The sequence below is a fragment of the Polymorphobacter megasporae genome (assembly GCF_018982885.2).
Classification (GTDB): Bacteria; Pseudomonadota; Alphaproteobacteria; order Sphingomonadales; family Sphingomonadaceae; genus Polymorphobacter_B; species Polymorphobacter_B megasporae.
The window spans coordinates 398,660-514,002 of sequence record NZ_CP081848.1 but is presented as its reverse complement, the minus strand read 5'-3'; the positions used below and the strand labels follow the sequence as shown (position 1 = coordinate 514,002).

Genomic DNA, 115,343 nt, shown 5'->3' with positions numbered 1-115,343 from the left:
CCCCTTTGATCTCAGCAGCCGACTGGGTTGCCGGCGGTACGTATCTGGGCAGTTCCGCGGGAAGGACGTTCTATCGCGACGATGGTGAAGGCACTCCGTTGGTCCTGCTTCATGGGTTTCCCACCTGGTCGTACGACTGGGCCGAGGTCGCGCGGATACTCGCCGCCGACCATCGTGTTGTGACCCTCGACTTCCCGGGCTATGGGTACTCCGACAAACGCGGCGTCGATTTCAGCGTCGGCGGCTCGGCCGACGCCGTCGAGCGGTTGCTCGCCCATCTCGGCATCGCGCACGTGGCGTTGGTGATCCATGATTACGGTGGAATCGTCGGTCAGGAACTGCTTGATCGGCGTGGGCGCGGTGTGCTGTCGTTCAAGGTCGACGCCGTTCACGTCCTCAACAGCGGCATCGTATACGCGGCGTATCGTCCAACGCGGGTACAAAAGCTGCTCGCCATGCCGGTGATCGGTGCATTCGTGGCAAGCCGGTTAACGAAGGAGAAGCTGCACGCGGGGCTCAACACCGTGCGTGGATCGAACAAGCTTGATGCGGCCGCCTTCGACCAGCTGTGGGTCGGCATGTCGCGTGGCGACGGTCAAAAGCTCGCCTACCGTCACATCCGCTACAATGCCGAGCGGGCACGGCACCATCGTCGCTGGGAAGAGGCGTTATTCCGCTTCGACGGTCCGATCCAATTGATCTGGGGTTTGGCCGATCCGGTCTCAGGGCGGCACGTGTTGGAAATGGCGCGACCGCTAATGCCCGACGCTGGGATCGTCGAGTTGCCCCGGGTCGGCCATTTCCCGCAGTCCGAGCCGCCGACGGAGGTCGCCGCCGCGATCCGCGACGCGGGCGCACGAGCTTGAGCAGCGATCCAGTCGATCCCTGTTGGTTGCGTCGGATCTGCACGGTTGGAACCACCGCGGTCAGGAAAGACGGTGGCGGCAAGCTGCGGACCAGCTCGACACGGTAGAAAGCATCACGCGGCGGCTGCCGGACCCCAGGCACGCACGGAGCGACTGCTTCGCCTCACATTCCGCCGGTGAATGCCGAGGCCGGATCCTTGAGGAGCACCCTTGAGAAAACGACGCATCGTACCGCATGTCTCGACACCTGCTGCGCGTTGTCCACGCACATCGCACTCGCTTGCAATGTCGCCATCTCGATCGGTCTCGCCGTCGCCGTCCGTACGGTTGCAGTCAGGGCAGCCGCGACTGCTCCGCATCGGAGGGTTGATCGCACCGGCGGTCGAGTGGACGCGAGGCGGATACGCGCTACGGTGCCCGGATGGGGACCAATCCTTTCTATAGCGCCGTCGGGGCGCGCATCCGGGCCATACGCGAAGCCGCCGGCATGACGCAGGAGGAGTTCGCGGCGGCGGCGTCGATGAATGCCGCATTCGCCGGGCGGGTCGAGAGAGGACTTCAGAACCTCTCACTCCTGACGATCGGTCGAGCTGCGATCGCGCTCTCCGTGCCGCCGGCTGAACTCTTCCGAGATGTGCAGGCCGACCAGTCTCTTCTCCGCGTACCATCGCGCCGCAAGCTGGTGAGGAAGGCACGGGCTGGCACTGCCCAACTCCCCGGAGACGGGCCCGACTGACCTGGTACTACGACGACACGGAGCAAGGGCTTGGACGGTCCGATGTTTGTTCGGGCGTCGAAATCGGTCGGACGTCTCGCCGCCGGTTAAGACGCGACCAGTACTGTTGATGCGTAGATGCGATCGTATTCGACCGGTGATGAAGACACGTCGTGCGTACCGGTGCCATGCAGGATACGAGCCCAGCGCTCGCGACCGTTCGACGCTGGACGAAAGGGAGACGGCGGACGACGGCAAGACGGCGATTTGGACTCTTGAAGCACGATCGCTTTATGCCGCGGCATCCGGCGATGATCCGTCGAAGATGACCAAGTCGCGTCGGTGTACCGCCGTGCGGCCAATGCCCGCCCATAGCCGGCTACGATGGCGACCTTGCTTTCGTCGCTAAGCCCGAAAAGCGGTCCGGCCGTTCCACGGCCTCCGGCTGATGCCACTACCGGCGTTGTGAACGGGTTTCACGAAGATCAACTTTCGGCAAAGGCAGCGAGGGGAATCCCGCATGCCGGTCTCCGATGACCCCCGTACGCCGGTTCGAAGAACGCCGGTGTGCCCGAATTGCTAGCCGTCGCTTGGATGGCTTGAGAAGGTGCCGAGCGCGCGCGGCGCTCCGACCGTCCCGAGCAATGGCGCCACTGCGCGCTGCACCTCGTCGAAGCCATTGAGGAAGATGATCACGTCCTTGTTGATCTTCATTCCACCGCGGCTGTTCCGGGCGAGGTCCTTGATCGCGTCTCTGACGATGTCCTGTCCAACTTTCAGATGCGGGTGAGAGTACATGAGCGCGCCTGATATCGCGGAGATGGTGCGCACCACGCCCTTGTCTTGCTCCTGGTTAAACATGTCGTCGAGCACGCTCATGACCGCCGCATAGATCGCAGGCATGTCGGTGCGCTCGTCGAGAAGCTTCGCAATCGCGGCGGTAACATCACGCGGAGCGAACTTCGTCGTCACGATCTCGGCGATTTCTTGGGTCGTGATCTCCAGGCGGTCGGAATTCTCGACGACCGTGGCGAGCTGCTGGATAGTCCAGCAGGAGATGTCGCCGCCGCTTGCGCGGTTCGCCACAGCTCCCGGATTGCCGGTTCTCGTGACCTTCTCCTCGGTGGGGGCGGGATAGGATGGCGCTATGAGAAGGCAGCCAGCTGCGCCCTCCTGCTGGCGATGTTCCATCAGTCCTGCAAAGTCGAGTTGGGGTAGTTGGGGTGTCCCTGAACTGGCCTTGGCCTCGAGTGTGATCTTCGTCTCGTTCATGGCCGTGTCGAGAAAGCGGGCCACGCCGTCCGGCTGACCGGAGCCGGCGACGTGGCGCACCTGGAAGCCGAGCGCGCGGGCCGCCGCGACCAGCGCGAGCTCAAGGTCGATGTCGGAGTCCGACGACTCGCGCAGCATCTGCGCGATGTACTTCTTGGAGAATACGCGGTCGTTCGCAAGGCTGCGCATGAGCAAATCGCGCCGCGTCAGCAGATCGCCGATAGTGAACGGATCCAGATCGCTTTCGACCATGTAGACCTCGAGCATGACCTCGGCGGTCGCCAACAAATTGACGAGCTGGTTCGCCATGGGATCGTCGCCGAAAGCCTGTACGATCTGATGGTCGGCATTGATCAGGAACGTCGCGCGCGTCGGGTCGAACTTGCCCAGCCTCTGCGTCTTCCCCATAGACACCCGGTCGTATTGGTAGGTCGTCCGCTTTTCGTAGAGCCGCTGCACGATCTGAGGAATATCGGTCTTATCGACGTTCTCCATGTACATCCAGCTACGGTCGATCTCGCCGCCGACGGCGTTCGAACCATGGAGCGCGAGCGCGTCGGCCATCGGCCGTTCGACCAAGTGCTCGGCGACGTACACGCGCACGTGCTCCGGCGTCTGCTTCTGGTCGGACTTCTTCTCGAGCCAGATTTGGTATCGGTCGCGGGCCTGGAGCCCGATCTCATGTGTGACGGCGACGGCGAATTCGCGTCTGCTGCTCACGCCCACTCCCTCACGCGGTGCGGTAAGATCATTGTGCAGGTCATCGATTTCAAGGTCGGCGCGGAACCGATTGAATGTGCTAAAGGATAGCGGCGAATTGTGAAACAGCGGATCCTCCAAGTTGATCAGGCGACCACGCACCCTGACGAAGAAACCGAAGCTGCGTTCGTACCTGTCGGACTTTCCCTTGAGGGATTGCTCGGTGACGATAACGTCTCCGGATATTCCGCTTGGGAACCAGTTCGGTTCAACGAGTGCGTCGCCGTCGTCGGAGCGCGCGAGCTTCAATCCGTGTTTCTCATTGAGCGCCTTGATGCGGCTGCCATCGAGTCCCCCGACGGCGAACTTGATGATCGGGTCACCGGCTTCCTTGGAACTGATCTGTTCGGCGCCATCCAGATATACCTTGAAGTCGAGCTTTAGCGGCATCGCCGTGCGGAGCACCCAGCTGAGCCGACCGATCTGCAACGTCGCGGCCGATGGCTTCAGATCGTCGAGGAGGCAGAGTGTCCAGTCGGGATTGGTGTCGCTGTGAAGAGCGTCGGCATCCAAGCCGAGCTTGGAAAGCACCGCCTTCAGATCATCTCGTTCGAGAAGAGATGCCAAGTTCGTGACTTCGCGCACCTTCAGTTTGACCGGGTTTTCGACCCCGCCGCTCGGTGCCGTGTTGAACTCGGTGAAGTCGCAGAGCACGTGGAGGACCTGGCCGGATGCCTTCGTCACGTAGGTTATGCGGTTGGCGATTGCGTAAGTCGCGAGCTTTCCGATCCCGAATTTCCCGATCATCCGGCGGCCGAGCGACGTGGTCGTCGACTGCTGCCATTTCTTCGGGCTGTCGCCGATTTGCCAGAGCCCGGCCAGGGCATCCTTATCCATGCCGCTACCGTCGTCGTACACCGCGATGAGTCCGTCCGGAGTGCCGTCCTCGCGGTCCTGCATAAGTAGGCCGATACGGCATTCCGTACCGTCGGCATCATAGGAATTCGCAACTAGTTCCTCGATCGCCTTCAGCGGGGATGTGTATAGCTGCTCGGAGAGCAGAACCACGATCTCGTTGGACAGACGAACGCCAAGCTCCTTGATCGGATCGCCCTGCCCGAACGCGTCGCTGAGGCTGGCATCGGCAAGCGGCAGGACCGTCTCGTCGCCATCTGAGACTGCCTTGAGGCTGGAGAACGGGCTCGAGCCTACTCCGCTCTCGATCATATCCGACTTGTCCACGCTCACCACCTGCCGCTAGCCCCGCTTCTCGAAAACCATCACCCTATCAGAATCGATGTCCGCGTCGTTCCTCCGCGAGTAGGACATGTAACGGTTAGCTAGCGGATACCAGAGTTCCTCCGCGAAACGTAACCGATGCGGGGCGAGATCGCGGATCAGATCGCCCATGTCTACAGGCTGTCCCGCGTATCGCACATTTCCAACCACCACGACAGCCTTGCCATGATCGGGCAGAAGCGACGCGACCCGTCCGAGCGACTGGGCTATTCCGACGCAGTAGTGCACGAAGACACGCGACCGGTATGGCTCGAGCTCGCCAAAGAGCGGGCGCCATCGCCTTGCTACCGTAGCGCCGAGGCTGCAAGCGTCGACGTTGACGGCTCCGATCGACACCCGGTCGCGCCCGATATACCGCGGCAGCAGTTTGAGCCGCTCTCGACTGCTGGCGGTGAGACCAAGCCAGTACATTTCGAGAGTGTGGCGGCGATAGTAGTCGACCGCGGTCAGATAGGGCGGCGAGGTGATCACGGCGTCAATCCGGCCCGCCGTGCCACCATCGATCGTACGGGCGTCGGCGATGGCGACACGGGCGCGATGAACGCCGTCACGATGGTCGGCAAACTCGTTCACGGCCTGCGACGTCTTGCGCAACGTCGCGATCATGAGGCCGTAGGGATCCACCGAGCGACCTGCTTCCTCCTTCGCCCGCATATGACTGGTAACCTCGAGCCCGGACACGGGTACGGGGTCGGCGTTGGAAGCGTTTCTGATAATCGCCGCGAAGCACAGGCGCGCAAATTCGCGGCTCGGCGAATGCACCTCAACAAGTCGTCGGATCGCCGCCAGCTGGAGAACGACGCGCCGGCGGAACCAATGATTCATGCGTGGCAGTTCGGGTATCCACGCGGAGAGCTCTCCGGACGCGACAGCGAACGCGTTTTCGGGAATATCGCCGATGAAGGGACCCCATAGGGCAAGGTCAGCTTCACTCATACGACGAAGCATGGCTGTCAACCCGTCCACCGTTGTTGCGACATTTGCCAAGTCATACCGTCGCACCTTGGCACTAGCTATGAACACGGCGAGCGGATCGACATCGGTGCCGACCGCGTTCCGCCCGGCAACCAGCGCCTCGACTAGAGTGGTGCCGCTGCCGCAGAACGGATCGAATACAGTCTCTCCGGGACGACTGAAGCCGTCGACGAGCGATCGAGCGACCGGGGGATGGAACTTGGCAGGGTAGCGGAACACGTTGTGCGTGAGCTTCCTGGAAGCGTTCGCGAACAATAGGCGGCGTGGTCCCGCGTCGACCGTAGAGTCGGAAAGACACGAAGCCGCCGCCGCCAAAGGGCTCATCGCGATTTTCTCCACACATGAACCCGCAGAGAATTCGACCTGCTCGATGCAATTAGACGGCACTCGGGATAGGCCACGATGATCAGGGAGCCCCTCGCGCAAACATTCGCATATATGTTAATGCGAATATGCGATAATCGCAAGTAAGAGTGAAAGACTCGCACGCTCTGGAGTTGCTGGCGACTACGCTGCGGAAGGCTGGGATGCCGACGCAGGCTACGATCGCGCGTGAGGCTGGCGTCGATCAGCCGCTGGTTTCACGTGCTGGTCGTGGTGAACTCAGAAGGCTGACTGATCGCGTTCGCCGATTATGCGAATATGCGGAAAATAAGGCACAAATTATCGATAGTGGGGCTGTAGCCCGGACCCGACGTGCAGGCCGGCGACCATCGCTGGCGCTGGAGGCTTTGATGGATTGTCGAAACTATCTGAAAGAAGGATTTGACCCGACAGTGCTGCGTGAACAACTGAAGGTGCTCCGGCGCGCGCAACGCCTGGGCCTGCTCTAGGCAGATTACCGTAGGCTTTCAGTCCATCACACGGAACTCGCGCGGTCACCAACCAGCATAACTCGTCTGTTCGCAAGGACATTTGCAACGATCGAGCTCACAGGTGTCCCGGGAGCGCTCCATGTCAGTCATCGCGCGTTCAGGGCCAAGTGCTGTTCTCGCGGGCCGCCAGACGCCGTCTTCATAACGTGTCGCGAAAGGTTGAACGCTGCCTGCTCGCTGACTGGTCATCATCTTGGACGCGTCGCCTAGTGTAGGGGTCGAGCTCGCTCGAATCGCGGTGTGCGGGATTACGATCTCGTGCTCTTCGCGAACCGCCCATATGAGCCTCGGATGGTCCGTCCCCTCGTTCAACGGAAATGTTCGGCCTAGTCGGAGAAGGCCCACTAAGCAGATTGCAGAAGTCGCTGGGCGATGAGTAGCAGGGAGTTCGCCTCGTACGATCGCTGCAGCTGCTTATTCGACGCGCTCTTCATTCGCGCTCGCGTGTCGAGACACTCGTCCCCTCATTCCCCAAATCAATTTCGGAGCAGGGCTTCGCATTTGCGAGCAGCTGCCTACCGCGTTCGATCTGGTACGGCGATGGCCTCAGGTCCCATGGCGGAAGACCCCTTAGCGTTCGACCGATCGCGGGTGCCGCGTCGAGTTCCGCCTCGCTGCAGTAATACACGGTGCCCTGCTCATCTTCGAAGAGTGCCACCCAAAACTGCTCCGCCCATGCCCATCCGCGAAACGTCATATGCCACCCGTAAATTGCGACTGAGCCCGCATAATGGACGAACCGTAACGGGTCGATGCGAGATGGTCGAAGGCCATCGTTTTCGTTACGCTGTCCCTTAACAATCAGTCCGGGACGAGGAACTCGACCGCCGCGACGATCGCCGCCGCGTCGAGCCGTTATTCGCGTAAAGGTCCGGAGCGTGCTGATCTGGCCGAAACGATCGACACCGAGGCTGGCGATGCGGATGCCGCACCCCGCCGAGCTATGGCAGCGCTGACGGCGACCTGTCGATGATCGTGACAAGTCGGCTTTGTGCTCACCAGCTCAATGCGATCGCGATCGACGACGGAATTCATTGCGTCGTAGATGACGACGCCGCGCCAGTCCTCCATCTAATCGAGATGGTCGATCTCCTGCCGCAGCGTGCCGTCGCTGTCGCCGAGAGTACTATGATCGAAATGCGAATGCGGTAAGCCCAGCGCTGACGAAGGCATCGGGTACTTACAATATGGTCAATTCGTCAGACTCCCGATGCCGCGGCCGAGGATTGCCGTAGGATGGGGTCCGGCTCCAGACGAGTTGGCAGCCAGCCGCGGACCGTGATGCCGTCGGCTTTGAATGCGGCCTCGCGATGGGCCATCTTGCACGCCGTTCTAAATATTCGGTGCAGCCGGCAGCAGCGGTCGCGGACGCAATCGTCACCGTCGCTCGTCGAACCTCATCGAACTGCACCGAGATCGAAAACTCCGCCTGCGTGGTTTACCAATTCGGGTCCGAACAGCGCGCCCGGGGTGTAGGATCCTGGTCGAACCTTGCCCTCATACAATCGTGCGGCGACTTCGGCAGCGAGCCTGGCGGTGAAATCCATGCCTTCGCCGGCCTTCAGCCAACCCTCCTTGCTGCGGCCATCGGACCACTGCACGCGAGCATGAGCCCAAGAAGCCTCGTTGGCGCGCTTCGGTGACGGCATCTTGGCGAATTGCTTGGCAGCCGCACGCCGCATGAAGTCGATCTTCATGACGGCGGCGAGTATCGGGAACACGAAGAAACGTAAAATCGGTGCGGTCGGGGCAGCGCCAGCCGCCGACACGACATTTGGCGCTCCGCTTGCGCGTCGCGCCGCCTCCATTTCGCCGACCGGCATGCTGCCTGTGGTGAACCGATATCCGTCCGGCGCGATCAAAGCCAGTGGTTCGCCGCCCGCCTGCGCGCCGACCAGTCTTCCGTTCCGGTAGCGCATGCCGCCGAAGCGTAGTGCGTCGACGATGGTGCCACCGATCGCCTCTCCTAGCGGTCCGACGTCGTCGGTCTGCGCCATGTTGTCCACGCGGACGGTCAGGGCGGGCGGCTCTCCTTCGCATAGCTTGAGGACGACGCTCTCGGTGCCGAGGACCCCCCAACCGGCGCCGGTGACATAAGTCCGTCCTTGCGAGACGGCCGAATCATGCTGGGCCAAAGTGTCGATCGTTCCGGTTAACTCGTTGGACAAGTCAAGATAATGCGCCTTCCCGGAAGCCTGAATCACCGGCAGCGCCGTTCTCGCAAAGGGGCCGATCGTATTGACCACCACGGCTGGATGGCCCGCCTTCAGGCGCGCCAGAACATCGCTCATCGACCCTACGATTACGCTGCGTACCCGACCACCGGCGAGATTGGCGGCGACCCGCTCCAAGCGGTTGCGATCGCGTCCCATCAGCACCAGTGGGATCTCACGGGAGGCCAGTTCCTTAGCCACCGCGGATCCGATACGGCCGGATGCTCCCATGATCCAGACTTCGTTCATAGCGCTTTCCGTCCACAAGGTTAAGTGCTTGGCTTCCGGGGCGGAACCCTTCAAGCGTCGGCCATATACCAAAACAGGACATTTCAAATGGGTCGCCGGATCGCCGGTCGTCCGTACGTGATCCGTTCTTTCACGATTTGATCATGCCCGCGAGACATAGCGGCAAGTCCGGCTCGCCGGACGTCCGACTGAAGCAGCCAAAACGTGGGGGACTTGGGCTATCAAGACGATCTCGAGGACCATGGCGGAGGCATTGGAAGGGATGTCGCCGGGACCGGAAGGTCATTTGATGTAGAGGCGGCGATGTTTTTCAACGGAGCGATGGTCGAATAGTGTTGCAAAGCGTCGTACGAATCTCCGATCTGCCTTCTAGCGAACCGATGGATCGTGGCGAAGTCGGTAGTTACTAGCGTCCGAAGCTTTTAGCGCGAGCTGCAGCGCGTCTGAACGCTTGGGGCGGTTGACCGAAAATCCGCAGGAAAGCGCGCCTCATACGTTCGGGATCGGTGAAGCCGACGGCGGCGGCTATCATTTCCACCGCTTCACGGCCGTTCTCGAGACGCACGCGCGCCGCCTCCGCGCGAAGGCGCTCGATCGCCTTGGCAGGAGTCTCGCCTGTTTCCGCCCGGAACGCGCGGCCGAATTGGCGCTCTGAGAGGCAGGCGACCTCGGCGAGCACGCCGACGTTCAGCGGCGCTGCAAGATGTTCGCGAGCGTAGACAAGGGCATTGGCAATTCGATCGGAAGAGGCCTCGAGCTCGAGAAGCGCGGAGAACTGCGACTGGCCGCCGGGCCTCCGATGATACACCACGAGCTCGCGTGCCACGGCGCGTGCCAAGTCTGCCCCGAGATCCTCCTCGATCAGCGCCAACGCGAGATCGATTCCGGCAGTTACTCCCGCCGACGACCAAATCGAGCCGTCCTTGACGAAGATGGAGTCGCGTTCGACCCGGACGGTAGAGTACTCGCACTGCAAGGTGCCGGCGTGACGCCAATGAGTCGTCACCCGCCTCCCATCGAGTAGACCCGAGCCGGCAAGCAGGAAGGCGCCGGTACAGACACTCGCGACCCGGCGCGCACGATCGGCCAAAGTCCGGACCAGGTCCGAGTGGTCGCGATCGCTGGCGATCGTACGCACGCCTTCTCCGCCGGCGATCACGATGGTGTCTATCTCGAGGTCGGCCGCCGCCACGGTCACCACCGTCAGCCCGCAGGAGCTCGTCAGCGAACCGCCGCCCGCGGAGACGGTCCGTAGCCGGTAAGGCGTTCTGCCCGATATCCGGTTGGCGATCTCGAACGCCGAAAGCGGACCCGTTGCATCGAGGATCTGGAAATCCGGAAATACCAGGATCGCGATCGTCTGCAGGAGCGGATCGGAAGTTGCCATGGCGGGATTCGAGGGACCTATGTCGTTTACGACATTTTCGATGATGTGCATCATGATCTCAGTCAACGAGAACCAAGCGTGGAGGTAGAGAGAATGACCGGAGCCATGGACACGATCACCGATGTCCCATTGACGATGGGCATGGTGCTGTACCCCGGTTTCACCCTTCTGGATCTGGTAGGCCCCCAAGGGGTGCTCGGCCTCCACGCGAAGACGCTTCTGCTCTCGAAGACCAGGGATGCCGTCCAGACGGAGACGGGGTTGGCAATTCACCCAACGACCACGTTCGACGAATGCCCCGAGTATCTCGACATCCTCTTCGTGCCCGGGGGCTACGGGACTAACGAAGCCATGAAGGATGAGAAGATCGTGTCCTTCCTGGCTCGCGCCGGCCGCAGCGCGGGCTACGTGACATCGGTCTGCTCGGGTTCGATCCTGCTCGGCATGGCGGGATTGCTCGATGGCTACAAGGCCGCAACACATTGGGCCTGCTATGGCTCGCTTGCGGCGTCCGGCGCGATTCCCGTCCACGAACGCGTCGTGATCGACCGCAATCGCGTTAGCGGCGGGGGAGTGACCGCCGGGATAGACTTCGGGCTTACGCTGCTGGCTGAACTGCGCGGTGAGCGCGTAGCAAAGACCACGCAGCTGGTTATCGAATACGACCCGCAGCCGCCGTTCCGGGCGGGCAATCCGCGGAGCGCCGGGCCGGAGATCGTGGAGGCTGCGATGGGCCTTCTCGGAGACATGGATGAGCAGATGAAAACGACGCTTCGATCGCGTATCTTGAAGAGCGTCCAGGCCGCATGATGCAAGGAGATTCGACGATGATCCCCTTTAACGCCGCCCTGATCGTGGTCGACGTCCAGCAAGGCTTTCTGGAGTCGAGCTGGGGCCCGCGCAACAACCCGGACGCCGAGACGAACGTAGCGACGCTCATCGGGGCGTGGCGGAGGACCGGCCGTCCCATCCACCATGTCCGACATTCCTCTCGGTCACCATCCGGCAGCTTCTATCCTGGAACAGCGGGGCACGACTTCATGCCCGAGGCCGTACCGCTGGCCGGTGAACGTACGTACGTGAAGTCGGTCAACAGCGGCTTCATCGGAACCACCCTGGAACTCGATCTCCGAGCCGCAGGCATCGACAGCCTGACCGTCGTCGGGCTTACGACCAATCACTGCGTCTCCACCACAGTGCGGATGGCCGCCAACCTGGGCTTCGACACCTCCGTAGTCGAAGACGCGACGGCGACCTTCGACCGAATGGCGCTCGACGGCCGAATGCGGCCCGCGGCGGAAGTCCATGCGGCAGCGCTCAGCGACCTTTTAGATGAGTTCGCGGCCATAACCAGAACGGCCGACATCGTTCGAAAGCTTGGGATCGCGCAGCTGGGAACGCCATAATGAGATTTGATCCACGTTTTCATGTTCAACAAGTTCGGCTAACCGCAACGCAGATACCGTCAACAGGATCGGACCTGCCGGCGGCCCGACGACATGATCAGAGCAAGCGCAGCGAATCCTTCGCCAAGATGCCCGCTAGGACGGCGCTCGAACTTGCCGCCCACTCGGAAGTCTGGGACGCCTGATCGTTAAGGAGCTGGCTGGAAGCGGCTCTCCATGAAACCCACGAAAGCACGCAGCGCCGCGGATTGATGGCGTCGGCTAGGAAAATAGAGGTATACCGCTTCCAATGGTGAAGACCATGAGGGCAGGACCCGCGACAGCACACCGGTGTCGATGGCGTCCGCTACCATGGGCGCAGGAGCGCTCACGATCCCGAAACCTCTCACGGCCAGATCGATCTGCGAGGAGAGATCATGGACTATGGTCGCGGCTCTCGGGGAAATCTGTACAATCTCGCCACTGGCCTCAAGCGTCCAAGGCAGGATGAGGCCGGTGCCCTGACTCCGGCACATGATGGTGCGATGATCGAGCAGATCGTCGGGGACGGATGGAACCGCCCGACCATGAAGATACGATGGTGAAGCGACGAGAACCGCCTCCGACCTCAGTGCAACCTGCACAGCCTCCATTTCCTTGGCCAGGTAGTTGCCATAGCGAAGACCTGCGTCGTAACCCTGCTTGACAATGTCGACCATCCGTGCCTCCACCGCGATCTCGAGGTCTACGTCGGGAAAGGTGCTCTTGAACGCCACCAGCGCCTCGGCAACGACCAGGTGAAAGGGCGCGCGAGACATCGTGAGGCGCAAGGGGCCGCTTGGCCTTCCGCCGCGACCGGATGCGTCCTCCGCGGCTCGCCTCAATCGCGATAGGGCGGGTGCTGCTTCACTCAGATAATCCCGGCCGACGTCGGTCAAGCTCAGGCTGCGTGTCGATCGGCGAAGGAGCGTCGTACCAAGCCTATCCTCGAGACCCCGGATAGCCTGGCTGATTGCGGATGGCGTTACCCCCAAACGCCTCGCCGCTTCGGAGAAGCTGCCTGCCTCGGCCGCCGCGACGAACACCGCGACGCCTTCGAGAGTGTCCTTCTGTCGCAATCCGCACCTATAAGTCTGACTACAAGCCTCATGAACGATTATCGCACTAAACCGATCAGATGGTTCGGCATACTGTGAGAAATGGCTTTGAGCCAAGCCCAGTAATCTGGAACGCCCGGAGTATTTGACGATGAACGACGTGATTGAACTGCTCGGCTCTCCTTTGAAAGCCGCGATCGACAGGCGGACCATCCTCTTGGGAATGTGTGCAGTCGGCCTTCTTTCGGGAGCGGCATCGGGCATGCCCGCGCCCAAGCTCTCGTCGCGCATTTTCAGTACAGTTCGTCATACGACGCACTATCTTGAAATTGGTCCGGCCGGTGGGCCGTTGATGATCTTTCTCCACGGCTGGCCGGAGCTTGGCCTCATATGGCGCGCTCAGATGGACGCATTCGCCGCGGACGGTTGGCGATGCGTCGCTCCGGACATGCGCGGCTATGGAGGTTCCTCCATCCCCGAAGCCATCGATGCGTACACTTATGAGCATATTATACAGGATATGGCGGAGCTTCATGACCACCTTGGGGGCAAGCCCGCGATCTGGGTCGGCCACGACTGGGGCAGCGTCATAGCCTCGTCGCTGGTCGCACATCAACCCGCGCGCAGCCGTGGCGCGGTCTTGATCTCGGTTCCATACTTTCCCGACGCGAACGCCTTACCGACGATCGTCCCGTTGGTCGACCGCACGATCTATCCGGCTGATCAATACCCGGATGGCCAGTGGGACTACTACCGCTACTACACCAAGCACTTCAAATCCGCGGTCGCCGACCTGGATGCGGACAAGGCGGCGTCGCTGGCATCGATTTTCCGCAAGGGCGACCCTGCCAGCGTCGGGAAGCCTTCGCCGAATGCGATGGTCACCCGGAAGGGCGGGCGATTCGGTTCGGCGCATCGCGCTCCGCCCACGCGACCCGACGCGGACCTGTGGCCGTCTGCCGACTTCGATGCACTTGTGCAGGCTTTCAACGCTCATGGCTTTCGCGGGCCGTGCGCATGGTACATGAACGACGATGCCAACATCGCTTATGCACGAATGGCGCCCAGCGGTGGCCGCATCCTGCAGCCGGTGCTGTACGTCAACGGGGATCTTGATGCGATCAACACCATCAAGGGCAACCACTCTGGCGATCCGATGCGCGCGGCCTGCGCGGACCTGGTGGTGACGAGCCTGGTCGGTGCCCATTGGCTTCCGCTGGAACGCAAGGCGGAACTCATCCAGGTTATACGCGCCTGGCTGGGACAAAAGGCTCTGAGGCCCGTCGCCGCATGAGTGACGTTCATTCGGCAGTGAATTGATCCACCGCCTACAGTACGCCATGGAGATCACGATGTTGGATTATTGAGCAAGCTAAAAAGAAAGCCGGTAACGCACGGCTATCTCGCCGACGGCGCCGAAGCTGCGGACCTGCCCCAGGTCGGGTCGCTCTTCATCAGCCGAATCGGGGACGTGTTTCGGACGATATTCCGGTACCTTCCACTGTCGCGCGTTGAGGAAAATCGGACGGAGCATCATTAAGACGACGGCGATGCGCAGTCCAGCGACGGAAGGGCAAACCGTGCGTTTGCTTGAGGTCCATACCGGAGAGATGCGATGAAGCTCTATTATTCCCCCGGAGCCTGCAGCCTGGCAGATCACATCGCCTTGCACGAAGCGGGCCTGTCGTTCGAGCATGTGAAGGTCGACCTCGAAACCAAGCTGATTTCCGGTGGCATGGATTTCACCGAGATTAATCCCAAAGGCTATGTCCCTGCGCTTACGCTAGACACCGGCGAGACCCTGAGCGAGAACGTCGCGATCCTCGACTGGATCGCACACCGGGCCGAGGCGCTAGCTCCCTCGGGAACGCTGGGGCGGGCTCGCCTGCTCGAAGCGCTGTCGTACATCTCGACCGAGATTCACAAGAGCTTCAAGCCGTTCTTTGCCGGTGCCGGCGACGAGGAAAAGGCCAAGGCCGAGGAGCTCATCCTAAAGCGCTTGGGTTATCTCGCCGAAACCATGCAGGGTAACTTCCTCTTCGGTGCCGATCTCACCGTTGCCGACTGCTACCTGTTCGTCATGCTCCTCTGGGCGGAAAAGAACGGTCTCGACGTGCCGGCGAAACTCGTCACGTTCCGCGATCGGATGATGGTAAGACCAGCCGTGCGGATGGCGATGACCCACGAGGGGCTCATTTAGACTGACTGCGCTGACGGTGCCCGATTTGCATCGGCACAGCAAGCAGTAATAACGGCTCATTCGCGCGCGAACACCGTGATCGTCGGCCTCGTGAGGCACTCTACCGTGACAAAGGGTGTTCATGAGAGCAGATGGTCCGCTTGCCCCACGTTCTCTCACGGTTCGTTCGATGAGGATTGCGATGAACATTCCCTCAAGCACTGGTCGACGTAACGTCCTGGATCAAACCGCCAGCGATCGCGCTCAACAGTGCGAGAACGTCAGAAACTGGACCAATGGATAGCTACGCTGTCGATCAGCCGGTGCGGGGGACCCTCTTGCCGTTCCCGTCGCAGCGACATCGTCGCTGCGACTGCGATCGGTTCAGCGCCCGAGAATGAATGGTCGCTGCGGTCACTAGCCGCCGAGACAACCCATTCCGCCGCTATGACTGCCGGGCGAACCTCTTGATCACGTGGAGCGATACGCTTGCACGTTACACGTCAGCGATGGAAACTACTCCCCGCGTTCGAACGCAATGACCCGATGTACAACATCGAAAAGCTCGTGAGGTTACCGGCGCTCGGTGCTGCCAGCGCCTCGTAGGGCGGCAGACGGCAAACCATCGGATGAATGGCAGAGGTTGAATCAATGTTCGACATGCTCCTCCTCCATCGCCAGCCCCCGCAGGGTTTCGAACAAAGCATCTCCGTCCATCCTTGCGGGATCAAATCCGCTGCTGTCGACGAGAACGCCGTAGCGAGCGGCGTCGCCTATCGAGGCACCGACGAAGCCCATCGACCAATCCTCGAATGCTCTGGTGGGCACCGGATCGAATGCAAGTAGCGAAACGTCGCCGTGACGGTCATCCTGCTGGATGCGCTCGAACACCTCCTCGACAGCAGAGCGCGGACCTTCGAGCACCTGGGCGAAGCAACCCGAGTTAAACATCAGCGCGCCGGTAACGCCGACACGCTGATTATTGACCTGACTCTTCGCCAAGATCGAGGTTATCGCCGTCGCCACCGTGTCCGCATCGCCGGTCACGGCATTGTGGCTATAATAGACCAGGCGATAAAGATCGTCGGACATGACATGTCTCCTTACGCAGCTTCCGCTGAGCATGCGCGCTCGAGGAGCGCCACCGTAGCTTCTGCCGATAGCGGGCGACCGGTCAGATAACCTTGCACTTCGTCGCACCCCGCAGCGTGGACGCAGGCAAGCTCGGCCTCGGTCTCGACGCCTTCCGCAATCGTCTTCATGCGAAGCGCCGAGGCAAGGCCGGTGACGGCACGGAAGATCGCCTCGCGTTCGACGTTAGAATCGATATCGCGGACGAAGCACTGGTCGATCTTGATTTTATCGAACGGAAATTTCTGAAGGTAACCGAGTGATGAGTATCCGGTCCCGAAATCGTCCATCGTCACTGCGACGCCAACCTCTCGTATCTTGTTGAGCGTTTTCAGGACATCACTGGTGTCGTTGAGCAGCGCGCCCTCCGTGATCTCAAGTTCCAAGCGCCGCGCGTGAAGCTGTGATTGGGCCAGAGCCGAGGTCACCGTTTCGGCAAGCCTACCACCGCGAAATTGCACCGGCGAAAGGTTGACGGCAATCGTTACCGGCACCGACCACGCGGCGGCTTGCTTGCACGCCGTACGAAGCACCCATTCTCCGATTGCTCCAATGATGCCGATCTCTTCGGCGAGCGGAACGAACTCCTCGGGCGGAACGACGCCGCGTGTCGGATGGTGCCATCTGATGAGCGCTTCGAAGCCGACGATCACCTTCGAGGCAAGATTATACTGTGGCTGATACAAAAGCTGCAGCTGCTTGAGAGCCAAGGCCCGGCGAAGATCGGTTTCCAGCGCTCGCCGCGCCGGCAGATGTTCGGCCATCTCCGGCGCGAACATGCGGTAGCAGCCGCGGCCCTCTGCCTTGGCTCGGTAAAGCGCAAGATCCGCGTTCTTGAGCAATACATCGGGCTCGCGACCATCGTTTGGCGCGATCGCGACGCCGACACTCGCTCCAATGTGCAGGAGATGACCGTCGATCGCATAGGCTCGGCCAATTAGGTCGACCAAGCGTGTCGCGAGCGCTTGCGCACCAGCTGGCTGCGGCGTGTCCGATTGAATAACTGCAAATTCATCACCGCCGAGGCGCGCCACGATATCGCCATCGCGCGTCGCGCTTTTAAAGCGCTCGGCTACCTTCCGGAGCAGCGTGTCGCCGATCGGATGTCCAAGTGTATCATTGACCGCCTTGAAGCGATCGAGATCGATATACAGCAACGCCGTTGCCTGACCCGTCTGCGCTACGTTGGCCAGCCGCTCCACCAAGCGATCCCGTAGCGCTTTACGATTGGCCAACCCGGTCAATGCATCGCGCTCAGCCATCTCGGCATTGCGAACATAGGTCGTGACATCATCCATGCTGAGGACGAATCCGCCGCTCGATAACGACCGCAGCGTGCAGTCGAGCAGGCGGTCGTCGGTGAGCTGCAGCCTGACCGGTGCCAATTCGACACCGTCATCGATTGATGCGAAGACGCTATCCCCACCAGTCGCGCCACAACTGGTGAACAGGGCCGTCAACGTGCAGCCAATAGGCTCGACCGGCAGAAACAGCTCCCTTGCGCTTGCGTTGACATATTCGACCTGCCGATCTTCGTCGACGATAAGAACCGCCGTCGCCATTTCCGGGAGTGCGGCGCTTCGTGGCTGCGGCGCTATGACAGTTTCTTCTAGATCAATGGTAGATGTCATCAAGAAGTCTCATATGCAAAATAGCGATTACGATCGGTCAACCAGATATCAATGAGCTGTAGTATTAACACGGAATAATAGACACCAAATAATTTGGTAAATTTACATTAACCGTGGTTAGTTATCTTCCTATCAGGTCTTTTTATGCAACTTGGTATATTAATCTTTTACTGGTTGGATGGCCGACGCTCGGCGGACGGCGTGAGTACGATATGGAAAGAGCCTAATCGCCATCGGATCAGTCCGTTATCCCGAGCTAGACGGACAAACTTGAAATGCGGATGTGACGGATACGGTCGTTTGATGGACGATCCGCCATTGCCATGGAACGTGCCGGCCTCGGCGCGACGGTCACGACAGTGGTACGATGATGCCGAACCCCTACCTCGGCTTTCAATTGGTGTAGGCTCGTCTGCGTGCATCGCCTTGTGGTCAGGCGTAGTTCTCCGTCATTCGAAACATCGGCGTATTGCGGTGGAGCGCTTGCGACTTCCACCGCCGGCAGCTTCATTCATTCGCAGCGGAAGATACGACGCGGCTGTACATCAATGGGCCAAGCCAAGCGATCACTCCGAGCTGTTGGCACGCCGATCCCGTGGCGCGAGCTACCGTAAACCCGGGCTCACTTCGATGCGCTGTCTGCCGCGAGCGTCGCCGAGCCGGCCGGTGTATTTGCCATTGTCAGCGCGACGCCTTCGGCTGCCGTCATCACCCGCAGTATGTTCCCGCCGGCAACCTTGGCGAGGTCGGCGTCGCTCCAGCCGCGGCGCGCCAGCTCCACGAGCAGAGCGGGATAGGTGTCGACGCCGCCGAGTCCGTCTGGAAGTGCATTGCCGACGCCGTCGAAGTCGCTGCCCAAACCGACATGATCGACGCCGGCAACCTTGGCGATGTGTTCGATGTGGTCGGCGACCATGGAAAGGGTGACGACCGGAGCCGGGTGCGTCGCTTCCCAGCCAACCAGCGCCGTCGCGGCCTTCTCCGGTTGGCCGACGAACAGGCCGGAGTACGGTGGGGCATTGAGCCGAGCGCGCTCTGCGGCTTCTTCGGCCGACCAAAGGCGGTAGGCGTCCGATATGTAGACGCGTGCAAAGTTGACCATCACGACCCCGCCGTTTGTTGTAACCAGCCTGAGAACGTCGTCGGACACGTTGCGCGGATGGTCGTCGAGTAGACGCGCGCTCGAATGGGAGAAGATCACCGGTGCCTTGGATACAGCCAGCGCTGCGCGCATCGTCGCTTCGCTGACGTGGCTGAGGTCGACCAGCATGCCTAAGCGATTGAGTTCGGATATGACCGCTTGGCCGAATGGCGTTAGGCTAACGTGCCTCGGATCATCGGTCGCCGAGTCGGCCCACGCGATGTTCTTGACATGAGTGAGCGTGAGATAGCCTGCACCGAGGTCGTGATAGCTGCGAAGCACCGCGAGGCTGGCATCAATTTGACCACCACCCTCGACGCCGATCAACGACGCGATCCGCCCCTCGCGATGAATGCGGCGGATGTCGGCGGCGGTTCGGGCGAGCGCGAAATCCTGCGGATATCGTGCAACGAATACGTGGACGAGGTCGATCTGCTCGAGCGTTTCCTTGACCTGCTCGGGTCCAGGCAGGTCGGCCGAGACGAACACCGACCAGAATTGGCCGCCGACGTGGCCGCGGCGCAGGCGAACGATGTCGGTATTGTACGGCACTGGTTTGGTATCGAGTCCGGCCCGCAGGTCCAGCATCCAACGTCCGTCGCCCTCACGCTCCCGAAGCGCCTCGGCCCAGTCGTTGTGGCCATCGATCAACGGAGTGGACTTGAGCACCGCCGCTACCCGTGCCTCCGCAGTCGACGCCGCGGCTTGGAGGGTGGTAGCGCTCATTGCCGCGGCGATCCCGAGGGCGGCAAACCTGACTGCGAACTTCATGGTCTGCTGACGTCGCTGCGACAACGGACACTCCGCTGCGACCGTGCGAAGCGTATAGGGAACGACATGAGACAGATGCTCCTGGGGCAAGGCAACGAGCCGTCTCACCAACAGTCTACCATTGCAGCGACGAGGACCTCTGGTCGAACGATCGTGCCGTCATTGGCCAAGGGCATCATATGCCGAATGTGGCGCGATCGCCTCATCGCTTCAACCGCTGTATCGGACCAACGTCGCTTCTGTCGCCGTGCAACGCCATCAGAGCCGACGTCAACTCCTCGTCGGCGCTCGACATCACGCCGATCGTCTCCGCCTCTTCGCAACCGTCGGCGACTAGATAACCATGGCCCATGGTCGAATCGATGTAGATGGATTCACCCTCCCCGAGCACGACTGGATCGTAGAATTCGGTAATGACCACGATTCTACCTCTTAGAACGTAGATATACTCCTCGCCAGCGTGCTTAACCAGCTCGCCGAACTCCTCGGCGCTCTTGGCCCGGATCTTGGCGAGCACCGGTATCATACGCTTCTTCCGCAGTTCGGTGCACAAGTAGTAATAGTCGTAATTCGGCGTTTCGACTCGGATCGAAGTGCCGACCGTGCCGACGCTGCGACGCGCGGTCACGGATTGCCGAGCGTCGTCGTCGGTCTCGGCGAACAATTCCGACATGCGCATACCCAAGCGGCGGCTCAGAACCTGTAGCTTGTCATAAGTTAGCGTCAGTCGATCGTGCTCGATCTTGGAAAGCGTCGAAAGCGGTATTCCGCAAGCCGTGCTCATTTCCTTCAGCGTCCAGTCCTTGCGGAAGCGAAAAGCCCGCAAAAGGGCCCCGAGGGTCGGACTTGTGGTAGTCACGTCGGACACTCCCATAACGGTTGACGTCATCTCCAATCGGGATAACATCATCCCAATCGGATCATCTTTGCTGAAGGTATCGATTCGAACGGTCGGAGGCAATCCGGGGTGGGGAGTGGGTGATGCAACGAGCTGCGTGGATCTTCGGACTTGTCGCCTTGGTGGCAGCGACCACACAGGCTCAGGACAGGGCGAGTGTGGGGCCGAGCCTGACGCCGCCGGCCGCCAGCACGACCGTGCTGCCCGCACGCGACGTGCCGCCCGGAAGTCCCGCGCACGCGCTGACCAAATCCGACGTCGACGCATGGCTCGACGGATACATGCCGTATGCGCTCCACACCGGCGACATACCGGGAGCCGTGGTCACCATCGTCGCCGACGGAAGGATCCTTACCGCGCGCGGCTTCGGCTACGCCGACCGAGACAAGCGGACCCCGGTCGATCCCGAACGGACGCTGTTCCGCCCCGGCTCGGTGTCGAAACTGTTCACCTGGACCGCCGTTATGCAGCAGGTCGAGGCGGGTCGGCTCAACCTCGACGCCGACGTCAACACCTATCTCGATTTCAAGCTGCCGCCGCGGTCCGACGGCCCGGTGACGATGCGCCAGCTCATGACCCACACCGGCGGTTTCGAGGAAACCGCAAAGGGGATCGTCTACTTCGACCCCAAATTCAATCAGCCGCTAGGAGACTACTTGCGACGGTGGATACCGAAGAGGATATTCGCAAGCGGAACAACTCCGGCGTACTCCAATTGGGGGACCGCCCTGGCTGCATACATCGTGGAGCGCGTGTCGGGAGAGAAGATCGAGGACTATCTCGACAAGCACATCTTCGCGCCGCTCGATATGCGCCACTCGACTTTCCACGAGCCGCTCCCTGCATCGATCGCAGGCGACATGGCCATTGGATATCCCAAGCCCGGCAAGCCGTCGCCTGGCTTCGAGTACGTAGGCCCGGGCCCTGCAGGCGAGGGCTCCTCGTCGGGCGTCGACATGGCGCGGTTCATGCTGGCCCAGTTGAACGGCGGCGAGCTCGACGGACATCGCATCCTGCAGCCGGCGACTGCCGCAATGATGCATGCCAGTCCGTTGGGCAAGGTGAACCCGCGGTCGCTCATTCCGCCGCTCAGCCGGATGGAACTCGGCTTCTTCGAAACCAACCTCAACGGTCGGGAGATCGTGGGGCATCTTGGCGATCTCGAAGCCTTCCACACCTCGCTTCACCTTTTCCTTCGGGAAGGCGTCGGGTTCTACGTTTCGTTTAATAGCCCCGGCAAGGCGGGCGCCGCCGGAACGCTGCGAGGGGCGCTGTTCCAGGATTTCGCGGACCGCTACTTTCCCAATGTCGCCACGCCCGACGGTAAGGTCGACGCTGCGACGTCGACCTCTCACGCACGAGCGATGGCGGGAACATGGTGGGCCAGCCGCCGAGCCGAGACGTCCTTCCTGTCGTCCCTGTACCTCCTGACTCAGGCGACTGTGAACGTCGGCCCAAAGGGCGAGCTGGTGGTACCATCTATTGTCGGCGCCGGCGGTCGACCGCGTGACTGGGTCGAAATCGCACCATACGTATGGCGTGACGCGAATGGCCACGATAGGCTCGCGGCTCAAGTCGTCGGCGGCAAGCCGGTTCGGTGGAGCTACGACTTCGCCTCGCCATTCGAGGTGTTCGACCGTGTTCCCACCGGCAAATCGGCGTCGTGGATCCTTCCAGCGCTGGGCGTTTCGCTTGGCATCCTGCTGCTGACCTTCCTTCATTGGCCGATCGCAGCGCTGGTTAGACGGCGGTATAAGGCGATGCAGCAGCTTGCCGGCCCCGCACTGCATGCGCATCGCGCGACACGGCTGCTTGCCGGTCTCGATGTCGCGGTCGTTGCCGCGTGGGGGGTGGCCGTGACGATTATGACTGGCAGCCCGGACGCGCTGGCTGGCGGCCTCGATTGGTTAGTTCTGACGCTAGAGATCTCCGGTGCCGTCGTCTTCGTCGGCGCGGTCCTCGCCAGCGGCTTGCATCTGTGGCTGACCATCGCAGGCGGCCGGCCTTGGACGCGTAAGGTGTGGAACCTCCTCGTGTTCGCGTCGGCGGTCTTGGTTGTCTATGTGGCCGCCACGTTCAACTTGATGACGCCATCGGTTCACTACTGATGGCGATCACCCTCGAAATCCATCGGTCCGATCTCAGGCTCAAGGCTCCGTTCCGCATCGCCGGGCACATCTTCGAAACCTCGCCGATCGTCACCGTCACGTTACGCGAAAACGGCCGTACCGGTCGCGGCGAGGCGTCAGGAGTATTCTTCCTCGACGATACGGTCGACACGATCATCGCCACGCTCGAGGAGAACCGCCGCGAACTAGAGGCGGTCACTTCGCGTGAGGAATTGCGGACCATCCTTCCGCCGGGCGGCGCGCGGAACGCCGTGGACTGCGCGTTGTGGGAGCTCGAGGCGGCGCGTGCGCGGACACCGGTATGGGCACTCGCCGGGCTCGCCGCGCCGCGGGCGCTCCGCACAACTTTCACCATCGGGGCCGACACCCCCGAGGCGATGGCGGCGATGTCAGTCGCCTACGTTCAGGCCAAGTCCATCAAGGTAAAGCTGACAGGCGATGTCGATCTCGACCTTGCCCGGGTGATCGCGATCCGCGCGGCCCGGCCCGACGCTTGGCTCGGCGTCGACGGCAACCAGGGGTTTACCCGCGCCAGCCTCGACGCGCTCCTGCCGGGCCTCGTCGACAACGGCGTCAGCCTCGTCGAGCAGCCGCTTGCACGCGGCCACGACGCCGAGCTGGAGTGGTTCAATTCTCCGATCCCGCTGGCGGGCGACGAGAGCATCTGCAGTCTTGCCGATGTCGCCGGAGCGGTCGGCAGGTTTAATGTTGTCAATATCAAACTCGACAAGTGCGGCGGCCTGACCGAAGGGCTGCTCATGGCGGCCGAGGCGCGTCGGCTCGGCCTTGCCGTGATGGTGGGGACAATGGTCGGTACAAGCCTTGCCACCGCGCCTGGCTTCGTCCTCGGGCAAGTCACCGACCTCGTCGACCTCGACGGCCCGACCTTCCTCGCCGAAGACGTCAGCCCCAGCGTTGTCTACGCCAACGGCGAGATATGGTCGGGGCCAGAGGTCTGGGGAACCCCGCTCGGAGCATGACAATCTTCGCGCCGGCGGCCGGGCCTACGGGGCAGGGAAATTGGTTCGGTCAGCCGCGTGGCCTTACTGTTTTATTCCTGACAAACATGTGGGAGCAATTCTCGTACTTCGGCATGCGGGCGCTGCTGGTCTACTACATGACCAAGTCGTTGCTGCTTGGGCAGGGCACCGCTTCGCTGGTCTACGGCACCTATACAGCGTGCGCATACTTCACGCCGATCGTCGGCGGGGTGATCGCCGACCGCTACCTTGGTAAGCGCCGCGCTGTTCTGTTCGGCGCAAGCATCATGGCAGCTGGTCACTTTATGATGATCTTTCCGCCATTGTTTTATCCGGCGTTGGCGACGATCGCGCTTGGCAACGGGCTGTTCCTGCCAAGTCTGCCGAGTCAGATCAACGACCTGTATACGGCCGACGACCCGCGACGTGCGTGGGCGTACAACGTATACTACGTCGGCATCAACATCGGTGGTTTCCTCGCCCCACTGATCTGCGGGACGCTCGGCGAGGTCTACGGCTGGTACTATGGTTTCGGCGCAGCGGGTTTTGGCATGGTTGCCGGGTTGATGATCTATCTGTGGGGCGGGCGCTATCTGCCGCCGGAACGTGATCGGACGGCGCGGCCAGAACGCCGCGGTGCCGCCACCGGCTTCGACCGCGCGACGATCGCCGTCCTCGTTGCCGTCGCACTCGCGGTGACCGTGTTCCGTGGCGCATATGAGCAGATCGGCAATACCGTTGCATTATGGGCAGACGTCGGCATCGATCGTCGGGTCCATTTGTTTAGCACTGATATCATCGTCCCTATGACGTGGTTTCAGTCTCTGAACCCTCTATTCGTCATGGCGATGACCCCCGTCCTGCTCGCCATCTGGCGGCGCCGTGAGGCAGGCGGGCTGGCGCGCGACGCGATTGGACGCATGGCGACGGGCGCGATGATCGTCGGCGGCGCGTATCTTCTGTTGGCGGTCGTCGCGGAGACTGCGGGCAACAGCCGCGCCGACTCGGTTTGGCTGATCGCATTCTTTGCGATCTATACGCTCGGCGAACTGTTCGTTTTGCCGACGGGGCTAGGACTGTTCGCGAAACTAGCCGCGCCCGGCTTCGGCGCCACCACCGTCGCGGCATGGTTTCTGACGATCTTCAGCGGCAGTCTCGCCGCTGGAGCCGTCGGCACCCTTTGGAGCCGAATGGGCCATGGCACCTACTTCACGCTGTTGGCTGCCGTAGCAGTCTTTGCGGCACTTTTGCTGCGGCTTAGCCGACCTCTGCTTGCCCGCGCCGAAATGCTGCATCGACTAGACGAAAGCTTTGACTTCTCCGATCGGGATCGTATCGTCCAACATGGGATTGGCCAGGGTGATGTTGGCGATCCTGGGATAGAGGGGAATAGATCATGATGAAGCAGCGCGCCTTGATTCTGTCGACCGCCGCTTTCTTGGCCGCGGCTCCGCAATCGGCTTCCGCGGTGCCCCTTTCCGGCGCCGTGAACGCGGATCCTCAAGCCGGCGCCGGTTCTGGAAGCGCCGAGGACATCGTCGTCACCGCGCAGAAGCGCAGTCAGGCTCTGATCGATGTGCCACAGTCGATCTCCGTCGTGTCGGGCACCACTCTCGAACTGCAGCAGGCGACGAGCTTTCAGGATTACCTGAAGCTTGTTCCCGGCCTCCAACTCACCGAATCGACGCCGGGCGCGGGACGTCTGATACTGCGCGGCATCAACGCTGGCGGGGTAGCCTCGACCGTTGCTGTATACGTCGACGAGACGCCGTTCGGCTCGTCGAGCGGTCTGGTCAACGGGGCGGTTCTTGCTGGAGACTTCGACACGTTCGACCTTTCGCGCATTGAGGTCTTGCGCGGCCCGCAAGGCACCTTCTACGGGTCGAATTCGCTTGGCGGCATCCTCAAATTCGTCACTAACGCTCCCGATCCGACCACGCTCAGTGCACGTGGCCGTGGGGGCGTCGAGGCGGTCGAGGGCGGCCAGGTTTCCTATTACGGAAATGCCGTCGTCAACGTGCCGCTGACGCCGACGCTCGCGGTCCGCGCCTCGGGCTTCTATCGCCGCGACGGCGGATTCATCGATTCGATCGGCACCGGGGGATCGGATCGGCAGAACGACATCAACAGTGATCGTGTCTATGGGGGAAGGGCTTCCATCCTGTTTGAGCCGAGCTCGAAGTTCTCGTTCCGCGCGAGCGCGATCCTGCAGAACATCGAAGCCAAAGCGCGGTCGACCGTCGAGAGCGATCCCGACACGCTCTCGACACTCTATGGCCAGCCGACATTGTCGCAGTTCGTGCCTTCGTTCAGCAATGTCGCCTACCGCGTCTACAATGGTACCGGCCATCTCGATCTCGGCTTCGTCGACGTGTCGTCGTCGACGAGCTACGGCACCCAACGTCAGACGAGCCGCACCGATGCTACGAACAACCTCAGCGGGCTGATCAACGCGATCTTCAAAGTGCCAAATGAGCTCTACCTCGGTCAGAACACCAACGACGACAAGTTCACCGAGGAGATGCGACTGACGAAGTCGCTGTCTTTCATCGATCTTCTCGCCGGCGTCTACTACACTAACGAGCGCGGTTATATCCGTCAGGAATACGTCGCGGTCGTCCCAGGCACTCTGACCCCCGCGACCGGGCTGCCGCAGCTCGCGCTGGTGAACCTCCGGTCACGCTACGAAGAGACCGCGGGGTTCGGCAATGCCACGCTTCACTTCGGCGAGCACTTCGATTTGGACCTAGGCGGCCGCTACAGCCATAACAGTCAGCGCGCGAATCAGGACACTGCCGGAGCGCTCGCCGGGGGGACCAGCATCTTCCCGACCGCGACGTCGGCGGAAAACGTTTTCACCTATTCGGCTGCACCCAAGGTCAAATTCGGAGAAAACCTATCGGTCTACGGCCGGGTTGCAAAGGGTTATCGGCCGGGCGGACCGAACGTCCTCCCGCCCGGTGCTCCCCCGGGAACGCCGACGAGCTACACCTCCGACACGCTGACCAACTACGAGGTCGGCATCAAGGCGCAGACGGCGGACCGGACGTTCAGCATCGATGCCGACATCTTCTACATCGACTGGAAAAACATCCAGCTCCTCGCGATCGTCAACAACTTCGGTATCAATGTAAACGCCGGCAAGGCTCGCAGCGATGGTTTCGAATTGACCGCGACTGTTCGGCCGACGCCTGGCCTCAATTTTTCGGTCAATGGGGCCTACACGCACGCCCGCTTGGTCGACGACGCAGGTCCACTGGTGGGCGGTCGGCCCGGGGACGCGTTACCGTTCACGCCGAAGTACAGCGTCAATCTGAATGGCGACTACGCCTGGTCGATCGGCGACATGCTTAAGCCGTTTGTCGGCGTGTCGTCGCGCTTCCTGTCGAAGCAGCCGGGCGACTTCGATCAGACGTTCCGTACAACCAACGGCCGGCAGCGTCAGCTGCCGCAGTACACGGTCGTCGACCTCCGCGCCGGTGCGGACTTCGGCCGCTTCGGTCTAGAAGCCTACGTCAAGAACGTGACCAACGCGGAGGGTAAGACCTCCACTGGCGCCGCGATGGCGAACGGCGGTCCGATCAACCCGAATGGTGCGGTCGCAACCGGCGTGATCCGACCGCGCACGGTCGGGCTGGCGCTCACGGCCGCGTTGTAGCGTCGTGCCGATCATCGGCGCGCAGACTTGGCGCGGCGACGACGTGGCGCAGTTGCGGTCTCTACCGTCGCCGTATCTGCTGTTTCTCGGCGAGGTCTCCGCAGATGCCTACGCCAAAACCGCATTCGGACTGCGCGACTGGGCCAGCGACCGCTGCGTCGGCGAGTGCGCTCTGCCGGGATGCACGGTCACCACGGGACTGCCACGGATGACACCGGCCGAAGCGCGGTTCCGCGGCGCGCGGGCGCTGGTCATTGGCGTCGCAGTCGAAGGCGGTATGATCGCCCCGGCGTGGCTCCCGTTGCTCGTCGAGGCGCTGGACGCTGGACTCGACTTGATCAGCGGAATGCACCAGCGGCTGGGCGACTTGCCCGTTCTCGCAATAGCCGCGGCGAAAACGCGGAAGGCTCTCATCGATGTACGCATACCGCCGGCAGCGATTCCGGTCGGCTCCGGGCGTCGGCGGCAGGGCAAGCGTCTGCTGACAGTAGGTACCGATTGCGCGCTCGGCAAGAAGTACACGGCGCTCTCGATCGCCCGGGCATTCGCCCGACGCGGCGTCGATGTCGATTTTCGGGCGACGGGACAAACCGGCATCATCATCGCGGGCGGCGGCATTCCGATCGATGCGGTCATAAGCGACTTCGCCGCCGGTGCCGCCGAGATGCTCAGCATCGATGCTGCCCCGGATCATTGGGACGTGATCGAGGGTCAGGGCTCGCTATTCCATCCTGCCTATGCATCCGTGTCGCTGGCTTTGCTCCACGGCAGTCAGCCCGACGTTTTCGTCGTTTGCCACGATCCGGCGCGGACCCACATTATGGGTCTGCCGGATTTCGCCCTACCCTCGATCGCCGAGGTTATCGGCTTGACGGTCATGCTCGGGCGGACGACCAACCCGAACATCGTATGCGGCGGCATCGCGCTCAACACGTCGGCGATGGATGCGAAAGCCGCAAAGACATTGATGGCGTTCGAGTCTGCCCGGCACGGCCTGCCCGTAGCAGATCCGATCCGCGGTGGCGCGGCGTTCGATGCGCTGGTCGAAGCCTGCCTGAAATGACGACGCCCGATTCCGCTACGCGCTTCCAGCGCTTCATATTACCGGGGTTGGCGTTCAAGGCGGTCGTCATCGGCGGCGGCTACGCCACGGGCCGCGAACTCCCTGCCGGACCATGGGGCGGCGTAGCGGGCATGATCTTGGCGACGCTCATTTGGAGCAGCGTCGCGGCGACCACCTTCGCCTTCGCGCACGGTGTCGGCGCAGGCGACTATAGGGCATTGTTCGCGGCGCTTCTTGGCCGCGGTGGGGTCGTCTTCGAGATCTCGTACCTTCTGTTCGTCGTCGTGGTGCTGGCGGTGTTCGGCGCGGCGGCCGGGGCGATCGGCGCGGCGACCCTCGGCGCGCCGCAGCTGACGGGAACGTTGGCCTTGGCCACGTCTATCGTCGTCTTCGCCACGTTCGGCAACGCCGGCGTCGAGCGGCTCTTCAAATATGTCTCCCTCATTCTATACGGGGTGTACGCTGTCTTCCTCATCCTCGCGGTGATGCACTTCGGTGGCGGGATCCGTCGAGCGTTCGTCGACGCTCCGCCGCCGCGAGACTGGGTCGTCGGTGGTGTGACCTATGCCAGCTACAACATCGTCGGGGCGGTCGTCGTACTGCCGGTACTGCGCCATTTGACGAGCCGCCGCGATGCGATCGCCGCCGGCTTGATCGCCGGACCGCTTGCGATGGCGCCGGCGATCGTGTTCTTTGTCGCGATGACGGCCTTTCTGCCGGGCATCGCGAGCGCGACGCTGCCGTCCGACACGATGCTCTCGGCTCTCGGCATGCCCGCCTTTCGCCTATTGTTCCAGACGATGATCTTCGCAGCGCTTCTCGAGAGCGGCACCGGCGCGGTTCACGCCATCGTCGAGCGGATCGCGCACGCGTCGCGTCGCGCGCTCGGCGCACGCGATCGTGCGATTCTAGCTGCGGGGATTGTAACTGCGTGCATATTTGTCGCCGACCGCTTCGGTCTAGTCGCACTTATCGCGCGCGGGTACCGCGCGCTCGCGGTGGTGTTCCTGATCGTCTACGTTCTGCCGCTGCTGACCCTTGGATTGGCACGGCTGCTTAGGACATCGGAGGCTGTATGATTCGCCTGTTCGTCGTCATCCTGTTGGTGGCGGCCCCGGTCGCCGCCGCCCCGCCAGCGGGGTTTGCCGCGCGTGTGGACGCGCTTCGGGCCGAGGCCGGAATACCCGGGATGAGCGTCGCCATCGTCGAAAACGGCACGGCGACGTTCGTCCAGGGCTTCGGCGTCCGTGCCCTGGGCTCACCGGCCAAGGTCGACGCGGACACGCTCTTTCCCAACGGCTCGACGGGTAAGGCATTCACAACCGCGGCGCTGGCGACACTGGTCGATGCCGGCCGGATCGGTTGGGACGACAAGGTCATCGATCGCCTGCCGTGGTTCCGGATGTACGATCCGTGGGTCACGCGGGAGATAACCATCCGCGACCTCCTGGTCCACCGCTCGGGCCTCGGGCTAGGCGAGGGCGACCTTCTGTTCGTACCGCGGACCATTCTCGACCGGCGCGAGAGCGTCCGACGTCTAGCCTTTCTGAAGCCCGCGACGAGTTTTCGGAGCGCCTTCGCCTATGACAACGTCCTCTACATGGTCGCGGGGCAGCTGATTGAGGAAGTTACCGGCCAAACGTGGGAGGACTATGTCCGCAAAGACGTTCTGCGTCCGGCGGGTATGCTCGAGTCGACGACCGGGTCCGGCGAGCGCTTCGCCGTCGCCGACCGTGCCTACCCGCACGCGCGGCTCGACGGCGGCCTGCGCGGGGCGGGCACGCAGATCCGCATAGACGAGCGCGACGAACTCGGCCGCAACGGCGCCCCGGCCGGCGGCATGGCAGTGAGCGCCAAAGACATGCTGAAGTGGATGAGCCTGCAACTCGCGCACGGGGCGCTTGCCGACGGGACCCGGCTATTCAGCGAAGCGGCGTCGAAGACAATGTGGTCACCGCTCGTCTTCCAGCCGATCGCTGACGCTCCTCCCGGCTTCACTGCGACCAAGGCGAACTTCGACGGCTATGCGCTCGGCTGGGATGTCCGCGACTATCGCGGCACGAAAATCGTATGGCATTCGGGCGCGGTGTTCGGCTTCCAGGCGATAGTGGTTTTGATGCCTGAGCAGAATGTCGGCTTCACGATGCTGATCAACTCGGAAGATGGGTACGTCATGCGCGGCTTGATGTACGAACTGCTCGATCATTATCTCGGATTGCCCAAAGCCGACTGGCCAGAAAAGCTGATCGCGCTGGCGCACGCTCGGGTTGCCGAGGCCGTCGCCGCGGCGAACTACACGGCAGTTGCGCCTTCCCCTGCAAAGCCATCGCTGCCGCTTCGTAGCTACGCCGGCGACTATGTCGATCCGTGGTACGGACATGTTGCCGTAACGGCGACCGCATCAGGGCTGACGATCGACTTCAAAACGACGCCGAGGATGATTGGCCCGCTGGTGCCGCATCAGTACGATACGTTTATCGCGCGCTTCACCGACCCGAATATCGAGCCTGCATTCGTCACCTTCGGCTCGATGCTAACGGCCATGTCGACCGCGTAAGCCTCAAACCGGTTTCGCCTCTCGCCGACTTCAGCTTCGATTATCAGGACCTCGATCTGAAACCCGCGCCCGCGACTGGCACACTGAGATGAGGTCAGCCCCTGAAGTTCGATCTGAGGATCAAACACTCGGGCAATTCCTCGGGGAGGCAACGATACGGTTTGCAGCTGAGTACGCGAAGTCGGGTCGGACCAACCGCCTTCTGGCATCGGCGCTTGATGGAGGCTCCGGTGATAGCGACGATCGATCCCGCGACTGTCGACGGCATGCCGTCACGCCGGATCGATAAAAACAGCTGTCGTGTATTTAGCTTTATAGACGTAGACGCGGAAGGGTTGCGATGTAGGGTCGGCTTGGAACACGTATGATGTGGTCGAGCGGACGGGCCACCGAATACTGTTGCATACTCGGTAAATGCTAATACAGCCAAGCGGTCTGGCGTGAGCAAAGATGAATCAGGTTGTTCTTGTCTGCAAAACCATATTTTCCGTGTCATCACGATCTCGCCGCTCATAGGGTCGCGGCTTTCAGCGCCCGCAAGCCGATCCGAAGCTCCTGTGTGAACAGCTCAGGCTGTTCCCAGGCGGCGAAATGACCACCCTTCGCGACCTCCCGCCACGAAACGATGTTCTTAAACCTCCGTTCGGCCCATCGGCGCGAGGGGGCGCTAAGATCCGCTGGGAAGCGGGTGAAAGCGACCGGCACCGCCACTGTTGAGGCCTCGTCCGGCGCATGCTCCACCTCCCAGTACAGACGGGCCGAGGATGCTCCCGCGTTCGGCAGCCAGTAAAGCATGATGTTGTCGAGCATCTCGTCTGCGCTGAAGAGGCGGGCAGGATCGCCTTCGCAGTCGGTCCAATCGCGATACTTCTCGAAAATCCATGCGGCCTGTCCGGCAGGCGAGTCTGCCAGCACAGTACCAATCGTTTGCGGCCGCGTACCCTGCAGCTTCTTGTAGCCCATCAGCTCGGCATCGGTGTAATCCATACGCTCGATGAGCTTCGTCTCGGTCTCGTCAGCATGCTTTCGCTCGGCTGGCGTAGGTCGCCAAGAATGGCCATTGAAATGAACGCCGACGAGCCCTGGTGGCGATCGCGAAGCGAGGGTCGAGGTGACCTGTGCTCCCCAGTCGCCGCCCTGCGCCGCCCAGCGATCACCATAACCGAGCCGATGCATAAGCTCCGTCCAAGCCGAGGCCGTCCGCTCAAGGTTCCACCCCGTCTTCGCGGGCTTATCTGAGAAACCGTACCCAGGCAGCATCGGCATGACCAGGTGGACAGCGTCCATCGGGTCGCCACCGTGACGTGCCGGGTCCGTCAAAGGTCCGATGATCTTGTGAAACTCTATGACGGAACCTGGCCAACCATGGGTCATTAGTAACGGCAGCGCCGAAGGCTGAGGCGACCGGACGTGGAAGAACTGGATGCCGAGTCCATCCAGCATGATACGCTGCGGATTCCAGCCGTTAAGCATTGCCTCACAGCGCCGCCAATCGTACTCTTCGCGCCAATAGGCGCAGAGCACCTGAACGCTGTCGAGCGGTGCCCCTTGCGCCCAGTCGCCTACCGTCTCCGCCTCCGGCCACCGAGTGCGGGCAAGCCTCTCGCGCAGGTCCACGAGTTCAGATTCGGACACCGCTATCGGCGCGGGCGTCGCTGGTGCAGTCATGTCCGCTCCGTTACATGTGCACGCTTTCCGTCGGAGCCTCCGATCATCAGCGCGACGCCGGCGAGCGTGATCGTCGCCGCCGCGATCTTGGCGGTCGTCAACGGCTCGTGAAGAAGCAACGCAGCAAGCAGGATCGAGATCACCGGAGCGGCATAATTGAAGGTGTTGGCCAGCGTCGACGAGACGTGGGAGTTTAGCGCCAAGAACACCGCATAGCCGATAAGCGTGCTGGCCACGATGAGGAAGCCGATCGCTCCCCACGCCGACAGCGGCACGTGGTCGAACCGAGCCTTGCCCGCGAGGCCGGCTGCGGTGACGATCAATGCAAGAAGGAAACCCGCCGCCAACAACTGCGTAGTCAGGGCAACCAGAGAATCGTCCGGTTGCTTGAGCCGCGGTGCAAGTAGCGAACCTAGCGCCCAGCAGGCCGACGCCGTGAGGGTCAAGCCGGCACCGACCAGACTGAAACCGGCGTTCGTGGCAGACGACCAGCCGATCAGCGCCAATCCGACGAAACCAATTACGACGCCCGCCAACTGCCGACGCGTCAGCGGCCGTCCGTAGATTGCCCACGCGAACAGCGCCAAGAACAGCGGCGCCGCCGATCCAAATACGGAGGCGACACCGGCAGGGAGGAAGTGCGTGCCCCAGATCGCCAGAGCCTGGCTTGCGACGAGCAGTATAATCCCGACGATCGCGGCATTCACGATCTGTCTCGGCGTGACCGAAGCCCGCTTGCGACGCGCGATCGCAAAGGGAAGAAGGAGCAACCCTGCGACGGCGAACCGGATGGTGGCCACGATCAGTGGGTGAAGAGCATCTCCCGCAATCTTGAACGCCAGGTAGTTGGCCCCGTTGTAGAACCATTGGTATGCGACGGCGAGAACGATAAGCCTTCGGCTGTTGCTCCAGACACCGGCAGCGCCGCCGGCGCGCCAGGGAACGCTCATGACGCAGTCAGCCGACCGAAGAAGCCAGCGATCTCCGCCGCGGCGTGATCGGGCTGCTCGTGATGTGGGAAGTGACCGGCGTCCGGGAACGAAGCAAAGTCGAGATTTGTGAAGAACTCCGGGAGGCGGTCCGCCCATGCCACCGGAAGCGCCCGGTCGCCCTCGGTCCACCGCACACAGGTCGGAATGGCGATCGGAGACGGCTTTCCATGCTCATCAGCGAGCGCGCGTTCCTCCGCCGCACCGCGATAGTAGTCGAAGCCGCCTTCAAGATTGCCAGGCTGGGCGAGATTCTGGGCAAAGGCATCGATGAGATCCTGCCCGATGGCATCTTGACGGTACGCCCACAGCTTAACCAGATGCTCGACGAACATCGGAATCGCTTCTGGCGATGTGCGGAGAAGCTTCGGCGCGAGTTCGCTCTGGTTGAAATAGGTGTGCCATACGAAGCGTAGATGATCGGGCGTCGTGAATCGGTCGCCGATGCCCGGATAAACGAGATTGAAGAAGAAGAGCGCGCGGACCAGTCCCGGCCGTCGACGAGCGAGTTCCTGCGCCACGCTGGCCCCGACGTCATGCGACACTATCCCGACCGGTGCGATATCGAGGATTTCTATGAGCGCAGCCATGTCGTCCGCATGTCGCGAAGGTCCGAAAGCCGCTCCCGGCTTCTCGCTTCCGCCGAAGCCCCGCAGGTCTGGAGCTATGAGCTGGAAGCGATCGGCGAGACGCTCGATGATTGGATGCCAGGTCAGCCAAAACTCCGGCCAGCCGTGCAGAAGCAGCAATGGCGGACCTTCGCCTGCCGATGCTATGTGGAACCGCGCTCCGTTCGCCTCGACCACCCGATGCTCGATAGGGACCAGCGCCGCCCTTACCATACCCGATGCCGCGTCACTGCGGCGCCGCCTGGAGGGAAGACGTCCTCGAGCGGTGCGGATGCTGCATCAGTGCTCGTGAAGCGGAAGGCTCTGGGCTGTCGATGAACGCGAGGATTCTGGTGGATACAGCCTCCGGTTGCTCCTCGGCCATCCAATGACCGCAGTTCTCGACTGAACCGACCTCGTAACGGATCGCAATCTCCTGGGCGGTTTCGCGCATGAGCGATGCTCCGGACTGCGCGCCCCCTAGCATCAGCACCGGCATCTCAAGTCGCGTCTTCAGCTGGATCCGGTTTTGTCGGATGTCTTCGGGGAAAGCTCGATACCATTCGAACGCTGCGTGCATCGCTCCCGGCGCGGAGTAGGCACGAACGTATTCGTCGACGTCTTCGCGGCTGAACGCGGTCTTGTTCTGAGAGAGCGCCTTGTAGAACCCTTCATCCAGGTAGGCTCGTTCACGCCCGGCAACGAGCGTTTCGGGCATGTCTGGTATGGCCTGGAACCCCCAATTCCACGCCTCCGAGCGCAGCTTCTCGAACGCAGCCGTACCCTGTGGCGGCACATCCAAGAGCACAAGATGGCGGACCTCCCCCCGATGGGCCGCGGCGTATGGGTAGCTTACCGCAACGCCCACGTCGTGGCCGACGACATCGATGCTGTCGTAGCCCAACTGACGAACGAGTTGGTGAAGATCTTCCGCCATGGTGCCGGTGTCGTACGGGCCTGTCGGCCGCCCCGACGCTCCCGCGCCGCGCAGATCGGGGACTATGACCGTATGGTGTTCCGCGAGCTTCGGCATCACCTTGCGCCAAGCGTACCAGGTTTCCGGGAAGCCGTGGACAAGCAGAATGGGACTGCCGGCTCCGCCGATCACATAGTGGAGCCGAACGCCGTTCACCAACGCAACATGATCGGTGAACGTCCGCTTGAACTCGGAGGGGTTCGGTACCTGCGCCCGGACTGGGGCGGTGGCGGCGAGCGCAAACAGGGCAACAACAGACCAATGCCAAATCACAGACTACCCTTTTCGCATGCTCTAAGGATCCAGTAGCACTGCGGGATTCTCTGGATTAGCCCCAGATCGCGACGTTAGGCATGAAGCGTTGCTTCAAGATGATCGGACTCTCCTTCTCCGAGCAGGCAGGCGATGAGCTTTTGCAACGCTGCATTCGTCTTGCCCCGCTTGGGATAGTAGAGGTGTATAGTGTCTAGCGGCGCCTCCCAAGCGGGCAGCACGCGAACGAGCCGCTCCGCCGCGATCGCGGCGGCCGCGCATTGCAGCGGTGTACAGCTGATCCCATGGCCGGCTAACGTGAGATCGATTTGCAACGAGAGGTCGCTGGCGATGGTGGGCCTTTCCGGGTCATGTCGATACGACCGCCCGTCGCTCTGGAGAGACCATGACGCAATTACGCCGGTCGTTCGGCTCCGGCAGACCACGGCGTCGTGCCGTGAAAGCTCCTCAGGTCTAATAGGTGCAGGGTGATCGGCCAGGTAGCTGGGCGCTGCAACTAGCACCGACGCTGATGCTCGGAGGATCTCGACAGATTCCATGTCCTTCGCAAGCAGGTGGCCGTAGCGCATACCTGCGTCGAATCCCCGATCCGTAATGTCGACGAGTCCTCCTTCGATTTCGATCTCCAGTTCTACCAGCGGATACCGCCTCCTGAAGTTGGGCAAGGCGTGCGCGACCACGCCGTCGTAAGCAGCCTTTAGCATGGTAAGGCGAAGCAGTCCCGACGGCTGCGCCGCACGGCCCATCGCGTCGCGTGTCGCTTCCTCGATCGTCGCGAAGGCCGGCCCAATCCTGCGAAGGTAGGCCTCACCCGCGGACGTGAGGCTGAGACTGCGGGTGGAGCGAGAAAGAAGTGCTGTACCGATCCTAGCCTCAAGCGTGCGAACCGCTTGGCTGGCGGCCGAAGGCGACACGCCGAGTTTCTTCGCCGCGCGGGTGAAGCTCCGAGCTTCGACGACAGCTAGGAAGACAGGCAGACCCTCCAACATTTCACGCGTCCGCATATTGTTCCTTAAGTGCGACTTCAGATAAGCCGCACCATTTTGCAGCTAATAGCCGACAATGCCATTCGCTATTGAAGATGGGAAGCGTTCGCATGGAGCGATCGCCTGAGGATGGATGAGCGCATGAGCGATATGTCGAGGCGGGACGTGGGAGTTCTACTGGGGAGCGTGGCGCTTGCTAGCAGCAGCGTCCAGGGTGCCGCATCGGCCTCGGCTCGTGGCGGTGGTATCAGCAGGAGCAGCATCATGGGTGACCCGCGGATCAAGCACGCGACCGTCGCGGTGAACGGGGCGAAGCTGCACGTCGCGAGGGTCGGCAAAGGTCCGCCTTTACTGTTGCTGCACGGCTGGCCGGAGTTTTGGCTTACCTGGGAACCTGTGATGCTGAGACTGGCCGACCGTTTCGATGTGATCGCGCCCGACCTCCGGGGCTTCGGGGATAGCGACAAGCCGGCCGGACCGTTCGGGGGCAAGGAGCAAGCGGCCGACATGGTCGCGCTTCTAGATGGGCTGCAACTCCAAAAGGTCGGTGTCGTGGCGCATGACGTCGGAGGCGCCGTAGCTCAGGAGATGGCGCACGCGGCACCTGACAGGATCTCGGGACTGCTGTTCTTCAGCTTCATTCATCCCGGGGTCGGAGCCCGCTTCTTCAGCCCCGATCGCCTTCACAACATCTGGTATATGTTCTTTCAGGAAAATGACTTCGCCGAAGCGCTCGTCGGCGCCACGCCTGAGACGATATCCCGATATTTCTCATTCTTCCTGGAGGACTGGCCATATCGCAAGGGTGCCTTCAGCGACGTGATGCCCGCGTTCATCGAGAATTTCCGCAAGCCGGGAAACATTGTGGGCGGGTTCGACTATTACAGGGCGGCGATTCCACCACGCACTAATCCCCCCGGCGGCAAGGCGGCCCCCGCGCCATCCCCTATCGACATCCCGACAGCCGTCCGCTGGCCGGAGCACGACAAGCTCTTCGACCCGGCCTGGACCGACACGCTACCTCAGCACTTCACGAAGCTCGATCTCAAGACATTCCCGGGCGTGGGCCACTTCCCTCACCGCGAGGACCCTGACGCGGCGGCAAAGGAGATCGCGGAATTCTTCTCGGGCAAGGGTCTACGGCCTTGGAATCAAGCCGGCTGATGACGAGCGGGCCTGCCATTTGAATCATGCGGGGCCCGGTGTGAAGTTTAACTTCGATGGAGCCTGTGATTGAGTGGTTCGTAATTGTGGAACGCTTCTCAAATCCAGCCATTCGGCCACGGCTCGCTCGGGTCCACATCCCGAGGTTGAATCACGCCAGCGCAGTAGCTTCAACCCATCTCTAAGATGTTCGGTCTCATTGCGGTCGCTCATAAATTGCTGATCATGCTCAATGCGATGGTTCGCGATCAGCGACTGTAAGAGGCCGCGAGCCGATGAGAAAACAAACGAGTAGCTATCGCCCGCAAATGGTCATTCAGCATAGAATCCGCTGATCCTAATGCGGTAATCCCTGTCGTAGAAAATAGCTTTTTTTGCAGCCACCCGCGCCACCCGCAACGGCTCTATCTTGTGGACCTGCTTGTCTGTGTGAAGCGAGAAAGCATGCTTGTGGGCATATCAACGCATAATCTGCGTTGGTGTAATCTTGATGAAGAGGGCGAAATATGCAGCTAACGTTATCCTGTCGTGCCGCCGCTTCCGACTCGATTGCAGGCCAAACCAAGAACAAAGGCGAGCTTGAGTATGATAATGAAACCGCATTTGAGACCGTCGAGCCCGAGAAAAATTGGACTTATTGGTGGGCTAGCTTTGCGTGCTGGTGTTTTTTACTATGAGCAAATCCTGAAAAGATATGTGGGCGAGAAGCTTACTTTAAAGTTGTTGTTGAACCACGCAGACGTAGATGCGGTACTGGCCTGCGTCTCTGCCGGTGATAAAATGGCACTCGGGCAATACTTGGGGACTTTGGCTAACGAACTCTTCGATGCGGGCGCGGATATAGTAGCAGTGACTGCCGTCGCCCCGCACATGGCGATCGAGGAGATCGCGCGAGTGGCGCGCGGGCCCCTTATAGACGTGCTTGAAGTTATTCCTGCTGGTTTGGCGGCATTGCAGATCGAGCAGGTCGCGATCTTTGGAAACCGGGTCGTGATGAACACCAGCGTTTTTGGCAGCATCCCGGCGCACATGGTAGTCAGGCTTGAACCGTCAGTCGTCGAGACCGTTCACGCGATTTACAACAACATCGCTTTGACAGGGAAACGGGGCACGCCGAACGAAGTAGCGTTGCTTGAGGATATCGCTCGCGATCTGATCAGTCGGGGCGGAGCGCAGGCTGTGGTCCTCGCCGGCACAGACCTATCATCCTTTTACGCCGAGCAGCCGCCATCCTTTCCTGTCCTCGATGTAGCCGAGCTGCATATTAATGAGATCGTGCATCGTGCTAGATCTTAGCTTGGTCGTAAGCTTCTTGGTCCGGCGACGGACTAGGCTCGTGGCGATAAAGGTCCGACCAGAAATATATCGCCTTTGAAAAACGCGCCTCACCGACCTGGGCTCATACCGTAGAAGTGGTGCAGCCCCGCCGATCGCAGTAGGAAGGTTAGGATTGCTTGTTTTCGTTCCCGGTATCCGCAATCCAGTGGTACGAAGTAGGCCCGACATAAGTTGGTGGCTCGGATTGCCACATTTGCTATTATGGGTTGTACAGCGACATCGGACTGCAGTACTCGCGCCGGCTTCCGGTCTCGGAGGCTTAGGACGCCATCGGCGGCCCCGCCCCGCATGGTTGCACATGTCGCATGGCGGCATCAGAGTAAGCGCCGAAAGATCCCCACATTGTTGACATTGCTGCTATCGACGATTTTCGCCGGCCTGTGGAGGGCTTGCGCGGATGCACGACAACGACCGCACGTACGAGGCTCGTAAGAGTGCTCACGGCGATCAGCCGGCTGTGGTGATCCAGTCTGAGCGGCGCCGGCGCTGGTCCGACGAGGCCAAGCTTCGGATCGTCCAGGAGACGCTGGTACCCGACGCGATCACCTCGCTGGTGGCGCGGCGACACGAGATCGGAACGGGGCAGCTGTACACCTGGCGCAAGCAGATGCTGGCGGGCGCAATGAAGGGTTTCATGCCGGTCGAGCTATGCGCGCCAGCATTATCCGTACCCGAGGAGCGCCCGCCTGCGCCGCGGACTGGACTGGTCGAGATCGTCATGCCATCGGGCGCGCGGGTAACGATCGAGCCCGAGATCGAGCGCGCGGCCTTGAAGAAGGTGCTCGGCGTCATTTCCGAGCTCGGCCGGTGAGCCTAAGTTTCCCGCCGTCAACCAAGATCTATCTGTCGCTGACGCCGTGCGACATGCGCAAGGGTTTTGACGGCCTGGCGGCACAGGTCAGCCAGATCTTCCGGCTTGATCCGTTCTCAGGCACGGTTTTCCTGTTTCGCAGCAAGCGCGCCGATCGTTTGAAGGCACTGGTCTGGGACGGAAGCGGCTTATGCCTCTATGCCAAGCGCCTCGAGCATGGGCGTTTCGTGTGGCCCCGCGCCAGCGAGGAGCGTTGCGGCTGTCGCCGGCGCAACTGGCGATGTTGATCGAGGGGCTCGACTGGAAGCGGGCGATTGTCCATTCCGAGCCGGTTGTCCCGACGCTCGTCTAAGCCGATAACACCATGCCATAAAACGGCGGTTTGGCGTTGTTTTTAATCGGCTTTTCAATGTTTTCGATGGCCGTACGTCGCTCGATCGGCTAGTGCTTGTACATGCGGTTTGACCTTGGTCACTTACCCCGTGACCCCATTCTTCTCCAGCGCATGGTTCGCGACGCGGTCGAGACGATCGACCGGACGACGGCGGATCTAACCAAGAGTGCTGCGCTGGCCAAGCTGCAGACATTGCGCATCGCCAAGCTCGAACATGAAGTTGCCCGGCTACGGCGCAGTCAGTTCGGTCGCAGGCTCGGAGCAACACGCAGCAGACCAGCTGCGCCTGCTCTTCGATGAGGCCATGACGAGTGACACTGTGACGGGCGCGCCAGCCAATGACGACACGCCGGGCGAGGACGCGGTGCCCGCGATCCGCCGCGGCGGACGCGCGCCACTGCCGGCCCATCTGCCGCGCCGCGAGATCGAACATCTGCCCGCTGCCGGCGGCGACCGCTGCGACCGCCCGGGCTGCCACGGAGCCCAGGTCCGGATCGGCGAGGACATCACCGAAGTTCTCGATTATATCCCCGCACGGTTCGAGGTCATCCGCCACATCCGGCCCCGGCTTGCCTGCCGGGCCTGCGAGCGCATCATGCAAGCGCCGGTGCCGCCATTGCCGATCCCCAAGGCACGGGCGACCAGCGCTTTGCTCGCTCATCTGTTGGTCAGCCGCTTCGCCGATCACCTGCCTTGGTATCGCCAGTCGGCGATCCTGCGCCGCGCCGGCGTCGCGATCGACCGCGACCTGATGGGCAACTGGGCCGGCAAGATCGCCTGGCTGATGGTGCCACTCGTCGACCGGATGATGGCCCATGTGCTGGCGGCGGGTAAGATCCATGGTGACGATACACCTGTGACCTTACTGACCCCGGGCGCAGCCGGCGAAGCCGGCACCCGCACCGCCCACTTCTGGGTTTACCTGCGCGACGATCGCAGTTCGGGAGACGGTGCCCCACCGGCGGTGGTCTACAGGTTCAGCGCCGATCGCCACTACGTATGCCTTCTTGCCGTTGAAGCTAGCCAAGTCTGCCGTCGTTTGAATGGCGTGAAGGTCGAAAGCTCTAGGACGACACGGTATCAGGATTAAGTCGGCGGCTTTAACAGCTTCACGCGCTGCAGCATCGTAAGCGATGTTCTGAGGCCCTTTAGCTGCGGAAGTTCCAGGGCATGAGCTGGTCGAGGTTTTTGCTGGAGTGGCCGCGGGCGAGGCGCTCGAGGGTGTCAGTCAGCCAGGCGAGCGGGTCGACGGCATTGATCTTGGCGGTCTCGATGAGGCTGGCGATGACGGCCCAGTTCGCGCCGCCGTCGTCGGAGCCGGCGAACAGGGCATTCTTGCGATTGAGGGCAATGGGCCGGATGGCGCGCTCGACGATGTTGCTGTCGAGCTCGACGCGGCCGTCGTCGACGAACAGCGTCAGGCCCGTCCAGCGCGTGGTCGCGTAGCGGATCGCCTCGGCGAGCTTGCTCTTGGCACTGACCAGGCCAAGCCGCGCGGTCAGCAGCCGGTGCAGGGTGGTGACGATCGGCAGGCTCTGTTCCTGACGGACCGACCGGCGCATGTCCGGCGACTGACCGCGGATCGCGTCATCGACGGCGTAGAGTGCCTTGATCAGCTGCAACGCCTCGGTGGCTGTCGGCGACGTGTCGTCCTTGGTCAGTTCGAAGAACTTGCGGCGCACATGCGACCAGCAAAAGGCGAGCGCCACGTCATTGCGCCGGCCGAGCTTGTTGTAGCCGGCATAGCCATCGACCTGCAGGATGCCGCTAAACCCGGCGAGATGCGCCAGTGGCCGCTCGGACTTCCGGTCGGGCGCGTAAATGAATGCCACCGCCGGCGGATCGGTGCCGCCCCATGGTCGATCATCGCGGGCATAAGCCCAGATCTGCCCGGTCTTGGTGCGCCGTCGTCCCGGGTCGAGCACCGGCGCCGTCGTCTCGTCGGCGAACAGCCTCGGTCCCCGCTTCAGGAGGGCGAGAAGGTGGTCGCGCAACGGGGTCAGCCACCAGGCGGCCCGGCCAGTCCAGTCGGCCAGCGTCGAGCGGTCGAGGTTGACGCCCTGACGGGCGTAGATCTGGGCCTGGCGGTAGAGTGGCAGGTGGTCGGCGTACTTGGAGACCAGCACCTGGGCGACCAGCGCGTCGGTCGGCAGCCCGCCTTCGACGATCCGCAGCGGTGCTGGCGCCTGCACCACCTCGCCTTCGCACGACCGGCAAGCATAGCGCGGGCGACGCGTTACCAACACGCGGAAGCTTGCTGGAACCTTGTCGAGACGCTCAGCCACGTCCTCGCCGATGGCATGGAGGTCGCCGCCGCAGCAGGCGCACTGCTTGCTGTCGACGTCGACCAGCTGCTCGACGCGCTCGAGATGCACTGGCAGCTGGCCGCGGTTGGTACGGCGCTGCTTCTCGGCCCGCGCCTTGGCCGAACTGGCGGCATCGAGCTTGGCTTCCACCATGGCGATGGCGATACCGAGATCCTCGAGCACCAGCTCGAACTGGTCGTCGTCGAGCTTCTCCGAACGGGGCCCGAAGCGGTGGCGCATGAAGGCCGCGATGATGCTGTTCAGCCGCGCGATCTCGCCATCGGCCTCGGCCTGGGCGATCGCCCTCAACTCGGCGTCGGCGTTGATGCGCTCGACCTCCGCCGTAAGAAGCGCCGTCTTGGCGTTGGCGGCGACGATCATGGCGCGGAGCACCTCGGGATCGTCGGAGAGATCAGCTGCGGCGAGCATGATAGGGGCAGTGAATCACGCGCGCGCAGGCGCGTCGAGGACTTCCGGAAAGCCGAGTCAATCTACCGCAGATACAACGCGTTATCCCGCGATCTGCGGCACTTTCGTGCGCCTTGCCTGATGCACGCGGCGCCAGTCGAGTCCTTCGAGCAGGGCCCCGAGCTGGGCGGCGGTCACTCGCATCACGCCATCATGCACCGACGGCCAGCTAAAGGCGCCGGCTTCCAGCTTCTTGGCCATCAGGCACAGGCCGGTGCCGTCCCACCAGACCAGCTTGACCCGGTCAGCCTTCTTCGCGCGGAACACATAAACGACACCCGAGAACGGATCGCCGCCGAGCTGGGCCGTCACCAGCGCCGCCAGGCCATCCATCCCCTTGCGAAAGTCCACCGGTCGGGTCGCGACCAGAACCCGGGTTGCGCCAGCGGGGCCCGGTCCTGTCACCGGCTGGCCTTCAGCGCATCCAGAACCGCCGCGATCAGGGTCGCATCGGCCCCGCGGCCGATCCGCACCGAAATGCCATCCATGCTCACTTCGATCGGCGCCGGACCGCTACCGCGGCGAACTGATCGGCGACGCTGTTGCCGCTGTGCCGGTAGTGGCGCCGGAGCGGCTTCAGGCTCGACGATCGCCGGCACAAACAATAGCGGTTCGGCGGTCTCCACCGGACGGCGCAACTGCCGCCGCCAAGTGAACAGCTGGCTGGGACAGATGCCGTTGCGGCGCGCCACGTCACAGACGGTGATGCCGTCGCCGGCATAGCTCTCTGCAACGATCCGCGCCTTCTCATCATCGGACCAGGGTCGCCGCCGCCTCGTGCCGGTGAAAACCTCAATCCGCGCCGTACGACCACCGATCGCGCTAGCATCGTCACATGACATCATCATAGCATCAGCACCGCCAGCCCAGGGGACCAGCAGGACTCGCGGGTTACGTCGTCATCAGCAAGGCGGGGTCAGCACAGCGCTTACGCAGCATCCGCATGGGGAGGAGTATCGATCACCGCGATCTCCGCACCAAGCTTAGCAACTTCCTCGAGGGTCTTGCCGAGACAGGTAAGGGGGGGGTTGTGATCACTTCCGGATCGGCCTTGCCACGCCAATCGCCCCAAGCAGCGGCGGTAGCCTGCGGATCTGTGTCTATCAAGCAAGTGACGTGGCCTGCCGCTGCCGCTGCGGCAGCCAGATGCGTGGCAAGTGTGTTTTTTCCGAACCGCCCTTCTGGCTGACAAGGTCTACGGTAATCATGATGCTATGTAATCACGATGGCGTGTCATCGTGCTATCTAAATGCATTTTTTCATACTTGGTCAACAGCGGGTCCGCGCCGCGGGGCACTCAACTTGTTGAAGAGGTCGGCCGAGGATTTAGTGCGAAGATCTGTCGATAGGCGTCGAGGCGGGACCGCACCAATTATAGGCCTTTAGATATCCCACTCTTGTCGTTTGCGGCCGATGGCGAACGTCGGACTTAAGATGGATCGACCCCTCTGACGACCGCGACGCTGCCGGTTTCCGTTAGCAGAACGATTTCGCCGGCGGCACTGCCAAGCACAAAAAAGGGAGCGCCTCGACTAAGGCGCTCCCTATCTCCGCGTGACGCTTTAGTAGCCCGTCTTGCCCTGCTGGGCTTCGCCGCGACGAGCAAGATCGTCGTTGCCGGTGACCTTGCCGGCCCCTTCCTTCGCAAGCCCGGCGATCTTGTCGCTAAGGCCAACGCCGCCGGCAGTCGTCCCCGCTCCGGTCATTCCAGCCCCGGTCTTGTCGGTGCCAGCAACGTTGTCGACCTCGACCTCAGTGCGGCGCACGGTGTCGCTGATCGTCTCGGTGCGGTCATCGGCGGTCTTGCGAACGACGACTTCCTCAACGACGCGGGCGTCTTTGGCGACAACCGCTTCCTCGGTGGTCTCGGTCATCTCGATCGTGCGCTCACGGAACGCATCTGCCGGAACGGTGCCGCCGGTGACCGGGCGGCGCTCGACCGAGACATGCTCCTCGTGCAGCGTGACCTGGTCGCTAACCGGCGTCTCGACGATGTACGAGCGCACACGGACACCGCCACGCTCGACCTCGCGCTTGCCCACCCGCAGCGTCTCTTCGACGACCGGAATCATCTCCTCGCCTGCGGCCACCTTACGCTCACCCGTCAGCGGCTTGGCGGACATGCCGGTTGCAGCAATCGGAGCGACCCAACCTGACTTCTTCCAGTCCTCGGCGCGGCCATCGATGTCGACCGAGTTGGCGTTGTCGAGGATGTCGACCGCCTGATCGACATGATCGTCATCCACCGTCGCGCTAAGAAGAGCACCGCCGCGGCGGACCCCTTCCTCATAGACGTGACGGTCTTCACCCGGGCTGAACGCCCCCTTGAGTGACGCCCAAAAGCCCTGAGACTCCGGCGAAGTCGTGCCGGTGCCGACGTTATCGCTGTAACCGTCGCTGGTCTTGTCGGTGATGCTGACGTGGCTGACCCGGAGCGAGGCGGCCTCGAGACGGTTCTTCGCGGCTTCGGCGTCGACGCGGGTGTCGAACAATGCGGTGATGATGCGTGACATGATGATCGTTCCTTCTGGGGGGTTGGGGTTGAACAGCAGTTAGCGATTGACGACAACGAGCTCGGTGCGGCGATTCTCCGCCTGGCCATTCGCCGTCGCATTAGTGTCGACCGGATCGGCGTCGCCCCCGCTCCCGATAGCGATCCGGCCGCCATCAACGCCCTTGGCCGTAAGAGCTGCCTTGACCGAGTTGGCACGGTCTATGCCAATCTTCTCGTTGGCCGCCTCATTGCCGCGGGCATCGGCATAACCAACAATTTTAACGTTTGTCGCCGGGTACTTTCCGAGCACGCCGGCAACGTCCTCAACGGTTGTCTTGTCGGCGGCGGTTAGCTCGCTTGAAGCCGTCGCAAAGTGCATCGTGTCGAACGTGAAGGTCCGCGGTGCTGCTTCACTGCCGGCGAGATAGGCCCCCAATGCTCCAACCGAGGCGGTCGTGGTCGCGGCGACCGTGGATCCGGTAGCTGCGACCGGCGCAGCGGCTGTGGTCGATACGGTTTCGGTGGTCGTCGCGACCTCTTTGTGGCGCGTCAGGGCCCAGATCAGCGCAAGCAAGCCGAGCGCGAGCGCCAGCCAAGCCAGCCAGTTGACCGGCTTTCCCTTTTCGATGTGGATGTGGCTCGGCGGGGCGCCGTCGGTGGTCTTGCGATCGTCGGCCATTATTCAGTCTCCCTGTTGGTGGGTTCGCGCTCGATCACCGCGCGCATGACGCGGCGGGTTACGGTCTGCTCGAAAGGATCGGCAGTGCGGACATCGCGCATGTGCACCTCCTCGACGAGGACCAGCTCGCGGACAACGCGAAGCCGTTCCTCGACGACCGAGATGATCATCACGCCGTCGACCTCGCGCGGCGGCGGCACGACATCGACAACTCGATTCATGGCGATCCGATCGACAGTGACGTAGTTGCCCGAAAGAGTTGCACTGACGACCACCGACTCCTCATCGATGATGGTACGAACCCGCACGCGGCCGGTTTCGACTTGGCGCGTGTCAACCCGCAACGTCTCTTTTACCAGTTTGATCGGAGTCGCACTCGTTTTGCTGGTCAGATCCTCAGGCATCAGGACAGACCTGCTAGAACGCTAGCTTGCGAAACATACAGCATCATCTGCTCCGGACTACGGACCGACTAGCGCCTCTCTTCGAGGCCAACGCCTGCAGCGTCGCCAGAGCTCGTCAGAAATCTGACAGCACGTTAACCTTGGTTGCAGCGGGAGGTTCCCCGATTGATCTGCCGACCAATCTGACCCGCGCTTTTAGCTGTTGAATATAGAAAGCTCAGTTTGCCGATGGTCATTGTCGCACGGGTCGCCATACGCCCGGTCAAGGCGACGTCGCTCTTGTACTTGAAAGACTGACTGCTGCTCCACCCCGACCTGTAAACGGCGATGCGGGCCCCTACTTCCCTCCATGTGTTTAAATATGGCGGCCTCTACGGGCTCTATTTTCCTAATCTCGTCTTAACCGGCCGGCCGAGCGCCGCGCTGGCCTCATGCATAATTTTGACCAACGACGCGGTTATTCGCTTTGTGATACCGTCAACGCCGCCTGAGAGTGACAGCTTCGAAACGTCGAGTTCGTCTTTTGCCGAGGCAATCGCAATGTCGCCGGCCGCACTAAGCCGGGCTCGCACTTCGTCGAGTACCGACATCTCTACTCCACCCACCGGGATTACGGTCCCGAGCAGTGCCCCGGTTGCTGCGCTGACGACAAGGATTGCAAGCGAAGCGTCACCGTGCGCGGTGTGCGCATTACTGTGGATCGCGTCGATATGCTTGGAGGCGGCTCCGGCCTGCGAATGTCCATCGGCGCGATGCGCGGTAAGGCTTTTGTTGTTGTCTGCACCAACGGTGAAGCTGTCGACGTGTTCGCTCACGGTACGCGTCGAACGGCTTCGCGCGAGCAATGCAATCCCGATCGCCAACCCGGCTGCCCCGAGAGCGACTGGGTGCCCCCCCGCGGCGGTTTGCGCGGAAGTGACAGCTTTCTTTCTCGCTAAACTTATTGACCCGATTGCATTATCGACCAACGCTTGAGGCGACAGCCGCGCTTGAAGCTCGTCGATGGTACCCGCAATCCGGTCGCGCGTAACGGCGGCTTCGGTCTCGATCGCTTTGGTCTCACTAGTCATCGTACGCTTTCCGTAATCGCCGCCGCATCGCGCTTTACCGATTTGATTGACTGGTCGGGAACAATCCTCGACATTTTCAATTTGTTGACCCCGCTCATCATTAAAACGCCGCCAACTACCAACGCGGCGAAGCCAACAACTACTGCAGCCCAGCCAGCACCCAGCAGCGGGGTCAGAAATCCCACTGCAGCGCCTAGCAAGGTGAATACCGCGCCGAGCAAAAGCACTGCGCCAATGCCGATGCCTGCAGCGCCCTTGCCAGCCGAGGCGATATTATCGCGGACTTCGGACTTGGCGAGACGAATTTCGGTGCGGACCAGATGGTTGCCATCCTCGACGAGCTGACGAAGCAGATCGACGATTGAGATTTCCTCCTGCATCCCGATCACCTCGGTCGAACGATGCGCGATACCGCGAAGCCGGCGACAACGGCGATGCCGATGGCAAGGGCAGGGCGGGTGCGAACCAGCGATTTTGTGTCGCCAAGCAATTCATCCACAGATTTGTGTTCGACCGTATTCGCCCAGCCGGCGACGGTATCGGCGGCAGCGTGAACATATTTAGCGAGCGGTGCAGCACCATTACCGTCGAGATTGGTAGCGACGTCGCGCGCGGCCGCAGAAACACTGTTCAACGTCAACTTCACCTGCGCTTTACCCTCGCCGAGCAAAGATTGTACCGGCGGAGCAACGTTTGGGATCGCAGACCCGGCCAGTCGATTTTCGTTATCATCGTGAGATGCATGTGCCGGTGGCATTCCAATCGTGGTGGTGTCGCTGGTCATTTCGAACCTTCCGGTTGCGCAAATCTGCCCTTCGGCAAGTTGGTTGCCAAACGTGACATGCTTTGCCGAGTTCCGCCTGTGTGGTCCGTTGAAGGACAAACTGACGCTGTTGTTTCCGTCGAACGGACGATGGAAAACAAGTGGCGACCGAGAGGCAAACGCGACCGGCAGAGTAGGTGGGGCAAACGTCTCAGTGGCTGCCGAGCGCGGAACCTTACTCCCCGTAATGCGCGTTCTTAAGCTGGAGTAATTTGAGCCCGTCAGCGACACAACCGCAACGGTGGCTACAATGGGCGGCGTTTCTGGCCTTTGCGCCTAGCGATACAGTGGCGGTTGTCTGCGTACGTCGAGACATTGCCGTCGGCTTACTGATGATCGGCGTCCAATTCGGTGCTGTGGGGCATCCTGTTGGCGCTGCTCAGGGCCATGCCGGACGTTGGGGCGTTTATCGCCGCGGTGCTGCCGACGCCGCTAGCGGCCGGGCCGATCAGCGCGCCTGCCAGGTTTCGCTCTCGGTATGTCTGCGACGATAACGTCGTTGGCGCAATCTATCGCACTGCTTGCCGTTGCACTGCGTCTGGCAGACTTTAAGGTTGCGCGACTCAACGACTAAATACGGTCAATCAGTGGAGCAGCGAATGGCGAGCATCGTTGAAAACCAGGCTTCGCCCGTCACGCGGATCGCACCGCCCAACGATGACATTAGAGCTACCGTCGACCAGACCGAGAAAATGGTCGCGCGGGCTCCGCTGATCATTTTGGCGGTGTTGGTTGGCCTCCCTGTCGTCGCCAGCCTTATCAGCCTTCATATCGGATCGGCCATTTTCGGCGGCGTTATCATGTTCATCATTGCGGGATTTGCGATCAAACTGGTCAACGCATTGATCATCACGCCGTTGAAAACTGCTCGCTACAAGCGGGCGGCCTCAACCCTCGCCGGTCAGGTCCAGTCGGTCTCAGAGCCGGTATCGTTTTGGCGGTCGTGGTGGAGCGGCGCGCCAGGAGCATTGGCAGTAACCAAATTAGGTCATGTTGTCATCGTTGATCGATCGACCAATTACGCGCAGCTTTGGCTGGGCAAGAGTCAGATCGTCAATGTAAGTGTCGAGCGCGAGGCGACTCAGGTCACCAACACCAAACACGGCGGCCGCATGACCTTTGGCGGCGTGTCCAATGGTCTGTTCGGCGGTTACGCGATGGGAGGGCGGTCGAAGTCCGTCACGCAGACTCTTGAGACAGCCTTTCTCGAAATCCGGTATCAACTTGAGCCGAACGGCTATGTCTCCACGGTCGTCATCCCATACGGTTCAGACCGCCGCGCGGCCGATGAACTCTGTGCGGTCGTTACTCGTATCGAACACACCGCGTAACGCACGATCAATCACGATTACCTCTACATACCGTACTCACCGACAATGGCACGCACTTCACCGGCCCGACCGGTGACGGCTGGACGCCCGAGGACATCAAGGTGATGCGGGCACAGAAGATGCTCTTTCGCTGCCATGCCTTCGAGGCCGCCTGTGCCGATCTCGACGTCGAACATCGCCTGACTAAGCCGCGACACCCCTGGACGAATTGACAAGTCGAACGAATGAACCGCACGATCAAAGAAGCGACCGTCAAACGCTACCACTACGATGATCACGATCAGCTCAGGCAGCATCTTGCTGACTTCATCGCAGCCTACAACTTCGGCCGCAGACTCAAGACACTCAAAGGCCTCACCCCCTACGAAGCGATATGCAAAATGTGGCTCAGCGAGCCCCATCGATTTACGTCAGATCCGACCCACCAAATCCCGGGACCAAACATCTAGCGCGCTTCTGTGCGTCTGAGGAAAGCGAACCTTCCAATTCAGGCGGCTAAAGCGCAAATTGCCTCCCCGACGAAGAAGTGAAGAAGTCCCTCTGATGCCGTCTTGAAGAGCTTTGGCCTCAAGTAGGTGCGTTCACCGCGGCGTCGCCGGTGTCCACGCCGGGGCGATAGGGTGCTGCCCACCCTCGCCCCACGCCGGGGCGATAGGGTGCTGCCCACCCTCGCTGGAGGCACCTAGAATGTCGGCAACGATTTCGATAAAGACACGCACCTTCGGGGCAAGATGACGGTTCGACGGAAACAGCACCGAAATAGGTGGTCCGTCGACCGCGAATTCGCGCAAGACCTGCACAAGTTGGCCGGATCGCAGGTATGGCTCGGCCATGTAGGTGTGAAGCTGAACCAGACCGGCGCCGGCGAGGCCCGCATCGATGATGACGTCATTGCTGTCGAAGTTCAGCGTTCCCGCCACGTCGAGCTCGAAGGGCATGCCGTTATCTGGAGAGGCGAACCTCCATCTCGCCGGGGATGGGCCACCGTGCGGTACGCGTCCGATGCAATCGAAATTTGCCAAGTCGACCGGGTTGCGCGGCTCACCATTCGCTTCGATATATGCGGGAGCGGCGCACACCATGTATCGGACGGTGCCGACACGTCTGACCATGAGCCGCGAGTCCCGCGGTTCGCCGATCCGCACCACCGCGTCCAGTCCCGCCTCGATCAGATCGGACAATTGATCGTTGAAGGATGCTTCTACCCTCAACTTTGGATACCGCTCGGTCAGTGTGCCGAGTGCAGGCGCGATCTGAAGCCTTCCAAGCGTCGCCGGAAGCTCGACCTTCAGAACCCCGGTCGGGCCCGCGGCGCGCTCGCGCATCGACCGCTCGGCATCGTCGAGTTCCACCAAAATTCGGTCGCACCTCTCGAAGAATAAGCGCCCTTCGTCGGTCAGGCTCAGCGCTCGCGTCGTACGCTGGAACAGGCGGAGTTGCAGTCGTTCCTCTAGTCTGGCGACGCTCTTGCTTACCGCGGACGCCGAGATGCCGAGGGCCTTGCCGGCGTTGGCAAAGCTGCCTTGTTCCGCGACGCGGACGAATGCGAGAATGCTTCCGAGTTTGTCAGTTGCCATACGCTTCGCCAAAATGATCCCGTCCTGTGTACTGCAACGGGCGGCGGAGACATTGCGAAATCGCGGCCTTGCTCGCATCAGGGTGGCAGAATTCGCTCGAGTATGCTGCGCAGCAATACGGTTGCTTACCGCAACAGCGTATTGCGTTCCAAAGTCCGTGTCCAAGGGCTCTATTTAGCGAACGATATCGCCGCAGGTTTGAGCATCTCCATTCCAGGCCCGGCGAACGCCGAGTGTCCGGTCGGCGTCACGATTGCCGGGCCCACGCTGATTGCTCGAAGGATCGCGACAGACATGAGAATATGGTCGCCGGATAGCGCGACTGGTCGGTACTGAATGGCTGCTTCCGGCGCCCGTTTCGCGGACACGACGCTTTCTCGTCGCATCCTGCTCGCGACTGCATCCCAGGCGCGGGAGCACCGGGGTAATAAGCGATTGCAGATGTGCGGGAAGGAAAGACATGACTCTGAACCGGCTTTCGAACCATCGTCGCCAAGTCAACACGTGGGATGGCGTGTCGTTAAAGACACTTCTATGCCCTCTTTTCCGGAGCCACAGCCATGGCGATTTATCTGAACGGGCAGCGCGTCCTCGTCGTGGGTGCGGCCGGTGGGATTGGTCGGGCGGCTGCCGAGGCCTTCCCAAGCCGGTGGGGTCGTGACGGCCGCGGGCCGCACGGAGGCGAGCGTGGCCGAGGCCCGTCGCGCGCTGTACGAGCGTATGCGGTCGACCTTGCCCGCCGGCCGCATGGGGCAGCCCAAGGACGTGGCGCAGGCGATCCTCTTCGTCGCAACGAACCCCTCGCGACCGGATCGACGGTGAGCCTCGCCGGCGGAGGCCACTTCGCCTGATTGCTACCTTTACGGAGTTTCACTTGATCCGCCCGCTAAATATAGATCATGCGGCCTGCGCTGCCGAACGATCAGAGCTTTGGGGCCGCGATACGGAAAGGAACGGTGGTGAGCGAAATCGACGTTGCGCCAACAGCAGTACCCGACGTGACCGTGGCAGCGTGGCCGGCGGTCTGGTCGCTCATGTTCGGCGTCTGCGGACTGATCGCGGCGGAATTCCTGCCGGCCGGCCTGCTTACGCCGATGGCGCGCGACCTTGCCGTGTCCGAAGCGTTGGCGGGGCAGGCGGTGACTGCGACTGCGGTTGTGTCGTTCTTCGCCGCGCTCTTTGCGCCAAGCACGACCCGCCGGTTCGACCGACGATTCGTTCTGTTCGCTTTCACGGCACTGCTTATCGCGTCTGACCTGCTCGTCGCCGCCGCGCCGAACTTGCCCTTGCTGTTGCTGGCGCGGGCGCTGCTTGGGTTTGCACTCGGTGGCTTCTGGAGCATGGCTGCGGCGGTGACGATCCGTCTGGTTCCGGCCGTGATGGTCCCGAGGGCCTTGGCCGTGGTGTTCAGCGGCATTTCTGTCGCGACCATCGTTGCCGTGCCTCTCGGCAGCTATCTTGGCGGCGTGTACGGCTGGCGCACCGTGTTCATCCTCGCCGCCGCGTTTGGGGTGTTGACGCTGCTCATTCAGGTCGTGGCGCTGCCGCCCCTCGCGGTACGCGGCGTCGCACGGCTCGGCACACTGCTCCATGTGTTGCGTCGGCGGGGGATAGGTGCGGGCGTAATCTGCATCGTCCTCGTGTACGCCGGCCATTTCGGCCTGTTCACCTTTCTACGGCCGTTCCTGGAGACGGAGGGCGGGTTTCACGGAGAGCGGATCGCGATTGTACTCACGGTTTTCGGGCTCGCTAACCTTGCGGGCACCGTTTTCGCGAGCGTCCTGTTGGAGCGTAGCCTGAGGCTACCTCTGACACTGACGACAATGCTGCTCGGTTCGGCGGCGCTCGCGCTCGCTGTGACGCCGACGCCGCCGGCGGCGGTCACGATAGGACTGGTCGCGGTTTGGGGCATTGCCTACGGCGGCATCCCTGTCAGCTGGTCGACCTGGATCGCGCAGGCAGTGCCCGATGAAACGGAGAGCGGCGGCGGGCTGATCGTCGCAGCTGTCCAGCTCGCTATCACGATAGGCGCGGCGGGCGGGGGCCTGATCTTCGCGGCGGCAGGCGTGAAAGAAGTCTTTGTGATTGCGGGCCTGCTTACCCTTACTACCTCCGTCGCGGTATACGCCAGTATGTCCGGCCCGCGCATGCCGGTTAAATAATCGCGCCTCTCTGGGGCGCTTCGCTGACCGCCGAATTTGATTTAGTAGCATAATGGCCTGCAACGGCGAAGTCATCGGCGCACTCTGTCGCCCGAGGCGACATACCTATCAAATGAGCTGACCCCCACTCGCGCCGATACATCGACAACGGCTTGCTCATGAGCCGGCCCGCCGTCACCGGAGAAATGGCCGATTTAGACACCAGCCTTTTGGGAAATCCATCATCGATCCTCGCCGCGTGCAAACGCTTGTAGTCCACCTGTCCACCCATTTCGTGCCCGACGAGACGGATATGACGATGCCCAGTGCTTAGACCAGCATCCCCACGTCCGTCGCCACGGTCTTCTTGTCATACCTATCATGTGGCTTGGAGGAAATCGCCGACGCCGCGAAGGTCAGGGGCGATGGCGCGGTAATCGTTCGCGAGCAGTGGTATTAGCTTGCGCTAAGCGTGCGACGTTTGGGGCCAACCATGCAGCAAAACCACCGCATCGCCTGTTCCCACCTCGCGGTAAGCGATACGAACGCCATTCACCCCGAGACGCTTGAACCGCACGGCTGAACGGCAATCATCGCGACCCAGCATAGCCGTATCCGATCCGTCCGATTCGGCCTTGGGACTTGATCGGGACCCGGCTCGGACATTCATCTCGCACCGACTGGTTGACGATCGGTCGCTCAACAACCCATGGACACTTATGTTCCCCCTTTTGCCCAAGGTAGGCCAGACGCGGCAGCACGGCCGACGGCCTGCAGTTGGCTCACTGTTGCGCCGTCGCGAGCCTGGATCGAGAGCCCTTCGAAGACGCTCGCAAGGAAGCGTGCGAGCACTTCGGTATCTGCATCCTGTTCAAGCTCGCCAGCGGCCAAGCCGGCGTCCAACAGTTTTAGAAGCTCGCGTCGTTCGCGATCGCGAATCTCACGCGTTTCCAGCGCCAAATCGTGTTCGTCCGGAGCGTATTCGATGAGCCCTAACGCAATATGCACCCCTCGGCCTGCCAGCCCTAGTTACGACCCCAACGGCCAAATCGAAGAAGTCATTCAGAATAGTTCGAAGGGGTCCTGTGCGGGCACCTGCCACAACGGCTCCTCGCGTTCGAAATGACGCGCGCGGGCCCTACGATAGCGTTCCGCCTTGCTTCCGAAGGCGGCGTAGAGGCTCGCCGGCCTGATCGCCATCGCCGCCGTAAGGTCGGCGATTTTGACGCTCGCGAACCCCCGCTTCGAGAACAGCAGTATGGCAGCTTCGATGGCGCTCGCGATTGAAGCTCCAGGGTCTGCCACCCTTGGGCTGGAAACCCGATTGGTCGGATACGGCTTCGGTGTAGACGGTTGAGGCCTCCTGAAAAAAAGCGTTATGCAATTGGGCGGATCCCATCGCCCATGTTGAGTCTGGAGGCGGCGTGTGCTTCGCTACGGCATGGACGATATCACCCTCAGCCTTGCCCGGTCACCCGCCGATCTGGCTTCGGTGCGAATCCTCTTCAAGCTCTACGCGGCCGAACTGCCGATTGATCTTGGATATCAGGATTTTGATGCGGAACTCGGCGCTTTGCCCAGCAAATACGCCGAGCCCGCGGGCTGCTTGCTGCTCGCACGGCGTTGCGGAGCCCCTGTCGGTTCTGTCGGTTTGCGTCCACTTGACGAGCCCGGAACCTGCGAGATGAAGCGGTTCTTCGTGGCGCCGGGCGCGCGTGGGTCTGGGCTGGGCCTGAGGCTGGCGGCAGAAGCAGTACACGAGGCAACCCGTCGCGGCTACTGGAAGCTGCTGCTGGACACGCTGGAGACCATGACCTCCGCCATCGCGCTGTACCAGCAACTCGGCTTCGTAAATACGGCGGCCTACTACGGGCCCGTCCCAGCCGGTACGATCTTCATGGTCAAGAAGCTGCCGGCCGCCCCGAGCCGGAGTAGTGAGGGATTCTACAAGAGCTAGGTGTGAAATCAGACGGCCGCCGTGAATACCAACAGGTGTGCCAAGCGGCACCAGCCGATCGCAATAGATATGGAACGATCTCTATCCGATATCGTTCGTCGTTGTGATGGAAGGCAGCAGAAGTGGAAGGGGCCGGCCCCGCAAGTTCGACGAGGACAATGTCGTCGATGCGGCGATCGAAGTGTTCTCGTCGAAAGGCTTCACGGCTGCCTCGCTTAGTGAACTGACCAAGGCCACAGGCTTGTCGGTCAGCAGCCTTTACAAGGCATTCGGTGATAAGGACGGCGTGTTCCAGCAGGCTATTGCAAGATATGTGTCGCTCGGTGATCAAGCCATGGCAGTCGCTGCTGCAACTGATGAGACGGCACGCCAAAAACTCGTCGCGATCGTCGAGATCTACGCGGGTTGGAGCCAAGGTATCTCAGGGAGGCGTGGATGCCTCGTCATCTCCGGCCTGGCCGAAATCGATATACTCGGGAAGGCAACAGCTCGGCATCTGCGGGACGCTCTCAACCGTCGCCGGGCCGTACTTTGTGGCTTGATCGAAGAAGGTCAGCGCGACGGCTCGATCGGTTCAAGAGAACAGTCGGCGGTACTTGCCGATCTCTTGCTGACCATCGTGCAGGGAATGCGTGTTGTTGGAAAAAGCGGGCTTTTCCCGGTCGATCCGCGACCACTGATCGTCGTGGCGATGCGCATTCTCGATTAGTTCTATCATCTACGGAGCAAGAGAATGACGCTTAGCGGCCTAATCCGCATTTTCACCGGGGCTGTCCTTCTGGAGCTCACCTGTCTGGTTTACGCAGCTAACGGCGCTCACGGCGCGCCACTGAAGACCATGCCGATTGTGGTCCCCGCAACCCAACACGTCGTCCACGTCGGCATGGTCGACCTTCATTACAGCGACTTCGGCGAAGGCGATCCCGTGCTCCTGCTGCCCGGCTGGCCCGAAGACGGCTATGCATGGCGCAAGGTCGCGCCCCGGCTCGCCGCTACCGGACGAAGAGTCATCATCCTCGACCCGCGCGGTTTTGGAGACAGCGACAAGCCGCGTGACGGCTACGATCTCGACATCGTAGCCACGGAAATTCATGCATTCCTTTTGGCTACGGGACTGGATCGTCGTGGCGGCATCGACGTCGTCACCCACGATCTGGGTGGCTGGATCGGCTATGCGCTCGCATCGGCTTATCCGGATGACGTGCGACGGCTCGTGCTCAGCGAGGTTACGATTCCCCGTCCCGATCAGCCTCGACCGTTGCCCGACGACAGTGCCAATATCAAAACGTGGCACTTCGCCTTCAACCGCCTTCCCGGCCTGCCGGAGATGCTCGTCACGGGGCACGAGCGAGCCTTTCTCGATTGGTTGTTCGACGAGAAGGCGAGGCGACCGGCAGCGATCGATATGAAGGCGCGAGCCGAATACACGCGCGTCTTCGCCACCCTCGGTGGGGCTCACGCCGGCTTCGAATACTATCGGGATCTGTTCTCGAATGGCGGACTTCAACGTATGAAGGAGCGGCTATCGAATCCACTCCCCATGCCCGTGCTCGCGATCGGCGCGGACGGCGGTGTCGGCTCGCTTCTCACCGAGAGCATGCGCGGCGCGGCTACGGACCTCCACAGCGTCGTTCTGCAGAATTGCGGTCACTACCTCCCCGAGGAATGCCCTGCCGAGTTCGCGGGGGCCGTAAGCGGCTTCTGGGGGCAAACCGCGACGACGCAGCGTTGAGGTCATGGTCGTGAGCATTCTCGATCCGGTCGACGGCGCGATCAAGGTGAGCGGCCTGACCGCGATCGACGGCGCGATGCCCCTTTCTTATCGGCGTCCACCGTCGGTCCGCTGCCCCGAAGGACGGCTGCTCAACGACGATTACGGTAATGCCGATCGCGCAGGAGCCTCGCTCCTTGCCGTCGATCGATGCAAGGTCCTTGGTTCGATGCTCCATACGATAGCTTCCCGCCTGAGGGGCGATCGAGCCGATCATGAATAAGGATACCATTACATGCTCGATCGCCGCGAAATCCTTGTGCTCGGCTTGGGCGCTGGCATGACCGCATTCGCTGCACAACGCACGATAGCCGCGTTGCCGAACGCGATCGCGACGCCACCCTTTGGAATGAACCTATATCTGTGGACGCAGACCGTGACGCCCGCCTTCTTCCCACTGATCAGGAGATTACGCGCGATCGGCTACCAAAGCGTCGAGATCCCGATCATTCACGGGACGGGGCAGCATCTGATTGAGCTTCGCCGCGTGCTCGAAGGTGAGGGGCTCTTCTGTACGACGCTTAGCGCGGTGACGCAGGACGCAGACCCCGCCTCTCCAGACTCTGCGGTCCGGCGTGCCGGTCTTGAGACGCTCCGGTGGGCGATAGACGCGAGCCATGTGCTGGGAAGCAAAATCCTCAGTGGGCCACTCTACGCGGCTTCCGCACCCCCTTCGGGCGCCGGCGGGCCGTCGCCTGATGCCCTTCAATGGTCTGCCGGTACGCTCGCTGCAGCCTGCGATTATGGGTCAGCGGCAGGCGTGTGCCTGTGCCTCGAATTTCTAAACCGCTTCGAAGGCTACCTCCTCAACACTGCCGAAGAGACGATGGCTCTCATCCGTGCTGTCGCCGCGCCGAACCTGGGTGTGGCGTTCGACACCCACCACGCTCAGATCGAGGAACGCAGCCTTGGCGCCGCAATCACCACGTGCGGAGATCGTCTCTTCCACACGCACATCAGCGAAAGCAATCGAGGCACCTTAGGACGCGGCACGATCGCCTGGGATCAAGTGTTCGCTGCCCTGAAAGCGATCAACTATTCGGGGTCGTTGACCGTCGAGGCATTTGCGAAGGACGTTCAGCCTCTTGCTACATCGGCCCATGTCTGGCGGAACACCTTCGAGTCCAAGGATCAAGTTGCACGCGATGGTCTAACTTTCCTACGCCAGCACTGGCGATCATAACCGCTTCACATAATCAAGATCATATGGCCCGGATCAATAATCATATTCATCACATTGCGGCCATCACAGTCATAAGTTCGTTCCATCTTGTCATACCGACAAACAACTTTATATAGTTCAGATAATGGAGCCATGAACCGATGAGCGTGCCCATTTCGCCGCTCCGGATCGCGGTCGTCGGTGCCGGTAACATCGGAAGCACCTTCGCCTTTCAGCTGGCCCGCACCGGGGGTCACGATTACTGTGGTCGCGCGCCCGGGCTCCTCCTAGCTGGTGCAAGTTCCAAGAGATGGTGCGATTATCGAAAACGGAGGCCAGCGCGCACATGTCCAAGTGGTGGACGCGCTCGATGAGACGATGCTGTACGATCTTGTGATCGTAACCGTCCTGACGTAACTAGTCGACGCGGTGCTGCCGGCACTCGTGCACAGCCCCGCCAGTAGCATACACTCCACGTTCAATACGTTCGATTCTGGCCGTCTGGGTGCTGCCGTCGGCGACGAACGTGCAGCGTTCGGCATGGCCATAGTCCAAGCCACGCTCGACAGTGACGTTAGGCTAAAAGCCCGAATGGTGCAGGTGGACAGAAGACGCTGATGAGTCATCAGCGCTGGGTCGACGTGTTCAACGCTGCGGCGTTGCCCGCCGTTCGCGAGCGCGATATGCGGCTCTGGCTGCGCTGCCACAAACCGCTATGTGTGCGTTCGAGAGCGTGTCGGTGGCTGGTGCGGCGGGACGGTGGGGCTTCTTGGGATGATGCCTGCTTGCTGGCACGTGAAATACGATAAAGCTTCAAATTAATCGAGGCTATGGGCCACCCCATCCACCCGCATGCAAAGCAGCTCATATACCGAAGCCCGATCGCAGTCGTGGCAGCTATGCTTTGGTCCATGATTCGATGTTTCGCGTGCGATCGTTTCGCGAACTGTTGGCAGTAGGTAGGGCAGAGTGCGTCGCACTGGTTCAGGCCATGACGACCAAAGCAATTCTTGCTGCGCGACAATCACGGTGAGAACGCGAGGCAATCAGGATGAGAACGGCTTGCCGGGGTGCGGGTGAAGGGAGGGCGTAGCCCGACCGGAGGCCGGACCCCGGCAAAAGCGTCTTTCCCCGCAAGGGGTAGGTCGTCGGCTGATCGTGACCGACCGGATATGCGGATGGATTTTCTCGTCGAGGGATCTGTTCGTGCCCGGTCGCCATGTCACCGATCACCAGATGAGGCTCTACATGAAGTTCCGAGAGACAGACGCGCCGCATGTCGCGGCAGCGAAGGTGTCATTTAGCACGGCGTCGGGATATCGCTTCGAACACGACGGCAGGCTGCCGTCGCACACGGTGCCGGTTCGCACGCGGCGGCGGCCCGATCCGCTGGCGGATATCTTCGACACCGAGGTCGTGCCGATGCTGACGGCGGCACCGGGGTTGCGCGCGGTGGCGGTGTTCGAAGAGTTGCAGCGACGGCATAGCGGCCTCGCTTCGGGCGTGCGGCGGACGCTTGAGCGTCGGATCCGAGCGTGGAGAGCGCTGCACGGCACCGATCGCGAGGTGATCTTCCGCCAGGTCCACGAGCCGGGACGGATGGCGCTGTCGGACTTCACCGATATGAACACGTTGGGCGTCACCATCGCCGGTGTGATCCTCGATCATCGCCTCTATCACTTCCGTGCAGCGGCTTCGGGCATGCGCACGTGGTGCTCGGCGGCGAGAGCTACGTGGCGCTGGCCGAAGGCCTGCAGAACGCGCTGTGGGCGCTCGGCGGCGCACCGCTCGAACACCGCAGCGACAGCCTGTCGGCGGCGTTCCGTAACTTCGACGCCGATGCCCGCGCGGACCTGACCACGCGGTACGACGCGCTGTGCGCGCATTACGGCATGGTGCCGAGCCGCAACAACCGCGGCGTCGCGCACGAAAACGGGTCGATCGAGAGTCCGCACGGCCACCTGAAGAAGGCGGTTGCCGACGCGCTGCTGATGCGCGGCAGCAGCGACTTCACCGATCTCGCTGCCTATCGCGGCTTCATCGACGAGATCGTTGGGCGCCAGAACGTCCGGATCGTCAGGCGCATCGAGGCCGAGCGCGCGGTGCTGCAACCCTTGCCGGGGCGACGAACCTGCGACTGGGAGGAGACGATCGTCACCGTGACCTCGTCGAGCGGGTTCACGCTGCGGAAGGTGTTCTACACGGTGCCGTCGCGGCTGATCGGGCACCGGTTGCGGGTCCGACTGCATGACAACCGGCTCGACCTGTTCATGGGTGGCACGCAACTGATGACCCTCGATCGCGGTCGTGCTGATGCCAGCGGCAAGCACGGCCATGTCGTCGACTATCGTTACGTTATCCGCGCCCTGCGGAGGAAGCCGATGGCGCTGGTGCGTTTCGTCTACCGGGCCCAGCTGTTCCCGCGCGAAACGTATGCACGGACGTTCGACCGGCTGCTCGAGCAGCTTCCCGAGCGGCCGGCGTGCCAGCTGATGGTCGATCTGCTGGCGCTGGCGCACGATCGTGGCTGCGAGGCAGAACTCGCCGTGGTCCTCGCCGACGAGCTTGCCGGCGGACGCCTGCCCGACATGGCAATGCTAAGATCCCGGTTCGCGCCCGATCCAGCAAGTCTGCCCGACGTCGTCGTCGAGCTCGTTCCGCTCAGCGCCTACCAGGAGCTGCTTGGGCCGCAGACGGGAGCGGCGGCATGACCGGCGCGATCGACACCGCACGGCTGACCCTGATCCTCAACGAGCTGCGTCTCCCCGCGATCAAGACCGGGTGGCCGGGCTTTGCGCAGACATCCGACAAGGAGGCTTGGCCCGCCGCCCGCTTCCTCGCGGCACTCGCCGAGCACGAGGTCGCCGAGCGCGACCGGCGGCGGATCGAACGCCATCTCGGCGAGGCCCGGCTGCTGCCGGGCAAGACCCTCGACAGCTTCGACTTCACCGCCGTGCCGATGATCAGCCACGCCCACGTCATGGCGATCTGTGCCGGCGACGCCTGGATAGGCAACGGCGCCAACGTCATCCTGATCGGCGGCCCCGGCGGCGGCAAATCACATATCGCCTCCGCGATCGGCCTCGCACTGGTCGAGAATGGCTGGCGCGTGCTGTTCGCCCGCACCTCCGACCTCGTCCAGAAGCTCCAGGTCGCGCGCCGTGAACTCGCGCTCGAGGCCGCGATCAACCGGCTCGATAAATACCATCAGCTGATCCTCGATGACCTCGCGTACGTCAGCAAAGACCAGGCCGAGACCTCGGTGCTGTTCGAGCTGATCAGCGCTCGCTACGAACGCCGCTCGATGCTGATCACGGCGAACCAGCCGTTCGGCGAATGGGGCAAGGTCTTCCCCGATCCGGCGATGACGCTCGCCGCCGTCGACCGCCTCGTTCATCACGCCACCATCTTCGAGATGAACGTCGACAGCTTCCGCCGCCGTGCCGCAGTCGAACGAAAGCAGCATGGGGCCGGGCGGCCGCCAAGCTACGCGACGATCAAGAACATCGAGGCTCTGACGCGCAGCGACAATCAATCCGAAACTTAAGCCTTGCCAGCGACAGACACACCGAACATCGTGCCACCGTCGCGGTCACCGGTTCTCATCCTGATCGTCGCGCTATCTCACCCAGATCGTCGCGCAACACAATTCTCGCGCAAAGAGACGATTTAGTCGCGGCGCTTCGAGCCATGGCTCCTTGTGAAGGACGATTTCCGGAGCGAAGCCTTTCCTTAGGGTGTACACGCCCATTGTGCCGGCCGAGTAATGTGCGGTCAGTTCAGGTAAGCAGGAAACAGCGGCATCGCCGTGAAGACATCGGCGGCATGCTGAACGACGACACGGGCGTCGTAGTGCGCTGCCAACCCCTTGACCCTTTCGATCGATGCTATTGTGTCGGCGCGGTTGGCGTTGCCAAGAGGTACCAGGTCGCGCTGATAATTGACCGCGAAATGGGCGACGTCGCCGGTCAGGATCACCCAGCCGGTGCGTATTAGATGCACCATCAGCGAGTGATGACCGACGGTGTGCCCAGGCGTACTTATCATGCGGACGCTGCCGTCACCGAACACGTCCCTCTCGGCGGCGATGGGTTCGATTTTGCTGCGGAGCACCGCGGTGACCCGGTCGCGCTGTACGCCATTGGGCGTCGGCGTGCCGCTAGCCCAGGCGAGCTCGGTGGGCGAGACGAGGAAAATCGCATGCGGGAACAGCGCTGCGTTTCCGCTGTGGTCAGCGTGAAGATGCGACAGGCCAACATAGCGGATGTCGTCGGGCTTGAGGTTTAGCTCCGCAAGCTGCGAGGCGAGCGTGACGGGAACACGGAAGTGTAGCCCGACCATCTCGCGCCCGGCGGGGCTGGCTGCGATCTCGTCGCCTAGGCCGGCATCCCAAAGCATCCAGTCGGCACCATGACGGATCAGGAAGCATGTCACCGGCATCGCCCCATGTTCTCCGTCGTGATCGCCGGTGTCGGCGAAGTTTGCCATGTCAGTGAAATCTATCCGACCGCAATCGAGCGTATAGATCCGGACTTCGGTCGGAGCCGATGCGGCGCTTGTCAACGATGCCGGCAGCAGGGCCGCCGCGAGGAGTGCCACAAGGTGCCGGCCCAGGCCGTCCACTCCTAGGCGTCGATTACGCGAAATTGCGTTCGACCGATCGAGATGACGACATTCGGATGGCCCTCCGCCAACGATCTTGGCATGATGACCGCGCGGAGCAGCGTCGTCTTCAAATGTCATAGCGATGTTGCTTCAATAAGAGGAGGTTGAATGCAGTACCGCAAAGTCGGCACCGGTGCCGAGTTGGCGCATCGTTAATCCGCGGATTGTCGTCGCTCATGTGCAACGATCGTCACGCCGCTGCCCGGCGTCGGCGCTCGACGCGGGCGACGATCATTCCGGATGCGGAAGACGCCTGGAGCGACGGATCGAACCGGGCTACGCTGGTGCGGGTGCCACACCGTGCTCGCATCAGGCACGCATACGGCGCGCGCGAAGTGTACCGGATACGACGGCCCGTCACCAATTAGGGTCTGTCGCCAAACGTTATAGGTTGAGCCGCCGGCAACTTCCCGCCGCGTAGCTTGCTTGACGGCCAGGTGCATCCTCATTGTTTGGCCCCTTGGCCCATTGCCACATGGTGCATGCTCAGCTGATGAACTTGGCGGCGCAAAGACGGATGTCAATGATCATGAACTTCTGATGGATCACACTGCTAACAAGACTAGTACCAGTTAAATTTCCGTACCGGCAAATAATGTCGAAAAGCTCTGCTATTCCAATGGTGATTTCTTGCTTCCAATTTTGTCGGTCGTCTCTAGGGGCACGCGACACCCGTTCAGGAACAGGCTAAGCAGATTGAACCAAGCAATTATAAGGATAAGCTTACGTGTGGTGACGGCACCAAATCGTTCGAGCAACGACTGCAACGTGCTATCCGTCAAGGTGCCGTTGTCGCACAATTCATCCGTAGCCTTGCACACGAGAACATAGTCGTCGTTTACCCCTGTAACCGAACCATCAGCGCTAGCTGCATCGCAGTCTATTTGGGACAGTCCATTATTCAAGGACATCGGCACATTAGCTTGCCACTCATAAGGGCTATCGAGCTTGTTGGCAGCACGTAGGATGATCATCTGCCTAATTCTGGGGTCTACTCCTTGAGCAGCGAACACCGCCTTTACGAGGCCCACCGTCGCGTCGAACATATCCTCGGTGCCGGCCATCATCTTTACTACATTCAATGTGGTTGCCGCGTTGTAGGACGGTCCTATTACCTCGCGAATGAGATCGTCGTCGGGGATTGGGACGGACGTCTTTGCAGCATAAAGCGAAGAACTGATCACGGTAGTTTATCTTTATGTTGTGCTATCGAGATACTATTGGTATCATAACTATTTTTCGACGAACTGCTACTCGGTCCAGCCGAGCGTTTATCTCGTCCGTGCAAGATCGCGCCGAGCTCGACGTGCAACAGGCGATCAGCAACGTTGCGAGCTCTTCCACTGCGTGGTCCCGATGGCGCTATGAAGGGACTCTGTGCCAGCGATTGCAGATGCTGTCGCGCCTGCCACTGGCTAAGCCGAGGCAAAGAGCATAATTGTCCAGCTTCGTAGTTTTCAAGCTCACCCTGATAGTAGATCAGCCAGCAGATTACCAGATCACGATCGACTGCCGGCGCCTGTCGATCACGAATTTCTCCAGTCCGCGCCGGGTGGTTGCAGCGCGCCATTGCTAAGGGTGTTGTGATGGGCGTCATAAGACGAGTGTAAACTACATTCTTTAAAGATCGACCTTGATCAAGATTAATTCCGGCGTCTCAGAAGGAATAGTTTTTCAGCGAAGCATCATAATTCGGGGAGATCTTGTAGGTACTGTCGGCGTGGGCGAGGGTGCCGAAGGGGTGGCGGCGACGAAAGAGCTTGAGATTTGGCACGCACTGTCGCGGTCCTGAGCACTTGCATTACGGACGATGGATCCTGGTGCGCGCCCTTCCGTGTCGACCATGGCGTGGCGTGTGTTCTAACACGCCTCCGCCGGCGTCGTAGCAGCGTGGTCCGCAGGCTTCGGTCGTCTTTAAGCTCAAACTGTCGAGCGAGGCCGCAGGAGGGCGGCTTTCGACCGACCCGGACCTGGACGGGATGGACCGGATTATGATTAAGTTTCTCGCAGGCAGTGGGATTGCGCGGCTTGGCAAACCAGCGGTCGACGATGGGCCAGGGTCGGGAGCTGTCGGATGGGGAAACGTCATGGGCATCTCCCGCTGGGCACGAAGAAGATAGGATCCTGCACCACGCGCGAGCCCCATCGTTCACCGATGCGCTCGCTGGTCTGAACCGGCGACTCAAGTCCTGCGCCTTCGGTCCGACCGTCCCGAACAATCGTCTAGTCTGGAAACCTGGGTCCTTTTCACTACCGGGACCGTCGAACCAAAACTTTTGTCTCTTGTGGCGATTAACCTGCCAATAAACATCAGATGTCGCTCATCATCGACGTTCGCCAGTGCCCAGGTGGGGGCCTGTTTAATGCCTATCTACATTTTAGGCGGGATGGTCGCACAGGACCACCCTCCGCCGAGCGCCGCATACAGGGCGACCGCGGTATCTAGTTGGTTCTGCCGTGTGGTCGTAGAGGACAGCTGGGTCGCGTAGAGGCTACGCTCGGCGTCGAGCAGGTCGATGTAAGCCGAATAGCCTTCTCGGTATCGTTCCTGCGCGAGCACGAGTGAGTGGCGCAGAATTGCAAGCCGCCTGAGCGCTGTGTCTTGCTCGACGGCAAGCGTGGTCGCGCTTGAAAATGCGGTCTCGACCTCACCAAACGCGGCCAGCACCACGCCGCGATACTGGTATGCGGACTGGTCGCGCAACGCGGTTGCGACGTCGAAACCGGCCCTGAGCGCACCGCCCTCGAACAGCGGCACGAGCAGGCTTGCCCCGACGCTCCAGATCGTGACCGGATTATAGTTGCGCGGGCCACTCGCGACGACGCCAAACAGCGCGGACAGGTTTAGTTGGGGCAGATAGTCGGCGCGCCGCGCGGCGATGGTGGCGTTGGCGGCGGCAAGCCGGTATTCGGCGACGGCGATGTCGGGACGTCGACGAAGCAGCGCGGCGGGGAGCGTCGCAGGAATGACCGGCAGCGCCAGCGCATCGAACGTACGCCCGCGGACGATCGCGCGTGGCAAGTCACCGACTAGTAACGCGAGCGCATTTTCCTGAGCGCGCACTGACTGTTCTATCAGCGGCCCCTGTTGCGCTACCAGTTCATACTCGGCCTGCGCCTGGGTAAGCTCGAACTGCGAAACATATCCGACCCGCAGCTGATCTTCGATCAATCGCAGCGACCTGGCCTGCGAGACGAGCGTCGCGCGGGTAATGTCGAGCTGCGCATCCAATGATAGCAGGCCGATATACACTTGCGCGACTTGCGAGGCGACTGCGAGCGCAATCGCGTCGCGATCAGCTTGCGACGCATGGTAGTTCGAGCGCGCGGCGCGGGTAAGCGCGTGCAGACGGCCGGACAAGTCGATCTCCCATGCGGCGGCGAGCGGTGCTTCCAGCGCCGTCGTCGTCGGAACATGCGTTCCTCCCGAGCGGATCGCGCTCGCGCTTCCGCCGAGCGTGGGCAGCATCGCGGAGCGCGCGAGTCGGATTTGGGCGCGCGACTGCTCGACGACGGCGACTGCGGTCAGAACGTCGGTATTGCGCGTCAGCGCCGTGTCGACCAGCGTATCCAAAGCAGGATCACCAAAGGAGCGCCACCAGCGAGGATCGATAACGCCGTCGACAGCGGACCCGTCGCGCCATGAGAGCGGGGGCGCTATCGCCGCTGTGGCCGGAAGGGACGGGATACGCGGAGCGCAGGCCGTCACCGCCAGCATGGCCGTCAGCAATGATAAGGTCGGTCTCATTGCCTGTCCGCGGGATCGACCGTTCCGGTGGTGTCGATCCGCGTCGTTACCGACATGCCCGGCCGTAGCTGCGCCGCGAGCAGCTGATCTCGATCGACGGCGATCCGGATCGGTAGCCGTTGCACAACCTTGGTGAAATTGCCGGTAGCATTGTCCGGCTTGAGGACACTGAACTCCGATCCCGTCGCAGGTGAGATCGCCTCGACGCGGCCGGTCAGCCGGGCGTGCGCGAGTGCATCGACTGACACGGTCGCGGGTTGGCCAATGCGGATATGATGCGTCTGAGTTTCCTTATAGTTGGCGATTACCCATATCTCGTTCGGGACCAAGTAAATAAGCTGCGTACCGGCGGTGACATACTGGCCAGGGCGAACACTGGCTTCACCGATCTGACCGTCGCGGGGCGCATACAGGACGGTGTTCGACAGATCGATCTTCGCCTGGGCTAAGGAGGCGCGATTGCTCTCGACCTGGGCCGCCAAGCCGGCGCGTGTGACGATTGCCGCCGAGATCGTTTCCTGCGCGACTTGAATCGCGGCTTTCGATTTGAGGACATTTGCTGATGCTAGATGCGCGTCGGATCGGGCCTGGCCACCCTGCCGGACCGACAGCGAGCCGTGCGACACCAGCTCCAGGATGCGCCGCAAGTCGATCGCGGTCCGTTCCTCCTCGGCCAGCGTGGCTACCAGATCAGCGCGCGCGGAGAATAATTGCGCGCGGTCGATCGCGATTGTCTGCGTGGAGTTGTCGAATTGGGCGATCACCGCGTCGAGCGTGCCGCGAACCTGCTCCAGCTTTTGCCGGTATGTGCGGTCATCGATGCGGAACAGCGGCTGGCCGCGGACAACGAATTGGTAGTCGTCGATCACGACCTGCGCGATATAACCGCTGTCCTGGGCTTCCATTACGGTAACGCGCCCCTGCACATAACTATCGATGGTGGTGACGATGGGCGTGGTGAACGGCCAGAGCTGCCATACGTACAGCAGCAGCAGCACTCCCGAGGTCCCGCCGATCAGACCGGCCACAAGCGCAATCGGGCCCGGACGCTTGAGCTTTGCGGGGATCGCGGCTGGATCGGGAGCCGCCGCTGCTGCGGGGGCCGGTTGCGCCCCGGCAGGCGCAGCCAGCGCCTGCGCTTCCGGCGGCGCAGCCCCGACCGCGCGCGCCGGTTGCGCTAGAACAGGGGAAGCCGGCAGTGGCGGGGCAGCCATCAGTCGACGCCGATCGGGACGATGTCGGCGATTACGGGGACGGGCGATGCGGGGGGGTAACGGACGCTCCGGATCGCGGCCGGCAGGCTCATAAGCACCACCAGAATCGCCCCGACCCCGATCGCCGCGAACACGTCATTATAGGCGCGTACATTCGCTTCGACCGCGGCGGTTTGGGCAAGCAGACTAATCCCCTCCGCACTCCGGAGCCGAGGATCGGGCAGGATCGGCGCATAAGTCCGCCCCTGCGCAACCAGCCGCTGCTGAACGATAGGAAGCGTGGTATCCGCATCCGCAGCGATGCCAGCCGAGTGCGCGTGCTCGCGAAAAATCTGATAGGTGCCCAGCATCGCGCCACCAACGGCCGCGCCCATCGACTGGCTCGCCGCGAAGACCACTATGAGCGCGACGAGATTGCGGTAGCTTGACTGGATGACGCTGGGGAAGGCGTCGCCGATTAATGGTCCGACGAAGAGTCCGCTCGCTAAGGCGATCAAGCCCTGGCTGACGTACATATCTACAGGGCGCGTCAAGCTGCTCGAGAAATGGTCGAGCAGACTACCCGCCGCGATGGCCAACGCCGAAGCCACGACGATCGCCGGTGCGTACCCCGGACGGTAGGTTATCATCGCCAACGCGGTTCCGCCCACGAAGCTTGCTAGGATAACACTGAACAGCAACCTGAGCTGGTCCGGACCCATCCCAAGCTCACGCAGCAACCCGAGAGAGCCATAGGTCTGCTCTGACAGCAGCAGTCGCAGCATCACCGCCCCGAGCGCAAAACGAATGATCGGTGGCGAGAACAGAAAACGCAAGTCGATGATCGGCTTGGTGCGATAGTATTCCACCATTGTTCCGGTCGCGAGCAGCGCGACTGCCACAGCGAGCGCGACGCCGATCCAGGGTGCGTCCAGCCACCATTGCAGGGTGCCTTGCTCAACCGCCGCGACGATCAGCGCGAGCGCGGGCGGAACGGTCAGGAAGAAGAAGATATCACCGCGCTCGAAGGCTTTTACCCGAATGGTTGCGGGCAGGCGCAGAACCAGCACGGCGGCGAATGCGCAAAGCGAGAGAGCGACCTCGATCTCCCCCAGTGCCTGGCTTTGGTTAAGGTCGATGATACTGGGGGATAGCAGATTCGCCAGCGGTGCCGCGAATAGAGAAAATGATATGCCGACGATAAACCCGTAATGCATTCGGGCACGCCCTACCGCTTGCAGCATGTAGAAGACGCCCATAGTGATCAGCGGTGTCGTGACGACCCCCGACGCCGCGCGCACAGCAAGCGCGCTCGCGTAGTTGGTTGCGGCGAGCTGTACCAATGTGGACGTCAGATAGAGCCCGAGCGCCAACAGCGCGAACCGCCGTATGCCGAATTGCTGCCGGAGCTTGACCAGCATCAGGTTCGACGAGACGTTGGTCATCAGATAGGCGGCGATCAGCCACTGTCCCTGCACCGGCGTTAGCGCGAGGTTGCCCTCGACGTAAGTGATGTTGACGGCAATCAGACCGTTGCCAAGACCGCCAGTCACGCCGCACAGCATCGCGACGGCCCCATAGGCTAGCCGGACCGGGACGCAATGATCAAGGAACGCTGGCGAGCCCGGCAATCTGGGGCGCTCGGCGGCCGACCACGCAGGAAGCAGCGAAGTTTGAACGTTCGGCATCACCATCTCTTTGCTATGCAAGCGATCTGGAGTGATTGATTTCGATCAAGACGCGACCTTCGGCTACGCCGCCCTGCTCTGCAAAGCTGTAACGTTTTCTGGTCGAAGGTTGGTGCTATCGCCTTCGTATCTGCGGTCGGCGATTGCCGATCGCGCGATATGGTCGCACTTCATCATAGCCTTTATTCAGGTCTCGCATTCCGACCGTGTCGTCTAGGCTCATAAACCAGTGCTGCGACCTCCCTCGAAAGGGAATGATGATTACATCGGCGGCCTCTTGGGGTTAGCCCGCGTCGGTCAGGGTTCGCGATTGGCGGCAGAAGGCATATCGATGTGACTGGTCTTTCCGCGGCTGTCACTGATTGGCGTTGGGTCGGTGAGACCCTTGAAAATAGAGTCGACGAACGGGTCGTTCAGGTTGTAGTTGCGCTTCGCCGAGCGAGCCTTGCATCGAGGGATATTGGGCCAGCGCCGAAGATCCCGAACAGCGCGACGAGGAAGGCCCAAAGTACCGGAAACTCCCAGCCGCCTTCCGGCAGGGCCCAGCTGTATCCTATACTGAAATGTCCGCCGATCCATACTGTGAATAGAAGATAGAAGGTGCCAAGGATCGCCACTATGCGGGTTAACAGGCCGAATGCGAGGCCGACGCAAACCGTGATCTCTACTAAACCGGCTAGCACGACCGACGCCTCTGGCAGTGGCATCCCGACCTTGCCGAAATATCCGACAAAGGCGTCGAACGGAATCGGTCCTGCAAGGACATGCCCTGTGAAGTGGGATATGAACATCAACCCTACGTAGGTACGCAGCGTTGCAGTCAACCAGTCGCTCGAACTGAAACATGTGCCCTCGCAACCTTTGGTGATCGAACGGTGTGCCTGTGCCAAAACGTAGATCAGTGCGACGGCCACGAGGACGACGGTGAGCGGCTCGAAGAGAGGAACTCCTGGGCCGGTTTCGCCCAATATCAGCACACTCAGCCTGGGTGCGGGCTGTCCCGCTGGGATAAGCCAAGTCGTCGAAAGTAGGCGACCGACAGTCAAGCCGGGCAGTAGGATGACCAACGGTTCAAAGAAGAAGCTATCCGCATGAAGCATCAGTAGAGCGACGCCACCGGCTACAACGCTCGAAAGTACGACGACGACTACGAGCGTCCATAGGGGGACCGGGTAGGTTGTGATCGCGATGAGAGAAGCGGCGCAGAAGACGGCTGCGACTGCGGCGTAGGCGAAGCGCAGTAGTTGGATCGACTGCGGCATCCAGGCGCTTTGGTGATCGAGGCCGAAGCCTACCACGCGAGCTAGCCTTCTGGCGATGACAAGGCCTATGCGTTGCGCGGACTTCGTTATGCCTGCCGTACTGCGTTGAAACTCGACGGTCATAGACAATCTTTCCGATTAGCAGCGCCTCGCCGGGCGAATTGTTCAAGCTTCACCGTAGGAGTCTAACAAGTCGAAGCAGCTGGGATAGCCTTGGAGGTCATTCAGTGTCGGCATGCTGTCTCTGCAAAAAAGGCACACTCACGCGTTAAACTAGCGTGTGAGCGCGAACGCCAACCAGATCTGCAGAAGCATCGGTATTTCTGAGGCCCGCGAGGACAACGATATATTAGCATCTCTATGTGATCATGAGAATTATACCGACGCCAACGTCTGTCTGCAGCTGCGTGCATCAGAGACCCAGTCTCATTGTGTGTTACTTTGGATAACCTTTTTCGGGCTTAGGGCAGTCCGGTTTCGGCTGGGGTACCGCGTGTGACAACGGGCGTTTTATCGCGCTGCTTCAATGCCCATTGCGCGATCTCGTCCTTGCGCGCGAACCAAACACCCTCGCGGCTTTTCGCGTAGGTCAGGAAGCGGTCGAGCACCCGGATGCGATTGGCATGCCCACTTAGCCTATCGTGCATGCTCAGCACCATCATTCGGCGCCGACCGCTGCCCTCCTCATAGAGCTGATCGAACTCGTCGCGCAGCGCCTGCTCGTGCGCTGCGGGATCGTACGACTGAAAGGGAAAGAGCATGTCGTTCATGTGAATTGTGTACGGGAGCATGACAAAGTCGCGGCCGCGCACCCGCAGGATGAACGGTTCGTCTCGGTCGGGTTCGTCGATGCTGTAGAGGAAGCCGAGGTCCTGCAAGGTCTCCGAGATATGGATCGAGTTTCGCAGCCAATACGCGTTCCAGCCAACCGCCCGCTGCCCGGTGATCCGCTGGATCGCTTCCACCGAATCCTGAATGAACGCCTTTTCCTCTTCGCGCGGGAGATCATAAGACGCCGACCACGTCCGGCCGTGCGCTGCTGCCTCATGCCCACGGTTCACGATCTCGCGAGCGAGCTCGGGATGCTTCTCGATCGCCTTGCTGATCATGAAGGCCGTGACCTTGATCCCGTGCTTGTCGAACAGGTTCAGTGCCCGCGGGATACCCTCATTGGGGCCGTAAGCAAAGAACGCGTTAGTGGGGTGATCCGGAAACCCCGGCTTGATCGGCTCCGTAATCGGACCACCGGCCCCAGAGATCGGCTGTCCGCCTCCCTCGAACATCAATGAGATGCTCACCGCAAGACGTGCGTCGTTCGGCCAGAAGCCACCGCCACCTGCTTTGGAGCGTGTTGTCGTTTGCGCCGCTGCTACATCAGTGGGTGCTGCTATGACTGCCGCATCGGTGGGTGCTACTATGGCTGCCGCTGCTATTGTCGTGAGCGATGCACCAGCGAACTCACGACGCGTTAGTGCAGAATTGTCTTCGATGTGGCTATTGGGCATAGTTTTGCTCCTGCGCGACATGAGGCGCGGTTGACTAATATGAGGTCGAGTCTCGGCTCTTCGCGTATTGCTAACTGGCTGCGCCGCCCACCGCCCAGGAGGAAGAGAATAATCCGATTGGCACCGAGGCAATTGATCAAGGTTATCCCACCAAGAAAAACTTGGCCTAATTTGATCTGCCCGAAAACAACCGGCCAGGGTAGGCCGGTCTGCGATCCGAGTACCATCATTGATCGCACAGCCAACCATGCAGATTGGTTACTCATCGGTGTCAAAGGCCAATGGTGGCTAGATCCCTGCCCTTCAGCAAGATGCGCTAATCGCGGCCGCCATCGATCGCGACCATTTCTAGGAATATGCAGCATAGGGCCGGCTGAAAAGCGACCGGGGCGGGATGACTGCCTCAAGGCGCTGCGCCGTGATGACGCGCTGATCATATGGAAGCTCGACCGGATCGGGCGGACCCGCGCCATTCGCCAACACGAATGGGGACTTGACGAAACGCGGTGTTGGGCTCGAAGTGCTAGCAAGTGAAGGTGCGTGGATCGACACCGCCAACACGAACGGAAGGCTAATCTTCGCAATCTTCGCCGATCTCCAAGTTCAAGCGAGAGCTAATCGTCGAACGCACCTGCGCTAATCTCGCGTCCGTACGCGCACGTGGCCGGCAATGGCGGTCGTCTGTTCAAGATGATGCCGGCCAAACTTCGGCTTGCTTAGGCTTCTATGGCCCGAACCAAAGGCCGCTGAGCTATGTGCGAACTCGGTATTACGCGGCAGACGCTGTATTGGCACGTGAAACCAAAGGTAAAGATCAGACCCGGTGGTGAGAAGCCGCTCGCTCAACGTATTCGGTAAAAGCTCCAGCCTGCTTAATCCCGTCTTGCTCCTCCACGCCGCGGGCCAAGAAACGTGCGACCGTCACGGCGCAACAATATCCGATGCTGGACCAGCATCACGATCAATATGAACGAGAGCGGTGAGAAAACTTCCACTTAGCCGACCCACGTCGCCAGACAGCCGCTGCTGTATCTCGGTTACGATCAGTCCACCACATCACGAACCCTATCGCCCGTTCGGAGCACCCAGCGATATATCCTTGAACATTTCTGCTATCATGCGGGCATCTGGTTTCATGGGACGCTACTAGGTTGATCGCATCTGCCTCGCAGAGAAAAACAACTTAACATTCTACCATATAAATGCATTTTATGATGGAATGGAGAATGTCATGAGAAACCGAAAACTCGATATTGCCTTCTGGAATTACGACCGGACCCGCCTGCTGGCTGACGGCACCGTCAAGATCGATGGCGTCGACGCGACCTTCCACAGTGCGCGCATCGTACCCCAGATCTTCGAAGCGATGATCCAGCAGCGCACCTACGACGTATCCGAACTGGGCATGACCTATCTCCTCCGTACCTTTGTGAATGGCGAATCACCGTTCGCTGCAATACCGGTGTTTACGAACCGCGCGTTCCGACACGGCGCTATCTATATAAACAGGGCAAGCGGAATTAAACGTCCCGAGGACCTTCGGGGTAAACGGATCGGCGAACTCGCTTTGTACGGCCATGACGCGGGCGTGATGTCCAAGGGGATCTTGTCGGACGAATTCGGCGTCAGGCCGGACCAATGCCGCTGGTTGATCGGCGGCATCGATTTTCCGATGGACCCAGTCGATTTCGTGTCGCGCCCCGTGCCTGCAGGTGTCGAAGTCGAGTACGCCGACAAGGGCGTGGATCTTGGTGATCTGCTCGAGGCTGGCGAGATCGATGCGCTTATCTCGGCTGACATTCCGAAATGCGTGCTTGAGAAATCACAGAGGGTGGGACGTTTGTTCGAAGATTACGAGGCGGCCGAGAGGGATTATTACCGCAGGACCGCCATTTTCCCGATCATGCACACCGTCGTCGTCACCCGCAAGCTGGCGGCCGAACAGCCAGAGGTGGTGAAGGCCGTCTATCAGGGTTTTCTTGCCGCCAAGAACCAGATGGCCGAACAATACGTGAAGGGCATGACGTTCAACAACATGGATGTCATGGTGCCCGGGTTTACGAAGCTGATCGGCGACAGACGCGACCTCCTTGGAGACGATTGGTGGCCCTATGGTATCGGTGCCAATCGTGCTGCGATCGATGCAGTGCTTCGTTATCATTGCGCACAAGGGCTGACGGATCGCCTCCTGACGATCGAGGATGTGTTCGTTCCCGGTCTACTCAATAGCTGACGAACAGGGCAGAACGCACCGACATGAGGAGTTGCCCACGAAGATCGTCTGCCTCAAGAGCATGTGGCTACTTCGAGGACATCGCCGCATGGAAGGCGCATCATGCGACGAGCGGCGCAAAGTGCGCGTCGGTCGCTGGTAACTTGATAGCGCCATCGGTCTCGAGTGGAAGAAGCGGACCTCGACGATCGATCTCCCGACCGGTCCCAAGGTGTCCAGAACGACGGTACTATCGATCGAACATTAAGCCGTTATTGTAGCCTTCCGCCGACATACGCTGCTGTCGGTGGACGACTGCCTTTACGCGCTGCAGGCCAGCATCTCGCACCTAACGCGCTCATCTTTCCACCGCTGTTTGCGGTGCCACGACATTTTGCAGCGCATCTCATTTGTGGGGGACGTTCTCGTCCGCGCCAAGTTCAAGAGCTACCCGATCGGCTACTTCCACATCGATATCGCCGAGGTTCGCAGCGAGCAGGGCTCTATCTTTTCGCTGCGACCGACCGCACCTCCAAGGTCGCCTCCGTCGAGCTGCGTTAGAAGGCAACCATCAGGGTCGCAGCCGAATTCCTTCTGCACCTCATCGCCGCGGTGCCGTGCAGGGTGGACACTGTGCTCACCGTCAACGACATCCACTTCACCGATCTCAAGTACCCGGGCTCGGCTGTCGAAGAGGTCCAGCGCGTTATCGCGTATGGCGAACTGTTCCGCTGCCACTCCTTCGCGCTCGCCTGTGCCCAGAACGACATCGACCACCGGCTCACCAAGCTTTGCCACGCCTGGACCAACGGGCAGGTCGAACGGATGAACCGCAGCATTAAAGAAGCGACCGTCAATCGGTATCACTACGACACGCACGACCAGTTCAGGCAGCATCTTGGCGACTTTGTCGCCGCCTACAACGTCTGTCGCAGCTCAAGACCCTCAAAAGCCTCACCCAATCCGAAGCTATATGCAAAGCGCGTTTTGCTGAGCCTCATCGATTTACGTCAGATCCAATCCATCAAATCCCGGGACCAAACATCTCGGGCTTGATGAGTGCATGTCGTTCTGAACGGTGCAGCTCACGGCCGATCTACATGAGCCGGATCGAGCGCTAGGATCACGATCGTCCCGGTCGCAGACCTGGTCGGCCAAGTTATCGAGGTAAAGCCGGCCGCCACGGCAACCTTCTGGACGCCGCCTGTCGCGAAGGTGATAACGCCCCCGCCGATTGCTCCGCCGAGGTCCTTACCCCAGAGCCGGCGACCATTAGTTGCGTCGATTGCGTAGAAATTGCCGCCCATGTCTCCGAAGAAAACCAGTCCTCCCGCGGTGGGCGCCACACCGCCCATGATAGGATAGTTGGATTTCACACGCCAGCGCCATGCTCCGGTATCGGCGTCGATCCCGTACAACCACCCGGCCCAATGGCCGTAGGGATCGGCTTTCCCATAGGCGTCGTAGGGGTTGAGCGAAGTATTACCCGTGTAGGGCGCGCCGATTTTCACCGAAGAAATCTCCTTCTCGGATTGCATCTTGACCGAAAAGCACCAGTCCGTCTCGCCGACGATCACAAGGTTCGTGGTAGGGTCGAAGGCGGGACTGTTCCACTCGGCACCGCCATTGGTCCCTGGGCAGAAGTGAATGTTCTTTCCCACCTCGAAAGGCGCTTCCGCATTCTCAACCGTAGTGACAGGCGTGCGGTAGATCATGGCGCCGGTCGTGAGGTCAAAGCCGTACAACCTCCCGTCCTTCGGAGCAACGGAGAGGACACGGCGGCCTCCGCGGGTTTGGATCAGCACGGGTGCCGACGAAACATCCCAGTCATGCCAATCTCCCGGTGCGACCTGAATCGATTTCACGAATGCACCGGTTAACGCATCTAAGACGACGACCGACTCCGAATAGAAATTGGCCCCATCGCGGACCGATTTGATGAAATCGGGGCCCGAGTTTCCGCTGGGTATGTAAAGCCTTCTACTCTCCGGATCCAAGGTGTAGGACGTCCACGTAGCGCCACCCGTTACTGGGTTTCCGACGGTATTGCGCCAAGTGGCCTTGTCGAGAGGTGACGCGCCCTGCGGACCCCGGATGCGATCGCCGCGACTTCTGGGCACAAGATAGAACTCCCAGACGATCCTGCCGCTTTTCGCATCGAGGGCGTACATGCGCCCCTTGTTTCCCTTGCTGTCTCCTCCTGCGTTGCCGATGAAGACCAGCCCGTGCCAAGCGATGGGCGCCGCCGGCGTCGTCTCCGCCATCTTAGGATCGGCGATGGTCGTTTGCCAGAGCCGCTTGCCGGTGACGAAGTCGTAGGCCAAGACACGACCGTCCTGGGTTCCCCGGAAAAGCATGCCATTTAGATAGGCGGCTCCGCGGTTCACGGCGAGAAGATTTGCCGGTTTATAGTCTTCGTGGGTTCTCCAATTCAAATGGCAATTTGCCGGATTCAAAGAAAAGATATCGTGTTCCGTCGTCGCGATAAGCGCCCCCTCGACGACGATCGGGCCGACCTCGAACGACGTTCGCTGGTGCGTGTCGTACGTACACAGCACCTGGAGTCGCGATACATTGGCCACCGTGATCTGGTCGAGCGCCGAGAAGCGCTGCGACGTCGGCGTCTTGTTGTAGCTAGGCCAGTCCATCGCGGTCGAACCGTCCGCCATCGAGGCGTTGTCCGGCGTGTGCCGGGGAACGACCGTGACGCCGCCGCGAGCAGCCACCTCCGTCGTCATCGTTCCTGGAGCAGCTGATTTGGTCTCGTACGCGGTCAACGCGCTACCCACGACAGGGACCGCGTCATTCCAAAAGATATAGAGTGCGCCGGCTGCAATCAAGCCGGCGGTAGCGATCGCCCCGGCTACGTAGGTGAAGCTTTTTTTCGACATGTTATTGTTGAAACACCTCCGAGCAGAACCGCGGCGCTCAAAGGTAGAGCCCACCAATTATCATCATCGGGTAAGCATCGAAGCTTAGTCGATCTCCGCCCAGCTGCGGAACGGACTAGACCGGCGACGAAGCCCCTTTGCTGATATACATTATAGAATCTGTCATTTTACGCTTGGCCTCGCTTGGGTCATTGCCTGTGTGGAAGCCCTTCAAAAGGTCGAGCGGCATACTACGAGAGTCTATGTCAAAACGGCCTCTTAACGGTGGAGGGAGGATTTCGGTGTGAATTCCGGCAGTTGCGAGAATGGATCTACTAGGCATCATGGAGATCTCATTGCCCGCGCAGCATAGCCACACTGGCCTGAGGATCGTGCCCCGAGCCGTCTCGTAGTTTGCCGGCGAGATCACGACGATCTCGAGCAAGGCCGGACTTATCAGGTGGCCATTACTGCAGCCTGACAAGAAATTCTCGCTCGAGTTCTCAACGCTTTCCAGCATCATGTTGCGCGAGCCCTGGACCGCCCATTCGTCGTTCCGGTTGATCAGCATCGCATCGACAAGGCGGGTTCCATCATTGATAGGGCATATTCCGACGAAGTCGGTGCGCTGCTTGCTCCGAAAGAATGCTTGTGCGCACCAGAGAGCATTTGCTTAAAACCGCGCAGTCCCCGGCGCGCAGCAACAACGACCCGCTACCGGTCTCATCTGCCACTCCGACCGCGGCGGCCGATGCACGTCGGACGTGAAGCAAGGAAATCGTGGCAACGCAGGTCGTGCGTCGATCAGCCGGACCGCTTGCTTCTACGAAGCTTCAACGGAAAACCTTCTTCCATACGCATAATGTCGAGTCTGCTCACCAAAGCTGACGGGCAACCCGCTGGACGGCCCGTACCGACCTTTTCGGCTATCGCGAGTGTATTATAATCGGCGGCGCATTAAATCCGCTCTAAGCTATAAGATCTGCGAATAGGCCGAACGTATCATGGCCTAAGCCGGTATCCCCCAAGGTGGGGGACCATCAGGTCGATCAACCTCCCGCGGATGGACATTTCACATGAGCGCGACCGATTCCCGCCAGCCCCAGAGATTTCCGACGTTGACCGTGCCGCAGATCGAAACAGCGATGCGCTTCGCGAGTGGCGATGCCGTAAGGTTCGCGCCAGGCGAAGCGTTGTATGCAATCGGCGACGAAGGGGTGCCGGCGTGGCTGGTGCTGGCAGGGTCGATTGAGGCCGTCCGTCGCGACGGTATCAGCCGCGAAACACCGATCTCAACGCATCGAGTGGGCCAGTTTACTGGCGAGGTGAGCCAGCTGGCGGGCCGGCCGACGCTGGCCAGCGCCCACGCCGGGCCCGAGGGTTGCACCGGGCTGCCGTTCGATGCGGCGCACCTGCGTGCGCTAATAGTCGGTTCGGCCGACATCGGCGAAATCGTGATGCGAGCACTGATCCTGCGGCGCGTGAGTCTGATCGAAGCGGGCGGCGCGGGCTCGGTCATCGTCGGAGTTCTGGCGAGCCCCGAGGTAGCGAAACTTCAGGGATTTCTCACGCGCAGTGGCTATCCCAACCTTGTTCTCGACGCGGCGGTCGATGTCGAAGGGCACGACCTCGTTATGCGCCTTGGTGTCCTGACGCACGAGTTGCCGCTGATGGTGTGCCCAAATGGAACCGTGCTGCGCAATCCGTCGACGATCGAGGTCGCTGCGTGCCTCGGCATGGTTGCCGAACTCGATCCAACAAAGGTCTACGACGTGGCGATCGTCGGTGCCGGGCCCGCGGGACTCGCGGCGGCGGTCTATGCAGCCTCTGAAGGATTGTCGGTGATCATTCTCGACAACACAGCAATGGGCGGGCAGGCGGGCCAGTCTAGCCGGATCGAAAATTATCTCGGCTTTCCAACCGGCATCTCGGGACAGGCGCTGGCCGGGCGTGCGTTCAACCAAGCGCTCAAGTTCGGGGCCGAGGTCGCGATACCACTCGGCGTCGATGGCCTCGATTGCTCGCAGGCCGATCAGGGCGCCGAGTTGGTGTTAAAGCTGCCGGGGGAGCGGTATCTACGTGCAAAGACAGTCGTCGTCGCTTCAGGAGCCCGTTACCGGCGCCCGGATGTGCCAGGGCTGGCGGAGTTCGAAGGCAATGGCATATCCTATTGGGCTTCGCCGATCGAGGCGAAGCTGTGTGCGGGCGAAGCGATCGCCCTTGTCGGTGGCGGCAATTCCGCCGGCCAAGCAGCGGTATTTCTCGCGCCGCAGGTCGAGCGACTGCACCTCATCGTACGCCGGCCGGTGGCGGCGACGATGTCGAAATACCTCATCGATCGGATCGCTGCGTTGCCAAATGTCGAGCTTCACATAGGCTGCGAGATTGTCGCGCTCGAAGGCGATCCGATCACCGGACTTTCGGGGGCTATCTTTCGCAATCGCGAGGACGGCCATGAGACGCATTGCACAATGCGCCACCTATTCCTTTTCCTCGGTGCGGATCCCAACGCTGCGTGGCTGAAGGATTGCGTCGCGTTCGACGATAAAGGGTTCGTGACCACCGGTGAAGACTTCAGAGGGGCGGCGGTCAACTACGGCCGCTCCGTGCTGCCGCTCGAAACTAGCCACCCCGGCGTCTTTGCAATCGGTGACGTGCGAGCCGGATCAACCAAACGGGTCGCTGCCGCCGTCGGGGAAGGCGCGGCAGTTGTAGCGCAAATTCACCTAGCGTTGTCCTACCGTGCAACCGCGGTCGAGGCACGATAACTGGTCGTTACCCACGACGTGGTGTCGCTCCCGGTTTGCCATCGGCAATCTCGATTAGGTTAGGTTGGACACCCAACCGGCGGAGATCATCAAGGACCGAGGATACCATGAGATTCGCACGCTGCCGGAAAGGAGCGTCGATGCACTCCCAGTGGTCCGAGCCTTCGACAATTTGTTCTCAGTCAAGGCCGCATTAGGAATCTCGTCGTCGGCGGTCGCCTCGGCCAACGCCTTAAGTTTCGCGTGAATGGTCGCGATCCACTCGGCCCGCCATTTACCAACTTTGTTAGGACGCCGAGCCCGAGGCGCTACTCAGCGCCCATCTCCTCGAAGCTTGGAAGCGACGTTTGGGGGCGAAGCGCAGCGGCTGTTTCACGTGAAGGGTGGAGTTCCGTGGCCGATGACACCGTAGCGATTTGCACAGATCATCTCCACCGATCATCTAGGATGTCGATCCGACGCAACACCGCGAGGGAATCAATCACGCTGTTAACGCTCTTTATCTTGGCACCTCCGGGGCATCGGCGATCCACCCCGGCATGGTACGATCACGGGTCTGCTCCCTCAGCAAGGCGCCCCGCTGGCTAGCCTCCATCGCTTACAGCAGTACCGAGGCGACCTTTCGCAACGGCGTGGTCCCAAGCGCCGGCGACGATCCCGCCGCCGATCCCAACGGCATCATCGCCACCATCCCCAGGAGGCGGCTGCCGGGCATTTCGACCGATCAGGACGAGCTTGGCTTCAGCGAGAGCCACATTCTGACTGAATTATTGGTTTTTCGCACATCAAGCGTAAACGGCGCGGATCAGCGTGCGCCAGATCCGTGAGCTTCTGATGCGGATGCTCTGTTCCGCTGCTACTCAGACCCCTAGGCTCAGGACCTATTAAAGTGCTTGCGGAGACGGTGATCGGTTGATTCAATGGCGACGCCAGGGAGGCGTCGTGGTGAGTGATTTGATCTGGTTGTCGGCGGCACAGATGCGTCGGATCGAGCCGCACTTTCCCCTGTCGCATGGGGTGCCGCGCGTCGACGACCGGCGAGTGATCAGCGGGATCATCTTCGTGATCAGGAACGGGCTGCGCTGGCGCGATGCGCCCAAGGACTACGGCCCGCACAAGACGATCTACAACCGCTTCATCCGCTGGAGCCGGCTGGGTGTGTTCAACCGTGTCTTTGCAGCGCTGACGGCAAAAGGCGGCAAGCCCGACCAGTTGATGATCGATGCGACCCACCTGAAGGCACACCGAACCGCCGCGAGCCTCCTCAAAAAGGGGCTCTTCCCCGATGTATCGGACGCACCAAAGGCGGCCTGAACTCCAAGCTGCACGCGGTCTGCGACGGCCAGGGCCGACCGCTGGTCATGCTCCTCACCGAGGGGCAGACCAGCGACTACAAGGGCGCAGCGCTGATGCTCGACGCCCTGCCCAAAGCGAGGGCCATGCTCGGTGACCGCGGCTATGACGCCGACTGGTTCCGCGCCGCCCTGATCGCCAAGGGCATCACACCCTGCATCCCAGCGAAGGCCAACCGCAAAACCCCGATCCCGCATGACCGAACCCTCTACCGGCAACGTCACCGCATCGAGAACATGTTCGGCAGGCTCAAGGACTGGCGGCGCATCCACACCCGCTATGACCGCTGCGCGCACGCCTTCTTCTCGGCCATCGCGCTCGCCGCGACCGTCATCTTCTGGCTGTGATCAATGAGTCCTGAGCCTAGTTCTTCCGAAGTTGCAACATCAAGCACCGAGCGCCCAGGCATCGGGAAACCCTTCCCATGCGCCGCAGCATTCCTCTCATTTCTGATTTGCTCGTCGAGCGTGTTGGAACTGGCCATCATCCCTCGTTTCCGAGCTCTTTGGTCTCGCCGAGCGAATGGGAACCAAAGGTGCCGCCGATCGGTCGGCGTTTACGTGGGACCTACTTTCCCCGGGTTCGACAGGCCGAGTGTTAGCGCTTCGCGAGCACTCATAGCGCTCTGACGCCATCACATTGCGCGTTAAACATTCGGATTGATAGAACACGCACGGCTTTCTCACGAGCCGAAACGGGATCTTGGCAAGGATTAAAAGAGCAGTTGTATTAATTAGAACGGAAATCTTCGATCCATCTATTTATGAGTGCATTTAGCGGTCGACCTTAACTTAAATCAATCGCAAGCAAATCTTCATCTGCATAAGTAGCGTGGTGACGGCGGCTGACCGCGACCATGATGTACTTGTCGTCAATGCTCTTGGTGAACCGGCAAAAGGCGAGGTTTCGCGAGGTGAAAGACATAAAGTGCATATCGATGGCAAGAAAGCATCCGGACACGATACCCTCTGCAAGCTCGTGGCTTTAAGACAGCCTCGTCATCTGCCTTACTGAAAGGCAGATGACAATGGCTCAGAAATCCGGCGCCGCCTAACCCCCAAGGCCGCCGGTAGGCGCCTCGCCATGCTCCCGGCGAGGCGCCGCTATCCTCTGTTTCCAGCGCTCATCCGTCGGCTTATCCTGAGGAACATTCGTGACCGAGACTAGCGAGTACGCGGCCTATCACCGAGCCGAGGTCAACGGCATCCGCATGTTCTATCGCCGGGCTGGCAGCGGGCCGCCGGTCGTGCTGCTACACGGCTTTCCCGAAACCTCGCATTGCTGGCGCAGGATCATACCCGTCCTCGCAGAACATCACACGGTGATCGCTCCCGACCTACGGGGCTGTGGCGCCTCCGACCGGCCGGAAATGGGCTACGACAAGCGCACGGTGGCGTCGGACGTAAGGGAGTTAGTCCGCCAACTTGGGCTCGGGCAGGTTGACCTCGTCGCTCATGATGTCGGCATGATGGTCGGCTATGCCTATGCGTGCGCCTACCCCGACGACGTGCGACGGCTGGTGCTCATGGAGGCGGCACTACCCGGCCTGGGACTTGAAGCTCTATATGACGCGGCCAAATATCCGCGCATGTACCATTTGCCGCTGTTCGAGGCCCCCAACGCTTTGGCGGAGGCACTGATCGCCGGGCGTGAGCGGATGTTCGTCGAGCATTTCATGCGTCAGCAGGCTTATAATCAGGATGGTCTCGAACCGGAGGCGCTGGACGAATACGCCCGCTGCCTTGCCGCTCCGGGGGCGCTCAGTGGGGGCATCGGCTATTTCCGTGCTCATCGGATCGATGCCGTACACAACCGCGACTATGCCGAGACTAGGCTCGCGATGCCCGTGATGACGATCGGCGGCGCCGCGAGCTTCGGGGCGGACCTGAAGGGGCAGGTCGAGCCGCTGGTCGAGCACCTCCACCACGTCATGATCGAGGAATGCGGTCATTATCTCGCCGAAGAGCAGCCCGGCCGCGTGGCTGACGAGTTGCTCCGGTTCTTCGCGGGCTAAGCCGATGAGCACCCTTCCATTTATCGCCAGTGCAACCATCGACGGCGAGCTTTTCGACGACGCGCGCATCCGTAACGAGGAACTCATACGGGCGCGCCACGCGCTTGAATATCTCAAGGGGCGGATCGGCAATTCGCTGATGCGTGAGTTGATGGCGGGCGATATTGCGGCCACGATGGCGTGCGCGCGCGGCCGGATCGATGCATCGGAAGGGCGTTGGCGGACCGGGGTCACCGAACTGGTCGTTCCGGGTCCGGCAGCAGCCGTGTTCCGCCAGTGGTACGAGCAGGCTATGGGCAAGCGCCGTGAGGTGGTGCTGCGCGCGGGACATCCAGAGCATTTCGTGCTGAACCCAGGCGACGGCGGGATCGAGGTCGTCGAGAATGTCGGTGAGACGGACCTGCCGTGGCATATCTTCTACCGATCGCTGCCGGAAGATGCGTTTCCGATGAAGTGGGATCCGGCTTATCCGGTACGTTTCGGAGCGGAGATAGTCGACGGCAGTGGGCTGCGTGTCGGCTATACCATGCACCAGTCGTGCGATGCTGCCGACGGTATGCACCTGCATCTGCGAACCTTGCTGCCCGAGGCCGCGCCGCGCGAGCTGGTAGACCGGCACCTTCGGCATTTCGCGATTGAGTTTACCAACTGGACACACGCAGCGTGGCTGGAATCGCAGGAGGCGAGCGCATGAACTTGACCCGTACCGCGGATCAAAGGACGCAACTCGGATCATCGGAGTCCTTCACTGGAACCGCTTGGCAGCAGACTCTGGCGGTCGGCGACGCACCGGCCCCGCTCCACGTTGCACGGGTTACGTTCGAGCCAGGTGCGCGCACCGTATGGCACACGCACCCGCGCGGTCAGATATTGATCGCCACCATCGGCATCGGCCGTTGCCAGACACAGGGCGGGCCGGTGCTGGCACTTTTGCCCGGCGACAGCGTGTCGATCGCGTCGGGCGAGAAGCACTGGCACGGCGCCGCACCCGACCAGCTATTTGTCCACATCTCGCTCCAGTCGGAGGGGGAAGGCGGTGAGCAGGCGATCTGGTTGGAGCCTGTATCGGACGAGGACTATGGGCGTTTGCCCGAGCGGAAGGGATGAGACGATCATAAAAATCCGTTACCGCTCCGTCGCACCTCTCCAACGGCAGAGTCATGCCGATGTTTGAGAAGCTGCTCGGTGAGCACCATAACGCGTTCACCCCGCAAAGCGTCGGGAAGCCGGTGCCGCGAGTGGATGGACGTGCCAAGGTGACAGGACAGGCACGCTTCACGGCAGAGCATCGGCTGGAAGGTCTTGTTCACGGCGTCGTGATCGGCAGCGCGATTGCCCGCGGTCGGATCGCTTTGGTGGACACCCGCGAGGCGGCGGCGCTGCCGGGCGTCATTGCGGTCGTCACGCCAGCCACGGCGCCCAGGTTGGCGCCGCTGCCCGACAAGGTGCAGGGCATTCAGTATTCAGGCGAGGGCGGTCTTATCGAGATGCTGTTGCCGATGCAGGACGATGCCATCCACTATGCCGGCCAGGCGATCGTCATGGTAGTGGCGGAAAGTCTCGAGGAGGCAACCTACGCAGCGTCGCGGGTGACGATCACCTACGACGAGGAGACGCCGCGACTCGATCTCGACCTCGCAACCCGGCGATCCAAACCCGATAGCTATTGCGGCATGGAACCGCTCCAGTTGTCCACGGGCAACCCCGCGAAGGCCTTCGACGAAGCCGAGGTGCAGCTTGAATGCCAGTACAAAACCCCCGTCCACACCCACAGCGCCATCGAAACGCTGGCGACGGTCGCCGCTTGGGAGAAGCACGACGGCAGGAACTTGCTGACGCTCTACGACACGACACGGGTCATCAAAACCGCTAACACTGTTCTCGCCCATTGCCTCGATATGCCGGAAGCCGACATTCGTCTTGTCGTTAAGTTCCTGGGTGGTTCCTTTGGCTCGAAGGCGTGGATGTTCGGCAACGTGCTTCTCGTAGCCAGCTGCGCGCGAATGATCAGTCGCCCGCTTAAGGTGGAGTGGAGCCGGCAACAGATGTTCGAGCTGAACGGCTATCGCCCCGAGACGCGTCAGACGATCCGTATGGGCGCGACGCGCGGTGGCAAACTGATATCGCTACGACACGATGCGGTGACACCGACTTCGATGGTGAGCGGCTATCCCGAGCCAGTCACCGGCATGACGATGATGATGTACGAAGTACCAAACCTCGCCATTTCGCAGGAGATCCGGCACCTCGACCTGCCGACGCCGTCGCCGTTGCGCGGCGTCGGTGTGCTGGCCGGCGGCTGGGCACTCGAGACCGCGATGGACGAACTAGCGCACGAGCTCGACCTAGACCCTATCGAGCTTCGGATGCGAAACGACGCGAAGAAGGGACCGATGTCGGGCCATCCCTTCACCGCCAAGCATCTCGACCGATGCCTCAGGCGCGGGCAGGAGCTTATTGGATGGGAGCGGCGGCGGCCGCCTGGCGAAGGCCGCAAGGGGCGCTGGGCGCCAGGCTTGGGCGTCGCATCGAGCACCTTGCCCGCCGTGCTCGATCAGGCGTCCGCCCACGCGACCTTATTTGCTGACGGCACCGTTGAGGTGCTGAGCGCCACCCACGAGATCGGCAACGGCGCCTATACCGTCTTCAGCCAGATCGCCGCCGACGCGCTTGCGCTGCCGATCGAAGCGGTGCGGTTTGATCTGGGCGATTCCGCCTTTCCAAGCTCTCCGATCACCGCCGGCTCGCGGACGACCGCCAGCGTAGGAGCGGCGGTTCTCGACGCCGGGTGCAAGCTGATCGACGCGCTGAAGGATCTGGCGCGCCACTCGAACGACGGGCCGCTGTTTGGCGCGGGGACCCACGACATCGTCGCCGCCGACGGACGCTTGACGCTGCTGACCGATCCGGGTGTCGGCGAGACGTACGGTTTCATCCTTCGCCGCAGCTTTAAGGACAAGCTGGAGGCCGACGGCGTATTCACGCCGACGTCGAAGAGCAAATTTGCGGTGTCAGCGCTGACCGAGCAATACGAGATGCATTCGTTCGGTGCGGTCTTCGCCCAGATACGCGTGGATCTCGATACCGGCGTCATCCGCGTGCCGCGTTTGGTCGGCGTGTATGACGTCGGCCGCGTCATTAACCCGCGCACCACGGCCTCGCAGCTGCGCGGCGCGATGATCGCGGGTCTTGGGGGTACGCTGACCGAAGAAGGATTTTTCGACCCGAACAACGGCCGCGCCGTCATCCGTAACCTCGCGGACTATCATATCCCGACATGCGCGGACGTCCCGGAGATCACGGTTGAGACCCTCGACATCCCCGACCCGCATATGGGAGCGCTCGGCGCACGCGGGTTGGGAGAGCTCGGCACCAACAACGTGCCTGCCGCGATCGGCAATGCACTGTTCAATGCCACAGGCAAGCGCCTGCGCAGCCTGCCGCTCACTCCCGATCGTGTAATGGAGGCGCTACGATGACCCCTTTCCTTTACGAGCACGCAAGCGACGTAGCCGACGCGATCGCACGCATCAGGCGCGCCGAGCATGCGCAGTTCATCGCCGGCGGTACCAGCCAGGTCGACCTGTTGAAGGAGGGTGTTCAGCACCCCGCCGTGCTGGTCGATATCTTCCGCATCGGCCTTGACGCGATCACCGAGACGGAAAGTGGCGGGATCAGCATCGGGGCGAACGTCCGCAACTCCGTTGCTGCCGATCACCCCGTAATCCGCGATCGCTATACGGGGATTGCGGAGGCGCTGCACGCCGGTGCGTCACAGCAGATCCGCAACATGGCCTCGATGGCCGGCAACCTTCCAGTGTACGCGCTGCCCGTATATGCGCGACCCGGCACAGCCCTGCAACAAGCGAGACCCCGGTAGCGGCTGCGCGGCGGTGCGTGGGTTCAACCGCCTGCACGCGATCTTCGGACAGACCGACGAAGGTCCAAAATCTCCTTTTACCTGCATTGCTGTCCACCCCTCCGACATGGCGGTGGCGATGGCGGCGCTCGACGCGGCGATCGTGATCGAGAGCGGCAGAGGCGCGCGCCGGATCGCCTTTGATGACCTTCATCGGCTGCCGGGCAACGATCCGTCACGCGATACCAACCTCGCGCCCGACGACCTGATCGTCGCGATCGAACTGCCGGCGTTCCATGGCCGCTCGCATTATCTCAAGGTTCGCGACCGTGCTTCCTACGCATACGGGCTCGTGTCTAGTGCGATCACAGTGGAGATGGACGGCGACCAAATCGCACGGGCGCGGATCGCGCTGGGCGGCATCGCGCACAAGCCTTGGCGGTTACCGGCCGCCGAGGCGATGTTGGCGGGAGAGCGGCCGAGCGAGGACCTCTTCCGCCGTGCCGCCGCCGCCGGATTGGAAGGCGCTCGCACGTATCCGATGAATGGTTACAAGCCAGAGCTGGCCCGCGTGCTGGTCGCCCGCGGCCTGGCCGAGACGACAGGTTTGGAACCGCTGCAAGGCGCTGCGGGGACTGCCTTCGCCGCTAGCGTCGGCGGCATCGCCGGCGTGCGCGAGGTCGCATGACCCCGACGAACCAAAACCGCGAGATCGTTCGCGGTGCGTTCGACGCCTGGGCAGCCGGTCGCAGCAGCGTATTCGACGTGCTAGCCGATGACGCGGTCTGGACGATCCCCGGCACGACCCCAGGCGCGGGCGAGTGGCGTGGGCGCCAGGAGTATGTCGACGCCGCCGTCACGCCGTTGTTTGCACGGCTAGCCGCACCCGCCCGGCCGGAGCTGACCGGCATATGGGCGGATGGCGATGAAGTTATCCTTCGCTGGCGACAGAACACACCGCTCAAGGCGGGCGGATCGTACTGCAACGAGTATGCCTGGTTCTTCACGATGCGGGATGGACGAGCGACGGCCGTCACCGCCTTTCTTGACCTGCCCGCCTACGCGGCAGCCACAGGAACAGCCGCATGACACTGACCGGACGTGCGCTCGAACTGTTTCACCTGGGCGAGGGGCCGCCCGATCAGTTAAAGCGTTTCGACACAATCGGACTCGACCTCCCGCGCGTGGATGGCCTCGCCAAGGTGACCGGCGCGGCGACCTATGCCGCCGAGTGGCCGGTCGAGGGGCTCGTCCACGGAGCCGTCGTCGACAGCGCGATCGCGCGGGGAATTATAAAGTCGATCGATGTCTCCGCCGCACTCGCCACGCCGGGTGTCCTGGCGGTCGTCACGCACGATAACGCGCCAAGGCTGGCGGGCTATCCTGAGAAGGGCGCCGGCTTTCCGCTCACCGGGGAGGGCGGCCTAGGCGAAGTGCGGCAGCCATTGCAGGCGTCGGAGATCCATTACGGCTCACAATCGATCGCCGTCGTGATCGCCAAGTCGGCAGAGCAGGCACGCTTTGCCGCCAGTCTGGTGACAGTGGACTATGTCGCCGAAGTTCCCGAAACCGACATGGACCGAGCCAGCCGGACGACCAAGCCCGAGGCCTTCTCCGGCGGAGAGCCGCTCCAGCGTGATGGTGCGTCGGTCGAGGCCGCGTTCGAGCGAGCGCCCGTTCGCATGGTGCGGGAGTATCGGAACCCGGTCTACTACCACAATCCGATCGAGATCTTGGCGAGCATCGCAAGCTGGGAGAAGCGCGACGGCGTCGACCACCTGATGCTCTACGACACGACGCGGTCAGTCGATATGCTGCGCGATGTGGTGTGCCACTCTTTCGGGCTGCCCAAGGCCCAAGTCCAAATTGTGTCGAAATTCATCGGTGGAGCGTTCGGATCCAAGGCGTGGACGTTCCATAACCCGCTGCTGGTAGCCCTTGCCGCTAAGGTCGTGGGGCGGCCGTTGCGACTGGAGTGGCGACGGCAGCAGATCTATTCAATCGGCGGCCATCGTCCGGCGCAGCGACATATCATGCGCATCGGCGCGCAAGCGGACGGGAGGATGCTGGCGCTCCATCACTGGACGCGCCAGCACAGCTCCATGGTCAGCGGCTATACCGAATACGGCTCGCGCATGACCAAGATGATGTACGCCGTGCCCGAACTCGGCTTCACCAACGAACTCGCGCACTTGAACCTGCCGAGTCCCAGCGTGATGCGCGGTCCCGGCTTCCTCACCGGCGGTTGGGCGTTGGAGACCGTGCTAGACGAACTGGCGTGCGAGCTCGACATCGATCCCATCGAGCTGCGCCTGCGCAACCACGCCGACATCGACCCTGACAGCGGGCTGCCGTTCTCCAACAAGCATCTGCTAGACTGCTACGCACGCGGCGCCGAGCGGTTCGGCTGGGACGCGCGACCCGCGAAACCGGGCGAACGGCACGCTGGGCGCGATCTGGTTGGCTACGGCATGGCAAGCGCGATGCATCCTGCCGCTCAGCAGGAAGCCTCCGCCGAGGTGACGCTCCACGCCGACGGCACCGCTTCGGCCAAAAGCGCCACGCACGAGATCGGCAACGGCGCCTACACGGTTTTTCGTCAGATCGCCGCCGACGGCGTTGCACTGCCGATGGAGAAGGTGACGTTCGATCTCGGCGATACCAATTTTCCTGCCGCCCCGCCGACCCATGGCTCACTTACCACCGCGACCGTTGGTCCCGCGGTGCTGGATGCCGCCACCGACGCAGTCGAGAAGCTCAAATTGATAGCTGGCAACGACAAGGCGTCGCCGTTGTACCACGTCAAGCCGGCTCGGATCGCGGCGGGCGTCGGCCGACTACACTTGGTAGACGACGTTGCGGTCGGCGAGGACTACGCTACCATCCTCGTCCGCGCCGGACTGACCAAGGTCACCGGGAAGGCCGACGTCAAGCCCGGGCTGGAACGGATGCGCTACGCCTTCTACTCGTTCGGTGCGGTGTTCGCGGAGGTGCGTGTTGATCCCCAAACCGGCGTCGTCCGCGTGGCGCGCTTGTGCGGGGTCTATGACTGCGGCCGGTTGATCAACCCCCGAACCGCGCGTTCGCAGTTGATGGGGGGCATGATCTTCGCGCTGGGCGCTACGCTAACCGAGGAAGCAGTGTTCGATCCGGTCAACGGGCTACCGGTGGTGCGCAACTTCGCCGATTATCACGTGCCCAGCTTCGGGGACGCGCCGGAGATCACGATCGAGGTGCTGAACATTATCGACCCGCACGTCGGCGAACTCGGCGCGCACGGCGTGGGCGAACTGGGTACGAGCGGCGTGCCGGCTGCGATTGGCAACGCCATCTTCAACGCGTGCGGGGTCCGGCTCCGCTCGCTTCCCTATACTCCCGACAAGTTGATCGAGGCGAAACTTTATGGATGACGCACATACCCTCAAACTCAAGGTAAACGGCCAGGAGCATCGGCTCCGTCCCGACCCGCGCACCACCGTCCTGGATGCGCTGCGCGAACAGATCGGGCTGACCGGCACTAAGAAGGGGTGCGACCACGGTCAATGCGGCGCCTGTACCGTCCACCTCGACGGCAAGCCCGTCCTGTCCTGTCTCCTGCTCGTTGCAGGTCTCGCGGGGCGTGAGGTCATTACGATCGAGGACATCGAGGGGCCTGATGGGACGCTTCATCCGATGCAGCGGGCCTTCATCGACCAAGACGGGTTCCAGTGCGGCTATTGCACGCCGGGGCAGATCATGTCGGCGATCGCGTGCGTCAACGAAGGGCATGCGGGCACGCGCATGGAGATACAGGAATTCATGAGCGGCAACCTCTGTCGTTGCGCCGCATACCCCAACATCATCGCCGCGATCGAGGAGGTGCGATCCCGCATGTCCGCCGCCGAAGGGGCGGGGCATGAGGCACCTTCCTAATTAGTTGCGGTTACGTGCTGCCGGTGTCACCGCCGGCGCGATATCGGCCCTAATCGACGTCCGCATCTACACGCTGGAAGCGGTCGGATAGACTCTTCGGACATAACGAACTTCGCCGACACCAGCGATCACTACGGGGGCACATGGGCGATGCCGGTGACGTGCTTTCGAATCCACGACAGGGCCGACTAAATTCTGTGGGACGTCACCAGATCGCCGGGCCATGCCGGTCTGGTCATGCCCGGCTACGTCTTCAGCGCGATCTCGATCGGCCCGGCATTCCCGGCTCCCTGGATCACACTCACAGGCCTGGTCCTCAAGTACTCGTTTAGCGAGCGATCAGGCGATGCGGCCTCCGCCGTCGACGCTCACCGTCGATCCGGTCGCGAAGAGATTCGTTGCGACGAAGAGGATCGCCTGCGCCACGTCCTCGGGCTGTCCCATGCGGCCGACGGGCAAGGTCGACCGCATGCGCTCGTACAGCGCGCGGCGGGCCTCGACGGACATCCGGTCGTGTAGTGGCGTGTCGATGAGGCCCGGCGAGACAGTGTTCACCCGGATGGGAGCGCGTTCCAGCGCAAGCCCCCTGCCCAATGCCTCGAGCGCGGCATTGATGGCGCCTTGCAGAACCGAAGTGGCGGAAGGGCGTTGTGATAGGACGCCGGAGATAAAGGTGATCGAGCCGCCTTCGTTGACCTTGGCCGCTCGCGCGATCCGGTACGCGCCCCAGAACTTGCTCTCCATTGCGGCCTTTGCGTCATCGAGGGGAAGGTTCGCGACAGAACCCGCGAGGGTGCTCGCCGCGGTCACCACGACGTGATCGAAGAATGGTCGATCAGCGAAGAAGAGCTCGATCGCGTTGTTGTCTAGAAAATCCAGTTGCGCCGCCTCGCCGCCTATGGATTGGGCGACCGTCTCCACACTCGCCTCCGTGCGGCCCGCGGCCGTTACGACCCCACCGGCCTGGGAGAAGGCCTCGGCAGCCGCCCGTCCGATGCCGCCGGCGGCGCCCACGACGAGGACGCGCTGCCCGTTCAGATCAATCGACATGGCTGTAACTCCGGATAAGAGGGCATGAAAGTGTCTTTAACGATACGCCGTCCCAACATGTATGACTTGGCGACGATGGTTCGAAAGCCGGTCAGGGTCATGTGTTTCCTTCCCGCACATTCGCGATTGCGTATCGCCCCGCTGCGCCCGCACCTGGGATGTGTTGTGGACCGTCGCCCGGCTTCAGGCGATGCCGCGAACGACACCACCATCCACCCTCAAAGCTGCTCCGTTCGTCGCTGACGCCTGCTCCGAGCAGACATACACGATCATGTTGGCGACCTCGTCCGTGGTAGCAACACGGCCGAGCAAGCTGGTCGGCCTCATCTGCCTGACGAACCGCCTTTCGGCTTCTTCCTGACTGATTCCTTCCCTTTCGGCTTCTCCGGCGGAGAAGTTGCCCATGATCTCCGAGCGGGTCGGTCCGGGCAGCACCGCATTCACGGTCACGCCGGTCTCCGCCACGGCTTCTGCGAGCCCACGCGAGACGGCAAGCTGAGCTGTCTTGGTCATGCCGTAGTCCAGCATTTCCTTGGGGATATTCAGCCCGGACTCGCTCGATACGAACACCACGCGGCCCCAGCCGCGAGCTACCATGCCCGGCAGATAGTGCCGGCTCGCGCGCACCCCGCTCATGACGTTCAATTGGAACAGCGACAGCCAGTCCTCGTCCGGGATCGCGGCGATGTCAGCGAGCCCGCTGTATTCGCGTAGGTAGGCCGTGCCGACATTGTTGACGAGAATGTCCGCGTCGGGCGAATGAGCGACCAGCGTCGCTATGCCTTCCGCCGTTGCCATATCGGCGGCGACACCGGAGATGGAACTGCCGGGGACGGTGTCGCGGATCCGTTGCACGGCGGCGGTGACACGGTCCTCGCCACGCCCGTTGACCACGACAGAGGCGCCGGCACGAGCCAGCCCCTCGGCCGTTGCAAGGCCGATCCCGGCGGTGGAGCCGGTGACGATCGCCACGCGGCCGGTGAGGTCGATGATCAAAGCGTAATTCCTTGAGTGAATTTTATGAGGTCTTGAAACACGAGCGGACCCCTTTGGCGTGCTCGCGCCTAAATGCGCTTCCACTTCCGAGCGCACGATTTCAGTTCCGAAGAGGTCCAGCCCTCGATCGGACATTCGTGAGGCCGTGCACGCTTGCGCCACCGATTATGCTCGCAGACTACGGCGCTCAGCCTTTAATGAGCGCAGGCGGCTCGACGAACGTGGGCAACTTCATACCCTGGTCGTGCAGGTAGTTCGCGAGGTCGAGCGAGTTGTCGGCGACGTCCCAATGCGTGACCATACCATTCTCGATACGTAGCAAGGCCGTCTCAACCGAAGTCCCGCTTGCCCCAGTCGGAGCGATCCCGTTGAACGGTCCGCCATCGTGCTTCCAGTGCAGGTTGAACGTCAGCATGCCACGGTCGCCGAGAACGTAATGGTCGATGAGGTCTACCCGGGGCCTGAAGGCCGTCGTGAACGCTTTCTGGAACTGTTTGAGTATTTGAAGACCGTTGATGTTCCGCCCCGCCGGACTGTTGGCCTTGACGTCGGAACGTATGACTGCGTCCCAGCGATCAAGTTCGTCCAAGGCGATGCCCTTGTAGATCTCGAGGGTGATGTCCGGATTGCCCGCAGCGGGGAGGCGCTGAACCGCGACCGGCGATTGAGCCTTTGCCGCCTCTCCGGCGATCAGGGCCGCGGCGGCCGCGGTCGTTCCTGCCAGCACGGTTCGGCGTGAAAGAGGTGAAGCGGGGGCAGCTGGTTGTTTCATGGGATCTCCAAAATTGGGCCACGCTCCGGCCCCTTATCGTACAAGTGGCGCACCTCCGCCGGTCGCAGTAGGAGGGTCAGGGTTGGTTGTTTCGTTCCAAGCTGTCCGCAATGCAACGGGACGAAGGGCAATCAATCGCTGGCGAAGTTACGCGGTGTGTTACATGTCATCGTCTTAGTTTCCGCCCGATCACAGTGGATTTTTAGCCGTATCTTTGCTCAGCATGTTTGATCTCAATCAACTCAACGACTTTTTTTTAGTCTACTACGGCGCGGGACACGGACGTCGGCACCTAAGAGACCGTTTGAGAATGGGTTGAAGCGGCGGCGCGGGCGTGATTCAAGCTTGGGATGTGGACCCGAGCGAGCCGTGGCCGGATGGCTGGATTTGAGCAGCGAGCGGAGCGCTACCCGACCGATCTGACGGACGAGGAGTGGCGGTTTATCCAGCCGTTTCTGCCGCCCGCGGCAAAGCGCGGGCGCAAGCCGACGACGGATCTTCGCGCGGTGCTCGACGCCTTGCGGTATCTTGCTCGGACGGGTGGCGGTTGGCGGATGCTGGCGAATAACTTTCCGCCGTGGCAGACGGTCTATTGGTGGTTCCGGCGGCTTGTGCGGCGGCTGTTGTTTCGCACGCTCCACGACGTCACGCTGATGCTGGACCGGGCGCGCGAGGGTCGTGAGCAAAGCCCGAGTGCAGCAGTGATCGACAGTCAGTCGATCAAGGCTCCGGCGGCACAAAGCCGTGGGTTCGACGCCGGAAAGAAAGTTCTCGGTCGCGAGCGTCACCTCGCCGTGGACACCGACGGGCGGCTATTGATGATCAACCTGACGACGGCCGACATCTCCGACAGTGCAGGCGCGCAGGCGATCGTTGCCGCGATCCGCAAGCGGTGACCCTGCCTCAAGCACCTGTCCGCCGATGGCGCCTATGACCGCACCAAATTGATGGACGCGACCGTCTACCGGGACTTCATCCTCGAGATCATCCGCCGCACCGACAAGGAGGCCGGCTTCAAAGTGCTGCCCAGGCGATGGGTGGTCGAGCGAACCTTCGGCTGGATGACACGATGGAAGCGCCTGGTGCGCGATTACGAGCAGCGGATCGACGTCTCCGAAGCCATGGTCCACGTCGCCCACGGCAGCCTCATGCTACGACGGATCGTTCACCCGTGAGCATTCTCAAACGGACTCTTAGAGCTTGCGCCGGGCATGTCCCCCTCACGGGGTCGCTGCACGAAAGTGATGTTTGTGCGCGCTAGGACAGAAAGAATAGCGAACGACTATCGGCGTTGGGGCTAACGCCTGAAGGAAATTACGATAGTCTTATCGAGGAACGCGCGATGCCTTCGTCATCGACGGTCTGATGGAAAGCGGCATGCGCCGCCTCGTAGGTCGCGAAGATGTTGTCCCATACAGTAGAAGCTCCATTCTCATATTCAACTTCGAGCGATAATTCCGCGACATTCCCCGATCAAATGATATTCACCCTCACGATGATGCCCTACTCAGTGATAATTCTAGACAGGCTCAAAGTGACAATAAGCTAGGTCTGGCCGGCGCCGAAAGAATCGGCGTAGCGCACAAATTCCCGCTGCTTGCGCGTTGGACATCCTTGGAAAGGTGCTGACTAGGGCACGCCACGACCCTCGCTCGCTGGGAAAGGACTTTATGCGGTTGATCGACCACTGAAAGTCGCTCGTTGAGACAATTGGTTTCGGTTGTCCGCTGACTCTGAGTGGGTGCGGTAATCAGAGCCAGCGAACGACACTAGGTTACACAATCGAACCAAAAAATCAATGTAGCAGGTATCTTGTTAACTTTGGAAATCACGATTTATTATCGCGAATTTTGTCGGTGGGTCGTTACCGCTCGTTAGCGACCGCCAACCCTTGCCGTTTATTCTCTAAACGCACTCGACGACCGTCGTAGCTTTGAGCATCCGCCTGCAACAGCCCAACTCGCGGCATAGGCATTCTGACCGAGACGCAGAGTTCCGCGGCGTCATCCCAGCTGAGATATTGCAGCCCCCCACTTTGGCGTATCGGGGAGGTTAGTCTCAAATACGATTCGACGAAGGCGGCGAGATGCGGGTGGTGGCCGAACGCGATTTTGTCGCCAATGCACCCCGCGTCGAACGTCAGAGGGGAACGCGCTTCTTTCGAATTAGGAAGAGGCCGAAAGCTGGCGAGACGATTACGACGCCCGCCGCGTTCGATCCGCCGCCTGATAGTCTGTTGTGGTTACTCGCGCGGTGGGACGATGGCCAAACGCCAGTGATCTACGCCTCCGACGACTTCGAACTAATCCTTCACAAGTGCAGTGATGATCGGCGATGAGGCCGTTTCCCAAATCTCGCAGGTCTGTTTCCGCCCCCTTAGCGGTCATTAATCAGCGCGCGATGCCTCGCTGTGAAGCGCGAGCCTAGACTCGGATACATGACATCCGCATAGCAAGCTAGAATACAGGGGCTGCCACGCCAAAGGTGCCATATGACAGTCGATGAGGCCGTAAAGATCATTTCCGACGGCGAAAGCTTAACTGTAGAATTTAAGTCAGACCTAAGTAATACGAACGCTTAAAGCATATGTAAGGAGATTGCCGCGCTGGCAACGAGTGAAGGCGGATTCCTATTTATAGGCGTCTCTGATAGAGGCAAATTAATTGGGTTAGACGACGCTCGCGTCTTACGCGATAAAATTGAACGCTGGACGGCCGACCTGATTTCTCCGCCTCCTATGATCAATCCAATAATCATAGATATATCGGGCCTAAACATACTAGTTGTGGAGGTCGCAAATGGAACCGCGCCATTCTATGGTTATGACGGAAGATTTTATGCCCGAGTAGGAACTTCATCTGTAATTCTTGATGCGGCCCAGTTAGTAGACATTGTTCGTGGCCGGCGCGTTGAGGATGTGATTGCTTCGATGGAGTCCAGCTTGGCCGTAGCTCAAGCAACCGCAACTGCCGCAATGTATGCCACCGCGCCGGCAATTATGGGTCAAGGCGATCTTGCGACAATGAGCTATTTTCAGGTGCGGGATCGCGTTTTCTCGGAGATTCGGCTGTCACCCGCATTTACTGCACTAGAATCAGGATTAGCAGTCGCGCAGAGTACAGCAAGTATTGCGCTAACCTCGTTTGGATCGGTAAATTTTCAGCGTGAGATAACAGAGAAATATGATACTAACCTGCCAAGAATATTGGACGAATTAGAGAATTCTCCGTTTATTAAGATTATGCAATCCGCGATTTTGGGCTTGCAGTCAATGGCCACAGTTACTCAGAGCCAAGCCAATAGTTTACATTCCGAAATGGCAGCAATCAGATCGTCCTTAGCAAGTCTACAGAGCGAATTGTCAGCGGTCGTATCTTCGAGAGACATTAACAAAGTGGAAATTGACAGCCTTAGTATCAAAATGATGAACCTAGAAGTAGCTCTTAATACATTATCGTTTCGCGTCGATCGTCTTCAAACAATTTGAGACCAGAACCGACCAAGTTCTTCTCTCAGCGAGCGGCGGCTTCCCACCCCAAAGCAGCCGCTATCAAATCACACAGACCTTCAGGCAAACGTTTTCCGGTGACTCTCCAGAGGTTGCAGTTCAATATAGTCGCTGTCGTTCTATTGCTGGCGCAAAAATATGTCTCATACAAACTCTTATCGACCGTCACCCATGCGCCCATTGGCGCAGTCCGATGGACATGATGCGCCACGGCTGATCGGCGAGGCGGTTCCAGGCGAAGCAGCAATGGTCGAGGATGTCGTCGTAGGATTTAAAGATGCGGTTCGACGGCCAGTTGTCGCGCATGAACTGCCAGACGTTCTCGACGGGTTGAGCTCGGGGCATTTGGCCGGAAGCGGCAGCAGGGTGATGTTGCCGCAGACGACGAGGCCCGCCGAGAGATGCCAACCGGCCTGATCGAGCAGCAGCACGGCATGGGCGCCGGGGCGCGACGGCGGCAGCGATCTCGGCGAGGTGCAGCATCATCCCTTCGGTGTTGCAGCGGGGCTTGAAGAGCGCCGCGCCCTTGCCCTTGGCCAGACAGATGGCACCATCGATATAGGCCGAGGTCGTGCGCTGGTCCTTCGGGGCCGACGGTCGTGTTCCCCGCCGCGCCCAGCGCCGGGTGATGCCGTTCTTCTGCCCGACCTGCGCTTCGTCCTGCCACCACAGTTCTATGGCTGTGCCCCGGGGGAGTGCCGCCCGGATCGCCAGCCAGCTGGGCGGGGAAGTTTTTTTAAATGCCGGGATGGCGTCGGATTCCTGAGCATGATGGCGGGGCCGCGCCGTCAGCTAGCGGTAGCCCATTGCGCGCAACTCGCGGCTTAACGTCTGGGGTACTGATCGACACCGCAAACTCGTCCCGGATCCACTGCACAAGATCGACCAGTCGCCAGCGCACGACATCATAAATCACCGCCAGCGCCAGAAGCCGACGCACCTGCTCGGCATCGCGCCGCGATTGCGCCAGCCGCCGCAGCTCCGCCGCCGTAAAACCGTCCTGCAACCCTACCGCCGCCGCCATCACAACCTCCCTCGAAAAGGACTAACCAGCAGCCGAGTATTGCGCTCGACTTGCGACTGCCTCGGGGCCATGCCGCTCGGATTCCACTTGGGCGTCGATTTGCGCGACAACCGTGAGTCGAACGAGCGGGGAGGTTGAATCACATCAGCGCGACAAAACGAATCGCTCGCGTGAGTCAGGCTTCACGATTGTTGGTATCAACCGGAAGAGCAGCGTACCGCGATCGGTTTGGCAGTCTTTGCGCCAGCACACAATCGCGTTGATCATTGCATCTCGACGACCGGACAATCCGTAAAAGTGTCGGATTATTTTACACTTACTGACGATGACGTGGCGATTGTGGACACCCACCGGAGGGAGTGACCAGCTGGCATGTTTTTTGCTTGTTGAGACCGGAGCCTTCATTTTTCCCTGACTCTAGGAGCTGGTCATGTCGTTGATTGCCAAGCTGGTTGCCGGTGCCGCGTTCGCCCTCGCCACCGCTGCACAAGCGGTTATCCCGGTCTACCCGACCCCTGGCGTCGAGGATCCGGTGCTCTACACGTTTACCGCTGCGTCGAGCGGCAACCTGACAGCTTATTTTGCCGGCTCGGGAGCCTCCTACGACGAGACGCTCGGTCTGCTCATCAACGGCATCGATACAGGAATCACCGGGCTTGAAAATCACACCACGCCACGCGGTACCGCGTTGAGCTTTGGTAATGTCACCGCCGGCGACGCCCTGACCTTTCTGATCAATGTTCAGACCACGGGTGATACCTTCTATTCTCAAAAGTCGCGGAACAGTGACGGAGCCAACCATGTCTATTCGGCTCCATACGCCGGGGGTGACTACGGCATCCCGGCTGGTACCTATGTTGGTTTCGAAGACCTCCCCAAGGGCGGCAGCGACTTCAACTACAGCGACGAGCAATTCGTGTTCACCAACGTAGGCACGACCGTTCCCGAGCCAGGGGCGTGGGCGCTGATGCTCGGCGGCTTCGGCGTCGTCGGTGCAGCTCTGCGTCGCCGGGTCAGTTCGGTCGTTGTCGCGGCTTGAGTACCGCTACCGCGCGCGGTGACTGGACTGAATATGATGATCGCGCACGGAGATGGGTCACTGCGATTACCGTCTTGAGCTGGTGCCACTGGTTACCGATGCCGGCTCACTTAGGTATCTGACCAACCGGGTCGGCGCACGTTCGGTTGCGCCGGCCTCGCCGAGAGCACGGCGATTAGTCGTCGCAGCCGTCGATTCGGTTAGATGACCGCTAAATATAGAATGCCTTCGAAGCGAAATGCAGTCAAGTTCGCAACAAGTGATGGATCCATCGACCGTGCTTCCCTCGGAGAAGGCCGATCGACGGAGTTCGAGACGCGCTGCGAATATCGGTGACTTGCATTATTCCGCAGGGCTAGGCGGAGGAACAATTGTTCCGCTTCGACGTCTGGCATGCTTTAAGTAATTGATCGCGGTCAGGCCCTCGCCAGTCTCGCCGCGGTGCTTTGCAGCAAGTGTGGGAAAAGCGGCATTGTTGCAGCCCACCGCGTTTACAACCTTATCTGGTCGCCTTTCTGGTTTAAGTCACCTATAATTACGAGGCCCCGTCTGCTATCACTCACCTAATCGTGGAAAGTGAGGTTCGGTAGCTGGCCGTGGAGTTGTGCCATCGCTTTCGAAGCTGGCCGTCATTCTTTTAAGCAGCCCGAGCGACTCTTCCATACGTCCAATCGATTCGCCTGCCGCCGTCGCTACTTCGCGCTTTACATCGGTTGCGGCGGTGACGACCTCTATGGCTTCGGCGTTGGTTAGAACGGCCGTATCGACCAAAGCGTGCAGAATGCTTTCCGCAAGGAGTAACGCAGCTTGCCCGTGGGCATCCGGTTCAACACCCAGGGCAACAGGCCGAATGGCCTCGTCGAAATGGTCTGCGGCCATGGCATTCACCTGATCTGCTCCGGCGAGAGCGCTGACTCTCTCCCTGCCGTCGGCGCCTGGGATCTTTTTGCCAACGATGAAAATACACGTAAACGATTTTGTACGAGTCCGCACTGATCTGGATCAATTGCTAAACAGTGTGACAAACTAGATTGGGTTAGCGGGTCGAGCACGCGCTGGGGAGACTGTATGTCCAATGCGTTTATCGACAAGCTTACCGCGCACGTTGCCCTGCCGCGCGATGATCTCAGAATGCTTGAGGCCGAATGTGCCAGCGCGCGAGTTATTCCGGCACGCCGTGATCTGATCCGCGACGGAGATCCGTCTGGGCCGCTGTTTGTGGTTTTGGAAGGCTGGGCTTGCCGCTATCAGCTCCTACCAGAGGGCTCGCGCCAAATCACGGCATTTCTGATGCCTGGCGACTGCTGCGATATGCACCTCGCACTAAGCCATGTAATGGACCATAATATCGCTACGCTTACTGACGCAAGGGTGGCAAGCATACCCCGAGCAAAGTTCCAGCATATGATCGCTACGCGACCAGCGCTGACGCAGGCGCTATGGTGGTCGCAGGTGGTCGACGAAGGTGTCCTTCGGGCCTGGATCGTAAGTATGGGCCGGCGCGGCAGCATCGAGCGCGTCGCTCATCTAATGTGCGAGCTCTACATCCGTGCCCGCAATATTGGTCTGACCGCCGGAGACGAGTTGGAACTCCCACTGTCGCAGATGGTCCTCGCCGATGCGCTGGGCCTGACCGCAGTTCACGTCAACCGGGTGTTGAGGAAGCTCCGATTAATGGGAATAATGCGGCTTCGGAGCGGCGTTCTCGTTATCGATGATATCGTCAAGCTTGCTCAGGTTGCCGGTTTCGACGAGCAGTATCTACAGCGGAAATTGAAGCTGGCGGCGTAGTTCAAGCTAGCCGGTATGGTCGGAGCTTGAGGGTCCCCCGGATTTTCCTCCAGTCTGAAGGTGAGCATCCGGACTTCATTTTGCGGCCCGAAGGGTCGCGGCAGCAGCATATTCGTTCGGCGTCAGCCAGCCAAGCGACGTGTGAGGCCGGCTCTCGTTGTAGAAGCTGCGCCATGCCTCGATCTTGGCCCGGGCGTCGGCCAACGACAGGAACCAGTGTGCGTTGAGGCATTCGTCGCGCAAGCGACCGTTGAACGATTCGACGAAAGCATTGTCGGTCGGCTTGCCCGGCCGCGAGAAGTCGAGCGTGACGCCGTTCTCATAGGCCCAGCGGTCGAGGGCCTTCGAGATGAAATCGGGGCCGTTGTCGACACGGATGCTCTTGGGCGACCCGCGGGTGCCCGCGATCCGTGTCATCGCTTCGACAACCTGCTCGCCCTTGATGCCCTGATCGACATCGATCGCCAGCGCCTCGCGGGTGTAGGTGTCGACGACGGTCAGCGCCCTCAGGCGGCGGCCATCGAACAGCGCATCCGACACAAAGTCCATCGACCACATCTCGTTCGGTGCCGCCGCCGCCGGCTGCCGGACGCGGTCGGCAGCGCTGACGTTGCGCCTCGGCTTCTTGAGCCGAAGGCTCAGTCCATCCTGTCGATATAGGCGATAAACCCGCTTGTGGTTCACTAGCCAGCCCTCGCGGCGAAGCATGATGTAGATCCGAAAATAGCCAAATCGCATCCGCGTCCGCGCCAGGTCGTGGATGCGCAGCCGCAGCGGTGCCTGGTCCGGCTTGACCGAGACATAGCGGACCAGCGAGCGATCGATGTCGAGCGCGAGACAGCTGCGCCGCTGGCTGACACCGTGGGACCCCTGGACGGACGCGACGAGCTCGCGATGCCGTCCAGGCGTCAGAGCTTTTTTGACAGCACGTCCTGCAGGATATTCTGGTCGAGACTGAGGTCTGCCACCAGCTGCTTGAGCTTGCGGTTCTCCTCCTCGAGCAGCTTCAGACGACGCAGCTCGCCGATGCCGAGCCCGGCATACAACTTCTTCCATCGGTAGAACGCCTGCTTGGAAATCCGCATCCGGCGGATCTGCTCGGCAACCTGCGTCCCCGTCTCGGCCTGCCGCAGCGCGTACGAAATCTGCACCTCGGTGTACCTGCTCTTCTTCACGGCCTGCTCCTCCTCGCGGTGGTTACAATGCCGGAAAACTCTCATCCAAACCGGAGGAAGAAAACGGGAGGACGTCAATTCCGCCGGCAGCGCTGCGGCCGATGGCCACTCGCATGAGCGCATCGGCGACAACGCCGTGATCGCGTGCATGCAGAGATGCCAAGATAAAATTCTTAAGTACCACTTCAAACGACCTCAAGTGTTTTACGGCTAATGAAAAGAAGTACCTTCCGCTACGACGCGTGGTGCGCTCGAAGCGAACGATCGCCGGAGAAGAGTGTGTCAAACGCATTCATTGACAAGCTATATGCCCACGTCGCTCTGTCGCCTGATGATATCAGTCTGCTAGAAACGGAATGTGCGGGCGCGCGTGACGTTCCGGCAGGTCATGACCTCATTCGTGAAGGCGATCCTTCAGGGCCGTTATTCATCATCTTGGAAGGATGGGCCTGCCGATATCAAATTCTTTCCGAAGGCGTACGTCAGATCACAGCATTTCTGATGCCAGGTGACTCCTGCGACATGCATCTTGCCGCCAGTCACGTCATGGACCACAGCATCGCCACGCTGACGGATGCCAAGGTGGCGAGCATACCTCGCGCGCGTTTTCAGCACCTGATCGCTACCCGCCCGACGCTGACGCAGGCCCTATGGTGGTCGCAGCTAGTCGACGAGGGAGTACTCCGTGCTTGGATCGTAAGCATGGGGCGGAGAAATAGCGTCGAGCGCGTTGCCCACCTGATGTGCGAACTCTACGTTCGCGCCCGGAACATCGGTCTAAACAGTGGGGACGAACTCGAGCTACCGTTGACCCAGCTGGTACTCAGCGATGCACTAGGGTTGACGCCAGTGCACGTCAACCGCGTGCTTATGCAACTTAGAACAAAGGGTATTATGCGACTTCGTGGCGGCGTCCTCATCATCGACCATATCGCGCAGCTTGCCGCGCTCGCTGGATTCGACGAGCAATACCTTCAGCGTAAACTGAGAGAAACATCGTATAGGTAGATAGAGAGGAGGCATTCGGCAGCAGATAATTCATTTCGTGACCATCATTGCATGGCCCAGCGCCCTGAATAATGAAGTGGAAATGGATGACTTCGTTCTGCTGGATCGCGACAGCAGGGCGAGCGGCGCGCCGCGCGTTCGATCGGCCCCAGTAGTACTTCCCGGCACTGGATGACGATTTTGATTGCGAGCGCCGCCTGCGCCTGCCCCATGCACGGATCGAACGGAATTCTTTCGGCGTGGGGTGTGAACCCAGACGTTGGCCGCGATGCGTATCTTAGTCGCGCCGTCTGCAATAGTGCTGGCGGCATTTATATTTGCCGCGATCGCGTCGCTCAGGGGCATGCCGAGATTTTAACGATATTGAACGGCATCACCCACGTTGCCGGGTTCACCTGTCGGAAAATGCCGCTCGGCTTTATGGTCGGCTACAGAGGCGATGCCGACCGAGGCTGCATGCGACAAGCGCCATAAACTGCAACAACGATTCCAGATGGTATCGCCGCTGGCTATGTCGGCTCATTGCGGCACCTCGACATGGCCACCGAAGCCGTAACGCATGGCCGATAGCAGTTTGTCGCCATAAGTATTGTGGACGCGGCTACGGAAGCGCGCGAATAGCGCGGCCGATAAAACGTCCGCGGGCACTGCTTCCTCCATCGCTGCGTCGATCGTCCAGCGTCCTTCACCGGAGTCGCTGACCTCGCCGGTATATTTGGCCAGGCTGTGATCCTCGACCAACGCGATAGCGATTAGGTCGAGCAGCCACGATGAGACGACACTGCCCCGCCTCCAAACCTCGGCCACATCGGCCAGGTTCAGCGCGAAGCGCTCCTCTTCGGGCAGCTTTTCTGACGCCTTCCCTTTGAGGATATCGAAACCCTCAGCATAGGCTTGCATCAGGCCATATTCGATGCCGTTGTGGATCATCTTTACGAAATGGCCGGCACCCGCCGGTCCGGCATGAATATAGCCGCGTGCAGGACGGCTATCTGCTCCGGCTCTGCCTTTGGTACACGGCACGGCTCCGTAGCCAGGTGCGAGCGTGGCGAAGATCGGATCAATCCGGTCGACCGCCGCCGTCTCGCCGCCGATCATCATGCAAAAGCCGCGTTCGAGGCCCCAAACGCCGCCCGATGTACCAACGTCGATGTAGTGCAAACCCTTCAGTATGCACGAATTGGAGCGCCGGATGTCATCCTTGTAGAAGCTGTTGCCGCCATCGATGATGATGTCGCCTGGTGCACTGACCGCCGCTAAGGCAGCGACGGTGCTCTCGGTGGGCTCACCGGCGGGCAGCATAATCCAGAAAATCCGCTGGCCTTCGAATTGCGCTGCTGCATCTTCCAGCGACGTGGCGGCAATCGCCCCTTCCTCGACCATCGCCTGGACGACCTCAGGCCGGCGCGCGAAAGCAATGACTTCGTGTCCATCACGCATCAGGCGGCGGACAATGTTCGATCCCATTCGGCCAAGGCCGATTACCGCGATACGCATCTGAGTTCACCCTTCACTCTGGACCGCCGCGAGGATTGCGGCCTGTAGTACGGCGATGCCGCCGCCGGACCGAACGTGGGTTTGCAAAACCAGCTGAGCATTACAATCAGATTCCTCTCGCTGAGTCTGGGACCAAGGGATGCAATGGCGGCAGTAGAGGTGTCTAATGCAGTCAACTTATTGTAATACTGATCTAGATCAATAGATCAGCGCAAAATAAGTTATACGTGTGTCGGCTAAATTGGGCTGTTGGTAGAAATGTCCCGACCCTCGGCACCTTAAATTCTGGCGTATCGGGCGTCGATTTTCTGGTTTGGTTTAATAATTTGATGAAGGAGCAGTCAATGGGAAAGCTCGAAGGTAAGGTCGCGGTGATTACGGGTGGGTCGAGCGGCATGGCGTTGGCGACTGCCAAGCTGTTCGTGGAGGAAGGCGCCTACGTGTTTATCACAGGTCGGAGACAGGCTGCCCTTGACGAGGCAGTCGCCTTTATTGGGCAAAACGTAACCGGCGTGCAGGGAGATGCTGCCAATCTCGACGATCTGGATCGCCTGTATGAGACGGTTAAGCGCGAAAAGGGCACTATCGACGTGCTGTTCGCGAGCGCTGGGGTGGGCGGTGACGCTCAGAAGCTCGGCACGATCACCGAAAAGAACTTTGATGCGACGTTTGGCCTGAACACTCGAGGCACGCTGTTCACTGTCCAAAAGGCATTGCCGCTATTTAACGACGGCGGGTCAATCTTTATGACTGGATCAATCGCCTCGGTCAAAGGTTGGCCCGACTATACGGTGTATGCGGGAAGCAAGGCGGCGCTGCGGGCCTTCGCCCGCGGGTGGCTGAACGAGCTGAAGGATAGGAAGATCAGGGTCAACGTTTTGAGCCCTGGACAGATCGAAACGCCGATCCAAGACCAGATGTTCGACGCAGAGACGAAGAAGCAGTTCGAGTCACTAATTCCGCGCGGGAAGATGGGCCGACCCGAAGAGATCGCGACGGTGGCGCTCTTCCTTGCCTCGGACGACTCTAGTTACGTGAATGGTTTGGAGCTATCGGTCGACGGCGGAACTTCGGCAATCTGAGCCCGCTATGCGAACAATGAAGGGAGCAATCTTCAACAGAACGCTTTCCTCGCTTTTTGGTCTATTTAAATCCGAGAGTACGGTATGATTAAGCTCTATTACCACCGAGGGGCCTGCTCGACGTCAAACCATATCGCGCTTGAGGAAGCAGGTATCGAATATGAGGCTTTCGAGGTCGATCTAAAGGCTTCCGAAGATCCGCTGACAATCTTAGTACGCGCGCTAAACCCCATGGCGCAAACTCCGGTCCTCGTCCTCGATGGGGGCCAGGTTCTCACTCAGAATGTAGCGACCCTACCTTTCATTGCCGATCTCGCGCCCCGAGTGGGGCTGCTACCAGAAAGAGGCACGATCGAACGCGCGCAGGCGGAGAGCTGGCTCGCCTTCGTTGCGTCCGATCTGCATCCGACCATTGTAGAATATGCCTATATTTCATTGTCGGACGACGTGGCCGAAAGAGCCAGATCGCGGCGATTCTATGAAAGCCGCGTCGACCGACGCCTCAAGATACTCGAGAACCGATTTGCCTCCGAGGATTTCATCCTTGGTGACGCATATTCGGTCATCGACGGTTACGCGCTGGTCGTGCTGGGTTGGTCCGAACCCGCGAAACTTTCGCTTGCACCCTATCCGAACGTCCGTGCCTACATGGCACGCATCGAAGCGCGTTCCGCGGTCCGGTCGGTCAGACAGAAAGAAGGTCCGATCGTCTGGTAAGACACAGCGACGAAGGCAGTTAGGTCCGAGCGGCGGGGATCAGAGTGATTACGGTGCAGTGCCGAAGGCTCCCTGCAGCTGAAGTGACCTATTTTTGTCTTGGCAGACCCCGACCAGGCAGGAATATAGTTTCTATTTCCCAGCAGTGACTTCTCATTGCGTTAGTTTCAGAAGAAGGTAGGTGATGTCGTCGGCGATGAGCTGGATTTCGAGCGCTTGGTCTCTTCGTTCGGCCCAACAGATGTAAGGGATGAGGCCGCAAATCCTGATCTCACGACCCTCTAAGGGCTTCCATCGCCGTCTCCCTGAGGTCCTTGAAACAGGAGTTTAGGTACAATTCGGCGTTAAGTCTACGAGGCGAGCGACGATGTCGGTACGCCGCTCGACTCGACCGGCGGTCGCTGGCGAAGGCGGGCTTGGCACGTCGACATGGTCTCCTACTCAGCGCTCGTCGGATGACGGTAGGACGCTTGCCTCATTGCCGATGTAATGTTACTGTTCGCCTTCGTCGAAAATAACGCGACGGCGCGCTGATGCCGGTGATGCTGTTCGCGTCCTCGGGCCGCATCCGCGGCCGAAGGTCCGTCACAGATGGTCACCGGCGGTATCGCTCTTCCCGCTCGAATCGGCGATGCAGCACCGAAACCGTGTCGACGTTCAACAGCGCTGATTACGCGCTTCTATACGGCACCTTATGCGGGCTGCGGAGTTGCCGCCATAAGTCTTCATCTTCGCCGACAGCTAGTTAACGTCCGCTGCGGGGAGGCAGTGCTGCCGCTGCCGTTTATCTCGACGGTATATCTCGAACGCGCTGCTCGCAACCGTGCCCGCCGCCAAGGCGAGGGGCTAGTGCATGCCTGAATTTTGCCGCGCGTGTCGCGGCGAGCCGGCGCATTGCCAGGGACGGCGGCGTTCGTGCTCGCGCCAAGAGGACTCAAAAGCCTGCTGTATGACCCCTAGAAGCGAACCGCCCCGGCCCAGTCTGCTCATCTTAGATTAAAGCTTATCCAACGTGATCGGCAGATCGCGGATCCGCTTGCCCGTGGCGTTGTAGATGGCGTTGGCTACCGCCGCGGCGACCCCGGTGATGCCGATTTCGCCGACGCCGTGCGCACCCATTGGCGTGTGCGGATCGGCGATGTCGGTCCAGATGACGTCGATGTCGGGTACGTCCATCTGCACGGGGACGTGGTATTCGGCGAGGCTCGGATTCATGATCCGGCCGTTGCGCTCGTCGAATTGCGTCTCCTCCATCAGCGCCATCCCGAGTCCCATGATGATGCCGCCGCGGAATTGGCTGCGGGCGGTCTTGGGATTGAGGATGCGACCGCAGTCGAACGACCCGAGGAAGCGGCTGACACGGGTTTCTCCGGTCACGCTGTTGACGCGCACCTCGCAGAACAGCGCGCTGTGCGAATGCATCGACCAGTGCATCAGTTCGAGCGGCGGCGACGCCTCCTTGCTCGCGACGACGCTCTCCTGCTGCGCCCGACCGAGAATCGAGGCGTAGCTTTCACGCCGGGTGGGATCGTCGAGTTTCGCAAGGCCGCCGTCGACGCTACCGACCTCGTCGGGAGAGAGCCCGGCCAGCGGCGAGTCGTTGCCCGCCAGCTTCAGAAGCTCGGCGACCAGCGCATGGTGAGCGGCGATCACCGCTGCGCCGATTGCCGCGGTCTGTTGCGACCCGCCGGCCATGATCGCGCCGGGGATGATCGTGTCGCCGTAGCCGACCGAGACGTTGTCGAGCGGCAGTCCGAGACGGTCGGCGGCGACCATCGCCGTCGTCGTCGCCGTGCCCATCCCCATCTCGTGCGCGGCGACGTCGACGGTCGCATGCCCGTCGCGGCGCAGCGTTATACGCGCAGCGGCTCCCGGCATCCGGTAGTAGGGATAGGTGCCGGTGGCGCAGCCCATGCCGACCAGCCACTCGCCATCACGGCGCGTACCGGAAGCGCCAGCCCGCTCGCTCCAGCCGAACCGCTCGGCCCCCGCGTGCCACGCCTCGACGATATGGCGCGAGGAGAAAGGCAGGCCGGACGTCGGATCCTCCTTCGGCTCGTTGCGGATGCGGAGCTCGATTGGATCGATACCGAGGTCGACCGCCAGTTCGTCGATCGCCGATTCGAGCGCGAAGGTGCCGACGGCTTCGCCGGGCGCACGCATGAACGTGTTGGCGAGCATGTTCATCGTCACCGTCTCGACCGAAAGCTTGAAGCTGTCGGCGGCATAGCCGCCGCGCGTGCCGACGATGAATGGCTCGGGCATGTTGTTGTGCGGCGTCATCGCGGCGAGCCCGGTGTGAAGCAGCGCCCTGAAGTGGCCGTCGTCATCGGCACCGATCGCCACCCGCTGCTCGGTCAGCGTGCGGCCGCCGACGACACGATAAACTCCCTCGCGCGAGAGCACGATACGAACCGGCCGACCGACGAGCTTCGCCGCGGCGGCACCAAGAATCTGATGATCCCACAGACCTTTGCTGCCGAAGCCGCCGCCGACGTACGGTGAACTTATGCGAACCTGCGTTGCCTCCAGGTCGAAGACGTCGGCGATCGTCTGCGCCTCGATGGTGACCATCTGGCTGGCGTCGTGAATCATCAGATGATCGCCATCCCAAGCGATCGTCGCAGCATGCGGCTCGATCGCATTGTGGTTGTGCCGCGGCGTCCGGTAAATTTGATCGACTTTGTGGGGTGCTGCCGCAAGCATCGCTTCGGCGTCGCCGATTTCCGTCGTCAGCGGCTGGCCCATGAACACGCCGGGTTTCGGACCTGCCGCCTTCGCCGCGACGAACGAAGTGGTCGAGGGCTCCGATGCATAGGTCGCAATGACTAGCGACGCCGCATGATCGGCCTGCTCTTGCGTCTCGGCGAGCACGACCGCGATTGGCTGCCCGTTCCAGTGGATCCGGTCGTCTTGCATTATCGGCAGATCGGCTGGACCTGCCGCGGTGGGCGAGGAACCGAACGCCGCCGGGGCATTCATCTTCGGCGCATTCATGTGGCTCATTACCGCCACCACGCCGGGCGCGGCTCCGGCAACGGCGGTGTCGAGTTTCGCGATGCGACCCCGCGGGATCGTCGAAAACGCAAGTGCGGCATAGACCATCCCGTCGATCGGGAACTCGGCCGCGAATCTCGCCGCACCCCGGACCTTTAGCGGGCCATCGAGCCGCGATACCGACGTGCCGATCAGCCCATGTTGTTGGCGGATCAGCGGGTCGGGAACGCCTCCCGGGATCCAGCTGTCGGGCGCAAGCGGCACCAGCTTCGCCATCGCGCTTTGAATGGCACCCTGCGCAGAACCCTTGACCGTGTCGACGATGCTCATGCTTCCGCTTTCGAAAGGTCGCCGAGAACGGCAACGAGGGTCCGTTTGGCCAATTCGATCTTGAAGCCGTTGTTGCGCAGCGGCACGGCGTCGGCCAGCTCGGCGGTCGCGGCGTCAAGGAAGGCCTGTTCGGTTGCTGGGCCGCCGCGCAACACGGCCTCTGCCTTCATTGCCCGCCATGGCTTGTGCGCCACGCCGCCGAGCGCGATCCTGACGTCCTTGATCAGGCCGCCGTCCACTTCGAGCGCGGCCGCCACCGATATCAGCGCGAAGGCGTAGCTCGCCCGATCGCGTACCTTGCGATAGGTCGAGTTCTCCGCAAGCGGCAATGGCGGCAATTCGATCGCCGTGACCAGCTCTCCCGTTTCAAGCACAGTGTCGAACTCAGGATGATCGCCGGGCAGGCGATGGAGGTCGACGAACGGCACCGTCCGCGTGCCGCTACTGCCCTGTACGTGCACAATCGCATCGAGCGCTGCGAGCGCGACGCACATGTCCGATGGATGCGTAGCAACGCACGTCTGCGACGCGCCGAGAATCGCATGGCCGCGGTTGAAGCCCTCGATCGCGTCGCATCCCGATCCCGTCAGACGCTTGTTGCAGCTCGATCCGTCGGTATCGTAAAAATAGGTGCAGCGCGTCCGTTGGAGCAGATTGCCGCCGACGGTCGCCATGTTCCGGATCTGCGCCGAGGCACCCGCCAGGATCGCGCGTGCCAGCACTGGGTACCGTCGACGAACCAGGCGGTGCTCGGCAAGAGCGGTATTGCGGACTGCGGAACCGATCAACAATCCGCCGTCGGCGATTTCTTCGATAGTAGCCGACAGCCCCGTCACGTCGACGAGGGTCGTGTGCTGCGCAACCGTCTCGCGCATTAGATCGACGAGGTTCGTACCACCCCCAAGATAGGCGGACCCGCGCATTTCTCCGAGGCTCAGCGCCTCACCCGTGTCGCCCGCCCGTGCGTATATGAAGGGCTTCATACCGTCATCTCCGCTGCAACGGTCTCGCGAATTGCGTCGATGATCCCGTTGTACGCGCCGCACCGGCACAGATTGCCGCTCATCCGCTCCTGCAACTCGTCCCGCGTCAGCACGACATCCGCGTTGAGATTTGCGGTGACATGACTCGGCACCCCGCGCTGCGCCTCGGCCGCCATCCCAATCGCTGAGCATATCTGGCCTGGGGTGCAGTAACCGCACTGAAAGCCGTCATGATCGATGAACGCTTGTTGCAGAGGGTGGAGCATATTGGCCTCGGCCAAGCCTTCGATCGTGGTGACGTGCCGACCATCATACTGCACGGCGAGAGCCAGACACGAGAGGATCCGCTCGCCATCGACAAGAACGGTGCAAGCGCCGCACGCGCCCTGATTGCAGCCCTTCTTCGTTCCAGCGAGGTGCATCCCTTCGCGCAACAGATCGAGCAAGGTGACGCGCGCATCGATCGGTAACGCGACTGTCGATTTGTTGATTGATATAGACATTGCATCTCCAAGCCGGGGTGTTGAACGCGGAAGAGAGCGCCCGCAACATCGAAAACCGACTACATCACAAGGTGCCGAAATACGTTCTTTCCGACTAAACGATCTAGCGTCGCGTTCGATACCACAAAGAGCAAAATTTCTAGGTGGTGCATCAAACGTAACAAGACCGATGAATCTGACCTCGACCCCGTGACGAACGTCATCGTTTGAAGCAGGTCGCGCCCGACCCCTTAGCTTCCGATGATAGTAAAATTAGATAGGTTATTCTGGTTTGACGCGTCGTCGGGCTTCATGGCGGTATCAGTTGATGTAAGGTGGTGATCGTAACCAACCTGCTGCCGGACGATGATTATTGATCGATAGTTGATGCAGATCAGTCCGGCGGAGCAGGGGCTCAGTCATAGGTGACGCTATGGTCCTGAAGGCTAGCAAATGACGTACCGCGAGGTCGTGAATGGGCGAAGGCGTCCCGACGGTGCGCTGGCTGACGCTGCGAATGGCTCCGCCGCGGTGAGACGGTTTGAGCTGTGAGCGAAATAGCGCGACTTCTATCGCTTACCCTGACACCTGACTCGGGTCGAAGTGTGCTTCGGCCATTTTTCGCAGAAGATCCTGCCGCCTTCGTCGTTAAGGATCATTCACGCGCCCAACGCATAGTCGACCGTTTAATCGCGCTAGACGCCAGCGTGGTGGCTTCAGAGTTGACGGCGATCACTGCAAAGCTCGATGCCAAACATCGGGATACAACGGCGCTTTTTCGGCAGCGGTTCAACGAGCTTGAAGGCATAAATACGGATCGCTCGGCCATAAACGTCGACCAGGCTCTATTGATCGGAGCCTATTTCACGGAGGAATTCTCGTTTGAATCGGCTGCCTTATTTAATCCAAGTATCGTCCGGTCGCCCGATCAGTCGGGCCAGCAAGCGGGTGCCCTGCGCTTTCTTCTCTCGCTACGCGGAATCGGAGAGGGCCACGTCTCGTCGGTGACCTTCCGATCAGGCACCTGGCACGAGGATGGCAGCGTCATCGTCGACGCGCCCAGCAAATATGCGGTGCCGCCCACGATCGATTCCAGCCGAAGTAGTGAACTTGGTTTCGTCGTCCACGTCAGCTGCGCTGCTGCAAAAGATATATCAGAGACGGTGATATTTCCGTTTCTGCCCAGCCAGGGCAAAGGAATCGAAGACGTCCGTATGGTCGAATTTACCGAGGACGACGGTGCCCGAGATTGGCGCGCTACCTTTACGGCATTCGACGGCGCGGAAGTTCGCCAAGCGCTGTTTCGTACGGATAAGTTCGAGACGTTCACCATCCAGGCGATCGTGGGTCAGCTTGCAAAATCAAAGGGGGCCGCTCTGTTCCCCCGCCCTGTCGGGGGTCGGTATCTGATGCTAGGTCGGCCCGACAACGAGAATATATGGCTGTTCTCCTCGGATGACTTCAGATCTTGGAGTAACGGACGCCAGCTGCTCAGCCCGCGCTTTCCATGGGAATTTGTTCAACTAGGAAATTGCGGCTCGCCGATCGAAATCGACGAAGGTTGGCTAGTCCTGACGCATGGTGTCGGCGTAGCGCGTAACTACGCGATCGGCGCGTGCCTTTTGGACAAGGATGACCCGATGAAGGTCCTTGGCCGCCTGAGTACCCCACTACTCGCGCCGACCGAAATGGACCGCGCCGGCTATGTTCCCAACGTCGTCTACAGCTGCGGAGCACTTCTTCGTGGACGATCGCTGCTGCTGCCTTACGGCGTTGCCGATACCTACAGCGCATTCGCAGTTGTGGAGATCGACGGCCTGCTGGCCGCGATGAAGTGAGTAAAGTTTTGCCCTCGACCACGACCGGCCGCTCGACGGGAGGACGCTATGATCGATCAGCGTAGAACAATGTCGCAGGTTCACGAGAACGGGTCTGCGCGGCGCCTCGCGATTGATACAATTCGGACCCTCGCGATGGACGCCGTGCAGGCGGCCAATTCTGGACATCCGGGCACGCCGATGGGGCTCGCCCCCGTTGGCTACACCCTCTGGAACGATGTCCTGCGCTTCGACCCGACGGCCCCGGACTGGCCGAATCGTGATCGCTTCGTGCTGTCGGTCGGACATGCGTCAATGCTGCTTTATGCGATCTTGCACCTTGCAGGTGTGCAGGAGCTCGATGGCGACGGCGTACAGACCGGCAATCCGGCCGTCAGCTTGGACGACATCAAGGCATTCCGGCAACTCGACTCGAAAACGCCGGGCCACCCCGAGTATCGGCGCACTACGGGGGTCGAGACCACCACCGGTCCGCTTGGCCAGGGCTGCGGTAACTCGGTCGGCATGGCCATCGCGGCGCAGGCACTGGGCTCCCGATTCAACCGGCCGGACTTCGCGCTGTTCGATTTCAACACCTATGTCTTCTGTGGCGACGGCGACATGATGGAGGGTGTGTCGGGCGAGGCGGCATCGCTCGCCGGGCATCTCGCGCTGTCAAATCTTTGTTGGATTTACGACAGCAACTCGATCAGCATCGAGGGTTCGACCGAGATCGCATTCACCGAAGACGTGGCGAAGCGGTTTGCTGCTTACGGCTGGAACGTTATCCACGTCGCAGACGCTAACGACACCGTCGCGGTCGGCGAGGCGCTCGCCGGCTTCGCGGCTACCACCGATCGGCCGACTTTTATCATAGTGCATTCCGTGATCGGCTACGGCTCGCCCCGCGCCGGGCTCGCAAGCGCGCATGGTGAGCCGCTTGGCATGGACAACGTCAGATCAACGAAGCGGGCCTATGGTTGGCCCGAAGACGCGCAGTTCCTCGTGCCCCCCGAAGTCGCCGCAGCATTCACTGCGGCTGTTACCGGCCGAGGTAAGTCGGCACGGCGAGAGTGGGAAGCGCGATTGGCGGGTTACGGGGAAATCTTTCCCGAGCTGGCCGCGGAGTTCGAGCTCTTACGCCGGAATGAGCTGCCCGTCGGCTGGAACGGGGGTATCCCCGACTTTCCCGCAGATGCCAAAGGCATGGCCTCGCGAGATGCAGGCGGCGAGGTCTTGAATGCGATCGCGTCGCGTGTATTGGCGCTCATGGGCGGTGCCGCAGACCTTTCGCCTTCGACTAAGACCAACCTCACCTTTGACGGCGCGGGCTCGTTCGAACCTGACGACTATGCCGGTCGGAACATGCATTTCGGCGTCCGCGAGCACGCCATGGGGGCCATCGCCAACGGCATGACGGTCACTTACTTGCGCGGGTACACGGGCACCTTCCTCGTGTTCGCCGA

The 115,343-nt window shown here is 61.2% G+C and carries 93 protein-coding genes and 8 pseudogenes (2 of these 101 running past the window's edge); 53 read left to right on the top strand and 48 right to left on the bottom strand.

Annotated elements, in window-relative coordinates; all coding sequences use genetic code 11:
* A protein-coding gene (locus tag KTC28_RS02385) for an alpha/beta fold hydrolase (protein ID WP_216710425.1) crosses the window boundary here: on the top strand, positions 1 to 866 show its 3' portion. It extends 10 nt beyond the left edge of the window; 866 of the gene's 876 nt are visible here — the last part of the coding sequence; its start codon lies beyond the left edge, outside the window; it ends in the stop codon at positions 864 to 866.
* Positions 867 to 1,287: 421 nt separating this feature from the next.
* On the top strand, positions 1,288 to 1,602 hold the full coding sequence (locus KTC28_RS02380) for a helix-turn-helix domain-containing protein (RefSeq protein ID WP_216710426.1): 315 nt from the start codon (positions 1,288 to 1,290) through the stop codon (positions 1,600 to 1,602).
* Positions 1,603 to 2,160: 558 nt separating this feature from the next.
* Here the strand turns inward: KTC28_RS02380 and KTC28_RS02375 are convergent.
* Both KTC28_RS02375 and KTC28_RS02370 read right to left on the bottom strand, forming a co-directional pair.
* A complete protein-coding gene (locus tag KTC28_RS02375) occupies positions 2,161 to 4,800 on the bottom strand; it encodes an ATP-binding protein (protein ID WP_216710427.1) in 2,640 nt (879 codons plus the stop codon).
* A gap of 9 nt (positions 4,801 to 4,809) precedes the next feature.
* Positions 4,810 to 6,150, bottom strand: coding sequence for a TRM11 family SAM-dependent methyltransferase (locus tag KTC28_RS02370; protein ID WP_216710428.1), 1,341 nt, complete (start codon positions 6,148 to 6,150; stop codon positions 4,810 to 4,812).
* Positions 6,151 to 6,353: 203 nt separating this feature from the next.
* On the opposite strand from KTC28_RS02370, the gene KTC28_RS02365 reads away from it, so the two are divergent.
* Complete coding sequence (locus tag KTC28_RS02365) at positions 6,354 to 6,659, top strand: hypothetical protein (protein ID WP_216710429.1); 306 nt, start codon at positions 6,354 to 6,356, stop codon at positions 6,657 to 6,659.
* 1,439 nt (positions 6,660 to 8,098) lie between these two features.
* On the opposite strand, the gene KTC28_RS02360 is transcribed toward KTC28_RS02365, so the two are convergent.
* Both KTC28_RS02360 and KTC28_RS02355 read right to left on the bottom strand, forming a co-directional pair.
* Positions 8,099 to 9,163, bottom strand: a complete 1,065-nt coding sequence (locus KTC28_RS02360) for a saccharopine dehydrogenase NADP-binding domain-containing protein (RefSeq protein WP_216710430.1) — start codon at positions 9,161 to 9,163, stop codon at positions 8,099 to 8,101.
* Positions 9,164 to 9,569: 406 nt separating this feature from the next.
* Positions 9,570 to 10,604: a GlxA family transcriptional regulator gene (locus tag KTC28_RS02355; protein WP_255602202.1), complete on the bottom strand. Its 1,035-nt coding sequence runs from the start codon at positions 10,602 to 10,604 to the stop codon at positions 9,570 to 9,572.
* A 51-nt stretch (positions 10,605 to 10,655) separates the two neighbouring features.
* Here KTC28_RS02355 and KTC28_RS02350 point away from each other — a divergent pair, with 51 nt between their 5' ends.
* Both KTC28_RS02350 and KTC28_RS02345 read left to right on the top strand, forming a co-directional pair.
* A complete protein-coding gene (locus KTC28_RS02350) occupies positions 10,656 to 11,360 on the top strand; it encodes a DJ-1/PfpI family protein (RefSeq protein WP_216710431.1) in 705 nt (234 codons plus the stop codon).
* A 17-nt stretch (positions 11,361 to 11,377) separates the two neighbouring features.
* Positions 11,378 to 11,956, top strand: coding sequence for a cysteine hydrolase family protein (locus KTC28_RS02345; protein ID WP_216710432.1), 579 nt, complete (start codon positions 11,378 to 11,380; stop codon positions 11,954 to 11,956).
* Between the two features lie 188 nt (positions 11,957 to 12,144).
* Here the strand turns inward: KTC28_RS02345 and KTC28_RS02340 are convergent, their stop codons facing one another.
* Positions 12,145 to 12,765: a LysR substrate-binding domain-containing protein gene (locus KTC28_RS02340; protein ID WP_255602201.1), complete on the bottom strand. Its 621-nt coding sequence runs from the start codon at positions 12,763 to 12,765 to the stop codon at positions 12,145 to 12,147.
* A gap of 150 nt (positions 12,766 to 12,915) precedes the next feature.
* Positions 12,916 to 13,245 (bottom strand): annotated as a pseudogene (locus KTC28_RS23205) (LysR family transcriptional regulator); the annotation flags it as partial.
* Between KTC28_RS23205 and KTC28_RS02335 the strand changes: the two are divergent.
* A complete protein-coding gene (locus tag KTC28_RS02335) occupies positions 13,184 to 14,326 on the top strand; it encodes an alpha/beta hydrolase (RefSeq protein ID WP_216710434.1) in 1,143 nt (380 codons plus the stop codon). The pseudogene KTC28_RS23205 and the gene KTC28_RS02335 overlap by 62 nt on opposite strands.
* A 321-nt stretch (positions 14,327 to 14,647) precedes the next feature.
* Positions 14,648 to 15,232 carry a glutathione S-transferase N-terminal domain-containing protein gene (locus tag KTC28_RS02330; protein ID WP_216710435.1) on the top strand — a complete coding sequence of 195 codons (585 nt, stop codon included), beginning with the start codon at positions 14,648 to 14,650 and terminating at the stop codon, positions 15,230 to 15,232.
* 627 nt (positions 15,233 to 15,859) lie between these two features.
* Here KTC28_RS02330 and KTC28_RS02325 read toward each other — a convergent pair.
* From KTC28_RS02325 to KTC28_RS02310, 4 genes are all read right to left on the bottom strand, one after another.
* Positions 15,860 to 16,303 (bottom strand): BLUF domain-containing protein, encoded by a 444-nt coding sequence (locus tag KTC28_RS02325; protein ID WP_216710436.1) that lies wholly within the window; start codon positions 16,301 to 16,303, stop codon positions 15,860 to 15,862.
* A gap of 11 nt (positions 16,304 to 16,314) precedes the next feature.
* Positions 16,315 to 17,973: a putative bifunctional diguanylate cyclase/phosphodiesterase gene (locus KTC28_RS02320; protein ID WP_216710437.1), complete on the bottom strand. Its 1,659-nt coding sequence runs from the start codon at positions 17,971 to 17,973 to the stop codon at positions 16,315 to 16,317.
* A gap of 622 nt (positions 17,974 to 18,595) precedes the next feature.
* Complete coding sequence (locus tag KTC28_RS02315) at positions 18,596 to 19,840, bottom strand: dipeptidase (protein ID WP_255602397.1); 1,245 nt, start codon at positions 19,838 to 19,840, stop codon at positions 18,596 to 18,598.
* A gap of 247 nt (positions 19,841 to 20,087) precedes the next feature.
* The gene (locus KTC28_RS02310) at positions 20,088 to 20,744 is read right to left on the bottom strand and encodes a helix-turn-helix domain-containing protein (protein WP_255602200.1); all 657 of its coding nucleotides are present in this window, start codon (positions 20,742 to 20,744) and stop codon (positions 20,088 to 20,090) included.
* A gap of 122 nt (positions 20,745 to 20,866) precedes the next feature.
* On the opposite strand from KTC28_RS02310, the gene KTC28_RS02305 reads away from it, so the two are divergent.
* Genes KTC28_RS02305 through KTC28_RS02275 form a run of 7 tightly spaced genes read left to right on the top strand, consistent with a single transcriptional unit; the run spans position 20,867 to position 31,170 of the window.
* Positions 20,867 to 22,891, top strand: coding sequence for a serine hydrolase domain-containing protein (locus tag KTC28_RS02305; protein WP_216710440.1), 2,025 nt, complete (start codon positions 20,867 to 20,869; stop codon positions 22,889 to 22,891).
* Positions 22,891 to 23,892 carry a dipeptide epimerase gene (locus KTC28_RS02300; protein ID WP_255602199.1) on the top strand — a complete coding sequence of 334 codons (1,002 nt, stop codon included), beginning with the start codon at positions 22,891 to 22,893 and terminating at the stop codon, positions 23,890 to 23,892. Before KTC28_RS02305 ends, KTC28_RS02300 begins: the two co-directional genes overlap by 1 nt.
* Positions 23,889 to 25,292, top strand: a complete 1,404-nt coding sequence (locus KTC28_RS02295) for a peptide MFS transporter (protein ID WP_216710441.1) — start codon at positions 23,889 to 23,891, stop codon at positions 25,290 to 25,292. Before KTC28_RS02300 ends, KTC28_RS02295 begins: the two co-directional genes overlap by 4 nt.
* Complete coding sequence (locus KTC28_RS02290; RefSeq protein WP_216710442.1) at positions 25,289 to 27,550, top strand: TonB-dependent receptor; 2,262 nt, start codon at positions 25,289 to 25,291, stop codon at positions 27,548 to 27,550. Before KTC28_RS02295 ends, KTC28_RS02290 begins: the two co-directional genes overlap by 4 nt.
* A gap of 13 nt (positions 27,551 to 27,563) precedes the next feature.
* Positions 27,564 to 28,613: an N-acetyltransferase DgcN family protein gene (locus tag KTC28_RS02285; RefSeq protein WP_439650118.1), complete on the top strand. Its 1,050-nt coding sequence runs from the start codon at positions 27,564 to 27,566 to the stop codon at positions 28,611 to 28,613.
* Complete coding sequence (locus KTC28_RS02280; RefSeq protein ID WP_216710443.1) at positions 28,610 to 29,692, top strand: hypothetical protein; 1,083 nt, start codon at positions 28,610 to 28,612, stop codon at positions 29,690 to 29,692. The genes KTC28_RS02285 and KTC28_RS02280 overlap by 4 nt, the downstream gene beginning before the upstream one ends.
* The gene (locus tag KTC28_RS02275) at positions 29,689 to 31,170 is read left to right on the top strand and encodes a serine hydrolase (RefSeq protein ID WP_369426569.1); all 1,482 of its coding nucleotides are present in this window, start codon (positions 29,689 to 29,691) and stop codon (positions 31,168 to 31,170) included. Before KTC28_RS02280 ends, KTC28_RS02275 begins: the two co-directional genes overlap by 4 nt.
* A 510-nt stretch (positions 31,171 to 31,680) precedes the next feature.
* On the opposite strand, the gene KTC28_RS02270 is transcribed toward KTC28_RS02275, so the two are convergent.
* The 5 genes from KTC28_RS02270 to KTC28_RS02250 form a co-directional block, all read right to left on the bottom strand.
* On the bottom strand, positions 31,681 to 32,838 hold the full coding sequence (locus KTC28_RS02270) for an epoxide hydrolase family protein (RefSeq protein WP_216710444.1): 1,158 nt from the start codon (positions 32,836 to 32,838) through the stop codon (positions 31,681 to 31,683).
* Positions 32,835 to 33,788 carry a DMT family transporter gene (locus KTC28_RS02265; protein ID WP_216710445.1) on the bottom strand — a complete coding sequence of 318 codons (954 nt, stop codon included), beginning with the start codon at positions 33,786 to 33,788 and terminating at the stop codon, positions 32,835 to 32,837. The genes KTC28_RS02270 and KTC28_RS02265 overlap by 4 nt, the downstream gene beginning before the upstream one ends.
* Complete coding sequence (locus tag KTC28_RS02260; protein ID WP_216710446.1) at positions 33,785 to 34,576, bottom strand: alpha/beta fold hydrolase; 792 nt, start codon at positions 34,574 to 34,576, stop codon at positions 33,785 to 33,787. Before KTC28_RS02260 ends, KTC28_RS02265 begins: the two co-directional genes overlap by 4 nt.
* Positions 34,577 to 34,682: 106 nt before the next feature.
* Positions 34,683 to 35,684, bottom strand: a complete 1,002-nt coding sequence (locus KTC28_RS02255) for an alpha/beta fold hydrolase (protein ID WP_216710447.1) — start codon at positions 35,682 to 35,684, stop codon at positions 34,683 to 34,685.
* Between the two features lie 74 nt (positions 35,685 to 35,758).
* Positions 35,759 to 36,688 (bottom strand): LysR family transcriptional regulator, encoded by a 930-nt coding sequence (locus KTC28_RS02250; RefSeq protein WP_216710448.1) that lies wholly within the window; start codon positions 36,686 to 36,688, stop codon positions 35,759 to 35,761.
* A 246-nt stretch (positions 36,689 to 36,934) separates the two neighbouring features.
* Between KTC28_RS02250 and KTC28_RS02245 the strand changes: the two genes are divergently transcribed.
* From KTC28_RS02245 to KTC28_RS02230, 5 genes and pseudogenes are all read left to right on the top strand, one after another.
* A complete protein-coding gene (locus tag KTC28_RS02245; protein ID WP_216710449.1) occupies positions 36,935 to 37,834 on the top strand; it encodes an alpha/beta fold hydrolase in 900 nt (299 codons plus the stop codon).
* Positions 37,835 to 38,425: 591 nt separating this feature from the next.
* The gene (locus KTC28_RS02240) at positions 38,426 to 39,130 is read left to right on the top strand and encodes an aspartate/glutamate racemase family protein (RefSeq protein WP_216710450.1); all 705 of its coding nucleotides are present in this window, start codon (positions 38,426 to 38,428) and stop codon (positions 39,128 to 39,130) included.
* Positions 39,131 to 39,569: 439 nt separating this feature from the next.
* Entirely contained in the window at positions 39,570 to 39,983 is a 414-nt protein-coding gene (gene tnpA, locus KTC28_RS23440) for an IS66-like element accessory protein TnpA (protein ID WP_439650110.1), read from the top strand.
* Positions 39,980 to 40,270 carry an IS66 family insertion sequence element accessory protein TnpB gene (gene tnpB / locus KTC28_RS22645; RefSeq protein WP_255602197.1) on the top strand — a complete coding sequence of 97 codons (291 nt, stop codon included), beginning with the start codon at positions 39,980 to 39,982 and terminating at the stop codon, positions 40,268 to 40,270. The genes tnpA (KTC28_RS23440) and tnpB (KTC28_RS22645) overlap by 4 nt, the downstream gene beginning before the upstream one ends.
* Positions 40,271 to 40,591: 321 nt before the next feature.
* A pseudogene (locus tag KTC28_RS02230) lies at positions 40,592 to 41,320 on the top strand (IS66 family transposase); the annotation flags it as partial.
* A gap of 80 nt (positions 41,321 to 41,400) precedes the next feature.
* On the opposite strand, the pseudogene KTC28_RS22640 reads toward KTC28_RS02230, so the two are convergent.
* From KTC28_RS22640 to KTC28_RS02180, 11 genes and pseudogenes are all read right to left on the bottom strand, one after another.
* Positions 41,401 to 41,503, bottom strand: a pseudogene (locus tag KTC28_RS22640) (ParA family protein); the annotation flags it as partial.
* 22 nt (positions 41,504 to 41,525) lie between these two features.
* Positions 41,526 to 43,112: an IS66 family transposase gene (tnpC, locus tag KTC28_RS02225; RefSeq protein WP_223132276.1), complete on the bottom strand. Its 1,587-nt coding sequence runs from the start codon at positions 43,110 to 43,112 to the stop codon at positions 41,526 to 41,528.
* Between the two features lie 81 nt (positions 43,113 to 43,193).
* On the bottom strand, positions 43,194 to 43,502 hold the full coding sequence (gene tnpB / locus KTC28_RS02220) for an IS66 family insertion sequence element accessory protein TnpB (RefSeq protein WP_255602196.1): 309 nt from the start codon (positions 43,500 to 43,502) through the stop codon (positions 43,194 to 43,196).
* Between the two features lie 50 nt (positions 43,503 to 43,552).
* Positions 43,553 to 43,999, bottom strand: coding sequence for an IS66-like element accessory protein TnpA (gene tnpA, locus KTC28_RS02215; protein WP_216711249.1), 447 nt, complete (start codon positions 43,997 to 43,999; stop codon positions 43,553 to 43,555).
* A 112-nt stretch (positions 44,000 to 44,111) separates the two neighbouring features.
* On the bottom strand, positions 44,112 to 44,297 hold the full coding sequence (locus KTC28_RS02210) for a hypothetical protein (RefSeq protein WP_255602396.1): 186 nt from the start codon (positions 44,295 to 44,297) through the stop codon (positions 44,112 to 44,114).
* Positions 44,298 to 44,713: 416 nt separating this feature from the next.
* Complete coding sequence (locus KTC28_RS02205) at positions 44,714 to 45,664, bottom strand: DUF2382 domain-containing protein (protein WP_216711250.1); 951 nt, start codon at positions 45,662 to 45,664, stop codon at positions 44,714 to 44,716.
* A 39-nt stretch (positions 45,665 to 45,703) separates the two neighbouring features.
* Positions 45,704 to 46,324: an OmpA family protein gene (locus KTC28_RS02200; RefSeq protein ID WP_216711251.1), complete on the bottom strand. Its 621-nt coding sequence runs from the start codon at positions 46,322 to 46,324 to the stop codon at positions 45,704 to 45,706.
* A complete protein-coding gene (locus KTC28_RS02195; protein WP_216711252.1) occupies positions 46,324 to 46,728 on the bottom strand; it encodes a DUF2382 domain-containing protein in 405 nt (134 codons plus the stop codon). The genes KTC28_RS02200 and KTC28_RS02195 overlap by 1 nt, the downstream gene beginning before the upstream one ends.
* A gap of 380 nt (positions 46,729 to 47,108) precedes the next feature.
* Positions 47,109 to 47,798, bottom strand: coding sequence for a DUF3618 domain-containing protein (locus KTC28_RS02190; protein WP_216711253.1), 690 nt, complete (start codon positions 47,796 to 47,798; stop codon positions 47,109 to 47,111).
* Entirely contained in the window at positions 47,795 to 48,178 is a 384-nt protein-coding gene (locus KTC28_RS02185) for a phage holin family protein (protein WP_216711254.1), read from the bottom strand. Before KTC28_RS02185 ends, KTC28_RS02190 begins: the two co-directional genes overlap by 4 nt.
* A 5-nt stretch (positions 48,179 to 48,183) precedes the next feature.
* Positions 48,184 to 48,582: a hypothetical protein gene (locus tag KTC28_RS02180; protein ID WP_216711255.1), complete on the bottom strand. Its 399-nt coding sequence runs from the start codon at positions 48,580 to 48,582 to the stop codon at positions 48,184 to 48,186.
* 638 nt (positions 48,583 to 49,220) lie between these two features.
* On the opposite strand from KTC28_RS02180, the gene KTC28_RS02175 reads away from it, so the two are divergent.
* Positions 49,221 to 49,952: a hypothetical protein gene (locus KTC28_RS02175; protein ID WP_216711256.1), complete on the top strand. Its 732-nt coding sequence runs from the start codon at positions 49,221 to 49,223 to the stop codon at positions 49,950 to 49,952.
* A gap of 23 nt (positions 49,953 to 49,975) precedes the next feature.
* Positions 49,976 to 50,401 (top strand): annotated as a pseudogene (locus KTC28_RS02170) (integrase core domain-containing protein); the annotation flags it as partial.
* A 132-nt stretch (positions 50,402 to 50,533) separates the two neighbouring features.
* Here KTC28_RS02170 and KTC28_RS02165 read toward each other — a convergent pair.
* A complete protein-coding gene (locus KTC28_RS02165) occupies positions 50,534 to 51,694 on the bottom strand; it encodes a LysR family transcriptional regulator (RefSeq protein WP_216711257.1) in 1,161 nt (386 codons plus the stop codon).
* A 794-nt stretch (positions 51,695 to 52,488) separates the two neighbouring features.
* Here KTC28_RS02165 and KTC28_RS02160 point away from each other — a divergent pair.
* Complete coding sequence (locus KTC28_RS02160) at positions 52,489 to 53,691, top strand: MFS transporter (protein ID WP_216711258.1); 1,203 nt, start codon at positions 52,489 to 52,491, stop codon at positions 53,689 to 53,691.
* A gap of 696 nt (positions 53,692 to 54,387) precedes the next feature.
* On the opposite strand, the gene KTC28_RS02155 is transcribed toward KTC28_RS02160, so the two are convergent.
* Complete coding sequence (locus tag KTC28_RS02155; RefSeq protein ID WP_216711259.1) at positions 54,388 to 54,678, bottom strand: TetR family transcriptional regulator C-terminal domain-containing protein; 291 nt, start codon at positions 54,676 to 54,678, stop codon at positions 54,388 to 54,390.
* Between the two features lie 54 nt (positions 54,679 to 54,732).
* Positions 54,733 to 54,975, bottom strand: a complete 243-nt coding sequence (locus KTC28_RS23200) for a TetR family transcriptional regulator (RefSeq protein WP_216711260.1) — start codon at positions 54,973 to 54,975, stop codon at positions 54,733 to 54,735.
* 136 nt (positions 54,976 to 55,111) lie between these two features.
* Between KTC28_RS23200 and KTC28_RS02145 the strand changes: the two genes are divergently transcribed.
* From KTC28_RS02145 to KTC28_RS02130, 4 genes are all read left to right on the top strand, one after another.
* Positions 55,112 to 55,627 carry a GNAT family N-acetyltransferase gene (locus tag KTC28_RS02145; protein ID WP_216711261.1) on the top strand — a complete coding sequence of 172 codons (516 nt, stop codon included), beginning with the start codon at positions 55,112 to 55,114 and terminating at the stop codon, positions 55,625 to 55,627.
* A gap of 106 nt (positions 55,628 to 55,733) precedes the next feature.
* Positions 55,734 to 56,336: a TetR/AcrR family transcriptional regulator gene (locus tag KTC28_RS02140; RefSeq protein WP_216711262.1), complete on the top strand. Its 603-nt coding sequence runs from the start codon at positions 55,734 to 55,736 to the stop codon at positions 56,334 to 56,336.
* A 24-nt stretch (positions 56,337 to 56,360) separates the two neighbouring features.
* A complete protein-coding gene (locus KTC28_RS02135; protein ID WP_216711263.1) occupies positions 56,361 to 57,359 on the top strand; it encodes an alpha/beta fold hydrolase in 999 nt (332 codons plus the stop codon).
* Positions 57,360 to 57,633: 274 nt separating this feature from the next.
* The gene (locus KTC28_RS02130) at positions 57,634 to 58,581 is read left to right on the top strand and encodes a sugar phosphate isomerase/epimerase family protein (protein ID WP_216711264.1); all 948 of its coding nucleotides are present in this window, start codon (positions 57,634 to 57,636) and stop codon (positions 58,579 to 58,581) included.
* A 5-nt stretch (positions 58,582 to 58,586) separates the two neighbouring features.
* Here KTC28_RS02130 and KTC28_RS02125 read toward each other — a convergent pair whose 3' ends face one another.
* The gene (locus KTC28_RS02125) at positions 58,587 to 58,817 is read right to left on the bottom strand and encodes a hypothetical protein (RefSeq protein ID WP_216711265.1); all 231 of its coding nucleotides are present in this window, start codon (positions 58,815 to 58,817) and stop codon (positions 58,587 to 58,589) included.
* A 949-nt stretch (positions 58,818 to 59,766) separates the two neighbouring features.
* On the opposite strand from KTC28_RS02125, the pseudogene istA reads away from it, so the two are divergent.
* Together istA and istB are read left to right on the top strand one after the other, a co-directional pair.
* Positions 59,767 to 61,271 (top strand): annotated as a pseudogene (gene istA, locus KTC28_RS02120) (IS21 family transposase).
* Entirely contained in the window at positions 61,268 to 62,107 is an 840-nt protein-coding gene (gene istB, locus KTC28_RS02115; protein WP_216711266.1) for an IS21-like element helper ATPase IstB, read from the top strand. The pseudogene istA and the gene istB overlap by 4 nt, the downstream one beginning before the upstream one ends.
* A 227-nt stretch (positions 62,108 to 62,334) precedes the next feature.
* Here istB and KTC28_RS02110 read toward each other — a convergent pair whose 3' ends face one another.
* From KTC28_RS02110 to KTC28_RS02090, 5 genes are all read right to left on the bottom strand, one after another.
* Positions 62,335 to 63,048 carry an N-acyl homoserine lactonase family protein gene (locus KTC28_RS02110; RefSeq protein WP_216711267.1) on the bottom strand — a complete coding sequence of 238 codons (714 nt, stop codon included), beginning with the start codon at positions 63,046 to 63,048 and terminating at the stop codon, positions 62,335 to 62,337.
* Positions 63,049 to 63,836: 788 nt separating this feature from the next.
* Positions 63,837 to 64,409, bottom strand: a complete 573-nt coding sequence (locus tag KTC28_RS02105) for a carboxymuconolactone decarboxylase family protein (protein ID WP_216711268.1) — start codon at positions 64,407 to 64,409, stop codon at positions 63,837 to 63,839.
* 1,187 nt (positions 64,410 to 65,596) lie between these two features.
* Positions 65,597 to 66,943, bottom strand: a complete 1,347-nt coding sequence (locus KTC28_RS02100; RefSeq protein WP_255602394.1) for an efflux transporter outer membrane subunit — start codon at positions 66,941 to 66,943, stop codon at positions 65,597 to 65,599.
* Between the two features lie 26 nt (positions 66,944 to 66,969).
* The gene (locus tag KTC28_RS02095; protein WP_216711270.1) at positions 66,970 to 68,001 is read right to left on the bottom strand and encodes an HlyD family secretion protein; all 1,032 of its coding nucleotides are present in this window, start codon (positions 67,999 to 68,001) and stop codon (positions 66,970 to 66,972) included.
* A gap of 185 nt (positions 68,002 to 68,186) precedes the next feature.
* Positions 68,187 to 69,860: an MFS transporter gene (locus KTC28_RS02090; protein WP_216711271.1), complete on the bottom strand. Its 1,674-nt coding sequence runs from the start codon at positions 69,858 to 69,860 to the stop codon at positions 68,187 to 68,189.
* A 25-nt stretch (positions 69,861 to 69,885) separates the two neighbouring features.
* On the opposite strand from KTC28_RS02090, the gene KTC28_RS02085 reads away from it, so the two are divergent.
* On the top strand, positions 69,886 to 70,071 hold the full coding sequence (locus tag KTC28_RS02085; RefSeq protein WP_216711272.1) for a hypothetical protein: 186 nt from the start codon (positions 69,886 to 69,888) through the stop codon (positions 70,069 to 70,071).
* A 196-nt stretch (positions 70,072 to 70,267) separates the two neighbouring features.
* Here KTC28_RS02085 and KTC28_RS02080 read toward each other — a convergent pair whose 3' ends face one another.
* Both KTC28_RS02080 and KTC28_RS02075 read right to left on the bottom strand, forming a co-directional pair.
* On the bottom strand, positions 70,268 to 71,239 hold the full coding sequence (locus KTC28_RS02080) for a DoxX family protein (protein ID WP_216711273.1): 972 nt from the start codon (positions 71,237 to 71,239) through the stop codon (positions 70,268 to 70,270).
* 338 nt (positions 71,240 to 71,577) lie between these two features.
* Entirely contained in the window at positions 71,578 to 72,621 is a 1,044-nt protein-coding gene (locus KTC28_RS02075; protein WP_216711274.1) for a polysaccharide deacetylase family protein, read from the bottom strand.
* A 1,231-nt stretch (positions 72,622 to 73,852) separates the two neighbouring features.
* Here KTC28_RS02075 and KTC28_RS02070 point away from each other — a divergent pair.
* Positions 73,853 to 74,854 (top strand): type 2 periplasmic-binding domain-containing protein, encoded by a 1,002-nt coding sequence (locus KTC28_RS02070; protein WP_216711275.1) that lies wholly within the window; start codon positions 73,853 to 73,855, stop codon positions 74,852 to 74,854.
* 163 nt (positions 74,855 to 75,017) lie between these two features.
* Positions 75,018 to 75,879 (top strand): annotated as a pseudogene (locus KTC28_RS22630) (integrase core domain-containing protein); the annotation flags it as partial.
* A gap of 39 nt (positions 75,880 to 75,918) precedes the next feature.
* On the opposite strand, the gene KTC28_RS02060 reads toward KTC28_RS22630, so the two are convergent.
* A complete protein-coding gene (locus tag KTC28_RS02060) occupies positions 75,919 to 77,724 on the bottom strand; it encodes a pyrroloquinoline quinone-dependent dehydrogenase (RefSeq protein WP_216711277.1) in 1,806 nt (601 codons plus the stop codon).
* Between the two features lie 1,055 nt (positions 77,725 to 78,779).
* Here KTC28_RS02060 and KTC28_RS02055 point away from each other — a divergent pair.
* The 12 genes from KTC28_RS02055 (at position 78,780) to KTC28_RS02005 (ending at position 91,609) form a co-directional block, all read left to right on the top strand.
* Positions 78,780 to 80,471 (top strand): FAD-dependent oxidoreductase, encoded by a 1,692-nt coding sequence (locus KTC28_RS02055; RefSeq protein WP_216711278.1) that lies wholly within the window; start codon positions 78,780 to 78,782, stop codon positions 80,469 to 80,471.
* 632 nt (positions 80,472 to 81,103) lie between these two features.
* Positions 81,104 to 81,298, top strand: a complete 195-nt coding sequence (locus tag KTC28_RS02050; RefSeq protein ID WP_216711279.1) for a hypothetical protein — start codon at positions 81,104 to 81,106, stop codon at positions 81,296 to 81,298.
* A 118-nt stretch (positions 81,299 to 81,416) separates the two neighbouring features.
* Positions 81,417 to 82,171, top strand: a protein-coding gene (locus KTC28_RS02045) for an IS5 family transposase (RefSeq protein ID WP_223132275.1) whose coding sequence is annotated in 2 segments (ribosomal slippage) — positions 81,417 to 81,750 and positions 81,750 to 82,171 — 756 coding nt in all. Because the reading frame shifts where the segments join, the coding sequence is not laid out codon by codon here.
* Between the two features lie 806 nt (positions 82,172 to 82,977).
* Entirely contained in the window at positions 82,978 to 83,838 is an 861-nt protein-coding gene (locus KTC28_RS02040; RefSeq protein WP_216711397.1) for an alpha/beta fold hydrolase, read from the top strand.
* A gap of 4 nt (positions 83,839 to 83,842) precedes the next feature.
* Positions 83,843 to 84,532 (top strand): hypothetical protein, encoded by a 690-nt coding sequence (locus tag KTC28_RS02035; protein ID WP_216711398.1) that lies wholly within the window; start codon positions 83,843 to 83,845, stop codon positions 84,530 to 84,532.
* On the top strand, positions 84,529 to 84,945 hold the full coding sequence (locus tag KTC28_RS02030) for a (R)-mandelonitrile lyase (protein ID WP_216711399.1): 417 nt from the start codon (positions 84,529 to 84,531) through the stop codon (positions 84,943 to 84,945). Before KTC28_RS02035 ends, KTC28_RS02030 begins: the two co-directional genes overlap by 4 nt.
* A 59-nt stretch (positions 84,946 to 85,004) precedes the next feature.
* On the top strand, positions 85,005 to 87,317 hold the full coding sequence (locus KTC28_RS02025) for a xanthine dehydrogenase family protein molybdopterin-binding subunit (protein WP_216711400.1): 2,313 nt from the start codon (positions 85,005 to 85,007) through the stop codon (positions 87,315 to 87,317).
* Complete coding sequence (locus KTC28_RS22625) at positions 87,314 to 87,718, top strand: FAD binding domain-containing protein (protein WP_255602192.1); 405 nt, start codon at positions 87,314 to 87,316, stop codon at positions 87,716 to 87,718. The genes KTC28_RS02025 and KTC28_RS22625 overlap by 4 nt, the downstream gene beginning before the upstream one ends.
* On the top strand, positions 87,675 to 88,385 hold the full coding sequence (locus KTC28_RS02020; protein WP_255602191.1) for an FAD binding domain-containing protein: 711 nt from the start codon (positions 87,675 to 87,677) through the stop codon (positions 88,383 to 88,385). The genes KTC28_RS22625 and KTC28_RS02020 overlap by 44 nt, the downstream gene beginning before the upstream one ends.
* Positions 88,382 to 88,786: a nuclear transport factor 2 family protein gene (locus tag KTC28_RS02015; protein ID WP_216711401.1), complete on the top strand. Its 405-nt coding sequence runs from the start codon at positions 88,382 to 88,384 to the stop codon at positions 88,784 to 88,786. Before KTC28_RS02020 ends, KTC28_RS02015 begins: the two co-directional genes overlap by 4 nt.
* The gene (locus KTC28_RS02010; RefSeq protein WP_216711402.1) at positions 88,783 to 91,107 is read left to right on the top strand and encodes a xanthine dehydrogenase family protein molybdopterin-binding subunit; all 2,325 of its coding nucleotides are present in this window, start codon (positions 88,783 to 88,785) and stop codon (positions 91,105 to 91,107) included. The genes KTC28_RS02015 and KTC28_RS02010 overlap by 4 nt, the downstream gene beginning before the upstream one ends.
* Positions 91,100 to 91,609, top strand: coding sequence for a (2Fe-2S)-binding protein (locus KTC28_RS02005; protein ID WP_216711403.1), 510 nt, complete (start codon positions 91,100 to 91,102; stop codon positions 91,607 to 91,609). Before KTC28_RS02010 ends, KTC28_RS02005 begins: the two co-directional genes overlap by 8 nt.
* Before the next feature lie 339 nt (positions 91,610 to 91,948).
* Here the strand turns inward: KTC28_RS02005 and KTC28_RS02000 are convergent, their stop codons facing one another.
* The 3 genes from KTC28_RS02000 to KTC28_RS01990 form a co-directional block, all read right to left on the bottom strand.
* Positions 91,949 to 92,659 carry an SDR family oxidoreductase gene (locus KTC28_RS02000; RefSeq protein ID WP_216711404.1) on the bottom strand — a complete coding sequence of 237 codons (711 nt, stop codon included), beginning with the start codon at positions 92,657 to 92,659 and terminating at the stop codon, positions 91,949 to 91,951.
* A gap of 183 nt (positions 92,660 to 92,842) precedes the next feature.
* Positions 92,843 to 93,655, bottom strand: a complete 813-nt coding sequence (locus KTC28_RS01995; RefSeq protein ID WP_216711405.1) for an SDR family NAD(P)-dependent oxidoreductase — start codon at positions 93,653 to 93,655, stop codon at positions 92,843 to 92,845.
* Positions 93,656 to 93,842: 187 nt separating this feature from the next.
* Positions 93,843 to 94,427, bottom strand: a complete 585-nt coding sequence (locus KTC28_RS01990) for an ester cyclase (protein WP_216711406.1) — start codon at positions 94,425 to 94,427, stop codon at positions 93,843 to 93,845.
* 350 nt (positions 94,428 to 94,777) lie between these two features.
* Between KTC28_RS01990 and KTC28_RS01985 the strand changes: the two are divergent.
* A pseudogene (locus KTC28_RS01985) lies at positions 94,778 to 95,602 on the top strand (IS5 family transposase).
* Positions 95,603 to 97,011: 1,409 nt separating this feature from the next.
* Positions 97,012 to 97,914, top strand: coding sequence for an AlbA family DNA-binding domain-containing protein (locus tag KTC28_RS01980; RefSeq protein WP_216711409.1), 903 nt, complete (start codon positions 97,012 to 97,014; stop codon positions 97,912 to 97,914).
* 186 nt (positions 97,915 to 98,100) lie between these two features.
* On the opposite strand, the pseudogene KTC28_RS01975 reads toward KTC28_RS01980, so the two are convergent.
* Positions 98,101 to 98,959, bottom strand: a pseudogene (locus KTC28_RS01975) (IS630 family transposase).
* Between the two features lie 430 nt (positions 98,960 to 99,389).
* Between KTC28_RS01975 and KTC28_RS01970 the strand changes: the two are divergent.
* On the top strand, positions 99,390 to 99,998 hold the full coding sequence (locus tag KTC28_RS01970; RefSeq protein WP_216711407.1) for a PEPxxWA-CTERM sorting domain-containing protein: 609 nt from the start codon (positions 99,390 to 99,392) through the stop codon (positions 99,996 to 99,998).
* A gap of 555 nt (positions 99,999 to 100,553) precedes the next feature.
* Here KTC28_RS01970 and KTC28_RS01965 read toward each other — a convergent pair.
* The gene (locus tag KTC28_RS01965) at positions 100,554 to 100,877 is read right to left on the bottom strand and encodes a hypothetical protein (RefSeq protein ID WP_216711408.1); all 324 of its coding nucleotides are present in this window, start codon (positions 100,875 to 100,877) and stop codon (positions 100,554 to 100,556) included.
* A gap of 189 nt (positions 100,878 to 101,066) precedes the next feature.
* Between KTC28_RS01965 and KTC28_RS01960 the strand changes: the two genes are divergently transcribed.
* Positions 101,067 to 101,789 carry a Crp/Fnr family transcriptional regulator gene (locus KTC28_RS01960; RefSeq protein WP_255602190.1) on the top strand — a complete coding sequence of 241 codons (723 nt, stop codon included), beginning with the start codon at positions 101,067 to 101,069 and terminating at the stop codon, positions 101,787 to 101,789.
* A 75-nt stretch (positions 101,790 to 101,864) separates the two neighbouring features.
* Here the strand turns inward: KTC28_RS01960 and KTC28_RS01955 are convergent.
* A protein-coding gene (locus tag KTC28_RS01955; RefSeq protein WP_223132274.1) for an IS3 family transposase occupies positions 101,865 to 102,964 on the bottom strand; the annotation gives its coding sequence in 2 pieces (ribosomal slippage) (positions 101,865 to 102,712 and positions 102,712 to 102,964; 1,101 coding nt in all).
* Between the two features lie 279 nt (positions 102,965 to 103,243).
* Between KTC28_RS01955 and KTC28_RS01950 the strand changes: the two genes are divergently transcribed.
* Complete coding sequence (locus KTC28_RS01950) at positions 103,244 to 103,972, top strand: Crp/Fnr family transcriptional regulator (protein ID WP_255602189.1); 729 nt, start codon at positions 103,244 to 103,246, stop codon at positions 103,970 to 103,972.
* A 171-nt stretch (positions 103,973 to 104,143) separates the two neighbouring features.
* Positions 104,144 to 104,446, top strand: a complete 303-nt coding sequence (locus KTC28_RS01945) for a hypothetical protein (RefSeq protein ID WP_216711310.1) — start codon at positions 104,144 to 104,146, stop codon at positions 104,444 to 104,446.
* Between the two features lie 45 nt (positions 104,447 to 104,491).
* Here KTC28_RS01945 and gnd read toward each other — a convergent pair whose 3' ends face one another.
* Positions 104,492 to 105,469: a phosphogluconate dehydrogenase (NAD(+)-dependent, decarboxylating) gene (gene gnd / locus KTC28_RS01940; protein ID WP_216711311.1), complete on the bottom strand. Its 978-nt coding sequence runs from the start codon at positions 105,467 to 105,469 to the stop codon at positions 104,492 to 104,494.
* Between the two features lie 344 nt (positions 105,470 to 105,813).
* Here gnd and KTC28_RS01935 point away from each other — a divergent pair, with 344 nt between their 5' ends.
* Positions 105,814 to 106,551, top strand: a complete 738-nt coding sequence (locus tag KTC28_RS01935; protein WP_216711312.1) for an SDR family NAD(P)-dependent oxidoreductase — start codon at positions 105,814 to 105,816, stop codon at positions 106,549 to 106,551.
* Positions 106,552 to 106,635: 84 nt separating this feature from the next.
* Positions 106,636 to 107,268, top strand: a complete 633-nt coding sequence (locus KTC28_RS01930; protein ID WP_216711313.1) for a glutathione S-transferase family protein — start codon at positions 106,636 to 106,638, stop codon at positions 107,266 to 107,268.
* 996 nt (positions 107,269 to 108,264) lie between these two features.
* Here the strand turns inward: KTC28_RS01930 and KTC28_RS01925 are convergent.
* From KTC28_RS01925 to KTC28_RS01915, 3 genes are read right to left on the bottom strand one after another with little or no spacing between them, the layout of a single operon-like run.
* Positions 108,265 to 110,595 (bottom strand): xanthine dehydrogenase family protein molybdopterin-binding subunit, encoded by a 2,331-nt coding sequence (locus tag KTC28_RS01925; protein ID WP_216711314.1) that lies wholly within the window; start codon positions 110,593 to 110,595, stop codon positions 108,265 to 108,267.
* Positions 110,592 to 111,578 carry an FAD binding domain-containing protein gene (locus KTC28_RS01920; RefSeq protein ID WP_216711315.1) on the bottom strand — a complete coding sequence of 329 codons (987 nt, stop codon included), beginning with the start codon at positions 111,576 to 111,578 and terminating at the stop codon, positions 110,592 to 110,594. Before KTC28_RS01920 ends, KTC28_RS01925 begins: the two co-directional genes overlap by 4 nt.
* The gene (locus KTC28_RS01915; protein ID WP_216711316.1) at positions 111,575 to 112,081 is read right to left on the bottom strand and encodes a 2Fe-2S iron-sulfur cluster-binding protein; all 507 of its coding nucleotides are present in this window, start codon (positions 112,079 to 112,081) and stop codon (positions 111,575 to 111,577) included. Before KTC28_RS01915 ends, KTC28_RS01920 begins: the two co-directional genes overlap by 4 nt.
* A gap of 584 nt (positions 112,082 to 112,665) precedes the next feature.
* On the opposite strand from KTC28_RS01915, the gene KTC28_RS01910 reads away from it, so the two are divergent.
* Both KTC28_RS01910 and tkt read left to right on the top strand, forming a co-directional pair.
* Positions 112,666 to 113,898, top strand: coding sequence for a glycoside hydrolase family 130 protein (locus KTC28_RS01910; protein WP_255602186.1), 1,233 nt, complete (start codon positions 112,666 to 112,668; stop codon positions 113,896 to 113,898).
* Between the two features lie 48 nt (positions 113,899 to 113,946).
* Positions 113,947 to 115,343 carry the 5' portion of a transketolase gene (gene tkt, locus KTC28_RS01905; RefSeq protein ID WP_216711318.1) on the top strand. It continues 691 nt past the right edge of the window, so 1,397 of the gene's 2,088 nt are visible here — the first part of the coding sequence; the start codon lies at positions 113,947 to 113,949; its stop codon lies beyond the right edge, outside the window.

Bases quoted from the DNA above. Each gene is read 5' to 3' on its own strand.
- KTC28_RS02380 (WP_216710426.1), top strand. From the start codon at position 1,288: ATGGGGACCAATCCTTTCTATAGCGCCGTCGGGGCGCGCATCCGGGCC.
- KTC28_RS02370 (WP_216710428.1), bottom strand. From the start codon at position 6,150: ATGAGCCCTTTGGCGGCGGCGGCTTCGTGTCTTTCCGACTCTACGGTC.
- KTC28_RS02365 (WP_216710429.1), top strand. From the start codon at position 6,354: ATGCCGACGCAGGCTACGATCGCGCGTGAGGCTGGCGTCGATCAGCCG.
- KTC28_RS02360 (WP_216710430.1), bottom strand. From the start codon at position 9,163: ATGAACGAAGTCTGGATCATGGGAGCATCCGGCCGTATCGGATCCGCG.
- KTC28_RS02355 (WP_255602202.1), bottom strand. From the start codon at position 10,604: ATGATGCACATCATCGAAAATGTCGTAAACGACATAGGTCCCTCGAAT.
- KTC28_RS02350 (WP_216710431.1), top strand. From the start codon at position 10,656: ATGGACACGATCACCGATGTCCCATTGACGATGGGCATGGTGCTGTAC.
- KTC28_RS02345 (WP_216710432.1), top strand. From the start codon at position 11,378: ATGATCCCCTTTAACGCCGCCCTGATCGTGGTCGACGTCCAGCAAGGC.
- KTC28_RS02335 (WP_216710434.1), top strand. From the start codon at position 13,184: ATGAACGACGTGATTGAACTGCTCGGCTCTCCTTTGAAAGCCGCGATC.
- KTC28_RS02330 (WP_216710435.1), top strand. From the start codon at position 14,648: ATGAAGCTCTATTATTCCCCCGGAGCCTGCAGCCTGGCAGATCACATC.
- KTC28_RS02325 (WP_216710436.1), bottom strand. From the start codon at position 16,303: ATGTCCGACGATCTTTATCGCCTGGTCTATTATAGCCACAATGCCGTG.
- KTC28_RS02320 (WP_216710437.1), bottom strand. From the start codon at position 17,973: ATGACATCTACCATTGATCTAGAAGAAACTGTCATAGCGCCGCAGCCA.
- KTC28_RS02315 (WP_255602397.1), bottom strand. From the start codon at position 19,840: ATGAGCGCTACCACCCTCCAAGCCGCGGCGTCGACTGCGGAGGCACGG.
- KTC28_RS02305 (WP_216710440.1), top strand. From the start codon at position 20,867: ATGCAACGAGCTGCGTGGATCTTCGGACTTGTCGCCTTGGTGGCAGCG.
- KTC28_RS02300 (WP_255602199.1), top strand. From the start codon at position 22,891: ATGGCGATCACCCTCGAAATCCATCGGTCCGATCTCAGGCTCAAGGCT.
- KTC28_RS02295 (WP_216710441.1), top strand. From the start codon at position 23,889: ATGACAATCTTCGCGCCGGCGGCCGGGCCTACGGGGCAGGGAAATTGG.
- KTC28_RS02290 (WP_216710442.1), top strand. From the start codon at position 25,289: ATGATGAAGCAGCGCGCCTTGATTCTGTCGACCGCCGCTTTCTTGGCC.
- KTC28_RS02280 (WP_216710443.1), top strand. From the start codon at position 28,610: ATGACGACGCCCGATTCCGCTACGCGCTTCCAGCGCTTCATATTACCG.
- KTC28_RS02275 (WP_369426569.1), top strand. From the start codon at position 29,689: ATGATTCGCCTGTTCGTCGTCATCCTGTTGGTGGCGGCCCCGGTCGCC.
- KTC28_RS02270 (WP_216710444.1), bottom strand. From the start codon at position 32,838: ATGACTGCACCAGCGACGCCCGCGCCGATAGCGGTGTCCGAATCTGAA.
- KTC28_RS02265 (WP_216710445.1), bottom strand. From the start codon at position 33,788: ATGAGCGTTCCCTGGCGCGCCGGCGGCGCTGCCGGTGTCTGGAGCAAC.
- KTC28_RS02250 (WP_216710448.1), bottom strand. From the start codon at position 36,688: ATGCGGACGCGTGAAATGTTGGAGGGTCTGCCTGTCTTCCTAGCTGTC.
- KTC28_RS02245 (WP_216710449.1), top strand. From the start codon at position 36,935: ATGGGTGACCCGCGGATCAAGCACGCGACCGTCGCGGTGAACGGGGCG.
- KTC28_RS02240 (WP_216710450.1), top strand. From the start codon at position 38,426: ATGAAACCGCATTTGAGACCGTCGAGCCCGAGAAAAATTGGACTTATT.
- tnpA (WP_439650110.1), top strand. From the start codon at position 39,570: ATGCACGACAACGACCGCACGTACGAGGCTCGTAAGAGTGCTCACGGC.
- tnpC (WP_223132276.1), bottom strand. From the start codon at position 43,112: ATGCTCGCCGCAGCTGATCTCTCCGACGATCCCGAGGTGCTCCGCGCC.
- tnpA (WP_216711249.1), bottom strand. From the start codon at position 43,999: ATGATGATGTCATGTGACGATGCTAGCGCGATCGGTGGTCGTACGGCG.
- KTC28_RS02205 (WP_216711250.1), bottom strand. From the start codon at position 45,664: ATGTCACGCATCATCACCGCATTGTTCGACACCCGCGTCGACGCCGAA.
- KTC28_RS02200 (WP_216711251.1), bottom strand. From the start codon at position 46,324: ATGGCCGACGATCGCAAGACCACCGACGGCGCCCCGCCGAGCCACATC.
- KTC28_RS02195 (WP_216711252.1), bottom strand. From the start codon at position 46,728: ATGCCTGAGGATCTGACCAGCAAAACGAGTGCGACTCCGATCAAACTG.
- KTC28_RS02190 (WP_216711253.1), bottom strand. From the start codon at position 47,798: ATGACTAGTGAGACCAAAGCGATCGAGACCGAAGCCGCCGTTACGCGC.
- KTC28_RS02185 (WP_216711254.1), bottom strand. From the start codon at position 48,178: ATGCAGGAGGAAATCTCAATCGTCGATCTGCTTCGTCAGCTCGTCGAG.
- KTC28_RS02180 (WP_216711255.1), bottom strand. From the start codon at position 48,582: ATGACCAGCGACACCACCACGATTGGAATGCCACCGGCACATGCATCT.
- KTC28_RS02175 (WP_216711256.1), top strand. From the start codon at position 49,221: ATGGCGAGCATCGTTGAAAACCAGGCTTCGCCCGTCACGCGGATCGCA.
- KTC28_RS02145 (WP_216711261.1), top strand. From the start codon at position 55,112: ATGGACGATATCACCCTCAGCCTTGCCCGGTCACCCGCCGATCTGGCT.
- KTC28_RS02140 (WP_216711262.1), top strand. From the start codon at position 55,734: ATGGAAGGCAGCAGAAGTGGAAGGGGCCGGCCCCGCAAGTTCGACGAG.
- KTC28_RS02135 (WP_216711263.1), top strand. From the start codon at position 56,361: ATGACGCTTAGCGGCCTAATCCGCATTTTCACCGGGGCTGTCCTTCTG.
- KTC28_RS02130 (WP_216711264.1), top strand. From the start codon at position 57,634: ATGCTCGATCGCCGCGAAATCCTTGTGCTCGGCTTGGGCGCTGGCATG.
- istB (WP_216711266.1), top strand. From the start codon at position 61,268: ATGACCGGCGCGATCGACACCGCACGGCTGACCCTGATCCTCAACGAG.
- KTC28_RS02110 (WP_216711267.1), bottom strand. From the start codon at position 63,048: ATGGCAAACTTCGCCGACACCGGCGATCACGACGGAGAACATGGGGCG.
- KTC28_RS02100 (WP_255602394.1), bottom strand. From the start codon at position 66,943: ATGCTGGCGGTGACGGCCTGCGCTCCGCGTATCCCGTCCCTTCCGGCC.
- KTC28_RS02090 (WP_216711271.1), bottom strand. From the start codon at position 69,860: ATGGTGATGCCGAACGTTCAAACTTCGCTGCTTCCTGCGTGGTCGGCC.
- KTC28_RS02080 (WP_216711273.1), bottom strand. From the start codon at position 71,239: ATGACCGTCGAGTTTCAACGCAGTACGGCAGGCATAACGAAGTCCGCG.
- KTC28_RS02075 (WP_216711274.1), bottom strand. From the start codon at position 72,621: ATGCCCAATAGCCACATCGAAGACAATTCTGCACTAACGCGTCGTGAG.
- KTC28_RS02070 (WP_216711275.1), top strand. From the start codon at position 73,853: ATGAGAAACCGAAAACTCGATATTGCCTTCTGGAATTACGACCGGACC.
- KTC28_RS02060 (WP_216711277.1), bottom strand. From the start codon at position 77,724: ATGTCGAAAAAAAGCTTCACCTACGTAGCCGGGGCGATCGCTACCGCC.
- KTC28_RS02055 (WP_216711278.1), top strand. From the start codon at position 78,780: ATGAGCGCGACCGATTCCCGCCAGCCCCAGAGATTTCCGACGTTGACC.
- KTC28_RS02035 (WP_216711398.1), top strand. From the start codon at position 83,843: ATGAGCACCCTTCCATTTATCGCCAGTGCAACCATCGACGGCGAGCTT.
- KTC28_RS02030 (WP_216711399.1), top strand. From the start codon at position 84,529: ATGAACTTGACCCGTACCGCGGATCAAAGGACGCAACTCGGATCATCG.
- KTC28_RS02025 (WP_216711400.1), top strand. From the start codon at position 85,005: ATGTTTGAGAAGCTGCTCGGTGAGCACCATAACGCGTTCACCCCGCAA.
- KTC28_RS22625 (WP_255602192.1), top strand. From the start codon at position 87,314: ATGACCCCTTTCCTTTACGAGCACGCAAGCGACGTAGCCGACGCGATC.
- KTC28_RS02020 (WP_255602191.1), top strand. From the start codon at position 87,675: ATGCGCGACCCGGCACAGCCCTGCAACAAGCGAGACCCCGGTAGCGGC.
- KTC28_RS02015 (WP_216711401.1), top strand. From the start codon at position 88,382: ATGACCCCGACGAACCAAAACCGCGAGATCGTTCGCGGTGCGTTCGAC.
- KTC28_RS02010 (WP_216711402.1), top strand. From the start codon at position 88,783: ATGACACTGACCGGACGTGCGCTCGAACTGTTTCACCTGGGCGAGGGG.
- KTC28_RS02005 (WP_216711403.1), top strand. From the start codon at position 91,100: ATGGATGACGCACATACCCTCAAACTCAAGGTAAACGGCCAGGAGCAT.
- KTC28_RS02000 (WP_216711404.1), bottom strand. From the start codon at position 92,659: ATGTCGATTGATCTGAACGGGCAGCGCGTCCTCGTCGTGGGCGCCGCC.
- KTC28_RS01990 (WP_216711406.1), bottom strand. From the start codon at position 94,427: ATGAAACAACCAGCTGCCCCCGCTTCACCTCTTTCACGCCGAACCGTG.
- KTC28_RS01970 (WP_216711407.1), top strand. From the start codon at position 99,390: ATGTCGTTGATTGCCAAGCTGGTTGCCGGTGCCGCGTTCGCCCTCGCC.
- KTC28_RS01965 (WP_216711408.1), bottom strand. From the start codon at position 100,877: ATGGCCGCAGACCATTTCGACGAGGCCATTCGGCCTGTTGCCCTGGGT.
- KTC28_RS01960 (WP_255602190.1), top strand. From the start codon at position 101,067: ATGTCCAATGCGTTTATCGACAAGCTTACCGCGCACGTTGCCCTGCCG.
- KTC28_RS01945 (WP_216711310.1), top strand. From the start codon at position 104,144: ATGACGATTTTGATTGCGAGCGCCGCCTGCGCCTGCCCCATGCACGGA.
- gnd (WP_216711311.1), bottom strand. From the start codon at position 105,469: ATGCGTATCGCGGTAATCGGCCTTGGCCGAATGGGATCGAACATTGTC.
- KTC28_RS01935 (WP_216711312.1), top strand. From the start codon at position 105,814: ATGGGAAAGCTCGAAGGTAAGGTCGCGGTGATTACGGGTGGGTCGAGC.
- KTC28_RS01930 (WP_216711313.1), top strand. From the start codon at position 106,636: ATGATTAAGCTCTATTACCACCGAGGGGCCTGCTCGACGTCAAACCAT.
- KTC28_RS01925 (WP_216711314.1), bottom strand. From the start codon at position 110,595: ATGAGCATCGTCGACACGGTCAAGGGTTCTGCGCAGGGTGCCATTCAA.
- KTC28_RS01920 (WP_216711315.1), bottom strand. From the start codon at position 111,578: ATGAAGCCCTTCATATACGCACGGGCGGGCGACACGGGTGAGGCGCTG.
- KTC28_RS01915 (WP_216711316.1), bottom strand. From the start codon at position 112,081: ATGTCTATATCAATCAACAAATCGACAGTCGCGTTACCGATCGATGCG.